The sequence below is a fragment of the Campylobacter showae genome, from assembly GCF_900573985.1.
In the GTDB taxonomy this organism is placed as follows: domain Bacteria; phylum Campylobacterota; class Campylobacteria; order Campylobacterales; family Campylobacteraceae; genus Campylobacter_A; species Campylobacter_A showae_E.
On the sequence record NZ_UWOK01000002.1, the window covers coordinates 1 to 115,343 of the forward strand.

Genomic DNA, 115,343 nt, shown 5'->3' on the forward strand with positions numbered 1-115,343 from the left:
TTTTATAAATTTATAAAAGAGCGGTTTAATGCCGGTTTGCAGTACAAAGAATACGATATAAAAAATAGCGAGAAAATATTTTACGGCCACTCCTTTGGCGGACTATTTTTTTAGTTTATTCGCTTCTACAAAACGACGGTATATTTGAATGAGTTTTTTATAGCCTCTCCGTCTCTTTGGTGGGGAGATTCTAAAATTCTAAAAGACGGCCTTAGATGGCGACGGCAAACTAAAACTTAAATTAAAGGCGAGTTTTATAAGACTTAGCGTAGGAGAATTAGAAAAAGAGCGGGCAAAACGGACAAAGAAATAATAGACTAAAGGCGGCCGATTTAGCTGAAACTTCTAAAAAAGTCGGGCGTCAAATACGAATTTTAAAATCTACCGAAGGGCAAGGACACGGCGACGTAATACCGCTAGTGCTAAAAGATATCGTAAATCATGTTAAGCGAATAATTTAAACCCACAGATAGATATTGGTTAAAAGATTTTAGAGGTAATTCTTTTTTTATATCTAAATTTATGCCAAATACCGAACAAAAGATAAAAGTAAATTTTTCTACAAACTCTAATTTGCTTTAATCTAATAAAAAATAACCTCTACATAGGACGATATGTTAATATTTATTTAGTAAACTCAAACGAGTTTGCCCGTAAGGTCTTATCTGGCGGCCTATATTTTTCTTTGACCGAGCAAAAAGAAAAATATAAAAACTTAGACGAAGCCTTATCAATCAAAATGGTAAAACGTCTAAGTTTTTTTAAAAAGCTTATCATACGTTATAGATAAAATGGCGGTAAAGTACCGCTTCGCAAATGCTTCTATTTCATTCGACAATTATTATTAAATCTTTTCTTTAATAATCTCCAAAAACCCCAAAATCGCCTTTTGCCCGCCGCACGTATCGTCAGAGCCGATTAGCTCACAGCGCGGTAGCATTTTTGAAATTTGCAAGGCCGCTTCAAACGACGCTTCTTTGTCTTCCTTTGACTGCCAAACGATAGTATTTTGCTCGATTTTATCGATCTCAAATCCCAGCGGACGCGCCTGCATCCACGAGTCAAACCCGATGCCCTCCATCTGCGGCTCCACAAGGCGTAGCATCGTAGGACTCGCGTTTGCATACATATTTTTAGTAGCCATCACGGCTTCGTCGATACTAGCGTTTCGTAAAAATCCGTAAATTTGCTCCAACTGAGCACCATTAGCAAAAAGCGGCAAAAAGCTCTTTTAAAGCGATAAAAGGGCTTAATAAAAACAAATTTTTTGCCGCCCTTTCGCAAGCAGCTGCCGTAGCAAGCGCATAAATAGCGCCCGTAGATTCGCCAAGAACGCTAAATTTAGCTACTCCTATGCCGCTTAAAAATTCCTTCATTCTAAGCCCGAATTTTAATAACGTATCGTCGTTTTTAAAAAGCGAACTTTTAAAATGTCCGCCGCGATATACTAAAATGAGCCTTATTTGATTTTCCTCGCAAAATTTAGCTACGGCCTTTGGCATCTGCGCGAGCATACCGTGGTGATAAACCAAAACCTGGCTAAAATTTTTGCCCGAGTCCTCATAGCTTAAAATTTCGCCGTTTGCGAATTTGTATTCTTTCATCGTTTCTCCTAAATTTATGGATTTATACGCCAAGATTTGACGTTTTGGCTAGCTTGCCACATTTGACGGTATTTTCCGTCTGCGGCGATCAGCTGCTCGTGGGTTCCGCGCTGGATTATTTCCGCGCCGTCAAAAACTAAAATTTGATCCGCGCTAGCGATAGTAGAGAGTCTATGTGCCGCGACTATAACGGTTTTATTTTTTACGAGCTTAGAGATAGCTTTTTGCACCGCAGCCCTCGCTGGACGTATCCAGAGCCGCCGTAGGCTCGTCTAGGATTATGATCGGCGCGTCTTTTAGTATCGCTCTAGCGATCGATATACGCTGAGCTTCGCCCGCCGCTAAGCCGTCCGCTTTTTAAGACAGTATCGTAGCCGTGCGGTAAACGCTCTATGAACTCCTCGCAGTTAGCCGCTTTTGCCGCCGCGCGCACCTCATCGAGGCTCGCGTTTGCGCTCATTTTATATTGTTTATCACGCTATCTTCAAAGATATAAACGTCTTGAAATACGACGCTTATGAGTTTTAATAGCTCTTTTTGACTCATATTTTTATATTTACGTCGCCTATTTTTATATCGCCCGCATTTGCATCGGCGTAGCGCATGATGAGCCTAGTTATAGTCGTCTTGCCGCTACCGCTAGCTCCGACTAAAGCCGTAAGACTGCCGGAGGGCAAATGAAAATTTATATTTTTTAGCGCGGGTTTGTCTGTATTCTCGTAAGCAAAATTTACGTTTTCAAATTTTACGTCAAAGGCGCCAGGTTTACTCAAAGGCTCGTCAAATTTAAGCTCCTCTAACCGCAAAATTTCTTTTACTTTCGCAAAGCTGTTATCTATCAGGTCAAAACCCACGCAGCCGAAAGAAAAAACGCTAAAAGGCTCGGCTAGGCGCGAGAGGATAACTAACGAAGCGGCAAGAACGGCGAGCGAAATTTCTTCTAGCAAATACAAATAAACGCCTAAAAACAGACTCAAACAAATCAAAATCGCCGTAAGCGAGCCTAGAACAAGCCCGGGAATATCGGCAGAGCATTTGAGCTGTAAATTTCTAACTTCGTCGGTAGCGTTTTTTTAAATTTAACGCGTTATCTCCAGTTTGATTAATAGCGCGCAAAACTCCTAAGCCTTGGGCGTATTCTAGTATTTGGGACTCTAAGCGAGCGTTAGCCGCGGCTAGCTCTTTGCTCTGTATGGCCGAGATTTTTCTTTTTAGTTTGTAAAGAAACGCCGCGCAAATAGCGCCCAAAAACATAAGCAAAGCAAGCTGCGGAGAAAAAAACAAGCTCGCGCAAAGTGCAATCGCTCCGATGATAATAGGCTCTAAAAATATAAGCGGCAAGACGTTTATGAGCTTTACCGCATCGTCCACTCCGCTTGAAAATACGGCATTTAGCTCGCCGGTTTTATACCTGTATACGCTTTGAAGCGGTACCGCCGTGAGCTTGCGGGCTAAATTTGAGCGCAAATCGTAAAGCGCGTCGATAAAAGGCTCGCTCCTATCGTAATGCGTGCTCATAAATTTTAATACGCAAAAAACTACGCCAAACGCACCCAAAACCGCCAAGCAAACGAGCGAATTTTCGGCGTCGTCTTCAAGCAAATTTAAAAATAAAAAATAAAACCAGACGTAGAAAAATCCCTGTAAAAATAGCGCCATAGCGCCGCTAATAAAGCTTTTTAGATACTCTTTTTTGCTATTTGCGGCGATTTGCAAAAACGTTTTAAAAAGCTCAAAGATACTTTTAGGCTTCATTATTTCCTCCGTATCGCCAAATTTGCGCGCTTTCGTCGTCGTCCCATAACTTTTTATACGCTCCGCCTTTTATAAGTTCGTCGTGCGTACCGCTTTGGACTATTTCGCCGCCGTCAAAAACTAAAATTTGATCGGCATTTTTTATGGTAGACAAGCGGTGGGCGACGACTATGAGGGTTTTGTTTTTTATCAAATTCGAAACGGCTTTTATGATCTGCTCCTCGCTCTGAGGATCGATAAACGCCGTCGCTTCGTCGAGGATTATTATGGGCGCGTCTTTTAAAATAGCTCGCGCTATCGTGATGCGCTGTTTTTGCCCACCGCTTAATTTCGCTCCTTTTTCGCCGGCCGGCGTATCGTATCCTTGCGGCAAACTTTGTATAAATTCGTGAATATTAGCCGCTTTTGCCGCTGCGATAACTTCGTCTTTGAGCGCGCCGGGCTTTGCTTTTGCGATATTTTCGTAGATGCTTTCGTTAAACAAAAACGTATCTTGAAAAACGAAAGATACCAAATTTGCCAAATTTGACGGCGCGATCTCTTTTATATTTACCCCACCGATCAAAATTTCCCCCTCGCTAACGTCGTAAAAACGAGCCGACAGCATAGCGACCGTGCTTTTGCCCGCTCCGCTTGCGCCTACTAATGCCGTCACGCTGCCTGCATTTGCTTTAAAATTTACATTTTTTAGAGTAAATTCATCTTTACCTTTATACTTAAAATTTACGTTTCTAAACTCGATATCGTTTGAAACGGGAACTCCGGGCGAAGCGCAAACCGGAAGTGCGGCAATACTCATGATCTCTAAAATTTCGCTTGCAGCGAGCTTGGAAATCTGAGCGAATTTACTAACCAGCATCAAAGGCAGTAAAGAATCTACTACGGCGCAACCAAGCATCAGCACGCCCGCTAAACGGCCGATATCAAGCGAGCCGTCTAAAACCAAATACGACCCTACGGCGCTTAAAGCAAATAGCGTAGGTACGGGCGATAAAAGCGTAATTCCTATACGCGTCGGCGCCGAAGAGTCCCTTATCCACGAGCGTAAATTTGCGTCAAATTCTTTTAGCGCGTTATCAAATCTGCCAAAACTCCCGCTACCTCCGTCAAAAGTACGTAGTATCGGCATCGCTTGGATAAATTCTATAATGCTTGAACTCACAGCGCTTTGGGCGTTTTCGTATTTTTTTAAATTTTCTGCTCCGCCTCTTAAAGCTAGCCTCATCGCGGCGATACCTAAAATCGGCATAATCAAAACTACGGGCAAAAGTCTGGGCTCAAGGATCAAAACGCAAACCGTGCAAGCAAGCGCAGAAGCGGCGCTCCTGCCGATCATCGGCGTCATATCGGCCGTAAAAGCGTGCAAATTTTTTACGTCGTCAAACATTATCTTTTTTATCTTGCCCGCACCCAAATTTAGCGCTTCACCGTAAGGCACGGCGGCTAAATGGCGAGACAAATTTAGGTGTAAGATTCGCTCCAAATCAAACGCGGCTTTATGCGAGATACCAAAAGCGGCCTTGCGCGCGAAAAATTCGCACAAAATAAGCGCGAGCGCCGCGCCTAAAAGCGTAAAATTTATCTTGCTATTTTGTAAATTTGAAAGCGAAAAAGCAAATGCCGTCAAAGCCGAAGCGTAAAACAAAGCCGAAGCCGCTCCCAAAAAAGTCGCAGCCTTGACGCTTTTTGCTACGGGAGCGATAACTTCTTTAAGCAGATTGGGTTTATCGTTTCTCATTAGATTTTCTTTAAATTTATCTCAAATTCGGTTAAAAACTATACCTTACGCCAAGCCCGAATCTCCTCGGATCGTTTAGCTGCACCAGCCCGTAACCGTTGCCGCCCATATACGCCGTCACGTAGGTTTTATCCGTGACGTTGGTAGCAAAGGCATAAATATCGAAGTCTTTAAAACGATACCCGAGCCTAAGATCAAGCGTGACCCACGAGCCTTGTTTTAGTAAATTTTGCGCGTCAAAATACGTAGCGCCGGCAGCTAACAGATCCGCGCGGGCGTAAACTCCGCTGGGATGAACGTATGAAACGCCCAAATTTGCGTTAAACGCTGGGGTATTTTCTATCTTTTTGCCTACGGCGTTAGGATACTGCGAATTTTGCTTGTATTTGGTTTTATTTATGCCAAGAGCGCCGCTTATCTCAAGCTCGCTACTAGCCTGATAGGTCGCTTCAAGCTCGATGCCGTCAGATTTTGCCTTACCGCCGTTTGCCGTGACGTATTGCGTGGAGTTTATTATCTTATACATATGGATGTCTTTTATGTCCATATGAAAAAGCGTAGCGGCAAATTTTAGCCTATCCTCAAATGCGTTTCCGCGAAGTCCAAGCTCATAGTTATCGCTCGTTTGAGGGCCGAATTTGTTTTCGTCTCTCCCTCCAAAGCCGGCGAAGTAGTTATATCCGCCCGCCAAATATCCTTGCGAGTAGTTTGCAAAAACGCTCAAATCGTCGTTTAAGCGGTAAATAAGCCCTATTTTAGGTAAAAATTTAGTCCAGCTCGCGCTATCTCTAAACTCGTAATCAACCAGCCCAAACATCGGTAGCTGATGCGAATAAGTAGTCTTTTCGTCGATTTTTTTATCGATTTTTTGATATCTACCGCCAAGGCTAAGCGTAAGGTCTTGAATAAATTCGTAATTAACCTGCCCAAACGCCGCTGCCGTAGTGGCTTTCATGTTTGAGGGCGTATCTTTTTTTAGCTTTATCATCGGCGTTAAATACTGCTCCCCGCCAAGGTGCGAGTATCTGGTCTTTTCGCGTTCGAAATATACTCCGCCGATCCATTTAAATTTGCCCGCGTCCGAGTTTGAAATTTTAAATTCCTGAGTTAGCGTGTCTATTTTTAGATTTTGAAACTGCACGGCCTCGATATATTGGGATAAATTTGCAAAATCAGAGTCCCAAAGGCTATCGCTGGTTGATTTTTTATGCGTAGTAATAGAGCTAAATTTCGCCGCGTTAAATTCGTAGTCAAACGCTAAAGCCTGCGAAAAGGACTTTTGTTTATTCGTCGTCGGTAGGTCGGAGTTTGCGTGTTTTGCTTTTTGTCTGCTCATACCGTAAAATATTTCCGAATCGCTAGCTCCGGCGCCCGAGCCTCCCCTAAAAAAGTCGCTACCATCTTTATCGTGCGCTAGCGTTAGCCTTGCCGTTAGCCTATCGGTAGGCTTTGCGGTTAGAGCTGCGCTAAATCTATGCCCTACGCTTTTAGAGGCCTTATCGTCGCCGTTAAATTCGTTTTTGATCCAGCCGTCGTCGCTTTTTGCCGCACCGCTCAGGCTTAAAAATAGCTTATCGTCTATGAGCGCGCCGTTTGCGTCGAAATTTGACGAGATGTAGTTATAGCTGCCGTATTCTGCGCCTATACCGCCGCTCCATTTATTTTGCGGCTGCTTTGAGATCACGTTTATGACGCCGCCGATGCTATCTTTGCCGTATAGCGCCGCCTGTGGTCCGCGCAAAATTTCTATCCGCTCGACGTTGGTTAAAAACGCGTCGTATCTGCCGTAGGTGCTACTAGTCGGTATCCCGTCGATATAGACGGTAACGGGGTTTGAGTTGGTAAATTCCGACTGATTTACGCCGCGAAAATTTACGCGAGTTTTATTTACGTAAAGCGATTCGTGCATATTAGGGATCTGCCTGATGGCGTCTTTTACGGACTTGATATGTTTTTGTTCGATCTCGTTTTCATCCATGACGCTGATGCTTTGAGCCACGTCTTTGATGTTTTCTTCCATTTTATTTGCCGAAACCGTTACTTCTTTTAAGCTAACGTTAGAAGCCGCATTTAGCGCGCAAGCTGCCGTAACCGACAACAATACCGTAAATCTAGGGATACTTTTCATTTTTATTCCTCTTTGTAAAAAGTTTATTTTAAAGAGCCATTTTATATAATTCGATAATAATTATCAAGCATTTTTTATCCCAATCGGGATTATTTTTTGCGGCAGAGGAATTTTATGTCAAAGATCGTCGAGATGAACAAATTTATCGCCAAATGGCAAGAGGAGCTAAATCTAAAAAGCTACAAATTTGCGGGCGAATTCGACTTTGAGTGTAGCGATTTTAGGGCTAACGTCGAGCAGTTTAATTTACCATCCGGATTTAGCTATTGCGGTTCAGGTATCGAATTTAGAGACGATACGGCGATGCATACCTTTCACGAGGAGGATTATTGTTTTTTGTGGTTTAATACGGGAGATAACCTAATCGAGCTAAAAGACCTGCGAACGGGCAAATGCGTAAATTTTGCTCCAAACACCGTCCTAATCGGTAAAACTATTAAAAATTTCGAAGGCGCTTTAAAATATCAAGGCGGTAAAAAATACTCAAACCAGTGCATCCCCGTAAGCAAAACGGCCGCCTTGGGACTGGATATATTTAGCGGACTTGAGGATGATAAATTTAGCTCCAGAAGCGTAACAATAAATTTGCGCCAAAGGCTTGTGCTGCGCGAACTGGCTGCTTCGCGCTTGTATTGCGGGCGATTAAGGGAGATATTCGTAGAATCTAAAATTTTGGATTTAGTTTGCAAAAGCTCGCCGTCCAAGCCAGATAAAAGCGAATTTGACGAGGCAAATTTGTGCGAACACGACATAAAATCCATATATAAGGCAAGAGAGCGGCTGCTTTGCGATCTGCGAAATCCACCCACCATCAAAGAGCTCTCCCGCGCTTGCGCTATAAATGAATTTAAGCTCAAAAAAGGGTTTAAAGAAATTTTCGGCACTACTATCTACGCAGCGCTGCAAAACGAAAGGCTTAAAATCGCCAAAGAACTACTTTTAAGCGGAGATATCAACGTGTCCGAAGCGGCAAATATCGTCGGATATAAAAGCCTCGGGCACTTCGGACAGGCTTTTAAGAGCTATTACGGGGCGTTACCTACGCAGATCAAAAAGCGATAATTTATGCGGTTTTTAAGTCACCAAGCTCGCATATTTTATTTTTACCTTGCTTAAGGCTTTTTATTTTAATCTGGATGATTAACGCTATGGACAATAATCCATAGTATGACAGCACTATTTATCTACTCTTATGAAGGCCCAGTTCATATGTTCTTGTTTTTGCTCAAAACGGTTGCCATTAAAGTACTTATTGAGATTATAAACTTCTGGCTCAGTAAGCCGGGGGTCGGGAGTTCAAGTCTCCCCCGTGACACCAAAACACCCTATTTTAGGCATCGGAAAAGTTTCTTCCGATCTTTCCCTTTCTTTAATAGAGTGGAACACTTTGATAAAAAAGTGGAACACTATCTCAAAAAAGTTTAAAATCATATCATGCCTTTGCTTCATAAACAATGAAAAACGGTAAAAAATAAAAATATTTTGCCACAGCCAAGCAATCTAATAGTTTTATTTGGTACCGACAAATTATGTGGCTATTTTTAAATATAATGATACTTTTACAATGGATGCAAGGGCTTGCAGTTTATATTTTGTAGGTTTAGATTAACTTTTTTAGAAGTTCGTAGGATAAAAGCTTTAGGGTAGTTTTAGCCTGAACTATCGTCAGAACCCCCTAAGCTACTGCGGATTATAATACAATCAATATAAAAAAGCACTTAGGAAGTAGATGTTTAACATAGTCCAAAGCCAGTATGAAAAAATATGCGATATATTTAAACAAGGCTACGATGGCTTTATGGATCACGAATTTGAGGCCAGAATAAAAAGAGCGATATCGGTATTGCATTTTAAATATTTACTTGGAGCCTGCAAAGAAGCTAACGCCGTATTGCCAAAAACAGACCTAAACAACCTCAATCTATTTGATTTAATAATTTCAATCTACAATAAAAGACGTAGAACCCATCAGGCCAAGTTTTTCTTACTGCACTGTTTTGAGAGCGGACTTCGTAGCACTCTAGCCATCAACTTTTCAAATTTATACAACCAAGACGCCGATGATTGGTTCTTTAAAACAGATAAGCCTGAGCTTGGAAGGATATTAAATATAGTAAAAAGGCGTTGCAAAAATGAAGACCTACAAAATCTAGGAACATTTGGCATATTCGATAAATTTTATATGATAGACCTAGAAGAGCTAAGCGATGAATATTGGCACACAATAGAGCACATCTTTGCAAGCACGAGAGAATACAAGTCCCAAATACTTCCGGCTTACGGACGCCAACACCTAATAACCAAAATAGGGCAAATAAGAAAAGCTAGAAATGAAATATACCACAATAATCCTACAAAGATAAAATTCGCAAAAGATTTGGAAATATTGCTTTTACGAATGGGTTACAATTTACAAGATGCTATCGGCGGCTGCGATTTTAGAGGCGATATCAAGCTACAATACAAATATGATTAGAATTATACAGCCCATAAAGACCATAATAATCATGCAAGCCTACAAAAAAGCTAAATTTGCCATTTTCGCAGATCTGCAGAACCTACTATACCAGCTTGCGTAACTTCATCCAAGTTGTCCGCTTTTTGTTCGTATAGGTACTTGCCCCGTAAGCACTCGATCCGCCAAGCTCGGCGAAATATTTATTTAAAATGCTTTTTAAACCCTTACTCGCGCATGGATTTTGGGCATTATGCGATAATATCCGTCTTGCCAATCTTGCCCACTTTGCGCAGTATTTCCATTATATCCGTCCCTTTTTCGTGTTCGGCTTTCAGGAAATTTTCAAAGAATTCACGCTTTATATCCTTATAAACATAGGTTTTGCTTTTGCTAGTAGCCTGGATAGGTTTAAATTTATTCTCTTCGGGCGTTTCTTTAGGAGCTTGATCGCTTACTGCACTTTCTTTTAGGGCTATATTTTGCAGTATGTCTGCGATATTCTCGCCTTTGTTAAATGCATCTTTTAAGAAATTTAAAAACTCTTTTTTAGTTGCTTCATCTGCGTAGCTCACCTGTTTTACCATCTCTTGTCCCCAAAAGACCGCAGGCCGTTTCCCTGATATCTGGTCAAAATTTAACTTACCGTCTTTGAGCGAGATTTTGACCTTTGCATTCTCTCCTAGTATCTTTTCGGCGGCAAATTCGAGCCATTTATCTTTAAATTTATCTATGTCCATATCGGAGTCGAGCAAGTCGGTGATCTCTCTCAGCATAACAAATCCCGGCATAAATCCAGTTCCTACGCCGCCTAAATCCGTGCGAACATCGTCAACGTTTAAGTTTTTATATCCGGCTAGTCCTTCGTTCGCCGCTAAAGCTTTAGTACTGTCTATAAATTTTTTTAGCTCGGTAGCTTTTTCTTTGTCGATACTCGGATCAAGTCCGTTTATTTTACCCCAGACGCTGATTTTATCGTCCTTGGTGTAGCCGCTTAGCGAAAATATCCTCCTTATAGCTACTGGCTCGTTCGGATTTAGACCAAGCTCTTTACGCCAGCTATCTTCAAACTTTTCAAACCCCATTTTTATTCCCAGCCATTTGCTTAAGTTTTTACCCGTTAGCTTCCCTGGATCGACATTTTCCGCCCAAATTTTGAGCTGATCTCGGTCTAGTTTTTCTGGATCAAGAGCGTCATAATCAATATGTCCTGTTAAATTCGGCTGTGCAATCGCCAAATTAGAAGCTTGATTTGCCGCCTCTTTTTCCTCATGCGTCTTTAAATTTTGCCCATGAGAGCTACTAAAATCATAATTTACGTTTGCGCCAAATCCGTTTACACCGCTTATCATATTAATCCTTTTAAGCCTTTATATCCACACCCTTAGCGTTAAATTTCATCATCGCCTCAAGTTCTTCTAAATTTTTTCTAGCATTTTGCTCTAGCTCTTTGTCGTATTTTCTATTTTTACCCAGCATCTTTTGCGTTCGCTTTTCTTGCTCGATTAGCTTTTCTAGGCGTTTTTGAGCCTCTTTCATATCCTCTTGCATTATTTCAAAGAGGCTTTTTGATTCTTTGCCGTCGGAAGTTATGTTAGAGTTGCCGCTCAAGGCAGTGCTACCGGGTAAAAGCGACTCTTGCATTTTTTGAAACGTTAGTACATATTCTCGGTAATCCTTGCTAAGCCCGTCAAGCTCGCTTCCTTTGATGCCGTAGATGTTGCGCGAATCAATAAAGGCGTCCAGCTTTTGTCTGTATTCTTTGCCGCTTATGCTTTTGTCATAACCTTGCATTTTGCCCCAAACCGTAGTTTCGCCCTCTCGTACGTCTAAATTTGAGTTTATTACGGCTGCTATCAAGCCTCCTTTGGTTATACTACCGTCAGGGTTGGTGTATCTTTCGCCGTGAGGATTTACAAACACGCTCACGTTTTCGCTCTCTTTGCCGCCGTTATTATTATCAAAGATATTGGTTGACGGCTTATATTGCGGCGTTGTTGTTAACGCATGATATGAGCTATTAAAAAATAGCGTTTCCATATTGGTTTTTCCAGACTTATCGTTAAAGGCGCTACGTGCCGACGCATAGTCGTAGATGTTTTTATTTACTTTAGTTACTTTTAGACTTGATTTCTCGTACTCGTATCCTTGAGGAAATTTAGCGAGGTCTTCTTTAGTAAAGCTCTCTTTTGAGTTTAGTAGCTCGTCGCCCGCTACTTGGGAGAGAATTTTATATGCATTACCAACGGTTTTTGCTATGTCGATTTTTGAAAACATTTTATTAAATACAATAGCCTTATCATTTACGTTCACAAGCGATTTTAAGGTATCTGAGTGGATTTTGTAGTACTTTGGGATACCTGCGGCTTCGTTAAATTCGGACGTAAAATATCCGTCCTCATCGACTTTATAGCCTAAAACTTCGTTAAATTTGTGCTCGACCGTATCCGGCTGCGAGATTTCATTTTGTTTCAAAATCTCAGTTTTTGAGCCATGCTTAACATTTACGTTTAGGGAAAAACTTTGTCTAGAAAAAGCGGAATAGTTGTTAAGAGCGTTTATCATATTAATCCTTTATGCTTTTACGTCAAATTTGCCTAGTTTTGCTAGTTGATTTAAAATCTCCGTTATATCCGTCCCCTTTTCTCGCTCGGCTTTTAGGAAATTTTCAAAGAATTCTCGCCTGATATCCTTATTCTCGTAGGTTTTGCTTTTACTAGTGGCTTGGATGGGTTTAAATTTGGCTTCTCTATTTTGCTTGGCTAAATTTGCGTTATATTCTTCGAGTTCTTTGCGCATTTGCTCGTTCATCTCTTTGCGAGCTTTCATAGTCTTTTCGACATCTTCCGCATAGAGTTTTTTAAAATCTTCTATACTAATGTCGGCTCTATGCATTAAACTATCTCCAAAGTCGCTCATGGCGGCTCCTTCTGGCAAAGAGTCTCTAAATGCGTTTAGTTCCTCTTGCTCCTGCTTGGTTCCAAATCCTAAAATTTTACCCCAAATCGTCGGTTTGCTGTCTCTGGAGTTACTCATCAGCATCCACATATAGGTTTGCAGATTGGCGTCGATGATGTCTTCTTTGCTCTCAGGCTCTTTTTGTCCTATACCGCGCAGCTCTTCGGCCGTATATTTTTTGGATAATATGCCGTCTATCTTATCAATCGTCTTTGTTATCCAGTTTTCGTCGCTTTTGTCTATCTCGATAGCATCTTTTACGATTTCTATGATAGTTTTACTTCTGTATTCTTGCAGTTCTTTTTGGATTTCTTCTTTGCTTTTTGAAGCTTGCATTTGCTCGTTCGCCAAATTCGTTTTAGCGGTTTTATCTGCAGGAGTTAAATTTGACTTGAAATTTGCCGTAGAAATATTTAAATTTGAGCCGCTTATCATTTTCAATCCTTTAAGACTATATCGGATAAAAAGGACTTTTCTTTAGCATAAACCAAGAAGCCAATTGTACTAATAAAATATCAGGCTAGATATTCGTTTTTCCTTTAGGGCGGACGGTTTCTTTTTGAAACGCCTCCAGCCTTAGTGCCAGTTTATCCACTATGCTATCGGGCGTTTCGTTCTTATGTAGACTCACAAGCCCGTCCCCTAGAACTTTCTTTAAAAATTCCTTTATGATTTTGGTATTTTTTAGAAAATCGGATATGGTTATGGGCATATCGTCAAAGCTTTGGCTTCTCATATCTTGCGCATATGTTTGGACTTGATCCGTCAGCCTAGTTTCCCCGCTATCGCTCGCTATGGGCGGGAAGCCTTTTAGAAACTGCATAAATACGCCCTCTCTGGCGTATCCGCCCTCTTTTTCGTAGACCGACGTATCGGGGTTAAAGCTAAAGCCGTCTTTTTCCTGCAAATTTGACGAGCCTAGAGTAGAAAAATTTAAAAGATATACGCTAAGGCTAACTCCGTATTTTTTAATATCGCTTGAGAGTTCGCCGGCGTTTTGTAGCTGAGTTTGAGTACTATAGACGTTTGATACGGCAAATAGGCTAACGTCTTTTAAAAAATTACTCTTGCCAAACGGTTTTTGATTGATATTTACGCTAAAGCCCTTGGGTAGCTCTTCTAAGTCGCTTTGGCTATACGTTTCTTTGCCTTCAGGGGCGACTGTGTTAAACAGCTTGTAGTATTGTTTCACCGTGTCGGCTACGTCGATATTTTCAAAGGGCTTTTGATCCGGCGAGGGCGTAAACAAATAAGCCTTATTGTTAAACCTGACTATCTCGTCGATAGAGCTTTTATGGATTTTGAAATTTTCGGGAAGCCCGGCTGCTTTGTTGAAGTCGCTACCCATATAGCCAGAATTATCCACCGAGTATCCGTAAGCCAAATTTGAGCCGAATTTTAACGAGTTTAAATTATGATCTTGCGTGGCGCTTGACGTCAGATCGTATGTTTTAAATGCGGCGGTCTCAGTTGTGCCGCTGCTCTGAATAAGATTTGCGAAGCTAACGTCCTGCATTTTGGCTTGCTTCTTTTCTTGAGCTTTGGATAGTATCGACGAATAATTTATCTTAGCGGCGGAGACGTTCACGACTTATCCTTATTAAAAATAAATTTAAAGAAGGATAAGCAAAATTTATTCCTTTATAATCCGTAGTTTTCTCTCAAATGCCCCTATTATATCAAGGCTTGATGCTAGAGAGTACATTATTATGTTTGATTTAGCACAAATTATTTTGCCTCATTCCAAATAACAAGATTGTCGTTTATGCTGAGACTTGGACAAGTATTATATATTTGCGCCACAAGGACCCAAAAGAGACAAAATTATAATACTTCTAGGCTCTATCTGCTTTAATTTATAAATATTGGATCTGAGGCAAAGTATAACTTCTAACAACACAGAAGCTATTATCATTTGAAGCGTTTCTTATATTATAGCGTATTTTTAATTTTAGTTTCCCTATAAATTTGAGTAAATCTATTAAATAAATCACTTGAAGTTTTTGATATTTTTTTATCATCTAGTTCCATGACTTTATATTTTAAATGTTCTTTTATTGTTCTTTTTAGTGCCTCTTCGCTTTGCATAATTTTTTCTACTTTTTCTAGTTCTTCTCTAAAATTCCTAAATTCGGCCGTTTGCGCCGCTATAGATATATTATTTGCTAATACACTATCTTTTATTTTTGTTGTTCCTCCTTCAAGTATCATGGGGTTTTCGCTCTTTAAGAAACTCATAAATAAGGCTTCTTTAGTATACCCGTTACTATTTTGATATACTGACATATCGGGATTAAAACCCCAAGCATTACGTGAGTAATTTGTTCTTAGACTATTTGGACTAAAATCTAGCTGGTGCAAATTAAAATCTACGCCAACTTCTTTAAGATCATTTTTGAGTTTACTCGCTTCCTCGAAGTTGTTTCTATAAATATTTGTTACTTTTTCTTCACTTCTATCATTTAAAAAATTTATGTTTCTTTTTTCTGTTAGATCGCCTCTTATATTAAATGTTTCCATACCTTTTGAGCTATAGCCTCTTGGTAGGTTTAGCAAATCGCTATCTGTAAAATAGTCTTTGTTGAGATTATCCCCCATAACTTGAGAAAATATATTATAATATTGACCTATAGTATTTGCTATATCTATGTCGTCAAATACATTGTTGCCAAATAGTTTACCTGTTACATTGGCAAATAAAAAACCGTTTAAATTATTGTCTTTTGTGGCATGTCTAATAAATTCATCTAAACTTTTTTTATGAATCTTAAAATTTGAAGGAAGGCCGGCTGCCTTATTAAAGTCTGCCCCCATAAAACCCTCGCTATCCATGCTATAACCATAAACATTGGATTGAAATTTAACCTTTGTTATTGAATCTGCTAGACTATTTCTCGGAGCTACCGCGGATTCTGAAGATATACGAGTGTTTGCTTGTAGGCTCTTTTCTGCCTGTGTCGCCAATCCTAAGCTTGCTACGGACTGAGCCAAAATTTGAGCCCCAAAGCTCGTCCCGCCAGCTTCTTTTTTTGCTCGCTGCTCTTTTGCTTGAGAAACTATAGAGCCGTATTGTTGAAAGGATTTTTGAATAGAAGAATTCATTGCTTGCTCCTTGAGCATAGTTTATGTCTTAAGAAGTAAGCAATTTTTATTCCATATATTAATATACTTTTGACTTAAAGTCAGACATTATTCTATTGTATTCTGGGCCCATATATGCTATGTACGACCTATCAGGAAAATAAATTTGTAAATAATGTTGCCTTTGTCCATTCCCAATTCTGAAATGACCAACCAACAAAGTATTTGGATCTAATGTTCCCCCATAAGATTTATATAGATTTTTAGGAATAGCGTCTGCACTATCATTATAATATTTAATTATTAAAATACTATATTGTTACCAACTGCCTTGAATGCGCCAACAAGTTAAGAATATACGTTTTTAAAATTAGCATCAAGGCAATTTATTAATGTGGTAATGATTTTTTGATCTTGGCAAGAAATAGTAATCAAAACGCATTTAAGCGTTTGTCTATCTATATATACTTTACTTCAATACATAAATAAGCGGATAAATCAAACGATTTATCCGCAAAAAGTATCCATAATATTAAATCGTATCATATGCTTCAAGCTCCAATGAACTAGATAAAACAAAATGAGTAATTCCTCATCATTATATAAAATAACTTTTATTAATAATTCTACTTTTTTTCAAGCAGCACAATCTTTATTATTTTTAGCAACTTTAAAATGTGCGCTATACGTTAATTTTTTTAAAAAGCTCACTTTCTAAACTATTTTAGGAGAACAGCGTCAAATAAAGATTATACTATGCAAGCCAGGTCTAAATTGTAGACCTTAAAATTTTGGTAGATTATGCTTGTAGATTGATAGGATCTTTATGGTGTCGTCTTCGATTATAAAAGGAATAACGTATCCTTTGAAAATTAGATCCCTTATATTGTCTTTGTGAAAATATTGTTTTTTTCTAAATCGGTAAGCAAAAGTAGATAAGCTTTCGATTTTTTCAAATAAGCCATCAAGAAAATCATTTGCTACTTTATTGCTCTTGCTTCTATCTGTATAAAAATCTAAAATACTTTTAATTTCTTCCTTAAATTGTTCGCTTAAGATAATTTCCACTCTAAGCGCCTTTGTTGTTTAGGTAAGATCTCATCTCGGTTTTAAATTCGTCAAAGGCTTGGTATTTTAGCTCGCCGCGTTTGTCGGCCTCTACTAGTTTCTTTAAATCCTGCTGATCGGCTTGGCTTAGATAATCTTCATTGTCGTAAGTAATGGTTGTTTCAGGATCTAGCGCAATAATAGCCCTAATAGCTTCTACAATGCTATGGTTTGCGGTTTGGATATTTATTGAAGTTATCATTTCTTGCTCCTTGTGTTTATCGTTAGTATATCGCACCCTTTTTAACGGCTGACGTTTTCTCTCCAATGGTCGATCTCTAAATTTATACTTATACCTTTTGTGTGTTTAGACTCAGCTTAATGTCCTTTATATGTTTTTTCAGAAAATCCGCCTACTCGTCGGGTGGCGGCGTATCTACCGGGTAATGAGATGGAGCTTTTAACCAAAGAGGGCAAAGAAAAAGGCGTCAGCAAAAATCAAGTGCTTATAAATTTGGTAGCCAAACGTATAAACAAATAGGCTGGCTATCTGGCCCTATTCCTAAACCCTTACATCTATCTTCTTGTAGAATCTATCCTTCTCGCCGACGTTAGCGCCCTTGCCAAGCTCGTTATTTAAAAACGAAATATTGTATAGATCCTTCGCCGTTAAGGTTTTATTATCCCCCAGGTATATCAAAAACTGTTTTCCATGCTTAGTGGAAAAGGATTTTATAGCGCTAGCTCCTATTTCCTGGAGCGTCTTATATTTGCCGTCGGTATCTAGTATGCCTATATTATTAAAGCTTATAGAGCCAAGCTCGATGTCGCTCATGGCTTTAGTTTCTAAATTTAGGCTTGCCCTTCTGGTTTTATCTCCTAAAAGCTTACCCGTATCAGAATACAGCTGCGTTACTTCTATTTCTCTACCGCTATCAAATTTTAAGGTTATAGATCCGTTATCGTTTAGCTTCATGGCTATTACGCTATCGCTGTCGCGTAATGATGACGCCGCCCTGTCAATATCGGTTTCAAAAGCGCGCCTAACTTTTTCTAAATTCGCCTCGCTAAATTTTAATCCAGTAGCAGCCTCAAATTCATTTTCCATAGCTACCATATAGGCGGACTTACTGTCCTTTAGCTTGTTTATGTATTCGTCTGCATTTTCTACGTTATACTCTTTTAGATTTTTTGATAGCCACTCTACGTCTTTTGCATGGGCGGTGGATTCTTTTTCATAATCTCTATAAAATTTCATAAAACTATCTCTTTGATATCCGTTATAGGTGAAATTTTTGTCTCTCGGGGAGTCTGGATTTATTATAGGATTAAATTCATTAAGCTTTAGCTTTCCGTCAAATCCAGCCTTAGCGTAAGCAAAATTGTTAAATAGGCTATTTTTATTAAATACGTTATTGTTTCTTAGGTCTACCCAGCCGTCTTTATCCGCGTATGCATCAAAGAAGCTCTTAATACTATCGGCTTCCGCCTTTTTGTATCTACTCTCCGGTGCAAATACGGTGTAGGGGTTTGAAGAGTAGTAAGATATCCTATGATCTATGTTTGTAGTATCTACGAAATTTCTCATATCGTTATTGGCAAGAGATTCGGAGTTGATGATATCTCTTCTTTTTTGATTCCAGTTAACGACATCCGAATTTATAAATTTAGTCAAATCGATATCCGATACTACGTCGCTTAAATTTGCTATCTTTTCGTTGCCGTCCTTATCGTGTCCTCTGACCTTGAGCTTTGAGAATAGCTTATCGGAGCTATTTAAAATTCCGTCGCCGTTACTGTCGAAGTTAAAAAGCAAAGCATTGCTAGTGAGTTTTCCAATACCCAACTTATCGTTATCACCGTATAGATCCAAAAATACCTCTACGTCGCCGTATTTAGTATGCAGGGTACTTGAAGATGCGTAAGAGTTTAAATTTGATGATTTGGTATTCTCAAGATATCCGCTTTGATCTATGAAAGACATATTGATCGAGTGAGGATCCGCATTTATACCTTGAAAGTATCTCTCGCCCCTAAGGGAGCCGTTAAGATAGGCATTTGAGGTATCAACACCGTATTTTTGCTTTATCTCTTTTAACGCATTATGATCGTTTACTACGCTATCTATTCCTTGTTCTTGATTGACCGAGTGCCTTGAGCCAAGATACGTAAAATCGTATCTGGCAAAGTCTCCCGTCAAGGTAGGAGACGAGCTGTAATGATAATCTAAGCCGCTGTTTCTACCAAGCAGATTGTTAATATTAAATTCGCCCTTGTTTAAAGAGTTGCTATCGCTAATATCCATAACGTTATTTACGCGTAGCTTTGAGATGATGCCGCTTGACTGAGCCCTTAAAAAGTCTTTTGCTCTATACTCGATTTGCGCTTGCCTATTGAGGTATTCCGCCGAAGTCATACTTTCGTCGCCAACCTTGACTAGCTCTTGTCCAGCGAGTCTAGATGCGGAAGCTTGCATTTGGCCTTGTCTCAATAATGATAAATTTACGTCATAGCCGTTTCTTAGCAGAACATCCATTTAAAATCCTTTTAAAAGCCTTGCTTGTATATCGGATAAAATTTAAAAATATTTAGGATTAATAACAAGTTTACTATATGGCTATTAAGCATCCTATAAAAAATAGTATGTATAATAGTAAGTATAAAATATAAAAAGGGGCGGCGTGTCCAGTCTTGATAAATTAATCAAAAAACTTGAAAATAATCCGAAAAATGCAAGCTTTGATGATGTTAAGCGCCTGCTACTAAATCACGGATATGAATTAGATCACGTTAGAGGCTCGCACTATAAATTTAAAAAAGGCGGCGACACGGTAGTCATACCGTACCATAAGCCGATTAAAGAGATCTATGTTTTACAAATCTTAGCAAAGATAAGGGAGTCATGATGAAAAAAGACTTGAACTATTATTTAAACTTACCGTATACAATCACGATCAAAAGACTAGACGACGGAGATTATTTTGCTCAGTATGCAGATATAGGACTAACTAAAAATAATCTAATGGCCGGCTGGGGAGCTACTGAAGCTGAAGCAATAGCAGATCTAAAAGAAGCATTTGCTTGCTATGTCGAAGGGGCTCTTGAAAACGGCGAAAGTATCTATGAGCCTATCGACGAAAACGTCAAAGTCCGCATAAATTTAACTATACCCAAAGGTGTTTTAAATGCAATCGATGCAGTTACGAATAACCGCTCGGCATGGCTTAGCGAGCTAGCTAAAAAAGCGCTAGCAGTGCAATAAAGAGTACGGAGCAGGCCGCCGTATAGACGACCTTTGTAGTTATCTTAAAGGGAGGTCATAGATGTTAGAGCGTTTACTCTCTCTTTTATGGTCTTAATATATTCCTCTCTGTCTTTATCGTTTAAAATTTGGTTTGTCTTGCCCGGTCTGTATCTCAAGAGTTCGGCTATTGTCATTTCTTCTTGCATAATTTTGTCCCTGGCCATATCGTTTCCGCTATTTACTCTTTTTATGAAGTCTATATCCTTTTTCCCTTGTTCTATATTGAGTATTGAGTAGGTTTTTATCTGATCGGTAAGCTCAGTTTCCCCGCTATCGCTAGCTTTTGGTTTAAAATTCTTTAAAAATCCTACAAATACGCCTTCTTTGCTGTAGCCGCCATCTGTTTTATACATAGACATATCGGGGTTAAATTTAAGTCCGCCTCCGTTATCGCGTCCGATTTCGCTAGAGCTAAGATTTAGCCTATAAGTGTAGCGAGGCGGAGTGAGCATGCTTAGTTCGCGCTCCAAAGCTTTTGCTTCGTCAAATTGGTCGCCCGTTTTGTAGACGTTCGTAACTTTGTAGCTGCTTACATCAGGCAAATAGTTTCCATTTTCAGCGGCGTCGTTACCGCTGATACTAAAGCCTTTAGGCAGTCTATTTAGATCTTCGCTCGTATATGTTTGCTTGTCGTTTGAACCCACTACGCTTTGAAATACCTTGTAGTATTGTTTTATGGTATCGGCCATATCGATATTTTCAAAGGTTTTAGCGGTATATGTCGGCTTGTGAATATAGCTTCTTTCGTTAAAATCGTAAATTTCATCAAGAGTGCTTTTATGCATTTTAAAATCCTCCGGAAGCCCGGCGGCTTTGTTAAAGTCCGCGCCCATAAAACCTTGGCTATCAATGCTATATCCGTATGTATTGGGCGAATACTTAACTTGATTTATATTTGATTGCAGATTAGAATTTAATATATTGCTGTCGTTAAACCCGCTTGTTCCGGCACTCGTTACTCTAGCGGTAGCTTGCGATACCATGCTGGCTTGCGCCATTAGCTCTAAATCATAGCTTTGGGCTAAAATTTGAGCTCCAAAGGCTGTCCCTCCAGCCTCTTTTTTGGCCTTTAACTCTTTTGAGGTTGATATTACGGAATCATATTGTTTTTGTAAAGAGATTTCGTTCATCGCTTGCTCCTTATTGAATTATGATAAGGAGCAAGCAATATTTATTCCAATAAAGTCGAAGATGACGATAAAGCCGACTACAAGATAAAAGCGAAGCAGTTTGTAAAAATTTACGCGCAAATGGCGTCAATCATGCCTTACGAGATAGTAGAGTGTGAGAAGCTGTTTTGGTTTTTGAAATTTCTAATACCTAAAATGGTCGTAAAAGATAAGGATAAAGATAGGCTAGACGAGCTTTTAAATGCAGTCGATCTATCTACTTATGGACTAGAAAGAGTAAAGCTTGGCGCAAAAATAGAGCTAGATCCAAGCGAGGCGGAGCTAGAACCGCAAAATCCAAATTTAAGGGGCGCTCACGCAGATGAGGAGACAAAAGATCCCTTAGATGAGATAATAAGAAATTTTAACGAGAAGTGGTTTAAGGGCTGGGACGCTACGCCTGATGAGCAAAGGGCTAAATTTATACACATTATGAGCAAAGCAAAAGCACATAAAGATTTTGAGGAGAATTACGAGAAAAATACAGATGAAATCAACAGAAGACTCGCCATTACAAAGATAATAGACGAAGTGATAAATAAAGAGAGAAAAAAGGAGCTTGAGCTTTATAAGCTTTTTGCGACAAATGATGAATTTAAATTAGGGCTAATGGAAAACATTGAAAGGGCTTTGAACGCTAGAGTTTAAAATATAACGTATTTGTATTATATTTAGAAAATATTTACTATAATATTTAACTTTATATTGCGACTGTTGAACCACTGAGGTAATTTATCAATTATTATTTATGATAAACCATATCAAATATACCATATTTAAATGGTTAGTTTGTATCTATGTTTTGCTAAAATTTCTCTTAACTCTCGCATTTGCTCTTTTTTGTTTTTACTAATAGGGCAAGCATACTCTACGTGGCCACGCAACGTTACCGTTTTGGCCCCGCGAGAGGCTCGCAAGGAGAGCTTGCTGCTCCCTTGACCCACGCTTTAGTCCAGACCATATTTATTAAAGTAGCCGAGTTAAGTAGGCTATTTTAATAAATATTTAAGCTTACCGGCGCATCTCCGCAAGAACTCGGGATGGGCAGTCGATTAATTTTTTATTTATAAGTGCGCATGACAAGATAATAAAATTAGTTTGGCGGATCGTATTTAATTAAGCATAAAAAAAACCCCCCCCAAGAGCCTAGAAACCAAAAAGTATATTTATGCGGCGGCCAGTTTGGCGGGATACGCCTAGACTAATCCAGGCGTATCTGATTTTATAGTATTTTCTTTATCGGCATTTTTGACGGTACGGCGTACGCCAGTCATTTTTGCATGCTCGCACTCTTTTATAAATTTTCTACATCTTTTTTCAACTTCTCGTAGTCCATCTACAAAGAATCATATTTTACCCTCAAATTTTGCAATTCTTCTTCCGACCGTCTTAATCTTTCTTCTAAACGTGTCATTAAGTTGTCGTACATATCTTTTTGTTTTTGCAAAGCATTCGATAAGGCATCGTTGCAATCGTCGCTCAAATTCTTGACATACTGCGCTAACTCGGTTGCTTGTTGCCGCAAATTCGATAACTCCTTCTCGTATTTTTCTATCAAGGCCTTCTTCTGCGATTCGTGTTCGCTCCTTTCGCTCTTGATCATCTGCGTCAAATTCTCGTTTTCTCTGAACAATGCTTCTTCTAATGTCGTCATCTTCTACTCCGTTCTCATAGGTATGTAGTATTTGTCGTTTTGCTCGAAGATCTCCTTGCTCTGAGGGACCGATATATAGTACCGCATCCTTCCATCCGCTTCTGGCTCGGAATGTCTCCATGCTTGCGGTATCGTCCATACCTCCATTGTCTCCATCTTTTTCGTTTGCTCGTCTAAAATAACCTGCAGCTCCTTGATTGTATCCGATCTCGCTTTCTTGATTTGCGGCTCCAGTGCATAAGAGCGCATCTGATATCCCGCCGCTATTCCTATTATCAGTGCCGTCGTAGCTATGAGTGCTAATATCCATCTTTTGTTCTTGTTCTGGTTCGATATTATCTCTTGAAGGCGGGATTCCAAATTTTTGCCTATTGAATTTCTTTCGCTTTCTAATGAGCTCTTCAAGTTTTTGCCTATTCCCTTTAAGCTCCTCTTGTGGATTCCTATTATGGAACTCTCGAATTCTTCTGCTTGAGCTTTTGCTGAGCTCTCCAAGTCCTTGAGCGTCTGTGAAATTTGCATCGTATATTCCTCCTTTGAGACGATTTTTTGTTTTTTGATTAGGTAACATTACGGTTATGCTTTTCTTTGTCGATCTAGTTACTTCAATGCCGCTTTGGTTAAGAAGCTCTATCATGTGGTCTCTATTTTTGATGTAGCCCTCTCTTACTAGTTCGTGTAGCTTTTTATCAAGTTCTTCTAAATTTTGATAGTGCACGATGTTTTTCTTGTTACCCGATATAGTTTGCTCTCTTGCGGGATCATCAGGGCTAGAAAGGTTATACTCATCGTTAATTATTCTTTTGATCAGATCAATCCTATGCTGGTCGAATTTTGCCAAGTATGGATTAAATGATTTGCCTGTCGGCATGTCAATCTTTGGGATCAAGAAATTTAACTCAAGCCGACCGTTCTTGTCCGAATGTTCGACCCATAATCTGTTCGTTCTCTCTAGCATATAATCCTCAAGCAGTGCGTGCTCAAAATCTTTTATTATTTTTAGCTTTTGCTCCTCGGTTAAAAAATCGTGTTTCTCTTCAAATGATAGAACACCGAAACACGTTTTTTGACTAAAGCTAATTCCTTTTATTATAGCTCTGGTTAAATTTTCATCTCCCTTTATGACCCTAGCCGTTCCGGCCGCTTTTCTTCTTTCGTTTAAAAGGTAGTTTATGCTCCCAAGACCGCCGCCCGTATATGTAGGAAGAAATTTAACTAGCATCGTTACCTGCGTCTCTCTTTGCATAGCAAAAGTATAAAACCGAAAAACGATAAAATTTGCCGATAGGTTTCATTACTTGCCCAACATTTCGTAAATTTGACACAAGATAGCATTGGTGTCAGCGAGAACTCTAAGAGCGACTCGATCCAAACTTTTGCCGCTATTTAGCCTGGCGGCTATCTGGTTTAGGTTGTTTCCTTGTTTGGATAGCTCGGTCAAAAGCTCCCTTTCGATAGGAAGTCTAATTCGCCTGGACAGCATTGAACTTAGGGCAAATTTTGAAAAGGTCATCCCTGTTTCTTTTAGCTTCTTTTCGATAGCCGACCATTCGGCATCGGTTAGTCTTAGTTTTTTGATTATGTTTTTAGTAATTTCGCGTTTTTTGTTTTTCATATCTACTTTACATCTCATATAAAACTTTACTTTTGCGATCAAAACGCGCATACTTTTTTCTTTATTGATAATTTTATAAAATTCAAAAACGTAAAACAAGGGTTTTAGTAAGTTAGGAAACGGGTCGGGTAAAATTAACCTAGTTTTTAGGTTTTAAGAATGGGGTGTAGATAGCTGAATTTGAGAAGCTTGAGAGCAATCAAAGAGAGGAGCTAGCCTCGCATACAGTCTCTTAAAAATTTTTCGGCTTTAAGCCTTTGTATATCTTATTTTTACACTCGCTAGTCCTTGTCATACTCAACCATTTCAATCTTAGCTTTTAATATATCTGGGTTGATCGGCTTAGCGTAAGTGTTAAGTAAAATTTTGTACTGCTTTTCATGGCCTACTATCTGGGCTATAACGTTTGTCTCAACCTCTCGCTGCACTAAGTAATCTATAAAATAGTGCCTAAACGAATAAAAAGTTTTTTCTTTATCCTTACAAATACGTTTGCGCTGAATTTGGTTTCTAAAAATTTCAGAAAAGATTTTATTATTTACGCCAAATATCGTCTTGCCGTTTTTTCTAGTATCAATAAATTCTATTAAGCCAAGCTCAAGCAGCTTGGAATGAATAGGCACCACCCTTATAGAATTAGTATTTTTAGTGGTTTTACCCTCTTCTCTGTTTATATTAAAGCAAAGTATTCCGTTACGCTTTACTATATCTTTGTATCTTAGCTGAGTTATTTCGTTTATCCTCATCCCGCTATATGCTGCTATCATCGTAATATAATAAAGATCGTTAGCGTTTATTCGCTTGCTTGGAGATCTATTGGTATTTTTAAAATCTTGAACTATCTTAAAGATAGTTTGCGCTTCTTCTTTACTGTAAGGCAATACCTTACGATCCGTAGGGTCTATTTCTATTTTTACGTTAATATTATTCGTAATGCTTTTACCTATATAGCCGCTATCGTAACTGTAATTAAAAAATTGAGCCACCCTTATCATATATTTTTGTACGGTTACTTCCGATAGCTTGCTATCGTTTTTACCCAGATGCAGTATCTGCTCTAAATTTTTACCCTTATACTTGTTTTTTTGATTTAGCTTAGTTGGCACTTTAAATAAAATATCGCGAAATTTTAATAAATCATCTCTTGATATAAGAGACACGCTCCTTTCCTCGCCGAAGAATTTAAAGAGCAAATTTTTAACGCTATTTACTAGCTCTAACGTGCTTTTAGACCATTTTTCGTTTTTACTCGTGTTTTGTATGAAGGTATCGAATGCAACGCGCAATATTATATTGTTTTGCGACCAGGTTGGTATTTGGCTAGCAAGCGGGACTATCTTATATTGTTCTACTATATTATTACCTAGAGTTCCCGCGCCGAAAGTTTCTTTGCCTGCGCGTATAGATTGCACGATATTTTGCTTTTTACCAAGCATAATATCTTTTGTCTCTCTTTCATCGGCTTTAGTTTTTACTAGCCCTAGCTGCGTATTTAGTCCGTGTTCTTTTTGGGCAGCTACGACCATAGCGTGAGTAAAAGTATCTATAAGCTCTTTAACCCCTTGCCTATTAAGCGGCAATCCGCCGATTTCGTCAAGAACGCCGATATCGCCTTGAAAGCTTCGTATTTCTTTACTTTCAAATTTACGGCTACTATCTTGCTCGCTTAAAAATTTTAATCTTTTGGCCGTAAGGTTTGCGTTTTTCTCAAGTTTTGCGATTAGATAATTAAGAGAAAGGATATTTTTTTCAAGCAAAGCGTGAGTTGCCGTAGCCCTATCCTCATCATCGATCGGGCCGATATCTTTTTCTAAAATTTCCACGCTAGGCTCTAGAAGTTTGGGTATTTGATTATCTTGCAAGGCTTCTTTAAAATGCCTATTTAGAGCATCGGCAAAGTCGACGTCTATCTTTTTATCGTATAAAGAGTGCTCTTTTATACTTTTATCGACCTTTGCCTGCATGAAGCTATCCACGAGAGAGTCGATTATCTTGCCGTCCAACTTCATGTCCACCGCCTTGGTTATTAGATAAATGTATCTATCATAAATTCTAGCAGATTTTTTAGCTTTTAGTATGGAGTTTGTACTTAGCGTAAAGCAAATTTCTCTTTGAACTCCGAAGATTTTCCTCGTGCTAAGAGGCAGAACGCTTCTATAGTAGTATGTTCCGTTGCGATTTTTAATATGCGTCATAAGGCGGTGTAACGAAAGTGGAACACCTTGCCAATGCCTTAAAGTCAAAAAGACTTAAAATAGCGTAGTATCAGTGCTTTGCAAGGATTTGAAATAACTCCTCATAAGCCGGACACCCCTAGTTCAAGTCTCCCCTGCGACACCAAAAATACCCTATTTATCGGTATTTCAACCGCCTCTTTTGCAGCTTCCCTTTTCTTTGATTTTTTTCTTAAACTATGGAACACTTTTGGCAAAAAGTGGTACAATGCAAGCACTTTACAAAAATAATCCTATAAAATGACTTTAGCCGTAGCATATTTTAATCCTCGTCCCCGCCATTGCCGCCTGACGATAGCCGTTGGCACTAGCGGCCTTCTACTCTCATCCGAGCTCTAACTTCTTGATTTTTATTACTCCCACTATTTTATAGGCTTATCTAGAATATTTAACGAAAACAAGAAAATGTTTTTACTAAACCCTCCACCTAACCAGCAATCTCCTTTTATCTTCGACGTTTAAATTTATAAAATCGATACCAAAAAGTTTTGTTAAATTTTCGCCCTTTAAAATTTGATCGGTTGCGCCGAATTCATATCCCAAGGGACCGTTTAATAGCAAGGTTTTATCCGCCGCCGCAAGCGCATGATCGGGATGATGCGAGGTAAAAATCACGCATGTTTTTTGCTCACTATTTAGCCTTTTGATTAGGCTTAAAACCGCGTTTTGATGAAAAACATCGAGGTACGACGTAGGCTCGTCCATGACGAGAATTTTGGGCCGCAGTACTAGCGAACGAGCTATAAGCACCAGCTGCACCATGCCGCCGCTTAGCTCGTCTACGTTTAAATTTAAATACTCGCTAACACCTGCTATGCTTGCGGCTTCCTCAGCCATCGCCCTATCCTCCGCGCTCGGCCTTGAAAACATACCGACGTTTGCGTTTACGCCCATTAAAATCAGATCTTTTACTTTAAAGCTAAAAGCGATATTTTCGCTTTGAGGCACGTATCCTACGAGCTTGGCGCGCTCTTTACCGCCAAGAGAGGCATGATCGCGCCCGTCAATCAAAATTTGACCGCTTTTTGCCTTTAAGAGTCCTAAAATAATCTTTAAAAACGTAGATTTGCCTATGCCGTTTGGGCCCAAAATCGCAAGCGTTTCGCCGCTTTTTAGGCTAAGGTTCAAATTTTGCAAAATTTGCTTACGCTCGTATGAAAAGCTTAAATTTTCTACACTTAAGACCATCTTTTGCCTTTTTTAACAATGATGACGCCGATCATCGGAGCGCCTATAAGCGCGGTTAGGATACTTAGCGGGATTTCAGCCGAGCTCACGCTTCTAGCCGCGACGTCAGTTAGCATCAAAAATATCCCGCCTAATATCGCAGAAATCGGAACTAGCTGCGAGTTATCGGAGCCGTAAATCAGCCTCGTAACATGCGGCATCAAAAGCCCGACCCAGCCGATGATACCGGCGATGGCTACGCTTGCGGCCGTTATCAGCGTAGCAAGCACGATAAAGATAAAGCCTAAAAATTTACTCTCGCCCAAAATGCTTGCATGTTCGCTGCCTAAGGATAAAATGTTTAGCTTCCAGCCCATTAGGCTCAAAAGCACAAGCCCGCTAACGCAAACGGGAGCAAGCGCTGCTACGTCGCTCCAAGATATGGCGCTTAGGCTTCCCATCAGCCAATATACGATACTAGGTAGCTTTTCTTGCGTATCGGCGACGTATTTGACGACGGAGATCAGCGCCTCAAAGATAGCGCCCGTGATGATGCCCGCAAGCACCAGCATAAGCTTTGAGTTTTTGTTTGCCAAAACGCCCAGGGCGTAAGCTATCATGACGGCTAAAAAGCCGAAAATAAAAGCGCCTATTTGCGTGGCTACGGGATTACCGAAAGCTAAAATGCAAACTACCGCGCCAAATCCCGCTCCGCTACCAACGCCCAGGATATTTGGGCTTACCAAAGGATTTGCAAACATCGCCTGAAATATCACGCCCGCCGCGCTAAGGCTAGCGCCTATCAAAAACGCCGCTATCAGCCTAGGCAAGCGTAGGTCAAATATCAAAGCGTAAAGCGTCTCTTTGTCGTTTTGATAATAATCAATTAGCCCCTCAAGCGAAATCCTACCCGCAAGCAGCGAAAAAACGACCGCAAAGGCTAGAAAAAGCGATAAAAACAGATACTTTTTCATTATCTAAAAAGCTCGTAAAATTTACTCTCTCCGTTTAGGTCGAAGCGTAAAATTTGAGCCATCTCATCGCCGTTTAGATCGTAGCCATAGAGCAACTTGTAGCTCTTTTTCATCTCGTCTTTTAAATTTATATGCGCCTGCCCCGAAAACAGCACGCTAAACCACGCCCAGCCCAAGTGCGATTCGCCCGTAGGCGGCTCCCACATATCGCCTCCCAGAGGCATTTTATAGACGGCTTTTTGTTTGACGGCTTTTACGTTTTTTAAAATTTTGTCGTTAAAAAAGTCCCGCGGAGTTAGCTCGTCGAAGTTGCTAAGCAAGATAACGTCCGGATTTTGAGCGAGAATTTCTTCTTTATTTAAAATTCTAAATCCCCCGAAATTCGCCGCATTTACTCCGCCGCTTAGCTTTATCTCGTAGTCGAAATACGTCCCACCTCCTGCGGCCTCGTAGCTTTTATCTCGGCCGAATATAAAAAGAACCTTCGGTTTTTTGCTAAGCACTTTTACGAAATTTTCTATCTTAGCTCTTACCTCGGCTCTATTTTGTAAAATTTGCTCCGCTCTTTGCTCTTTTTCGTAAATTTTACCCAGCATCCCAAACCAAAAAAGCGGATCCTCCTCTGTGCCGCTTAAATTTACCAAAGCTACGTTTAGGCCTACTTTTCGCAGCGGCTCGATGATCTTTTCGCCTCTCATGCCCCACTGCACCACTAGATCCGGAGATAGTTTTAGTAGCTCCTCGATATTTGGGGTAAAGTCCTCTCCGATACCGCCTGCTGGGATACTAGCTGCGCCTTTTATCATTTTTCCGAGCATTCCGCGCTCGATGTTTTTTTTAGCTATCGGATGGACGGAGGCTAGACGAGATACGTTGTTTTCGACGCTAAGAGAAAACGAAGCCAGCGGCACCGGAAACAGAGCTACGCTTTTAACGGAGCGGTCGAAGCGAAGCTTATTGCCGTTTTGATCGGTAAATTCAAGCGCACCCAGCGTCGCGGCTAGTAGTAATAAAGCAGATATGATTTTTTTCAAATTCGATCCTTAAATTCGTAAATTTTAGGGCTTTTGAGCGGGTAGGTTTAAAACCCGCTCGGCAAATTTAAATTTTAAAAGCTAGCCTTAAAGCCTAGTTTGAAATTTCTACCCGGATTTATTAGCGGGTTGCTAGCGCTTCTAGGCTGGCTGATTAGCTCGTAGCTTAGGCTTGGGGCGTATTCTTTGTCAAAGATATTTTCGACGCCGAAATTTAGGCTAAAATCTTTTAAGAAGCCTAGTTTGCCAAGGCTCTTGCCAAAGTATAGGTTATGTACGAAATATCCCGCTCGCTCGCGCTCTACGCTGTCGTCTATACGCGTCTTTCTCGCCGCCCAGTCGCCGCTATACTCTAAGTATGAGTTTGCCAAAAACTCCGGCGAATAAGAAACGGCCACGTGTCCGCTAAGCGGAGCGATCTCTGGAAGCGGTTTGCCAGTTTGCTTGTTTTTGCCGCGCGTGTAGGCGAGATTTGTTTTAAACTCTAAATTTGACAAAATTTTATAAGCTAGGTCAAATTCCGCTCCGCTTATCTTGGCTCTATTTACGTTTTGCGACTGATAGTAGGTCACGCCGCCGCTTTGCCAGTTTCGCTCGACGATCAGGTCTTTATAATCTCCCGTGTAAAATATCAAATTTGATCTAAGCGCCTTATCCGTATAGCGAAGTCCAGCCTCGTAGGTAACGCCTTTTTCGATATTTAGATCAGGGTTTGGCAGATACGCCTCGCTGCCTGAAAACGTAAGTATCGGAGCAACCTCGCCGCTCATAGGAGCTCTAAACGAAGTAGAGAAATTTCCTACAAACTCAAACCCCTGGGCGATAGGGTAAATAAGTCCCAGACCGTAGCTGGCTCTGCCGTCTTTTCTATCGTTGGCGTTTTCATATAGAGCTTTTACGGCGGGGCTCATCGAGCTATCCATATCAAAGGACGTTTTTATGCGGTCGTAGCGTAAATTTGCGCTCAAAATCGCATCGTTGCTAAATGCGTATTCAAGCAATCCAAACCCAGCGACGTCAAGCTGTTTGGTTCTTAGCCTGTTGCGTACGCTAGGGCCGTTATTTACGCTTTGATACACGCTATCCCAGTCCTCGTAATAAAAATCTACGCCGTAAGTTTGGGTTAGGTTGTCGCCTATAAATTTACCGATAAATTTGCCGCCGTAGACCTTCGGACCGTTTACGTAGTTATCGACTTGTCTAGGCGAAAACGAACCGATGTAGGGCCTTATATTTAGGTGCGTATAAAGCTCTCTGTAATACAAGCTAGAATCTAATATAAATTTGTCGTTTATGTTGCCTTCGTAGTTTAGCGCTACGTATTTTTCTCTAAGAGGCGCTTCTTTTATGTATTTTTGAAAGCCTTTTTTGTTCGCCGTTCCGGGAGCACCGACAGAGGTACCGACTACGCCGCGCTCGGACTCGGTGTATCTAGTTACAAGTTCAAGCCTATGAAAATCGGCAAAGCTATATCCGCCTTTAAAATCAAGGCTTCGGTAGTTATACCTTGTATTTGGGATTTTGCCTGCCGGAGTGTCGTAGTCCTTGCCGTGTTTGTAGTTTAAGCCGAGCAACGCGTCAAACCCGTGTCCGACTACGCCGAGTTGTAAGCGGTTTTGTACGCCTTTGTTCGCGCTTTGATACTGTGTGCTTAGATACGTATCCGATAACGCCCAGTCGCCGTGCACGTCTCCGCTAGCTCTTTTGGTGACTAAATTTACTATGCCGCCAAAGGCATCCGTGCCGTAAAGCGTGCTAGCGGGACCTCTTATTATCTCTATCCTTTCGATTTGATCGGGCGTAAATATCGAATACTCAAACGCCGGCCTACCTCTAAATCTAAGCCCGTCTACAAACATCGGCACGCGGTAATCAGACGAGCTAAAGCCTCGCACGTTTACGGTGCCCGAGTCCATGCCTTCGTTTACGATTGAAACTCCCGGCGCCTCGCTGATTAGCTCGGGTACGCTTTTGCCAAGTTTTCTTTCTATTGTCTCTTTATCTACTACCGAGACGCTTTTGCTTATCTCGTCTACGCTTTGAGACGATCTTTGCGCCGTGACGGTTACGCCTTCTAACGATTTTAGCTCTACTTCGTTTTGCGCGGCGGCCAAAACGCCCGCAAGCGCTAAACTAAGCGCGATTTGCTTTTGCATTTAAACTCCTTTAAAAATTATTAACGGGCAATTATACAGAAATATATAATGATTTTCAATGATTAAAAATAAGGTTTTTAGTAAAGAATTTATTTTTAAATTTTAGCGATATCAGGGGGGGTGTAGTCCTTCATAAAAATGTTCTAACAAAAATAGAAATAATTTTTGTTTAATTTATCAAAGTTTAAAAAGTAATTTTAAAATGTAATTTTACTTTAATAAAAAACAAAACAGTTTTTACTTTTACTTCATTAAATGGTTATACATCTCTTATGTAAGAATTCCAAAAACAAAGTTTTAGCACTATCTTAAGCGATAGTGCAGTAAGGTCTTAGCCAGACAGGCAAATAGCCTGGCAGGTATTATAAAAATCAGCATAATTTTTATAAAATTAAACAACTGATTTTTATACAATCTGCATACCAATATCTCAAACAAAAAATCGTTCGGTAGCTTTTTAGGTATTGAACTGATTTGTAGATACTGTTTTTTAGTATATCATTTACGGGTTTTACTTATCTAACCGATCTTGTAATTATCTATATATTGATGCTTTTAAGGTGTTTTACCGTAGTATAAAAATACACAAGGCCAAACAGTGGAAATATGCTATAATTATTAAAAGTCTAAAAGGATTAATATGCTAGCCAAACTGGAACTATCCATAGAAAAACCTGATGTGCTCGCCAAGGTTAAGGAGTTTTTAAAAAGCCTAGGCAATGATATCAAGGTAAAAGAAGAAAATATAACCAATAAAAAGCTAGAAGCGTTTAATAGCGTATGCGGCAGCGTTAAAATAAACATTCCCGTCGAACCCGAAGAACTAGAAGAAGCAAGAGCTAAAAAATATGTCTTATAACGTATTCTTGGACACCAATGCTTTAATAGACATCTTGGTCGATTATGAAACGCCGACTACATATGATAAAATAAGAAGCGACGCGAAGCTGGCATTAAAAACTAAAATATACATAGCCGAGCTTATAAAAAACAATCCCGACATAAAGCTATTTATAAACACGACTACCGTAACTAATGTATTTTTTATATTAACGAATAGGCAAAAAATAAGTAAAAGCCTAGTTGCTAGCCAAATTTTAAATTTACATAAACAAAAAGAGCTTTTTACGGTTGTTTGCGAAGGTGACACCATAAGAGAAGCCGCGTTAAATTATTGCATTCAAAACGATGCGGATTACGAAGATGCGCTCCAATACTTCTGCGCCTTAAAACATAATTGCAAAGCTATAATAACTAACGATAAAAATTTTCCCGATATTGATATTAAGCTTATTAGAACTTATCAAGAGGCATAAGTTATGGGTTATAATTATTTAGAATTCGAAGATAGGTTTCAAAGCATCGTAGAAAATTTAAACGAGAGTAATTTTATATACGAGTTTTTATCTCTTTATGGACTGCCTAAAGCCACGATTTCAAAACTAAAGCAAGGCACGAACAATCTTTCAAACCTAGAAAATGTAAAGCACCTTAAAAATAAAATTTAGGCTCAAGATAAGTTAAGCGGATTTTCTCTTATCAGTTTCAACAGTTTCTGATAAGAGAAAATCCGCTTAAGTTTAATTGAGCCTTAATTAATAACATATCTTAATAAGGAGCTAGTTATGGAAATTTACACAGCTAATGATCAGTATGAGTTCTTAGAGTCACTATCTGAGCTAGAAGTAACATTTGAAGATGATCTTATGGTAGTTATCAAATCTACCTTTGGTTTTAAAGGCGGAGTAGTTCTTGACGATAAATACATTATAGCAACTGAATGTATACCTAGGGTAAAAGATGAATATCAATATCTATATGACCCTCTATATGAGACACCGTATATTCCTAAAAATCAACAGACTACTACTGCTGTAGTTCTAAATATGAAAGAGTCTGCTTATTTTAACCTAGGTAAACATGATCTATTATTTATACTACCAGAAAGAGATATAGTAATCGTTATTGGTGGTATGGATAAAAGGTTTACTAAATGGTTACTAAAACAGGATGTATTCATTATGGATCCTAAGAATGACTTTACTAAAATTGATACTATAATGTATCCAGATACAGAACCACGGTTAGAAGGATATGAACGATTATGCAAAGAGTTCGAAGATGAGCTTGGTATAAATATCCAAAAACTTGGTTATTCATCATTTTAATAAAAACACTTTATGAGGAGAGTAAATATGTTAGCAAGAATTTTAACATTTGATGGTATGGCAATCGATCTAGGATTTGATTCAAATTTTCCCGATTTAGGGGATTGCAATTTACCTTTATATGTAAATTAAAAACTACCTTACCTACAACAAAAAAATACCACCATCAACTTTTTCTACTTTTATATTTTACGGTCTCATCTTGTCTATATCTTGCTTTATAATTACTCCATATTTACAAAAAAGGAGAAACAATGAATACGAAAGAAATCATCGAAATAGTTATAGGGGTCCTAGGAGTCATAGTAAAACACATAGGCAACAATGGAGATGGGAAATAACCTCACAGTAAGCAAAAAACACAAAAGGACAATAATGAAAGTAAAATCAAGGGATGTAATAATAGTGGCATCTATAAAAAGAGAGATTAGTCTACGATCGAGAATCGTAAAATCCAAAAAGATATATACTAGAAAACAAAAACATCAAAAGGGTATTAAATGGGAGTTATAGTAAACAAGCTAAAGTCAAAAGAATTTTTGCTTATAGCCATAAAAGTGATAAAAATTGTCGTAAAATGTAAAAAATACTGACCCTATCATAAAAGTATGCAAATGGATATTCTCATATTAGTAGATTGGAGCCAGTTTGTCAAATAATATGGCAAATTGATTCAATTTCTGACCGAGATAGTCCAATATTTACTCGCATTTCGCATCTCCAAATACATCATTTTATAAATCGAATCATCATATGGAAAAACTTGATTTATTCCAAGTTTTCGTAAGCTTAAGTGCAAGCTTTTAATAGTATTCGTTGTGTAAATTTCTTTGCGAATATCCATCGGATAATAAAATAGACTCAATGGAATTTAAACGCGTTTTTACCCACTACCTCATATGGTTATTTATAAGACTTCTTATGAATTTCAATAGTTTCTGATTTAAGTTTTCCTGTGTAGTTTTTAGTATTATATCTAAACTCTATTCACTACGCTCGTTACTTTTTAAGGACATAGCTCCTACTACCCATTTGCGTGAGCTTAAGTTAAAGAGAGCCGACTTCTTTTCCATAGGACAACTACTTCTAGAAAAATCCATGATTTTATTAAGGGCAAATTTTAATCTTTGAAATAGTATTTTTTTATACAAATAATATTATAATTTCGTAATCTTATTTGTATAAAAAGGATACACCGTGAGCAGTTGCGAAAAATTAAATCTAAGGGTGGCGCCTGAATACTACAGTAGCGGCATATGGATTATAAAGAAGCCGTTTCAATCCAGTTACGGCGTAAATACCAATTATGAATATTTAAATTTGCCGCAAGATTTAAAAGACGATTTTGAATCATGGCAGGATAGCTTTGATAGAAACAATCCTCATCGGCAAGACGAATATTGGGATGAGGGAAAATTTAATCAAGAAGGATTGAGTCTTGCAAGGAGATTAAAATCCTTTCTAAAAAATAGCGCCAGGGTTGAGTACTCAGGAGATATTTTTGCAGAAATAAGACTATTTTATGTAGACTATAATGCCGATGAATACAAAACGAGCCCTATATCGTGCGAAGATGGCATTAGGGTAAATTTTGACGACCTTTTTAGGCTATTCAACATTAAATACGACAGTAGTTTAGATAGAAAATTTCAAGAGTGGTTAAAAACAGACATATCAAATTTTACGCAATATGAGTTGATGGAATTTGATAGAACGGGTAAAGAACTAACCGATGATCTAATAACTATTTTACCCAAAGAGTGCGTGGTTGAGTATAAAAATTTATCTAAATTTAACGAAAATACCGAGCTATTAATAAGCGATATTTTAAACGGGAAAACGCCGATAGTGCAGTGGATAAAAGAAAATATTCAAGACGGCAGATTAAGTATAGATAAACAATACGATATACCTGATAAAAAGGATTATTATTTGTCTAAGCCTGAATTGCGGGATATAAATTTTATTCCAGGCGCGCTAGAGGCCATATATGGTGGCTGGAATAGCGAGGAAGGCAAGGCAGTAGCCGATAAAATAATTGATATGATTAGTGATATACATGAGGTATATAAAAAAGAGGATTTGTGCGATAACGATACTTTAGAGATCAAGTTGGCAAATTTATATACGTTTCTTTTAACACAAAGCGCTTGCGTATATGGCTATGATTTTGTGGAGATGATTTCTCGAGACGATGAGCTGTATTCAACTGCACTAAGAGTCGGTGTGTTTTTTATGAAAAGAGCTGTGCATAAAGAACCGATCAAATTTGGTATATGTGCCACATGGTATTGTGGGTCTGAAGAAATAGACGACTTGCTATTTACTCTTGGATTGGCGGATGATTTTTCTATATATACTACATGTTCATTTGAAATGAAACAAAAAAACGATAGTGTATTTAAAATGGCAAAACTAACCGGCGGACATGGTAGATTGAATTACTTAAAGGGTCTTGATGCTACCAATGACGAGATAAAAACTTGGATGATCTATCATGGCTATAAATGTAGTTTGGGTTGTGAATTTACTGCTTATATTTGTGCAAGTAGAGGAGATTTGTTATCTCACATAAAAAAAGGGTGGAATGATGATCTATATGATTGCGCAGGCGATATTATATGCGGGTTGATAGACGATCATGAGGATAGGATCTTTGAGTATACGGATGCAAAGGAAGTAGTGGAGCTTTTTCTCAAAGAGTCTTTGAGGCAAAATATGAATATAGACAGATTTAATAAGCTCTGTGACATATTTTATTTTATAAGAGACAATTGGGAGCAAATCGGATGGGGCGAAGAAGAAAAAGACAAGTTGGTTGATCAAATTTCAGATATTGCATATAATAAAAATTATAACTGGGAAGAACAGGTAAGGAAAAACGTATTTGACCATAAAGCAAGAAACATCGCAAAAGCTTTAAATATAAATATTTGGAACGATTTATTTAACTACGCAATACAAAATGATAATTTCTCGGATTGGTATTCGTTGGCTCAAACGGATAATATTGCTGAGTTTAGAATGGTTTGTATGCTTGCCGAGAAGCTGCTAGATCTTAAAAACATATCCGCCGGTATTGGTGACGAGCTAGGCTTTAACGGAAATTTCGGAAAACACAGCGATTTGTCTATTATTTTGCAAAAAATGAGAGAATTTAATCAAATTGTCAGTATTGATTTGGTTCAAGCCGGTTTAAATTGTCCCGTAACTAACACTAGAAACGCTGCCCTACGCGTAGTTGCGTCGTGCTATGATGTTCCAAAGAAAATCATTCAAACAATCACTCGCAATAGAGATATGGAGCCAAATAAGGGTTCTATGGAGTATTATAATTCTATCTTAAACATTTCAAAATGCAAATGTTGCGATAATTATATTAAGATCAATACCGTATACGATATGCTAAAAAGAGTAAAAGATTATGTGGAGTCGGATAAAAAGATCGCTAAACTTTTAGGAGATCTGATGCTTGACGCCGATGAAGTTGGAATAATGCAAGAGTGTTCAAGGCTCCAAAATCTAGTAAAAAATTCTAACAATGAATGTTATGAAAAAAAATATAGATGCATACGTTTTAGCGATTCAGGCATATATCTCAAATTTAATGAAAATTTTACATCCTTGCTGTCTATCGAATTAAGCATAAAAGAGCTATTTGAAAAAGATATGTTTTTAAATTTTAAATCAAATGATGTCAAAAGGGGTTACTATACAAAATTTAAAAATATGACATACGATAGCAGGGTAGAATTTGTACAAAATGCATTAGGAAATTATGACGAAAACCTAAGAAATGCTTATTTTGAAGTTATTCAACTAGGAAAACAGGACAAAAATGGATATGCAGAGTATCCAAAAAATAATCATGATGGATGCCCGTATTTTATATACAATACTCTAAATAGTACGAATAAAGCAAATATAGAGCTGGTCGTTAATGAAGAATGGGGCTATATAGACGAGCCGATATCAGGCTGGCTACATCAATTTATCGTAAATATGTATCCTGATTACAGCGATACTTATTTGTGGAATGAAGGTTCTGCTAGCGGCATATACTGTTTTAAAAAGTATGATTTAGAAGGTACGTTGCTTGATAAAGAACTTAATGATTGGGAGCATGATTTTATGTTAAATTCTGAAAATTTTAATGACTTAGACTGGGATCGATTTAACAGCCGGGGTAAGGTACTACATAAAAATCTGCAAGCTATCGTAAAAAATGACTACATAGTAGTATATGCAATGAGCTTTGAGGAGCAATATGGCTCGTTTGACGGTTAGATGCGGCGCTATAAATTTAACCTTGTAATCTTTTTAATTGCAATTTTCAATGAGATAAAATAACCGGAAAGGATTTTGTTATATTACTATTCGATGAATAATAATTAGCTAAGAGTTTAACTGGCGGTAAAAAGTTTTTTGCAAATAGGTTCGATTTCTGAACTAATGTTTTCATCAAAAAACAGAGATATTTTTTATTTTTACGTCCTCTCGGCCGCCCTTAGGTTGTGCGTATCGCCGTTTATGCTTATGGTGATATTTACGTCGTTATTTCTAGACATAGTTGGCTACGTTGTGGTAAAATATATATAGAAAAACGAAAGGAGCTAAAATGCTAGGTTTAGTAAAATACGCTTTGTTAGGTTGCTTACTTTTTTCGATAACGGTAGCGGTAGCATATGCGCTCACGGACGTTTTAAGCTCGGGTAACGCTTTTATAGCAGGCTTGGCTACGCTAATAGTCGCGGCGGCAAAAATGATGGACGACGCAAAAAAAGCTAAAAATTTATCTTTATAGTTCATGTTTTGCCCCCTAACCCTTTTTGTTTAAAATCCTATTAAACGCCTTTGAAATTTCAAACATCCATAAAAAATCTATTTTAAAAAGCTTACAAAAACTTTTTAAAACGACCACCTCGCATTCAAAATATCCGCCGTTAAAGTCTCGCTTTACCACGCTTGCCACCTGAAGTCCATGAAGCATAAGAGCCTCGTAATAATCAAGCCCGGACGAGTTCGGGCTCATTTTTGCTTCAACGCAGGCAAGCAGCCTCTCTACTTTTTTGAGCGCTCAGCCTCGATAGCGGCGTCAATGGCGCCCATAACCGATAGATAGCTTAGGCCTTTATCCTCGATTTCGGCCTTAAATTTTTCTATATTGTCGCCGCCCGCACGCCCGAGCTTCACTTTGATTATGACGAGATCATGCACGAGGCTCATAGTAGAGCCTTTACGGTAGCAAAGATCGCGCGGATAGATCTGCTTTCAGATATCCAGGCTAGCCTTAGCGAGGCCTATAAAAAGGGGCAGGGCTTTGGGGAGTGGCGAGATAACATAAAACCTGTTTTAGCAAAGAAAGGCTGGCTAGGAGACGTAAGCGTAACAAATACAAAAACCGGAGAAACGAAACAAATCTACGTGGGTTCCAGGCGACTAAAACGGATTTTTGAGGCCAACATGCGAGTAAGCGTAGCAAAGGCAAGGTATGAAAGCCAGATGAGTAGTGCGGGCGAATACTTCCGTTATAAGGCCGTACTAGACCGCCGCACGCGACCCTCTCACGCCAAGCTGCACGGTATGATCCTACCAAAAACGCATAAATTTTGGGAGAAAAACTACCCGCCAAACGACTGGGGATGTAGATGTCAGGTGCAAGTACTCACGCAAAGCGAGATGCAAAACTACGGATTTAAGCCCTACGCCGGCACGCCTTTAAACGTAGCGAGCGAGGACTGGGCATATAATCCGGGTAAAAGCGCCCAGAGCCTAGATAGCGTGCTAGCAAAAAGGCTGCAAATTTAAGCGGCGAACTAAAAAATATAGTAAAAAACGATCTTAAAAACTACGAGCGGGATAAGAATTTATACGTTTGGCAAAAGGGGTTAGATGAAGCCGTGGATGAGCTTTTAGTAAAGCAAGATAAGACAAGCCCTATAAAAGCGTTTCAGCTCGGAAAGATAGATGCTTATGTTTCAAAAAGGATCTTTGAGATTGCGGGCATAGAGTTAGCCGATAGTTTTATAGCCGCAGATAAAAAATCTATACTACATATTCGTCCATCGCGAAAAAAAGCTTATAATCAAGCCCTAAGTATTGATGAAATCAGGCAAATCCCAAATGTGCTTTATGAGGCAAAAAATGTTAGCTTTGATGCCAATGAGAGAAATCTAGTATATTGGTTTGACGATAAAGAAAATGCCGAGAAAATCAACAAAATAATAGTAAATTTAAACTACGCTTTAAAGAAATTTAAAGTAACGAACTATATGGTAACGATAGGTAAAGTAGACAAGGTCGAAAGCCTTAAAGACAATTATACGTAGATAAAGACAAAGTTCAAGATATACCGGGTAGAGGAGTAGGTTATAACGCTGATATAGGGCATTATAGAGGAATAAAGAAGGCTTTAAATACACCTATATACAAAGATAAAGAAGTCGTTGCAGGTAAGTTAGGTAGATTTATAAACGGAGTAACTTCTGCCATGTCCGATAAAGAAAAACAAGAGTTTAAAGAAGCTCTATACGATCCTAAAAACGGTAGATATACTCAAGATATGTTAGGTATTATGACGTATCTTATAAATACTCGTGGAGATCAGGGGTTAAATGTAAAAGGTAGTCCTACATTTGCTAAAGCAATGCTTTCGTTTACGCAAAGTGTAGATAGTAAAAAATATCAAAATATTTTAGAATCTGGAGATTTAACGGCTTTTGGTAATAATGCTAAAGAAGTTGCTTATATTTTTGACGATTTACGAGGAGCTTATGAAGAAATTTCTAGAAGTAAAACTTCAGATGGTTCTTTGTCCGCTTATAATATTCTTACAACAAATAGAGATAGTATAAGACCTACAGTAAATAACGAAAAGAATAACAAAGAAGAAAAATTAGATCTATCTATTAGATATATTGATCAAATATGGCTAAAGATGTTTTTAAAATAATGGAAAGAAAAGCTAGAGAAAGAACTGGAAAAACAAATTTTTATGGATACAATCCTAATGAACTACCAAGAAGTAATGGTTTACTGTGGTAATATATGAAAATTGGATACTTTTCCTAAAACATAAAATAAAAGGTAAAAAAGAAAAATTCCATAAATATATGGTATTCTCTTTTTTACTTTATCTACTATATTTTTGTTTTCTTGTATACTTAAATAAGCAATACACCAAATTATAAAAAATAATGGAGATAAAAGTATAAGCTCTCATTTAAATAAAGGCTCAATTAAACTTAAGCGGATTTTCTCTTATCAATTTCAACAGTTTCTGATATAGGTTTTTCTGTATAGTTTTAGTATTATATCTAAATCAACACTCTTTAAGATGAAGTAAGCAATTCTCTTTCTTTATCCCTTTAAATTTAGATAATCTGTGTTTTAGCATATCCCCAGAAATTCTCAATGCCGTTTATGTGGTTTTTAACGTTTGCGTCTTGCAAAGTAGCAAGCGTAGCGTAGCTAAAACTCATTCTTTGAATGCTTACTCTATAGTGAGCTTTAGCTCCGTAATCTACCAAACCGTCATAGGTCTTCCAACAATCAGAGTAAATAACGCTCTCGTCTAATTCACTCTTGTGCTTGCACTCTCTTTGAGAAACTCCGATAGTATGGGTATTAGTTCATTTGCAGAGCAATTTTTAACTATTTGAGTATAAACCCTACCGTCTCTTTTAAGCATTCCGTCTGTTTACAGCTATGAGCGTAGCGAAATAGAAATACCGGTGTTTTGTTTGCTGCACCTCTACCTCTTTTGCCTCTTACTCGTTTGGCTCCGTTCTGCTCTACTTCACTACGCTCGTAGCTTTTCAAGACGCAGTTATGAGCGAAGCGAAGTAAAAGTAACTTTCGTCTATTTCAAAGCGAAGCTTCTAGGCGAGCTTGCGAGCTGGAAATCTTACCGCTAAATTTACTTATTTTTTCACACTCTTTGGAGATTAGAATTCTTATTTCCCTAAAGATTTTACATAGGGTTACTTCAGAAATTTTAGTTAAATTTGATATCTTTGATGCTTCTATATCTTCTGTGAAGTACTTGAGAATTTCTCTAAATTTCTTCTCTGAAATTCTGGAACGAATTATATACTTATTTTTTAACTTCGCTACGCTTGTTACTTTTTAAGAACATAGTTCTCATCGTAACTTACTGCTCCTTTGTGTGAGCTTAAGTTAAAGAGAGTATTTTTATTTATAAAAGTTGCTTTTTGCTAATCCTTTTTTTGTCTATTCCCTTTATATCTCGATTAGTTTATGGTTTTGTTTTTTGCATAGACTAATACAATGAGTTGTGCCACCACTATCGTATCTCTTGTATGAGAACATTATATCCGTATTATCTAGCAGGGCTTGATTTCTAGCAAAATTACCACACCAGAAGCTTGCGCCGTTATAATTTTTCTTTATTTCAAGAATATCTTTTAGATTTTTATATTCTAAAATGTAGTCATATTGAACGGCTTGAGCTCTCATATTGCCATCTGCAGCTTTTAAATTTTTATGCCATTTTAATGAATTTGGCAAAACAAGCACTATCGGGGCATTATGTTTAATTGCTATTAACGCGAATATTTCATCAACACCTCTTGCCATACCAGAATAAAATGTGTGAGATGCTAAGTCATTGTTAAAATACTCTAGTAAGAAATTTTCTATCTCAGAAAAAACTTTATTAAAACATTCGGCATCATATTCAGAACCGTCGCCTGAGTATTTTTTCTTGCAAGCTTTTTCAATCTTTATGTGTCCCGTGATGCCAATATGCATTTTAGATCCTTTTTTGTTGAATTTTACTACAAAAAGAATAGAAAGAAAGGTGCACAATAAAAATAAAAATTTTTATTGGAATAGAATCAGGCTTTTGGGATACAATAAGCGTGATGATTTGTCTAAGCCGCCTTTTTTATCATATGCGTTTACACATAAAATATAAAAATTAGCTTAAGCTAACTCATAATAAAGCTAGGCAAGTAAAGTTTCCAAATCAAACAGGATGGATCAGCACTATCATAAGCCCTTATAATATCCATTAATTTAAATTAATATAAATATAATTTTATACTATAATCAGTGAATAAGAGATCCAAACCGGAACTGGTTATGAGCTTGAAAAAGAATATGTAAGCTCTGATGAAGACACAGAAGATGATGGTTTTTCTGTATTATAAAATAATAACCTTTTTTTGTAATTCTTTTTTTTAGGTTACACGACCTAATTTGCGAGTCCAATGGACTCGCAAAATAATAACCTTTTTTTGCGATTCTTTCAAAATTCCACGACCTAAAATGAAAAAATGCAAAAAAAGATTTTTAATAGAGATGTTTTTTATTTTTGGAGACCTGGCGGATCTCCAAAATCTTTTACGCATGAGTAAGAGTTTTGTTTTTCTGAACGAAAAAACTTAAAGAAGTGATATTAGAGTAAGCTGCTTTTAATTTTGGCAACGCGTAAGTTCTAAAAATCAGGTCAAAATATAAGCTAATTTCAGCCTCATTGCCTAAATTATTAAACGACTGGTATTTATTCTTTTCTAGCATCAGAGCCAAAAGCCGCTCGTGATTTTTGAAATTATTTTTATTTATTATAAAATCATATTGCATATCTATCTAGCCTACGAACGGTTGTTTGATATATAAAAATTAACTTAAAAATAAAAAAATATTCGCCTAAAAAACGCTATACAAAGATAGTTCTAATAAAATATTAAGTTTAGAATTGAAATCGTTTTTTTTAAGGTTTATTTAATATTTGACTAATTGATATGTTCTAACTAAACATAATTTTATGTTTAGTTATGTAGAATGGGTACGTTACAATCACAAGAAGCGTATGCAAACAGGCTTTATGTAGTAATGCGGCAGGTATAAAAAATTTTAGACTACAAAAAGTTAAGGAAAATTATTAAGAATACACAATATAAAGTATTTCTATAAACAAATTTTTGAAAAAAGAACGACTTAATTTGCACACAAAATAAAATTATAGGCTTGAATTCGGATATTTTTGAGACATTTCGTTAAAAAAAGAAGATATCAAATAGTAAAAATTTAATATTAAAATCATATCTTAACAATAAACACGAAACAGAAAAGGAATAAATAATGGCTTACCCGTTACTAGGTACGAAAATAGTAATAGACGAAGAGAAGGTTTTGCGAGAGAAAAAGTATAAGCTAGACGTAATATACGAATATTTAGACAAGCTTGCCGAGCAATGCAATTTGATTAGGATTGATAAAAACACTTTTCACGCGAAAGGCAATGAAAAAGATTTGGAGAGTCTAGGAATATTTATGTGTATATATGCAGTAGAAAATGAATGGCTAACTAAAAATATAAAAGAATGGATTTGGATAGACGAGGCTGAGGGCAACGAAGATATGATGGTGAAATTTAAGAAAGAAAATATAGGAGTTTGGGAATGAGCGAGGAGAATTACGATAATGTGCGTAGAGCTATTAACTTTGATTTATCTACAAATGCCCTAGAGGAAATATTTGGCAAAGGAAATACCAAGAAACCATATTCTGACATAAAACACTTTATGGAAAAAAATGGTTTTGAACACAGCCAATATTCTGGCTATGTGTCAGTAGAGCCAAAGACCAAAGCCAATATTATAGGCAGCAAAGAGAACTAAAAAACATCAAGAGCGCGTATGACTTTTAAGGGTATATATTACGCGATTTTAATATCTTGCCTTCAAATCTTCTGATTTTTGACATCTGAGCTTTTAAAAATTTTAACCACAAATCAATCAAGAAATCAAATACTCTTTGGTTGCTGTATGATTTACAGAGAGATTGCACAATAAAAACTTATAGTTGCGTAACTATCGTACGAAAATCAGCAATAATATCACTGATATCGTAGTCGCTATTTGGTAGACAATGCATAGCCACCGAAGTAGTAACAGCTTAGACACATATCTAAATATATTTTTAAGTACTTTGTAGTTATTTCTTGGCTGTGTTTCAGTTGTGTTAAAAATTATGTTCCAGCTAATTTGCAGCTGCATATAGCTCTATTCTTTGATATTTTTGCTCTACACACGAATAGCACCAAAAAGTTTAGTAGGCTTTTTGTATAAAATGATTTTGCACTTTTTTTGTGCTTTTTTTGAAATTTTATCACATTTACCAAATATACCCATTAAGTTGCGATAATGGTTCTAAAAATAAACGAATTTAAAATTTATATCCACACTACCGCATAAGGCGAATTTATCATGATATAAAAAATATAAATTTAAATGCTGCCGATGAACAGGGGGCAATACTGAGATTTAACCCAGATACCGAAAGTAAAAATAACGATATTGTGGGTATTACTAACCATAACTAGACTGCTGCTATTTATATTACGTTTTGATTTTTTACATTTTTAGACACTAAACTAACCATCGAAAGCGCTATTTAATTAAAAATAACGCTCCTTCGTCTCTATACGAGATTCTTATAATATTATAAAGGATCGCTAGTAGGAGGTAATTGTTTTATATATAAATTGAAACTTAAAAATAAAATATTAATAGCCTAAAATCGGTTTTTGAGTGTATTATTTAAGCAAAACAGGCAGTTAAAGTGGAAGTTCGCTTTTTTTAAGGTTTGTTTTATTTTTCGACTAATGAATACATTCTAACTAAACATAGTTTTATATTCAGTTAAGTAGAATAGTCATATGAAAACCATAAAAGCCATACCTAAACATACTTTTTATGAGAAGCTTGCAGTCCGAAGAAAAAAAGAAAATTTAGATTACGACAAGTTAAAAGAAATTATCAAAAACACAAAACACATTTACCAAGATATTTCTGTGAGCGAGTTTTTAAAAGAGAATGACCTTGTTTGCATAGAAAAGAAAATCATAGATTTAAATTCGGATACTTTTTTAAGACGCCTATACCGATTAGCTTTTGAACACAATAGAAAAGGTCGTTTAAAGAATTGCGAAATTAGGCAAATGGCAGAGAACTTCTTTGGAGTAAAAATTGACACAAGGATAAATGAAAGATTGCTAAAAATCTTAAGATTTAAACATAGCACTATATATTGCCCTATGGTCAAAAGCGATTTTAAATACTATGGTTTTTTGGAAAAGGACGACATAGAACTTTCGTTTTTACTTGGCGAGATAGATAAAAAGACTTTTAATTACTACAAAAAATAATAAGGAGCTGAAAATAATATTGCAATATGGCGATAAAAAGTATAAAATAAAATCATGAAAGGAAAAACTATGGCTTACCCGTTACTAGGCACGAAAATAGTGATAGACGAAGAGAAGGTTTTGCGAGAGAAAAAGTATAAGCTAGACGTAATATACGAATATTTAGACAAGCTTGCCGAGCAGTGCAATTTGATTAGGATTGATAAAAACACTTTTCACGCGAAAGGGGATGAAAACGATTTATCAAATTTGGGTCTATTTATGTGTAGATACGCAGTAGAAAACGAGTGGCTAACCAAGAATATCAAAGAGTGGGTTTGCATTAGCGAACGATGTGGAAATGAGGATATGGTAGCAAGATTTAAAAAAGAGAAAATGGGAATTTGGGAGTGAATAGCAAAAATAGAGCTGTTCGTATGCCGACAAAAAATATCTACGCATCAGAAAAACTAACAGAATTTGACATTTAAAAAGTAGAAAATTTATGTCCAATTTTTATTCTATAATTTTATTAAATTTTTTAAGGAGTAAATATGGCATTGGCACTACCTACGATAGAGGAATATATAATACAAAGAGATAAGGAGTTTGGTTTTTGGTTAGTCTTTCATACTAGATACAATGATATATGTGCATTTGGAAAGCAATTAGAAAATGATCAATTTGATAATTTTGATAAAAAATACATAGATAATGAATCAAGAAACTATTTTTTAAATTTTATGAAAGAAAATTTTCCAAATATAAAATTAACCAATGTTTTTGATCTGGTTGATCCTGGCGTGTTGACCTATCCATATTTAGGTAGCATTGCAGTAGATTGTGTTCAAGGAGATGAGGCGTTTAATGCAATTAGCGCAATGTATGGCAATCCATTTGAAGCCCCTATTTCCAACAAGGCTGTTTTTTGGGTTATGAAATTAGAAGATGCCATTAAGTCGCATACAAAAAGGCAAGAAGCAATAGACGCCGCATTTGGAGATTTTTAAAAATATCTCAAATGCTTTTAATACACAAAAATATGTTAACGGCTAATATACATTTTATAAAAAACAAGGCATCTAAAAAGCATAAAGCCGTGCTAGATGCCCCTACCCTACTACTTTTATTCGCTTCATTCGCTTAGTTTTTTAGCTTGCTTTTGGACGCTTTTTTTAAATGCTCGTTCTACGCCCTTTTCTATCCACATTCTTACTAGTAAAGTTTTGCTATTTCCAATGATAATTGATTTATCTTGTAGCCTTAATATAATCTTATACATATGCACGAGTTGCGTGATACAATAAAGAAAAAACCGTCCCATGAGCCATTTTTCTGCCGCCAAGCAAAAATGTGCTCAGTAAAATTTTTTAGCTATGGATAGTCTCAATAAAGTAGTTTTAACTACTAACGAGCCACATAATATTTATTCCATCATAAGCAATAATCCATAAGCAAAATGGTAGAATAGCAAATAAACTATAAATATTAATCAATCATGCATGTGCAAGCAACTAAAAGGGATTGGAATATTTGCCGTTTTTTAATGAATTTATAGTATTTCATATAATTAATCAAATTTAACCACGCTTTAATTGAGCGATATGATTTAACTACATAACGGAGAAAAAGATGATAAACATTCGAAAACTAGAAAACGACCTCTGGGAGTCGGCGGACCTTTTACGCTCAGGCTCAAACCTCACATCATATCAATACTGTATGCCGGTACTTGGTCTTATCTTTTTGCGCTACGCGTATAGTAGATTTAAAATGGTAGAGGCTGAAATTTTAAAAGATCGCCCGTCTCGCGGCGGCAGAGTTATGCCTGTTGAGGCGAGCGACTTTGCGGCAAAGAGCGCACTCTATCTTCCAAAAGAAGCTCAGTATGACTATCTACTAAATTTACCTCAAGATATCTCATCGGCAAATCTTGTCAATAAAGACAACCACATCATGACTAGTCTAGGCGAAGTCGTAAACAACGCCATGTCCTTGATCGAAGATCAGAGCGAACAGCTCATCGGCGTACTACCAAAAAGCTATGCTGATTTTTCAGACGAAATTTTATCCGAGCTTTTGCGCATATTTAACAACTCAGCCCTTGATGAGATCGGCGGAGATATCATCGGTAGAATTTACGAGTACTTTTTAAATAAATTTGCCAAAAGCATAGCCTCTGATGATGGCGTTTTCTTTACTCCAAAGTCGCTTGTAAAGATGATCGTAAATATCATGGAACCAAAAAACGGCATACTCTTTGACCCAGCGTGCGGCTCTGGCGGTATGTTTATCCAGTCTGGGGATTTTGTAAATGCAGCAGGCATGAACGCAAATAGCATGATGACCTTTTACGGCCAAGAAAAGGTCGAGTACAACGCACAGCTTTGCTTGATGAACATGGCGGTGCACGGACTTACCGGCGTTATCAAGTCCGGAGATGAGGCAAACAGCTTTTATAGCGACGCTCACAACCTTGACGGCCGCTGCGACTACGTCATGGCAAACCCCCCCCCTTTTAACGTCGATAAAGTAAAGGCCGAGTCTTGCGAAAGCTCAAAACGCCTGCCTTTTGGCATGCCAAGCGTAAATAAAAACAAAGAGGTCGGAAACGCAAATTACCTTTGGATATCTTACTTTTATAGCTACCTAAACGAAAAAGGTCGTGCAGGCTTTGTTATGGCGTCTTCAGCCACGGATAGCGGCGGCAAAGATAAAGATATAAGAGAAAGTCTTGTAAAAACAGGCGATGTTGATGTGATGATCAGCGTAGGAAATAACTTCTTTTACACGCTCTCTCTGCCTTGCTCTCTTTGGTTTTTTGATAAAAACAAGTCAAATGAGACTAAAAACAAGGTGCTTTTTATCGACGCTAGAAACTACTACACCGCAGTTGATCGCACGCTAAACGAATGGTCTTACTGGCAGCTAAAAAACATCAATGCTATCGTATGGCTATACCGCGGCGAGATAGATAAGTATAGAGCCTTGCTTGATGAGTATAAAGTTGCTCTTGCAAGCACCAAGCCTTTTAGCGAACAAATTCATGAAATTTCACAAGAGATAAATTCTCTTAGAGCAAAAGCAAAAGAGGCGGTAGAGGCAGCCCCAAAACGAGAAAAGAAGAGAGTGCAAGAAGAGTATGACGCACAGCTTGCCAAATTTAGCGAAAAGCTCACGACAGCCAGAGAGGCAAACTGGCTCTATGAGAAATTTAAAGATGGCGTTTATCAAGATGTGCTTGGCCTTTGCAAGGTTGCCTATACTACCAAAGCAGCGCAAGGAGAAAATGAGGGCGTCAGCATAGAAGAAAAGGGCTGGTCGCTCACTCCTGGAGCCTATGTGGGCGTTGCGCCGATAGAAGATGACGGGGTAGATTTTGAGGAGCGTATGATAGAGATCCACCGTGAGCTTTTATCTTTACAGGCCGAGTCAAATTTACTCATGGATACCATCTCTCAAAATTTAAAGGAGATGGGGTTGTGAAGTGGGAAAAAGTAAGACTTGGAGATGTTGCAAAAGTATCATCAAGTAAAAGAATATTTGCAAGTCAGTATACAAAGTCAGGTGTTCCGTTTTATAGGCAAAAAGAAATAATAGATAAGAAAAATAAAAATGAAATAATTAACCCATTGTTTATCAGCTGGGAAACTTTTGATGACATTAAGAAAAAATTTGGAGCTCCCAATAAAAATGACTTATTAATTACGGCTGTAGGAGCAACCTTGGGTATTCCATATGTTGTTATTGATGAAATTTTCTACTTTAAAGATGGGAATTTAATATGGCTTAGTAACTTTGATGAGAGCATTAATTCTAAATATTTATACTATTGGATAAATTCTGATATTGGGCAAAAAACAATCTGGTCGCGAACAATAGGCTCAGCACAGCCAGCATTAACTATTGATATTTTAAAGCAACTTGAGATTCCAGTGCCTATATTTAATACACAATGCAAAATCGTTAAAATTTTATCTGCATATGACGATCTGATTGAAAGTAATCAAAAGCAGATTAATCTTCTTGAAGAGGCGGCGCAGCGTCTGTATAAAGAGTGGTTTGTTGATTTTCGCTTTCCAGGATATGAGAATGCCAAATTTATCGACGGCATCCCTGAGGGGTGGAGGAAGGAGCCTATTTGCAATATAGTCTCTTACGAAATAGGTGGAGGATGGGGCGAAGACTATTTAAAAGAACAAAACGATAAGCCAGCTTTTGTAATACGTGGAACTGATTTGCACGGAATAACACATGGAGACATATTGTCCATACCATATAGATACCATACACAAAGTAATTTAGCTTCCAGAATTTTACAAGATGGAGATATTGTATTTGAGGTATCTGGAGGCAGTAAAACAGAAGGTGTTGCAAGAACACTACTAATAAGAAAAGAATTGCTTGAAATATATGGTAGCCCAGTAATGTGTGCTAGTTTTTGTAAGCTAATAAGGCTTGTTGATAATTCGCTTTCTCAGTATATGTACAATACATTGCAATATTTACGTTTAAGTGGAAAAACAAGTGAATTTGATAAAAAAAGTGCCAGCAGTATTGTTAATTATCGTTGGAAAGACTTTTTGTCGCAGCAAGATGTATTAATCCCTACATTAACGATAATCGAAGCTTATAATAGATTGGCAGAATGCTATTACTACAAAATAATAAATCAATCAAAAATGATTGAGTGTTTAAAAAATGCTCGTGATCGCTTGTTACCAAAGCTTATGAGTGGTGAGATAGAAGTATAAGGAGATATCTATGAGTTATGATTATTCCGAAAATATTTTAGTGCAAGAGAGTGCTGGAAATTTACTCCATGACAAGCTAGGCTGGGATGTTAAATTTGCATATAACAGTGAAATTTTGGGCGAAAACGGCACATTTGGCAGAAAGAGCTATAAAGAAATTCTCCTAACTTGCTATCTCAAAGAGGCGCTTAAGAAATTTAACCCTTGGATAAATGAGGCTCAGATCATCGAGGCTCTTAGAAATTTAGAGAGCAGACTATCTACGGCTTCGCTTTTACAAGTAAATGAAGAGAAATACTACCTTATACGAGACGGAATCCCTGTAACCATAAAAAAGCCAAACGGCGAAACGCAGATAAAAAAGGCTATGGTTATAGACTTTTTAAACCCTGAAAATAACTACTTTTTAGCCATAAAAGAGCTAAAAATCCACGGAGAGCTACATAGAAGAAGAACGGATATCGTAGGCTTTGTAAATGGCATACCGCTACTTTTTGTAGAGCTCAAAAACAGCTCGGTTGATGTTCGCAACGCATATGAGGATAACTACACAGACTACCAAGATACGGTACCAAATTTGTTTTACTACAACGCCTTTCTCATGCTATCAAACGGCATGGAGGCAAAGGTCGGCACGCTTGGGAGTAAATTTGAGTTTTTCCATGAGTGGAAAAGGCTTGATGAAAACGATCAAGGAAGTGTGGCTCTTGAGACTATGCTCTTAGGAATTTGCAAGAAAGAAAATTTCCTAGATCTTTTTGAAAATTTTATCCTCTATGACCACTCAAACGGCCATACGGCGAAAATTCTCGCTAGAAATCACCAATATCTAGGCGTAAACGAAGCGATGAAAGCATACGCCGCAAGAAAGCTAAACGACGGTAAACTGGGCGTGTTTTGGCATACGCAAGGATCAGGCAAGAGCTACTCTATGCTATTTTTTGCTAAAAAGGTTCGCCGAAAGATGCCAGGAACGCCGACGTTTGTTATCCTAACCGATAGAGACGAGCTAAATACTCAAATAAGCGATACCTTTGAAAACTGCGGACTGCTTGGCAAAGATATAAAAGCCTCTCAGTATATCGCTACAAGCGGCAGTGATCTCGTGCAAAAACTAAAAGGCAATCCAAGCTTTATTTTCACGCTTATTCAAAAATTTAATAAACCAAATGAAGCGCCTATCTATCCAGACCACGATATCATCATCATCTCAGATGAGGCGCACCGCAGCCAGTATGGGATATTTGCCGATAATATGATGAAACTACTACCCACAGCTGCTCGTATAGGATTTACCGGTACGCCTTTGCTCTCTAGCGACAATATCACGGCCAGGACTTTTGGCGGTTATGTCTCGGTTTATGACTTTAAAAGAGCGGTTGAGGATGGCGCGACGGTGCCGCTTTATTATGAAAATCGCGGCGAAAAGATCGTGGATCTACAAAATCCGGAAATAACGGATCAAATTTTAGACGCCATAGAAAACGCCGATCTTGATGTTAATGAGCAAGATAAGCTAGAGGCTGAATTTGCAAAAGAGATACACTTGCTAACGGCGGAGCCTAGGCTAAAATCTATCGCGCGTGATTTTGTTAGGCATTATTGCGATCTGTGGACGAGCGGAAAGGCGATGTTTGTTTGTCTAAACAAGGTAACGTGCGTTAGGATGTATAACTTCGTGCAAGAGTACTGGCAAGAAGAGATAAAAGCCCTAAAGGAAAATATCAAAAAAGTCTCCCAACAAGAGGCGCAGGAGCTAGAACGCAAGCTAAAATGGATGCAAGAGTGCGAAATGGCGGTGGTAATAAGCCAAGAACAAAATGAAATTCAGACTTTTAGAAAATGGGATCTAGATATCGAGTACCATAGAGAAAAGATGGAGAAGCGAGAGCTTGATAAAGAATTTAAAGATAGCAAAAATCCTTTGAGAGTAGTCTTTGTCTGCGCTATGTGGCTAACTGGCTTTGATGTGAAGTGCCTATCTTGCCTCTATCTTGATAAACCGCTAAAAGCGCATACGCTAATGCAAACCATCGCTAGAGCAAACCGCGTAAGCGAAGGCAAAAGCAATGGGTTGATAGTTGACTATATAGGTATCGTAAAGGCACTCAGAAAAGCACTTGCAGACTACACCGCAAATTTAGGTGCTAATAACGGCGCAGATCCTACAATAGATAAAGAGGAGCTCGTCGCGCGTATCATAGAAGTGGTAGAAAAGACGAGGGAGTTTTTAGAGCAAAAAGAATTTGAGCTAGAAAAACTTATCGGTGCGGTTGATTTTGCAAAGCTTGCATATTTGCAAGAGGCGGCTAATGCTGTTTGTGGAAGTATCGGGGATAAGAAAATCTTTACAACTTATGCTTCGGAGCTTAACCGACTCATAAAATATACAGACCGAAACGACATAACCGCTCAAATGCGAAAACAATATGAAGCTATCGCAGCTATCTACACTGAGCTTCAAAAAAAGCGAAAGCATACAAATACAACTGACCTAATGATCGAGATACATAAAATCATCAACGAACATATAAAAATAGCCGATGAGCCTACTTTAGATAGCGAAGCCGCACGTAGGTTTGATATAAGCGCTATAGACTTTGATCTGCTGCGTAGTGAATTTGCGAAGGTTAAAACCAAAAATTTAACCATAAAAGACCTAGAGGAGATCATCAAACAAAAGCTAGATAGTATGCTTTTTAACAATCCTAACCGCATAGACTACTATGAACGCTATCAACAAATCATCGCAGAGTATAATACGGAGCAAGACAGGGCGACGATAGAAAAGACATTTATGGATCTTATGGATCTGGCAAGTCAGATGAGCAATGAAGAGCGACGCTACGCAAAAGAGGGATTTGCGAGTGATGAGGAGTTGTCGTTTTACGATATGCTCTTTAGAGATGATCTTAGCAAAAATGAAATAAAAAAGATCAAAGAAGTAGCCGCGGCTCTACTTGATAAGATCAAATCAAAAATCGCTGAACTAGATCACTGGAGCGACAAACAAGAGACAAAAGCCGAGGTGGATAATCTCATCCGTGATACTCTCTGGGGAGAGCTGCCTGAGTGCTACGATGACGTTAGTATTGCGATATGTAGAGAGAAAATTTACGAGTATGTCTATATGAGATATAGGAGTGCGGCGTAGAATACTTAATAGATAAAATTGAAAAATATCGTGGAATAAACGGCTTAGAAGGCGTTACTCTTTTAGGCGGCGAGCCGATCTTGCAATCAATTGGATTGGCTAAAATCGCCAAATGGTGCAGACAAAACAATCTTAGCGTACTCCTTTTTAGCGGCTATACATTACAAGAAATGCAATCAATGAGCCTGGAAGGCTTAGCAGAGCTGCTAGAATATACGGACGTGCTTATAGATGGTGAATATATTGATGAACTATACGATGAGAGTCGCGGTATAGTTGGTTCTAGCAATCAAAAAATTCACTTTTTGACAAATTTTTATAATTTAAACGATTTTAAAAATGAAGTTAGGGTAGAAATTATGCTTAAAAAAGACAGCCTTCGCATGAATGGCTGGGTTATAAATTTGTAAAGTGGAGTGTATATAACTATACAAAAAAAGCAAAGATATATTTGAATCCAAAGTCACCAGGAACTGCAATAGGTTATATGATTAAGTAAATAACCAAAACACCTTATGATATCTTTGCCGAACAAACAATAGGAAACCCAACCGTGCCCTACACTATTCTTCGCACAAAGGATACCTTACGCTAAATTAAATCCAAATTTTAATTCATTTTAGATAGACTACTACAAAAAGTATGAGTAAGAACATGACCCAAAAAAGAGAATTTATACCCCAAGAGCTTCCGCTGAATTTTAAGCCTACCGAGCAAATTTATAAAGCACTAAATAGAGCCTCAAGAAAACTAGGCGAACTAAACGGCTTTATAAAAACCATACCAAACCATGATATTTTGATAAATTCTCTAGTACTCCAAGAGGCAAAAGATTCAAGCGCGATCGAAAACATTATCACTACGCACGATGAGCTATTTTTAGCGCAAATAGACGAAACCAAAATCGCACAAAGCGTAAAAGAGGTTATGAACTACGAAATCGCCTTAAAAAAGGCTACTTGCTTATAAAAAAAGATAATCTATTCTTAACTCGTCATATACTAGAGATTCAAAAACGATTGCAGCGCAATAATGCAGGCTTTCGCACCCAAAGCGGAACTATGCTTAAAAATCCCGCCACAGGCGAGATAAAGCATATACCGCCGCAACACATAGATGACATAAATAGATTGATGACAAATTTAGAAAAGTACATGAACGATGACTTGGACGAACTTGATCCACTAATTAGACTAGCCGTTATCCACTATCAGTTTGAAACCATACATCCGTTTTATGACGGAAACGGTAGAACTGGGCGCATCATAAACGTCTTATATCTAACGCACAAAAAGCTGCTTGATTTGCCGATTTTATATCTGAGTGCCTATATCATAAAAAACAAATCCAGATACTACGAGCTTTTGGAAAATGTAAGCAAAAACGGCGAGTGGAGTGCTTGGATAGAGTATATGCTAAACGGCATAGAGCACACCGCAGAGGCATCCGTCACGCTCATAAAAGAGATAGACGATGCCATAAGAGAATTTAGCGAGCTCTTGCAGGAAAAAGAGCGAGGTGTATATAGTAAAGACTTTGTGGAGTTACTTTTTTCATACCCGTATACAAAAATAGAATCGGTGGAGAAAAAACTAAATATCTCTAGACAAACAGCTTCTAAATATCTTAAAATTTGCGAAAAACTAGGAGCATTTAAATGCGTAAAGCTCGGTCGTATAAATTACTTTGTAAATTTAAAGTTGTTTGAAATATTACAACGCGGACTAGTACTATAGCACACAAGTCTTCCATAATATGTTAAGAAAATACTAAATTTTTAACATATCGGCGGCAATGCGTTAAAAATTTGAGAAGTTTTTAATGCATCCAAACAAACCATAATTTACATGGCCGCCAATCAGACTATATCTGAATTTTATATCTCACCCATAAAAATCATCTTGTTTATTTAAGGCATTAATACTCGACTACCGCCAAAGTTCTAATGCTTCATGTAGTAATGCTAAATATTATATTAGTATCCTTATGATATCAATATCATATTTATGTAAAGACTTTAAAATACTCATCAAACTTCTAATCTTTTAAATTTGATTAACTAAAATAAATCTAAACCATATTTTCAATCCCCTAGATCGGGGAAAATTGAATCAAATTTAGATACTGGAGAGTATTAGGAGATTTTGTAGATTTCTAGTTTCAATCCCCTAGATCGGGGAAATTTGAATCAAATATCATTGTTCCAGAGATAGGTCCAAATAAGAACAAACATAGGTTTCAATCCCCTAGATCGGGGAGATTTGAATCAAATACTTCTTAGAAACAGCAATTTTACCTAAGATGGATTTAGTGTTTCAATCCCCTAGATCGGGGAGATTTGAATCAAATAGCCTAAAAAACGCATTAAGATTAACAATGAGTTTTTAAAGAACTATTGAGAAACGCCATTATATCATATATAGCTAAAAAGTCCGAGAATCTATTTTCAAAAATGAAATTTTAGTAGATTTTCGAACTTTTGCTAAATTCGTTAAATTTAAATACCCTATAATAGGCACTTTCAAACAGACTAAATTTTAAAAGTCCGAGAATCTATTTTTTAGGAGTATTAAATTTGAGGTTTTCGGACTTTTTGAAACTTAGTAAAATATAAAAGTCCCTAAAATAGGGCTTTTTGAATTTTATAAAAGTTCGAGAATCAAATCCCTAAAAAGGGAGTTTTAGATATATGTATCTGAGATATGAAATATCTTGGCTTCTCCTAAGATTTCGCTTTTAGCCAGGCAGGTTTTGCAGAGGCGGTAGAAAAGGACTTTGTCGGTTTTGGGGTCGATGATGCGGGCAATGCGGTCTTTTATACAGATGTACTCGTTATCGCGAATGTCAAGCTCAAAAACCGAGTAGTTGGCGCGCCGTCCGTAGCTCTCTAGCAAGGCGGCTAGTTTGTTTCGGCGTTTGGTTGCGCGGACGTCGTAGCAGATGATTAGATTCACTGAAATCTCCCGATAAATGGCTTGTATTTTTCATTTTGCGTTACGGCTCGCTTTAGCGCGTAGGCTTGCTTATCTATGATATCCTGCGCTTTTAGCTCCTCGCCTCTATACTCGGTATGGGTAAAGAGCTTTTCGTTTACGTTTTTGGCGATATTTTGCCTAGTCGCAGCGGATAAAAGCCCGCCCTTTATCTCAAAAGGCTCGTTTTTGTTTATCATCGAGATAATGGCGCGATCGACGATAAAGGCGCGAAACTCCTCGATGAGATCGAAGGCTAGAGTGGGCTTTTGCTCATCTAGAGCGTGCAGATACGAAACGTGGGGCGATAGGCCTGCTGCGGCGATGGATTTTAAAATCTTTGAGTAAAGGATCGCATAGCCGTAGTTTAGAGCGGAATTTACGACATCGGTAGCGCCCTGCGTCACCCTGCCGCTAAAGCCGAATTTATAGTCGATAGCTTTTGCAACCGCTTGCCAATAGGCATTTGCGCTGCTCCCCCTCAAATCCCAAAAGCTCGTTTACGCTAGCGGCATTTGGCACGCGAGATTTTAAAATATCTTGTATCGTTTTAATTTCGCAGGATAAGTTTTTGTGGTATTTGTCGAGGTACTTTAGATAGTTTATCTGGTTTTTGAGCTTGCCGATGATGAACTGCTGGGCGATACGAAGCGGCCTTTTGGTCTTTAGTAGCGAAATTTGCGAGGCGGCGGTTTTAGAGATGGCGGAATTTGCGGTAAAGAGAGTAGCGTAGCTGAGATTTGTCTTTTCGTTGATGAAATTTATGGAGATTTTGCGTTTGGCGCACTCTTTGATGACGGCTGAGCTTAGCGAAATTTGGGCGTTTATGATGATTTGGGTTATTTGGCTTATAGGAAATTTATGCTTTATGACGCCTTTGTCTTTTAGGACGAATTTGCCTTGAGATAGAGCCAGAAAATAAAACGGCGTAGTGATGTGGATAATGGAGCTTTGCGAGAAGGTTTTTAGATACTCTCTTTTCTTTGCTTCAAGCGCATTTTGGACGGATTTCACGGCGGGGCGTTTAGCGTTTTTATAGTAGCTTATGATTTTGGTTTTTTTGGCGGTTTTGCCTAGATTGTACGGGAAATTTACCGCCGAGAGCGCATCAGCTATGGTTTGTTTGTCCGTAGTTTTTAAAAATCTGCGCGTCAAATTTGTCAAAACTTCGTCAAAACGCATGCCAAATATCTCGTTTTGCGGCGGCGATAAAAGCTTAAGCGAGATGGTTTTTAGATGATAAACATAGGCGTTTAAATTTTCTACGCTTTGGCTTATCGTCGGCCTTTTGGCAGAGCTTGCGAGTTTGTCTAGGATCCGCTCAAATTTTTCCTCGCCTATGCTTAAATTTGCGCCTTTAAAATTTACCCCGAGAAATGTAAATGCGCTATCTTTGCCGTGGATAGATGTTTTGGTTTCATTTAGGGATAAATTTATGGTTTTTAGGAAATCTTTTAAGTGCGCGAGTCCTTGTTCGGAGGCTTCGTATGAAGTAAAAAATACAACGAAATCATCGGCGTATCTGACGAATTCGGCGCCGCTTTGCTCTAAAAATTTATCCATCTGATTTAGATAAATGTTTGAAAGGAGCGGGCTTAGGACGTCGCCTTGGTGAACGCCTTTTGCGTGAGCGCTATAATCAAAATGCTCGAAAATTCCGTTATTTATCCAAAGCTCAATAAGCCTAATGATACGCACGTCTCGGATGTTTGCGCGCAAAATTTCAAGCAATTTTTCGTGATCGATATTTTCAAAAAAATCTTTGATGTCGGTTTTTAAGGCAAAATCGTAATTTTTGAAAAAATCCCTAGCTCGGTATACGGCGTTAGCGTAAGATTTGCCGGTGCGGTAAGCATAAGAGCGGTTTGAAAAACCTTTGTCAAAATAGCTTGAAAGCTCTCCTATAAGGATATTTTGCGCAAATTTGTCTTTTAACGACGGGATGGCGAGTTTACGGAGCTCGTCTTTGTTCTCTTTTGGGATAAAAGCTCGTTTTAGCGGCTCGGGCGAATAAGAAAGATTAAAAATTTCATCTTTTAACTCGTCGTAAAAAGAATCAGTGCAAATATCATCTATGCTAAGTCCGTCAAGCCCTAAAGCCGTATGCTTAAGCCTTTTTATGGCATATTCAAAGGCATTGCTAGCAAAAACATCCTCTAAGCTTAAATCAAACACAAAACTCCTTTTTGATGATTTTGCAATTTTGCGGTGCGAAATTAGATTCGATCTACCTTTATCTTGCCTAGTCCAAAAACGGTGCTTTTGCCAACGCCCGTGATACAGGCTAGCTGCAAAAGCTTTGCCGAGCGTTCGTCAAGTCCAAAAACCCGCATTTTGCCGATCATGCCGCCAAATTGCATTTTAGCATACTGGCGGTTTGAGTATCGGTTAATATCGTAAAATCTCAAATCCTGCTCGAAGCAGTCAAATTTAACCTCAAATTTATCCATGCTTTCGCCCGTTATGCTCTCAAATCTCATAGCGATTTGACGGATGAAGGATTTAAAATCTATATCTCGGCGGACAAGAACGTTTTTTTGTTTTATACGAAGCGGTGTTTGAAGCGAAATTTCATAATCGCCTGCGGTGAAATCGGGCGTGAAATTTAACGTTTCGTGAGTCTTTGAATATAAAAATTTAGGATCAAAGATTTTACCGTTTAAGCTCAGATTCGTAAATTTAAATTTGTCCCTATTGACGCCAAGACCGATTTCTTGCATATTTTGGATAGCTATAACAATATGATGTAGGCAATTTGTAGCATAATCGAAAAGTATAATTTTAAAATCGAAACTTCTTTGATTAAGGTTAATATTTAGTCTAAAATTCGGAGTATCGGATACGTTTTCAAAAAAATCGTTATACACGCATCGCTCGCTAATGCCGCATTCCTCGCAGTTTACGCCTATATATGGGCAACAAGCTCGCCTAAGAGCGTATCCTAAAGCGCCTCTAATCGTCGAGCCGATAAAAGGATAGGAGGGCTTAAATCTATGCCGTGGACACCTACTTCTAAGTATTTAAGCATGGATAACCTTTGCGATATTTTTGTGAAAATTATACTATAAAATAAGTTTTTATGCTCTAGGCTATGCAAAAAGTGCTTCTGATTGTCGGTAATTGACAATTTTATGTTGTAGGATTTTGTCCACTGGTTGCGCGGCACCTTAAAAGCAAACATGGATAAAAAGGCGAGTTTGATGAAAAATAAGGCTATTTGAAACATTTTAGTTTTTGGCGACAATAATGCCAAATTTTATATATTTTAAAAGGGTAAAATGTGCAAAAACGAGATCATAATATATTATCACACATAAAGCGAGAGATGTCTCTTTCGACTAGGATTAAAAAAGATAAAAGCAAATACAGCAGAAAAGCAAAACACAAAAATGCGACAATAGACTGACGAGACAAAATACCTTACTATAATAAGCCTATTAGTGGTGTGAAATATTTAATATTAGTTAAACATTTTTTATAATATAATTATACAAATTAAGAATAAAAGTTGGTAGTATGGAAACTTTATATATCAAAATAGAAAATGATTTAAACAGTAGGGGTAATGATTTAGAACACGATATAAAAAATATATCGAGAATGCTATCAAACAACAATATAGATTTAGAAAGTGTAGGCGTTGAAGAGTATGCTAAAAATTTATTAGACAAATGTTTTTATGACGGCTTTAATAATACGTTGTATTTTGCTAATGCCACTAGGGTTGTTTTAAACAAAGACAATCAGCCCAAAGAATTGCGTCAGGCTTGGATTAGGCCAGCATATGATAATTTATTTATAGAGGAATTAAACGGGAAATCCCTTTCTTTTAGAGGTTACGTAAAAAATGGCTTTTTTGTTGTAAATAAGATAAAAATAGTGCCAAACTATGAAGGCCCAAAAAACGAAATAGAAAGAGAGATAAACGGTGTTATCGTGTATATTAAAAATTTAGGAAATTTTGGCAGTCGTGATTTAAATAACAAAATAGATGAAACGGAGTCTATAGTTAAAATTTCTCAAGAAAATTTTCAAGAGTGGCAAAACTATCTTGGATGGAGAAAAAAAATAGTAGAGCAAAAACTAGTAGGCATCAAGTATGAATACATGGGTTTTAATGAAAAAAATCAAACTATTTTGTTAAAACTTATGGCAACAGATACAAAAGACTTTGACAAAATAAAAAAGTATCTAAAACGAGGCAATTTGGATATATTTGAAAACTCATATTCGAAAGACGAAATGAAATTCGTATACAATCCAACATATAAGGTTAATAGAGATTTTAATAGCACTAAAATTTTAGGGGATTTGGCAACTAAGATAGATAACATAGCCCCTACATTTGAAAATAAGCTTTATATATATAACATTGATTTTAAAATAGATAAGGATTATATTGAAGAATATAACGCTAGCGTAAGTAGCGAAGAAGTTGATAATTTTTTTAAAAAGAAAGAAACAGGTTTTTTGGCCACAAAAGAAGTTGGTGATTTTGCGCTTATATCTCGTCTAAATAGAGGTATAAACAAAGCCTTACAAGATGAAAGCATGGCACCAAATTTACTCTTATGGTTATTTGATATAACAAAAGCGGAAATCCCGGCAAACGAAGAGATAAATAAAGAGTATGTTTGGAAAAATACAAATCTCAATGAAGAACAAAAAGTAGCTGTTAAAAAAATGCTAGCTACTAAAGATGTATGCTTGATACAAGGACCTCCAGGAACTGGTAAAACTACCGTAATAGCCGAAGCTATATATCACTTCACCAAAAATGGACAGCGTGTATTACTCGCATCTCAAACAAATCTAGCGGTCGACAACGTACTTGAGAGACTAGCCAAAGATCCTTCCATAAGAGCAGTACGCCTAAATGATAGCAAAACTAGCGACGATATAGAACACCTAAAAGAGAGTAAGGCACTTGGCTATTATCTAGGTACGATACAAAACAAAATTCAAGAAAACTATATAGACAAGTGGGATAACGACGAAAAAATTAAAAATGACATAGATAAAGATGCGAGAGATATATTAAATTACTATAAGCGACTAGAAAATTTATTAAAAAGTATAGAGGATATTAAAAGAGATCTTTTGATAGATAGACAAAAAGTTGATGATATAAATCTGCAAATAAAACAAAATGAAGATAAAAATAATACTACTATACACTTCAGAAACGAGATTAATAAATTTTTAGAGTTTTTGCAAGATAAAGATGCAAATTTTATATTACCAAATGATCTAATAAAGGAAATAGCAGCGATCATTACACCATTATTAAATATAATGAATAATAGTATAAAATTAGACACTCTAAGAATAGCTACACAAAGAGATGAAAATGATGCAAGTAAAGCAATAAAAGAGATTTATAATAATCTTAGAAAAATAAAAGCACTAAAAAGCAAGCTAGATTTAGCTGATACCAGTCAGCCAAATGTTCAAAATATAGATATTATAAATAGACTAAACGAGATTAAAGACGAATTACACGAAATAGAAGACGAAGAGGATTTTCATAGACTAAAAAAAGAACAAAAAGAATTGGAAAAGAAAATTAACAATAACACATTTACACTAAAAGAGACAGAAAAAGGATTTTTTTATACCAGTGATTTGCAAGAGATAAAAAATATAGTAACAAAATATTGGTCACAAATACTTGAACTAGATGATAAATTTAATACCAAAATTTGTAGTATTTCATCAAGTTTTTTAACAAATTTGTACATTATAGACACTAAAAATTTAAAAGAGGAGATGGAAATTATAAATGGCAAAATTTCCGTCAATAAGGAAAATTACTCGCGTAATTTAGATATTGCGAAACAAACAAAGCAAAATATAGCTGATATAAAAAAGAAGTATAATATCTGCGACGAACTCTCGCAAGAAGAGTCAATAGAGAAAATAGAACAATTGCGCAATGAACTAGTTACTACTATCAACGACTACGCTCTTATAAGAGAAAATTATGAAAATATATTAAAAAATTTCAACTACAAGCTAAAAAATATAGATTTAAACAACGAAAATGAATACTACAAAGATACATATGTAAATTCATGCAATGTCGTTGGTATGTCATGTACAGATAATCCTAAAATTTTAGAAGATAGAGGGCTTGACACATTTGATGTAGTAATTATAGATGAAGTCAGCAAAGCAACGCCCCCTGAACTACTTTTGCCGATATTAAAATCTAGCAAAGTTATCCTAGTTGGCGACCACAGGCAGTTGCCGCCATTGTTTGGAGAAAATGAAAAAACATATAGTGAAATGGTAGATAACATAGAAGATGGAGAAGATGATGAATTAAAAAATATTATCACAGAGGAAAATTTTAATGAATACAAAAACATGGTCACATCCTCAATATTTAAAAAATATTTTGAGACAGCTCATCCAAACATTAAGCATTCATTGCTAGAACAATTTAGAATGCACAGGCAAATTATGGGCGTAATCAATAGATTTTACGAAAATAGACTTAAAGCTGGGCTACCAGTAGATATAGAAAATATTAGCAAGGCTCACGATATAACAATCAAAGGCGAAAACGGCTTTAGATTTATAGAACCACAAAAGCATGTATACTGGATAAATTCCGGCGAGATAGTAGTTGATAACAAAAAAGAAAAAATATCCGAACTGCATGAAGCCAGAAGCACCTCCACCTATAATCTCGTAGAACTATATATGACTATTGAGCTTTTAAATAAGCTAGAAAAATTTTATGCCGATAAAAAGCTTGATCACAAGGTGAGCGTCGGTGTCGTGTGCCTTTACCAGTTACAAGTAAATAAGATAAGGTTATTTTTAAAAAAGAAGGGTATATCATTTAAATATGTTGGTGTTGATATAAACACAGTAGATAGGTTTCAAGGCAAAGAAAAGGAGATAATAATATCAAATTTAATTAGAACGCGTTCATATTCAAGTCACATAAAGAGCTTTGAGAGAATCAATGTAATGTTTTCACGCGCACAAAAGGCACTATTTATTATGGGTGATATGAACTGCTTTAAAAAACTAAATGTGGAAATTCCAAAAATGGATCAAATAGGAAGCTTAAATAGAAGGGTTTATGAGGATATTATTAATACTCTAATTGATGCCAATATGTGCTTTGATAGTAATATTTTGCTAGGAAATGAACTAGCAAAAGAGATATATCTAGAATACAAAAAGCTTGACACAAAAGGCAAAGACAATGAAAAAAGAAATAGCTAAAGTAACGGTATCTGAACCATATCAAAAATATCAAACGATAGTTTCCTATTCTAGTATGCGCAAAATTACAGCTTTTGAATGGCTAATATTAGAGCTACTTGCCAGCTATGAAAAAACAAATTTTTCAATTTTAAATCTAGCAGCTTTATTTAATGATATATTTTTTATAGGAGATTTCGAAAAAACTATTTTACCAATACTAAAAAGCCTAAAGAGCAAAGGAATGTTAAGCTATGATGATTCGGATGATTACGAAAATTTAACTTTACAAGATATTGAACTTAGCGATGACGGTAAAGCTTTTCTTTATAAAGGCGAAATGCCAAATGATCCCAAACAAGAAGAAGTTGCATTTTCATACGATTTTTTTAATAAAAAATTAGAATTGCACTATAAAAATAGAAAAACTCAACCTGCAGGCATCGAACTTTGTATCGATGAAGAGTCCACTATGGATGAGTTAGAAGCAATCAAAATTTTAGAAAGTCAAAAAAATCAATTTAACTGGTTTGATGATAGCACGCAAATAAACAAAATTGAGCTACATAGCAGCACAAAAGAGTGGGAACATATCAAAAACGGAGTGCTTTTGGATGAGAGTGGAGAAATTACCCTTACGGAAAATAACAAAGAGTATTTAGAAGAAATTTTTAAATATATAAAAAATGAGTGGGAAGAGAAGCAAAATTTAAATGACTTTGACTATTCAAATTTTGAACAAATAGAAAAATTTCACAACGACTTGTCTTTTTTTGGCAATGAAGATATCTTATTACTTAATGGAAAAGCATATGGTGTTGAACGATATATTAAAATGGTAAAAGAGTATCTCAATAAGAATAGTAATAAAATAAAAGTTGCTATAATATGTGAAAGCAATGATTTTAATATAAAATTTGATAGCAAAAACATAATAATACAACTATCTGATAAAATACCTTTGGAAAATTGCGTGCTTTATAATTGCAGGCAAAACCTTTGCTTCGCAAATTTTTTAGTTAAAAGAGATAATAAAAATAGTAAAATATCTCTTTTTTATAGCATTAAGACGCAAAATTTCATAGATAACTTTTTGCCCAAAATTATAAGTAAATACATATATGAAAACAGCGATATAATTTACTTAGCTCTATTTTTAAAAGCAGAGAGTAGAAATAAATATATATTAGCATGGTTTAATAGCTTTAAATTTGATGATGGGATAAAAAAGTTAGATGAATTTATTGAAAAAGCAGCTCAGCTAAAAGATGATAAAACATTAAATGAGATAAAAGAGTATGTTTTACTAAATAATGAAAAAATCAATAGTTTAAATAAAAACGAAGAAATATTTGACTATGTAAAAACAACTAAAATGAAAAACAATGAAAAAATTTATGATAAATTGCAGATAAATAGTTATGATGATTTGATGCAACTTATAATATATTTAAAATCAAACGGATTAAAACAGAACAAATTTATAAAAAAATATTATCCAAAGTTTTTTACGCAAATCTCACAAATACAAAATCTACAAGAGATAAGCGATGTGGAAATAACTATTAATAAACTAAGATTGTTGTGCAAAGATATTCTAACCCAAGAAAAACAAAAAGAAAAACTAGATCAAATTAAAAGTATGGTTAATACAATTTACAATCTGACAGAGATACCCATAAATGATATTAAAAATATCCTATTTGATAGTTCTATAAAAGACTTAATAAATAAACAAAACAGTAATAAGAAAAAAGGAAAGAATAAAAAATGAGTAGAGAATTTGAAGCCAGAATAAGATGGCAAGAAGAGCAAGAAAAAGCTAGACGGCAAAGAGAAGAGTTAAATAAAGAAAGGGTACGAAAACAAACTGCTGAGTTTTTAGTCAGATATAAAGAAAGGCTAAACTCTATGAAATCGGCGGGATTAGATGAATTTATCTCGTTAGATGCACTTGCAAGAGACATTGCAAGTGCTGAAGCGCAATTGCAAGAAGATCCGTATAATGCAAGAGATATAAGCTTTGAAATAGAAACTTATATAAATCAGCTAGAATCAAATGCAAGGGTGATCAAAAAAGAGCAGGCAAATTTAAATAAGAGTGATATTGCGGATTTTTACTATTCTGAAATTCGTAAAATTTCAGATGTTTTAGTTATAGAATTTGCAAAAGATGAGCTTAATAAAATAAAAGATAGTTTGTCTAGCTATGATGGAACAAATTTAAGCACTTTTAAAAACAGCTTACGCGATAGAATCTTATCGGTAGTAAAAAACGCAAAGATTAAAGCAGAAGAACACAGAGAAAAAGAGAAGCAAGAAAGCATAAAAGTTCAGACCAAGAATGACTTGGAAACCATAGAAGCAGAAATAAAAAATCAAAAAATCTCAGAAGAATTTAAAAAAGAACAAGAAAAAATTTTAGCTCAAATAGCCAAAGCGAAAGATGCGATAAATAGCAAGAGCGATATATTAAGCATAAAAGATGATATCGAGGAAGTCCAAAACAAAACAAATGATTTTTTGATAGATGAAGCTACCAGAAAAGAAGTTGTAAGAAATATAAAAGCAAGCCTAGAAAAACAAGAATTTAATATAACAAAAATAGCCCTCAAGGATGGCAACGTAATAATACAAGCAAGCCGCCCATCTGGGAAAACCGCTAGCTGTAAAGTCTCTTTGGACGGAAAGCTAAACTATAAATTTGACAATTATGAAGGAATGACATGCATAGAGGATATCGAAAAATTTGAAAAAGAGTTGAATGATATTTACTCTATAAAATTTGAAACCAAAAAAACAATTTGGGAAAATCCAGACAGGATATCAAAAGGCGCAATTGATATTAACAAAAATGACGAATTACCACTAAGAAGAGAATAATATGAGCGAATGGATAAAAAAATTTGAACGTGACAGTAAGCTCAAAAGTGCCATCGTACTTAGCGGAAATACTGCTGATATAATAAAAGGCAAAAATGGTAAGTATGTAAATACTACCGATTTTATAATTGATATGCTTAATAATAATTTTAGCAATGTCATTCTTTGGGATAGGATTAGCGGCATAAATAAGCTATCCAAAAGCAGTGGCGGGTTTTATGATATCATTCAAGATGACCTAGGCGATGATGAGGAAAGTTACGATATAGGAGAAGACGACAAAAGCAATAATAATGATACTGGTAAATATAAAGATATAAATGATTTTTTTGGATTTATGTTGCAAAAAATCAATTCAAGAACTTGCTTTATCTTAGACTATTCAGATTATATTTTTAGCTCAAATTCTAGTATGAGCGATCAAGAAAAACAGTGGCTTACTATTCTAAAAAAGAGCATAAACGAAAACGCAAACTACGATCTTTTAAATACGGATATGATAAAACAAGGTTGTCTGGTAGTTATTTTAACTCAAAAGTTGGCGACGGTGCCATCGTCTTTTTATGTAGGTGACGCAAACGTCAGCACCGTTACCATACCTATTCCGTCTCGCACTAGCCGCAGCGAATTTGTTGAATATACTGAATCCATGATAGAATTTGAACCAGCGCTAGATAGATTAAGACTAAATGACTTTATTGATGCATTGGATGGCTTTACATTAAAGGATATAGCTCAAATCATAAAACTGTCTAGAATTTCAGAACCTAAACTAAGTTATGAAAAAACGATAAATTTATATAAATACGGCGAGAGCAAAAGCCCATGGGAAGATCTAAGCAGAGACAAAATAGCAAATATACAAAATATTTTAAAAGAGCGAGTAAAAGGGCAAGATGAAGCGATTGAAAAAGTAGAAAACGTCATTATTAGAGCCTTTACCGGCTTTTCCGGCTTGCAACACTCAACAAAAGTTAAAAAGCCAAAAGGTGTCCTGTTTTTTGTAGGCCCAACCGGCGTCGGCAAGACCGAACTAGCAAAGTCTCTAGCTAATTTTTTATTTGGCGACGAGACTGCTTGTATACGTTTTGATATGTCGGAATTTAACCACGAACATAGCGATCAAAGGTTAGTGGGGGCACCTCCTGGATATGTAGGCTATGAAGAGGGAGGGCAACTAACAAATGCCATCAAAGCAAAACCTTTTAGCGTATTACTTTTTGATGAGATTGAAAAAGCTCATGGAAAAATTTTAGATAAATTTTTACAAATTTTAGAAGACGGCAGACTAACAGATGGCAAAGGCGAAACAGTATCATTTGCCGAGTCTGTTATTATTTTTACATCTAATATTGGTGCTTCAGACACCGCAAATTCAGATAATGTAAAAGAGGTCAAAAGACAATTTCTAGAAAAGGTAAAAGATCATTTTATAGTAACACTAAAACGTCCAGAACTACTAAACAGAATAGGTAGTGATAATATTGTGCCATTTAATTTTATTAATAGCGATGATTTTTTGGTAGAAATAGCTAAATCTAAATTTGAAAAGATAAAGCAATTTGTAAAAGAAAAATACAAAATTAGCACAATTAAATTTGATGATGAAGAAAAATCATATAAAATTTTAGCTTCAAGAGTTGATAAAAATAATGGTGGACGAGGTGTACTAAATATGCTGGAAAGTAGCATAATAAATCCGTTATCGGCTTTTGTGTTTGAAAATTTTGATAGGCTTATCGGACGCACACTAACCATCAAGATAGAAAACGAAAAGTTTGGCACATTTGAATTTGAGCTTAAGTAATGTTAAATATAGCTAGTATCCGCGAGTGCACAATTGCTGAAGGACCTGGAAAACGTATGGCAATATGGACTCAAGGGTGTTTAAAAAGATGTAAAAATTGTTGTAACCCGCACATGCAGACGCTAGTAAAACGTGAAGTTATAAAAACACATAGTTTAATAGAAAAAATTGAAAAATCTCGTGGAATGAACGGCATAGAAGGCATTACTCTTTTAGGCGGCGAGCCGATCTTGCAATCAATTGGATTGGCTAAAATCGCCAAATGGTGCAGACAAAACAATCTTAGCGTACTCCTTTTTAGCGGCTATACATTACAAGAAATGCAATCAATGAGCCTGGAAGGCTTAGCAGAGCTGCTAGAATATACGGACGTGCTTATAGATGGTGAATATATTGATGAACTATACGATGAGAGTCGCGGTATAGTTGGTTCTAGCAATCAAAAAATTCACTTTTTGACAAATTTTTATAATTTAAACGATTTTAAAAATGAAGTTAGGGTAGAAATTATGCTTAAAAAAGACAGCCTTCGCATGAATGGCTGGGCGATAAATTTGTAAAATGGAGTGTATATAGCTGTACAAGAAAAGTAAAGATATTTTTGAAGTCAAAGCCGCCAAGATCCATATGCAGCTTTATATAATACTTAATCCCAGTCATACAATTAAGCAAATAACCAAAGCACCATATGAGGTCTTTGCTGGACAAGCAATAGGAAACCAATCACCCTACACTATTCTTCGCACAAAGAATACCTTACGTTAAATTAAATACAAATTTTAGCTCGTTTTTTGATAGACTAACATAATTAACATGTTAAGAAAATACGAAAATTTTAACATATCAATGGTATTACATTAAAATTTTAGGAGCTTTTTAACATATCCGAGTAAATTAGAGTTTATGGAATCATCAATCAAGCAGTATCTGGAATATTTAAATCTCATACGTAAAGCTATCTTGTCTACCTGAGGCCACTAAACAACATTTTTGACAACAATAGATGCCGCGACTTTACTTTTTAAATTGAGCATATAACCTAAGCAAGTATATTAATTTAGCCCTTAAACGTCTTTTTAAATATCTCTGTTATAGCATCACCAAGACTAGCGGATGCGGTTTCGTGCTGTAGATCTTCGTTGCCGCATTTTGGACAAATTTGCGGTATTTGCTTAAAATCGCCAGCACCCAAGCAGTCGCTTTTAAACTGAACCGTCTTTTCAAAGCCGCACTTTGGGCAGTAGATTTTAAATGGCTTTGGTTGTATCATCTTATATCCTTTTGAGAGTTGCCTAATACTTTTTGAGATGGCGTAAAATTATCGAGCTCTCTGCGTCAAATTTATAAAAATAAATAAATCCATCTTTAGCTACATTTTACCTTCTTTAGTGTTACTGGTGAATTAATTTCGTGAATTATAATATTTTTATATTGTTTAAAATTACAAACTGCATTTTATGATTGTTTTATGCTATACCTTTCGGCGTTTTTCTCGGTATTTTCTAACTTCTTTGCTGTTTTTATTTGATATTATATTGAATTCAAAGCAAGCTTGGCCCAAATGTTGCCCTTGCCCGCTTTAAACGGCTTAGATACCGGCGGCGTACCCAGATGGATACTCCTCTTGCTCATCGCTTTCATCTTCATCGGCTGAAACAAGATCCGCTTCCTTATTTTTTTCGTCACTAGTTTCATCAAATATCCCGTATTCGTCAGCATAAGTCTTTAATCCGTATCCAATAGCCAATAGCGCTACTCCTCCTATGATATACTTTAGCATCTTTTCTCCTTTGATTTAAATTATGATGGAAATTTAACACAAGGGCACGACAGGTTGTGTCATAACCAAAATAACCCCATAAGAATCTTTTAAATTTATATCAATCTTTTGCCAGATAAAAAACATCTTTACATTATATATACCTTTAAAACTAGACAACTATAAGTCTTATATCGCTATAATACCTCCAAAGGAGTTTCCGTGCAAAAACCTAAAAAAATCATCCCAGAAACTAGCACAAGTAAATACGAGCGTATAAACGATATAGCCGTTCTGATAAGCAACAGGCCGCACTCTATATCCGAGCTTTCAGAGAAACTGGGCGTTTGTACTAAAACTATACAAAGAGATCTTTATGACGTACTAGCCAAAAACGGAGCCGTAAAAAAGGGAAGGATGTGGAGCATGGATAAAACCGAAGCCAAAGACAACCTAGATCAAGAAGAGCGAACCATCATAAATATCCTAGATAATATCTCAAAAACCATGGGGACAAATTTTTATTCAAAGGCTCACGTCTTACTAGAGCAGATCACTAGCAGGCTAAACCATCCTATACTAACTAATATAAACAACGAGAAACTAGACGAAAAAGACTTTGCAAATTTCGAACTACTTGAAAACGCCATCAAAGAAAAAAGACTGGTAGAGTGTGAGTATAATAACTTTAAATTTAAGATAAAACCGCTAAAACTAGCGATGTTTGACGGGTTTTGGTATTTGCTTTTTCTTGATACGGGCAAAAACGATACCTTTAAAAAATTTCATCTAAAAAGCATTGCGAACATTAAAATACTTGAAGATAAATTTGAGATAGAGGCAAAAATAGAAGATAGGTTAAAAAATATAAACTCAGCGTGGGCGACGCTAGATGAGCCAAAGGTAGCTAAGCTGCTTTTGGCTCCGCAAATAAAGAAGTATTTTGAGAGAAAACCATATGCCAAGCAAAGCATATATGGCCAGGACTCCGATGGCTCCGTCATTATCGATATAGAGTACACCAACATAATGGAGATCAAGCCACTCATATACTACTACATCCCATTTATCAAGGTGCTTGAACCAAAAGAGCTAGCCGATGAGCTAAGAGATGAGATAGGGGAGTATTTTGAGGAGTTAAACCAAGGAAGTATATAAAATATATCAAATTTAACTTGCCAAAAATAGGCAAGTTAAAAATAGTTTTTTACTTTACGTCAATCCCCATTGTATCGAGCAATAAAATGCCTAGCATCTGTTCACCGTGTTGTTTAATCGCTTTTTCATACCCATCAATATCTTTCCCTTTTATGCACTCCGACATCAATATCAATTTTAGGCTTTGCGTTATTATGTTTGGATATGTGGTTTGCTTTGCAGATGGGGCGAGATTGGAAAATTTAGAGTTACCGGAAGTTGTAACAAGCGCTAAGTTGCCAAATGAGTTCAAAATTGTGTCATCCATGCGCTCTATACTATCACTAGAAGGATTTTGTGGGTAAAAATGCTCGATAGAGTCTCTAAATTTAAATTCCCACTCTTTTAAATTTTTTAAATTTACATCGCCAACCGCTTCAAAAGCATTTTGTAGTTTTTGTTTTGGTTCGCTATTTCGAGTGCTAACTATACACTCTCTATATAAAATATAATCAAGATAAGCAAGGACTATTCTCTCACACATAGGATAAGAGGTGCTTTTTTCTAGCGCATTTTTTACCTTCTCTCTTGCATACGTTTCTAAAATTTCTTGCATATTGGCTGTTGTATTTTCGTTAAGTCTCTTAAGAAGTGTAAAAATCCACTCCATAGCGCGTGGCGAAGTATATGTGATACGCAAGCAAGACTGCAAGGTGACAACTAATTTATTGTTATCAAACGTATCCACGTAGCCGAATGTATCTTTGTTGTTATTGCGATATTTTTTGAGCATTTTTAGCGACCATTTTTCTCCGTCATTTTTATCATTTTCATCAGTTTTTATAATAAATTTATCAAACAAAAATCTAAATTTTAAAAGGTTGTAGATAAAATTTTTGGCATTTTCACTATTATCGAAGTATTTTTTTAAATTATCAATCAATTTTTTATCATAAAGCAGTTCATTTGTACTGCTTGTATTATTGCTCATAACGGCATTTACTTGTAAAAGAAAATTTGGGAAATTTATAATAGATGAAAATCTTTCGTTTTCGCCTTCATCTTGCGTTGTTTTTTCGGAAGTTAAATTTTTGTTGTCTAAAATTTCGCTTAGTAGCCTCCCTTCAACATCGCTGTCATCTTCTATAGAAATTTCAAAAAGTTTATTTTCATCACAAATTTTATCCCATTCATTGCCAAAAATTTGTTCTCTTAATTTCTTTTTAAAACTCATCTGCACGTATCTATCCATATCCGCACATGCATCCCAAACTAACGCAGCTATTTTTCTCTCTTTTTCTTCTAAGATTTTTAAAATTTTTGCTTTTACGACTTGGTGAAATTCTAGTTGCTCGCCTCTTGTGTTCATTATCTCAAAAAAATGATTTAGATCGGCATCATTTGGAACTGGCACGCGTAGAAGTTTGGCATTTAAAATTTTACTTTTAAAACTCTCATCGTTTTCATTTTTTTTAAAATAATTTTCTATAATTTTAAACCCATTTACAATTTCATTAGATGGCAAATTAGCCAACTTATCATCATCGCAAATTTTTTCTAGCGTTTCGTTTGACTTTTGCCTAGCTTCAAATTTTAGTTTATCTTTTATGTCGTGCTTAAGATATCTTAGTGTCAAATATAGAGTTGTGAGTCTTTGCTGTCCATCTATAACTTCAAAAACACCATCTTTTTCTCTTACGACTAAGCTTCCTATAAAATACTCATTATCATTACTGCTTATATCATCCAAAAGTGCCACTATCTCTTTTTCGCCCCAAGCGTAGTTGCGCTGATATATGGGTATGAGATATTTGCTTTCAAAAATTTTTTCTACACTAAATTTTAGATCATCTGTTTTACTCATTTTTTAATCTCTAGTCTATTTTTTATATCATCGTATCCATTAACGATTGTTTCAATATCACATAGCTCAACGCTGTAAATTTCATCTGGCGACCTCATATGAGATATTTTTTCAAATAAATTTAATCCGCTATTTTCATCTTGATATCCAAGTGCATATTTGTTTATGCTCTCTAGATATACGGCCTGTTTCGCTAAGCGCAAAGTATAAACGTATCTATAAAAAAATGCGCAAATATTTTCGCTAAGCTCATCAAAACCAAATCTATCAACAAATGCCATTATAAGGCATTCAAAAAGTCTTACTATATATTTATCGCCTCTCTTTTTTCTAGGCATAGTGTTGTCGTCATATTTTGCTTCTACAAATTTCTTTATTTTATGGTAAAGGTCTAGGTAGTGAGCTGTGAAATCAAAAAAGTGTTTTCCACTTAACAAATCTTGAGTGAGTAAAAATTTACCGCTATTTTGCGCGCCGAATTCGATCGCTGCTTTATTAAATTTAGTCACATTGTATAGCGAAGTATGGTCTATACCTTTAAAAATATCTATGTGGTCTTTGGAATAATATAATCCGCTCTCTCTACGTTGCCATCTAATAATAGGAAACAAAAAATCGCTAAAAATTTCTTTTATTTCATCGCTATTTTTATCCTCCCAATTTGATATTACCTGCACTTTTTTGGCTTCGTCATCATCTGCCATATGCCTTAGATGGTATGCTTTTAGCAGATCGTGCACTTCTAGTGCTTTACCTCTGGTATTTTGTGAGTCAAAGTAGTTAAATGCTTCTTGTTGGTCAGTCACAACTATTTCAACCATGGTGCAATTATTTAAGATAAATTGTTTAAATTTTTCTTTTTCATCACCAGTTAGTAACTCTGTTTTTTGTTTTAAAATTTTATTATTGTTTGTAATGCTATTAAAAGAGAGAGGATTGAAAATTTGCTCTAGTAACGGCAATTTTTCTTTTTGTCCTAGTAAATTTAGTAGTATTGTAAGCGTAGTGAGACGTTGTTGTCCATCGACAATATTATAATTTTTGAGCCCACTATTGCACTCAAAGTGTAGTATGGTAGAGCCTATGCGGTAATCGTTTTTGTTGTTTTTGTATTCTCTAAAAATATCATTAAAAAGCGCAATAGCCGATTTGGTACTCCAGGTATACGGACGTTGATAGTCCGGGATTTTGAGTTTTTTATTATAGATTTTAGATATTTTTACAATATTTGCCTTCATGCTCATCCTTTCAAATTTTTGCATTATAGTGCAGTGCTTATCAAAGTTTAGTTAAAAAAGGCTCTCTTTAACTTAAGCTCACACAAAGGAGCATTAAGTTACGATGAGAACCATGTTCTTGAAAAGTAACAAGCGTAGCGAAGTAGAGTTTATATAATACTCAAACTACACAGGAAAACTTATATCAGAAACTATTAAAATTGATAAGAAAAAATCCGCTTAAGTTTAATTGAGCCTAATTTTTTTCTAGCAAGCTTTTTATCGTTTAAATTGTCGTATACGCCTTTAGAGATATGAAAAGTTTTCCGAAGCCTAAATTTTATCTTGCAAGCTCAAATTCCGCCCAAAATTCGCTGCCTGCACCCGCCTCGCTTTTTACGCCGAGCTTCAAGCCGTGGATTTTGGCGATATTTGCCGCGATGGCTAGCCCAAGGCCGCTGCCTGCGTTTAAGCTTTTATTTCTTGAGCCCTCGGCTTGGTAAAATTTATTCCAGATTAGCTCAATATCTTTTTGAGAAATTCCGTTACCATCATCTTTTACGGATAGTAGCGCGTGCGTTTTGGTTGCGCTTAAGCCTAGCTCGATCTTGTTTGCAGTAAATTTTAAAGCGTTGCTTAAAAAGTTATCAGCCAGCCTTGATATCATCAGCCCATCGCCTAAGATTTCAACATCTGTGGCGATCTCACAGATAAATTTAACTCCTTTGGCGCTTGCTAGTTTTTCATAGTCGGTGGCTAAATTTTGCAGTATATCGCTTAAATTTATGCGCTTTAAGGTTAAATTTCTACCTGATTCTAGCCTTGAGAGCTCTAAAATTTGATCTATCAGTAAGGTAATCTTTCTTGACTGCCTTGAGATGACCTCAAGCGACTCTTTGGCCTCGTCTAAATTTTGCGCGTAGCTTGCGGCGTAGTCGCTCTCCGCAATGATGATTGATAGCGGCGTTCTAAGCTCATGTGAGACATCTGAAGTGAGCTGTTTTTCACTTTGATAGACCTTTTCGAGAGAATCCAGCATCTTGTTAAAAACGCTCGCAAGTGCGTGCAGCTCGTCCTTGCCAGCGGGTAGCTCGATACGCTTTGAAAAGTCCCGGCTTTTGCCTATATCAAGGGCTGTTTCAGATATCGTGGCGACTGGTTTTAGGGCATTTTTTATCGTTTTGTAGCCACCATAAAGCACAAAGGCAAATAAAACCGGTACAAAGACGCCAAGGGCCAGCAAAAATAGCCCCTCTTTTTTGAAAAATCTCTCCGCATTTATGACGCCTCTGATCCAGACTTTCTTGCCTTTAGCTGCGATGTCGTAGTAGTAAAAGCGGTTTTCTCCGTTTTCATAATATCTCACCTCGCCGCTATCCATCTCAAGCGTGCCATCAAAATTTTTAGGCACTAAACCACCCAGCAATTCGCCGTTGTCGCTATATTTTATAAAAAATATCCCATCATCATAGGGTTCAAATTCTTCCGTATTATTGGCGATTTTGGTGACTGATTTGGCTAGCTTTTTTTGGCTCACGTCCTCAAAAATTTCATCCGCCACAACCGCTGAGATAGCTATGAGTGCTGCCACGATAGCCATGATAAAAAATGAGTACCAAAGCGTCACGCGCGCTGTGATGGGGATATTTGCAGCTGTGATGGAGATATTTGCAAGAGTGCGCTTAATCCTTAATAACATAGCCAAGTCCTCTTTTAGTCTGGATCACTTCGCACTCACCAAATTTTTTTCTTATATTTTTTACTAGTACGTCGATGATGTTTGAGCTGCCCATATAGTCGAAGTCCCAGACGTGTTCTTTGATCTGGTCGCGGGTCAAAATTCTACCCTTATTGAGCATCAAAAACTCTAAAATTTCATACTCTTTGCCTGTTAGCTCGATATTTTGCCCGCCAAATTCGACTGACTTTTTAGAAAGGTCGATCTTTAGCTCGCCTGCGCAAATTTCACTACTTGCGCTGCCGCTGTTTCGGCGGATTAGCGTGCGCACTCTAGCTAGCAGCTCTTTAAAATCAAACGGTTTTACTAAATAATCATCAGCGCCCACGTCAAGCCCCTTTACGATGTCGTCTATCTCGTCCTTTGCGGTTAGCATGAGCACGGGCGTGGCTAGCTTTTTGGTGCGTGACTTTTGCAAAAATGCAAGGCCGTCCATCACCGGCATCATGATATCAAGCACTATGAGGTCGTAGTGCGCCACAGCGGTAAAGTCCATCGCCTCCTCGCCGTTAAACGCGCTATCGACGCTATATCCATTTTTCTTAAGGTGCTTTGTGATGACGTTGTTTAGGTCTATCTCGTCTTCAACGACTAAAATTTTCATCTTTGCCTCTTTTTGGTTTTGCTCGCTATTTTATCAAATTTAGCTCTTTATTTTTAGGCTAAGTATCTCTCCGCTGCCGGCTGCTATCTTGAAGCAATATAAAAAGTCGTTAAATTTAGCCTTCGCCTCGTAAAAATACTCCCTACTAGCTTTGTTAAACGTCTCCATCTTGCCTAGATAAATTTGACCGAATTCGACATTGCCAGCCTCTGTTTTTAGCCGTTTAGCGACAATGTTTTTGACTAGATCACTTGAGATGATCTGCGCGCCGTCAAATTTAGCCTGCTCCTCATTTATCCTTGAAAGCTCCGCCTTTTGCACTTCGTCTTTTAGCTCATTTGCTAAATTTCCTAGCCGCTCTCCGGCCTTACCAGCACAAGCTAGCACGCCACCAGCGCTTTGGAGTGAAATTTCTAATGTCTTTTTGGCTAAATTAAGAGCCCAGTTAGCACTGCAGCTTGTTTTTTTAATATTTTCTTCTAATTTTTCTCTACTTTGCTCTGTTTCACCTAAAGTTTGGCTAGCGTTTTCATCTAAAATTTGGTTTTCGTTTTTACTTGTAGCAGCTATCTCAATATCTAAATTTTTATTTACATTCTCATTCATCTTTTTTCCTTGGTTAAATTTAGCACCCAAATTTCTCTGGGCGCACAAGATCACTTCGTGTAGTTGCCGATGATCTCACCTGTTTGAGCGTTTATTATCACTTTTTTCTCGCTCATGCCTTTTTTAAGCTCGACCTCGTAGATCCAAGTGCCGTTTTTATTATCAAGGTCCGCCTCGTCAAGGCTCCAACCAGCTTCAAGGGCGAGCGCTTTATTTACGGCCTCGTCGATATTTAGGGTGAGCTTTGAAAAGTCTATCGCCTCATTTGGCAATATAAATTTTTTGTTTTTAACCTCGTGTTTTACGATCTGACCGTTTGCGGCGTCTATTTTGATCTCTTTTTTTACATTATCTTTGAAAGACTCTATCTCATAAAATGTCGTTCCTTTTTTAACGTCTACTGAGATATCATTGACGCTTGAGTCTGGGAAGTTTTTCTCCGCTATGTTTAAAGCCTCTTTTGATGTGATAGCCGCTTGTAAGCCTGTGGCACCTAAAATCGCTGCTAAAACAGCCATACTTAATACTTTGTTCATTGTTTGTCCTTTGATTTTTTATTTCCAACTCTTTGTTTGGATGAGCGCATTATAAAAGACTTAAATGAAGCTAGGATGAATGGAATGAATTTATTTTAAAAAGCGTAGCACACTTGATGTGATTGCCTAAAATTAGGCCTAATAGCGAGTTTACATCTTAAATTTACTATTTAGTTTTAGTGTTTTTATTGCGTATTTGCTCCAGTCTTTGCTGCGCCCTTTCTTCTACTTTCAAGTACTCTTCGTCGTATGCGTCGTTGCCGTCGGTTAAATTTTTGGCCTTTTTATAAAATTTTTTGCATACGGATTTATACTTTTTTATCCTACTTAAGATATCTAAGAAATTTAAAAATCTTTGCCTTTTCATGCCTGAGCTTAAAGCACTTTTTATAACCGTCCTCATATGCTTTCTAGGTAACACATTTTGCTTGCAAAGCAGGACATTTATCTTAAATCTTTTTATCTGTTTTACGATGATCTTTTTGGCAAGCTTTTTATCGTTTAAATTTTCATAGACGCTTCTGGCTACATAAAAATACTCCATAGGATATTTACATACTTGCAACGCCCTTTTTAGGATAGTTTTTATTATCTTTTGCCTATTTTCGTCATTTTCAAGCTCACCAAAAGCTAGCCTTGCCAAATACAAATACTCTCTAAAATCCTCACATTTTGACAGGATATCGTTAAATTCGCTAGAAAGCAGTTGTTTTGGCTCTACAGACGATATAAAATCGCTAATCTCCATATACGGCCTAAGACCCCAGAATTTTTTCATATTTGCTCCATTTTGCATTTTTGTGGTTTTAGTAATTTGACCTTTCAAGTCACTCCCCTATCATTTTCCAAAATTTATCTTTTTTATTATTGTTTATCTTAATTATGGTATCTTTATGTTTATCGACAAACCTCTTTATACTCTTAGATAACTCGCTAGCTGATATTTCTTTTTTTAATATGGCCTTTGCAAAATCTTCTTTGACATCCAAAATCACATTTTCATTAATTTTTAGCTTTTCATATAATAAGAAATTCTTTTTGCCATAAGACACATCTTTCGGATTAATCATTGACCAAATTTCTTGCCATTTAAGCCCTTTTCTATACATATTTTTATGTGTATCTATTCCAACAAAGAGTTGATTATCTATGTTAAAAACTACAAACAGTATAAATTTCTCATCCTGTGGATTCTTGTCGTCACACCAAGCCTCGTCATATATTTCAAGCCAAGTATTGTTTTTGCGATATTTTCTATTTATATTACTAATAGCAACCAAATCATCTCTTCTAAACTTTTTAAATTCGCTTGATAGATAATTCATAAAGCCATCTATAATCCTATTTGTAGTAGCTTCTATCGTACTTATAAGTTCTTTTATTACAGAATCATCCAAGTTGTTATGGTTTTTGTAAATTTCTACGGCTTTATTATAGTGTTTTTCTATATATCTGTAACTTGCTTCATCTTTTACGTATGTATGCTTGCCATAAATCGAATTTATAACATCGATATACCTCTCTATAGAAAACTTAAGGCTAGCTGTGATTTTTGATTTAAGACAATTTCTAAGCCAATTTATTATCTCTTTTGAATAATAAATATATTTTATAGCATTATTTTTATAATCACCCTTGCTATTATCTGATACGCTCTCTCTATCTAAAGAAAGATACACAAAAATGATATCTTTAAGTTCATATTTACATTCATTACAAACATAACCTATGTACCCTTCCATTTGCTTATTTTGATCTCTTGCATAAATTTTATTTTCAACAATTATGCATTTTTTACCATTTTTTATACAAAGGTCCATATACCCATATTCTTGATTCCCTTCCTCTTTATTCACTTCAACACTGCTAATATCAAAATCATCAATGTTGCAAGCTTCTAAAAATTTACGTAAAAACTCATTGCCCAAATAGTGGTAACCGTTCGGATCCAATAATGAATGAATAAACCTTGTATGTTTAACTTCATCACTATTTTTATGAAGCGCCAAAAAGATATTGTAGTCTGATCTATCAGATTCATTTCTACGGCTATTTTCTATCTCTTTTTGTACATACTTATCCATGCCATTAAAAAAATTATTCACTTTATCTCTATCACAAAAATCATTCATCATATCTCCCTAAATTTAATTTACAGCACGTCAATTATACCCTTTTTGACTATCTCGATCGCCCATCCTTTATCTTTAAAAATCTCCAAAACGTCGGTAGCTGCGTGTAAAATTTCCGTTCTGGTTTTGGCTATTTCTACGGCTTTTACGGCGCACTCTTTTGCTAAATTTGGATCGACGTCTTTTAAGTAGCCGGCAACCTCCATATGTATAGAATCAGACAAGTTAAGTAGCTTTTTGCAAGCCGCGGCTAAAAGCGCCTTATCGCCAAGCTTTTTTATAATATCAAGCACGAAAAACGTTTCATCTGGATCAGGCAAGAGTTCTACGGCTTTAGCCAAAAGCTCTCTTGCGTAAATCTTATCTTTAAAATCATCCATAACATCGCATGCTATATAAGCATAATCGGCAGCGGTTTTGGCGTAAATTTCGCCATCTTTGAAAAGCTCTAAAATCCATCTTTTCTTGCCGAATTCTTCCGCCATATCATCTAAAACATCGTAGAATTTATAAAAGTCGCTCGTATTTCTTAACTCGCTTAGATATTCGTTTTTGCTTTTATGAGCTTTTGAAGCTACAACCTCTTTTTGCTCTTTTTGTTTTGGTTTTATTCCAAGTGCTTTTAGCTCGCTTTTGTCTTTTATGAAGGCGTGGGCATAACTTAGATGATAGTCGCATTTGTCCTTCTCTATACACTTTTTATAAAATTTATACGCAAACTCGTCATGGCCGCCTATTTGCTTTAACTCCAGCGCCATAGTGAGATAAAAATTCGCATTAAAATCGGTCGTATCTAGGGCGGTTTGCAAGAAATTTTCAGCCTTACGTCCGTTTAGAGCTTTTATCTCTATAAAATTTAGCATATTTACGTAGCAAAGACCGTCTTTTATGCTATTTTCTGCCATGGCTAAAAGCTCCTCACACCACTTTTTGACCCTTAGGGTTTTATGTATAGCTATCGCCAAAAACGAGTAGTCCATGCTGCTTTTGCAAAGGCTTTGCGCGATTTTATAAATTTTTATCGCCAGCCCCCTATTTTTGCTTTTAAAAAATACTGCGCGAGCTAAATCATCGTACTCGAAAAGATGATGATTTACTCTCAAGCAAAGCTTTGTGTGGTTTTGTAAAAGGTGGTCAAGTTCGTCCTGGCTTAAGTTTTTAGCCAAATTTACCAACAACGCACTGTCATCTATAATATAATCCGCATAATAAATCCTGCAATATCTGCAACACTTGTGAATCCGCTCGTAGTATCCTGATAAATTCATACTATATCCTTAAATTTTTGTGAAAAACCAAATTTGCTTTTAAAAAAACGTATATAATGCTCCTGCCTCAAATCACAATCCGTTTCGCCGTTTAAACCGTCGGCATGAGCCTTGGCTTTTAAGTAAAGCCGTGAGAAATCATAGCCCATAATCTTTTTTACAAGATTTAAATGACGCAGTATCCTTGCACAGTCGCTTGCAGCAGTAGCCCGGGACAAGGCATGAGAAAATAGCGTTTCATATAAAAGCCTTGAGCCTTTGCCGCCCCTATCTCTAAACTCGATAATCGCCGATATACACCACGAAAGGCTTTTATCAAAAAGCGCTACGTCAAAGAGCGTTTGCGCTAAATTTCTATCGCCACAAGCATCTATGTAAGCTAAATTTATCTCATCGCTGGAGTATAAAGTAAAAACCTGATCTACGTATTTTAGATAAAGATTTAAAATTTCATCGCTTACGCCTACTAGCCTAGCCGTATATAAACAAATTTTACGCCTATTTGCATAAACCCCGTAGTTTAAGATAGCTCTTTGACTTTGCGAGATAGCCGCCCAATTCTTTAGCCTTTCTTTATTTTGCTTTATCTCCGCTTCATTTAACTCGCTGGCTTTTTTAATCACTTGACAAACAAAATCCGTATCGTTAAAATCTGCGCTAAATTCATCATAAATAACTAAGCATTCACTACTGCTTTGCGCATACTCAAGCCAAATTTTATATAAATTTAACGTATCTGATAAGCCAAAAAACTTCCTAGCTCGTTTTAAGACCTTATGTTTATTTTTCACAGTTTTTATCGTATTTTCATAATCTTGTATGTTTTTCATAAATTTATCCACACTGATGTTTCAAAAATCTCTTTTTGTATAAAATTTCCATTAGTATCAAGAGTATAGGTTTTGTCTAGAAGACATAGTTTAAAGCCAGTTATCTCGCCAAAAACAGGTAGCGATTTCGTCTTTTGGTAATAGTCTTTAACGATTTTAGAGATTATATTTAGCTGCTCGTCTAATGTTTTAAAACATAGCTCATCTAAAAACGGCATTAGGCTAATATACCTTAGGTGCTGCGCCATAGCAAGGGCAAATATAGGCTCGCCTCTACGCTTAAAATTTGTATCTATGTAGATATATGAGCCTCTAAATTTCGCTCGCTCGTCGTAACGGATTTTTGCAGCATTAAGCTCATCTTCGATATTAAGCCCAAAGTACTCGCTAAGAGCCAAAATAAGCGTTTTTGAGCTATGCGACCAGTCAAAATGCCCCTTTGATATGAACTCATCTAAGCTATTTGCTCTTTGCAAATTCGCAAGAGCACTACTGAAGTTTTTCTCTCTTGCGTAGCCTAGTGTCTTTGAAAGCGCTTTTTTATCGCTATTTAGCGTTAGTTCTTTTATTTGTTCGTAGATCATTGATTATCCTTTTTTGATTTTCGCGCCGATACATTTTTTGCACGTTTTTAAATGCCTGTAGCCAAAAGCCACGCCTTGATTTTTTCGCTTAAAAGCTTATGCGTCTTTACGTCAAAAACTATTTTTGATTTTTTACTACAAATTTGTTCCACCTCCTTTACTATTTTTAATACTACTTCTAGCGGCATTTCGGGATTTGCCGTAAAATTTAAAGCTACGAATTTCGCTCTTTTTATCGGTAACTCCGCAATCTTTTGTAAAATTTCCTCTTTCGTAAAAGTACCGCTAAAGCCGATTAGCTCGCCTTTTGCATTTAAAACATTTTTTAAGTCTTTTAGGTCCATAACCGCCTTTCTTGATACCCTATACAAACAAGCTTCAAAAAATTTTAGGAAAAATGGCAAAAACCATCAAATTTCTTAAAATAGTGTTACGATTTTACTCATTTAGTATTAATTTGCCGGGTAGTTCCGGCAAAAACTCATTCAAAATTATCCTTTAAACCCCGCTATGCGGCCGTTATTTTCGATATTCTTATGTTTTATTTCCTCGTTTAGCCTATCTATAAATTCTCCTGCGCTTAAAATAGGACTAAATTTAGCCGATCTTGCTACCGTGGCGAAGTCCCCTGGCGTTAGAAATTTGATTTTTGCTACGCTATTTTTTGCCGTTTTATCTACGATTATACCTAGCGACTCGCACTCTTTTTGTAGTAGTTTGGCTGCCTGAGCACCGTCCATATAGCCAAACTCTACCTTCATATCAAAGCGCCTAATGCTAGCACTATCCAAACCTTCCATCAAATTCGTCGTGGCGATAAACACCCCATCAAAGCCCTCCATCTGCACTAGCATTTCATTTACCTGCGTTATCTCCCAGCTCCTTATAGCCTCATTCCTATCTTGCAAAAAGCTATCTATCTCGTCAAATACCAGCACGGCGTTTTGATCTTTGGCTTCTTTAAAAGCGTTTGCGATATTTTTCTCCGTGTTGCCCACGTAGCAGTCGATGAGATCGCTTGCTTTTTTGATGATTAGCTCGCTTTTTAGGCTTTTGGCGATAAATTTGGCATACGCGCTCTTGCCCGTGCCGGCCGGACCATAGAGGCAAAGCCTAGCATTTTTGCTCTCTTTTATGCCTTTTGCCAGTTCTTTTAAATTTGCGCTTGCGTTTATCAAACTCACGTCGTAGTTTTGCGGCAAATTTATCTCCTTGTTTTTATCTTTCTTGCCTTTCTTTTTAGCGGTAACGAAACCTTGCGCTTTTAGGCTACTTTTTATCAAATTTCTAAACGTTTTGTCTTTATTTTCACAGCTTAAATTTGAAATGACTTTTGTCGCGCCAGATATTAGCGCGGGCGTGATAGCTCTGTTTTTAGCTAACTTTTTGAGCAATTCCTCGCTTAATTGGCCGTTTGTGTAGCGTTTTAGTATTTCTAGTCGTTTAAATTTGGGCGGGATTTTAAACTCTATAACCATGTCAAAACGCCTGATATAGGCGTTATCTATCTCGTCTATATCGTTGGTTATCCAAAACGTCGGCACGCTGTTGCTCTCTAAAGTCGAGTTAAATAACGCCTTGGACATCCTTTCTGTACTTTTAAAAACATCCTCTATCTCGTCAAACATTATGATGTCGCACTCTTTATTTAAAACCTTGTCCGCAGTTTTTAGCGATAAAAATCGCTTTTCACCGCTATAGTTATCGTCTGTATATCGGCTTTTTGAGGCTATTTCGTAAAGATTTCTATTTAGCTCGGCGGCTATCATTTTGACAAACTCGGTTTTACCGGTGCCAGGAATTCCGTAAAGCAAAATATTTACGCCCTTATCCGCCTTTAAAATATGACTTTTTATAGCGGCTTCGTCTACTTTTATATGCCTAAAATCATCAAATTTGAGCGAAGATCTGCCGGCTTTAAAAAACGTCGATCTAAAAACCTCTAAAATGTCGCCCTGCCTGTTTAACATATCTGTGCTAAAGTAGATGTAAAAAAACTTAAATACGCAATCAAGCCTGATATCTTGCCTCTCGTTCATTTCTAGAATATTGCTTTGTCTTAGCTTTGATTCCGGGCGTAACTTTTCTTTTACGTCAGTAGCAGGTACGCCTATGATATAGCCCAAAACCTCGTAAAAAGCGATAATGTGCATATCTCCCAGATACCTACAAATGTCTTGGAGAGCTGCAAATTCATTTACGATTACGGCAAATTCTATGATTTTTCTGTCTACTTCATCTAAATTTAGCACCGCACACAAAGCATCCAAATTTCTATCTAAAGTCTCAATGCTGGTTATTTTTGATTTTTCAAGTTCGGCATGGAGATTTTTGAACCTGATTTTTGCTTCTGCCACAGATTCACCCTCTTGCAAGATGCCGTCGAACTTTTGAAAAAAACTATCTGGCATGCCGAATTTTTCGATCGCTCTTAGCGCCCAAAGTTTGATTTTATTTTCGATCTGGGGCGGTAGTAAAATATCATCCATAGCGACTCCTTTTTTTGGATGATTTTACTTGCATTTTAGGACATTTTGCGGTCCAAATTTGATAAATTTGGTTGCCGCTCTGTGGTTAAATTTCTATAATATTAAGCCCTAGGCTTGAGTTATATATCTTGCAGTTGCCGATTTTATCGACTCTTGATAGCGGATCATGCACGTGCCCGCAAAGGATGATTTTTGCTTTTAGCAGTCCGTGCTTTAGCGCCCTATAAAGCTCTTTATCGCCAAAATCCCTACCGCGCTCTATAGCCGTTTGCGTCCGAGTTGGCGGCATGTGCGTAAGCAGAATGTCGCACTCCGCAAAGTCCAAAATATCACTACAAAAATAAGGAACGCAACCAAATTTTATCCCTTCAATCGTCTTTATATCGCCGTCTGCGTAAATATTTGGCATCCTCATCCATGCGGCATCGCTAGAGCTGTCTACGTCGTGGTTGCCGCTACATACAAAGATCCGTCCTTTAAAATTTTCAAGCCACCGCCTAACCCACGCCTTTTGTCCTGCGACGTCTTTTTGGTTTTCATCTATCAGATCGCCGCTTATGCAGCAAACGTCAAATTCTAAATCTAAAATTTGATCAAATTTGGCCTTATCAAAGTGCAAATCACTTGCGTGCAAAATTTTCATCTCGTTTCCTTTTTTAGCGCATATCTGGACACGGTTTTGTCCGTTTTAAAATATATAATTTTATCAAATTTAACCAAAGGAGAAAGGACGATCAAATTTGACGTTCATTGCAGACTAAGCGAACTCCACGCTAAATTTAAAAGCGGCCTTGAAGTACCGACGGCATCCGTAAAGTCGCTAAAACTAGAGTTAAGCTCGGGCGACGAGATCTCGCTTTTAGCTATCGTCAAAGCGGTAAATTTGATAAAAGGCGAGCTAAAAACGGACGCCAAATTTAACTTCGTAAATCAGATTTCGCCGCTAGAAAACGGCAAAATATCGGCAAATTTTGCGCTCCTGGTTTAACCCAGGAGCATCCTTAATCCCTCAAGTCCTCCAGCCTTTATCGCCATGCCTCGATATGCGCTCACGTGAGTATCTACCGGATTTATGCGGATTAGATGAGCCATTTTAAATCTTTTGGCCATCCTTTCTCCAAAAATTCTGATCGTTGGTACAGCAAGCCCAGCTCCGATCTCGATTATGACTATGCGCGAGTTCATATTATGGCTAAGCCACGCATCGTACTTTTTGCGCTGCGCCCAAGCCCTTTTGTGGTTAAATTCGTGATCGTAAAACATAAGGATATTTGGGCGACTCACGCATCCGCACTCAGGGCAAACGGGCATCTTTGTAGCGACAAATTTTTCCTCGTCCACTTCGACGCTATTTTCGTCCATATTCCAGATATTTCCGTCATCGTTGTGTATACACTGGGCGTGATGTATGGAGCCGTGGATCTCGTAGATTTTATCTTTGTCAAACCCAGCCTTTTCAAAGTGCCCGTCGACGTTTGAAGTGTAGATAAAATAATTCCCATTTTTGGCTTCGCAAAGATTTTTTAGTAACGTAAAGCCCTCGTGAGGCTGGGTTTTGTTATAAAGCTTTAGCCTGTGTCCGTAAAACGCCCAGGCTAGCTCAGGGCTGCTAAAAAACCACTGCGGATTTGCCATTTCCGTAAAGCTTAAATTTTTATCCTTTAAAGGCGAATAGGCTTTCCAAAAGCCAAGATCGCCTCTAAAATCAGGCAGTCCGCTATCTACGCCCATGCCTGCTCCTGCCGTTATTATGACCGCCTGTGCGTTTGCGATGATCTCTTTTGCGCGGAGTGTTGTATCGTGTGCTAGCTCAAATTTGTCACTATCCATGTTGCCTCCTATGGTTTTAAATACCTAATAGGCATTATAGCCTGCAAAACGGACACTTTTTTGTCTATTTTGTTACTTTACGCAGTTTTTCCAAAACCTTAACCATAGCTAGAGTATCTAGCTTGCAGTATGCTAAAAGTGCCTTTTTAATCATGTCTTGCTCGTCTTTAGTTTTATGTTTTAGTTTTTGCGTATTCACTCATAGCCTCTCCGCCGTTATGTATAAGATCAAGACTAGAATATGCGCTCTCGAAACTAGGAACTATGGCTGGCAACACCTTCTTGATGGATGAACTTCCGCACATTTTTGGGTGATAATAAAATTTCTTTGCAAACGGGATTTCAAGGTCTTTGATGTTGCTATGTATATTCATAAGATGAGATGATAATTGCGGAAACAGTGTGGCCAAATTCTGTATCACTCCCTTTTCAAAACTAGCATGATAGGCTAGCACGCAGGCATCTTGTGGAATAAATTTGATCAAATTTAGCGCCAGCTCATATCTAGGATCGGCTCTGACCTCGGCTAAAAACTCAAAATGCTCTAAATTTCCTTTGCCATAATCTTTGTGAATAGAAAACTGAAAAGGTATCTGCTCATACGGACTAAGGCCTATAAACTCGGGCACAGCCTGCTGAAAGGTCTCAAAGTCAAGATGATAGAGCGGATAGCTAAGCGTGTCCAAAAACTCCTTAATCGCTACTTTATCAATAAATTCCTTCCCATTAATTTGGGCTTTTATTTGTACTTGCTGATTTGTGTTAAAGGCGTATATATCTTTGATGTCCGCAATATTCACTATCCCATCTTGATAAAGCTTGGTCGCTTTTTGCTTACTGATCTTTGCGATATTAAAAACAGAAGTCCCATCAGGTATATTTCTTTGTTCATGCCAGCAGTAATTCATTCTGTCACACTCATAAGGCTTAAAACAATGTACCCCTATATCTAAATTTGGCTCAACGTCATCGCCTATAGTCCTTTTTAGCTTTTTGATGTTTTCAGCTACTTTGCTTTGCATAGATACAATTCGATCCGTTACATCATTTATAACAAATAGCTTATCAAGCTCTAGTTTCTCGCCGCGAATGTATTGATTATTTAGATGTATCACATTAACGCGCTCCACCTCATACCCCAGTGAGCTAATGACATAGTACTGGATGCTCACGTCATCTATATAGACATCGGACAAGCTCGTGCTGCTTTTTACTTCATTTATAATGAGCTTTCCATCAACGACCTGCAAGATATCTACCATAACCAAAATTTCATCAAAACAAAATGTCGCCTCAAATATTGCTTTTTCGCCGTTTTTGATAAAATTCTCAGTTTGGGCTATCTTTTCATCAAAGCTGCTACCATCAAATTTTATCCTTTTGCCACCGCCAAATAGCTCACAGGCAAGCTCTCCGACTATGTTTCCGGTCTCAAATACGGCAGGATCCGTATTTTGTTCCAAAACATCAGGCTTATACTTTTTAAGCCAAAGCGACTTTGGACACTGAAGGCCTCGTACGTAGAGGGATTTTGATAAAAATTTATTGCTCATTTTTCTGCCTTTATCAAGGATTTATTATGCTTTTTTTAAACTCTATTTAAATAAAATAGCTTTGGTTTATAATTTTAGCATAAAAAATGGACATTAAATGTCTATAAAAAGGTGTATAATTTCAAATAATTAAAAACCGGACGCAGTCATACGTTCGAAAATAAATTTTAAAAGGAAATAAAAATGGCTTTACGGTTAGAGATTTCAGGCGTGGCACATGAAGTGCAGTTAACTGGATTTAACAGAGATGAATTTGATAATGCCATCAGGAAGCTATCATCCCAAGAAGGCTCTTTCTCCGAACTTTTTGTAAACGAGCAAGAATGGGGTGGAGAAGAAATAAATCATGATTATTGCATAGACAATATTAATAAAGATGTAACAATCACATTAATAGATGAGGACGATGAAAGTGATGAGCTAGAATGCTCTACTGGAGTTCTACGCAAAATAGAATGTCTTGAAAACTATGATAATAGTATCTTTGATAACCATTCACACTTTATATTTCTGTATTCTACTGAAGAAGGCTTTAGGGAATCCTATACTTTACCAGAGTGCATAACAAAGGATAGCTTTGATATAAGTAATATTTTTTATCTAGTACCGAAAATTAATCTCAAAGCAGACGAAGACTGTGTTACAGAGGATGCAATAAAATCAGGAGCATTGTTTTATATCGATGCCAATCAGAGGTATGAATTTATAAAGAAAAATATCAAAAAAGTCAAACAACTAGACGATAGAAGCGATTTTAGCCTAGATGACGATTATGACGACGACACTTGGGAAGAGATCATTGCAGATCTAATGGTGGAATACGATGACTGCTTAGATGAATACAGGCTTGAATACAATGAAGATCAGCAGTCTGACAATATGAGCATAACTGCAATCTCCATTGACAATAATGGCGATGTTGTTGATAAATACTCACTTTAAACCAAAAGCATATCTTTCTTTTTTGTGAAGGTATGCATAATATTTTTTACTTTAACTAAGGGAATTTTTATGGAGTTTAATGATTATAAAGAGGCATATTTGAAATACAAGGAAAAGTTTTTCGAAGATAAGATGTCAATTTTTTACTGACAATGTGAAATTCTTGGTAGATAATTTCATAGAAAGAGAGATACTAGCGATAAAGATTTTGATGAAAAGATAAAAGAACAGCTAAAAGATGCTAGCGATGATGTGATAGACCTTATGGCAAATATTATTTGGCTTTGGAAATTACCACCCATAAAAGCAGATAGAGAGGGTAGCGTTGAGACTTTTTTCAAAAATTTCAATAAAGAAGTATTAATAAACGGCAGTTCTAATTCATTTCTAGAAAATTTTGACGGATTTGCTAAAAGCAGGCAAAATACTACGACCAACAAGCTAAACTCATCGCTTTTTACTCCACTAAACCTGTTGATTCTATCTCAAGTTAAAAGTATAAAACCTTGATTGATCATAGCATCTAATTGTTTTGGGTTTTACTGGCGCAAAGAGAAGTAAAATCGCTAAATTACTCATGCAGGGATTTTTCATCCCTGCTATATTAGTACGATAAAAATTTTACCTATCTTGAAGACTTTTTATACTGGACCAATGTGATCTGGCACCACGCGTTTTATCTTGCGAAACAGCGTTATTTATTTAAGAACTTAACTAATTCATCTTTAAAATGATCATCATCATACTCTTCGCCTAGCGCATCATATGTTAGCTCGAAAGACACATTGCCAACATACGCATTTACTCTTGATGTATAAGAAGTCGGTTTTTTGGTAGAAACTTCAATATTTAGATATACCGGCAAAAAAGAGCCTTGCTGATCAAAATTATTTCTAGTAATAACACATTTTTCGTTTAAATATGCATTGCAAAATTCTAAAAACTTAGATCCCAATTCGTCTGCTAGCTCCCTTTGTGTGTTAGCTAAATCTATAAACTGCTCAATTATTGGAGCTGTTTTAACAACTTTTTTCTTTGCCATTTTTTCTCCTTTGTTTTAAAATGTTTAAACTTTTTTATTTCTTTGTCTAAATAACTTTTTGTAAAAATATACGTGTTTTTTGGCTAGATAAAAATGTCCATTTTTTAGATTTTTAAATTTAAGCCACAAAGCAACCCTACTTTGTTTTTAATTTGGTTATGCTCCTCTGAAGCCTTGCCCATTCTGCTTTTAGCTGCCACTCTTTTGCTATCACGCTCTAAAAATAAGCCCCCCTGCTCCTTTGTAATAAACTCGTCTAGGCTATTCCAAATTTGCAAGTGCTCTTGTTAAACATGGCCAAGTGCCTTTTTATAGCTGTTTTGTGTTAATTTTTGAGCTGCTTGCAAAATCACTAATTATCCTTTTTTTATTTTTATCGCCGATACATTTTTTGCAATATGTGAAATTATAATGAATAAATCGGACAAAAAATAGTCCTTATGTGCTAGTAGAATTTGTCAAAATCACAATAAATTCTTAAAATTTAGGAAAAACAGTGAAGCCGACTATTCTTATTTCCAATCTTTTAATCAAAAACTACGTCAAAATCACCGATGCTTTGTGCTCTATCCTTGATAAATACGATATAAAATGCGAAATTTTAGAAACTAAAGACATTTGGATGAGGGACTTTATGCCGTTTTTGCTTGATGATGGGCGCATTGCATCTTACGTTTACGATCCGGACTATCTAAAAAGCGATAAGTATAACCACCTAAGAACCAAAATCCGATATACAAGCAACCATATAGACTTAGTTATAGACGGCGGAAATTTCGTAAGGCATAAAAATAAAGCCATAATGACCGATAAAATTTTTAGAGAAAATCCATCAAAAACAAAAGCCGAGATCATGGAGACTATAAAGCAAAAATGCGCGCTAAATGAGCTCATCATCATACCAAGGCAGCCATACGATATGCTAGGGCACGGCGACGGCATGGTGAGATGGATAGATGAAAACAGCGTGCTTGTCAATGATTTTTCAAACGAGAGCAAGAGTTTTAATGATAGGCTCGTAAGGGTCCTTAAAAAACATGGCTTAAAGATCAAACTTATGAAGTATGGCGAGGGCTTTTTTAGTAAAAAGAGAGATTGGGGCGCTTACCTAAATTTTATTAAAATAAACGGTCTTTTGATAGTGCCAGTATATGGGACAGATGACGACTATGTCGCGATAGAGCAGATCAAGAAAATTTATGGCGGTTACAAAGTAGAGACGATAAATTTAAGCGAGATCATAGAGCTTGGCGGAGCGCTACACTGCATAACGGCGGAGAAATTTGGGCGGTAGAGTTACCGCCTTAATTACTTCTCTATATCTGGCTCCATGTTTTTATCAAAGCCAGTTTTCCAAATTTCAGAGTCACTGTCGAATTTGACTTCCTTTTTTGGGTCCAGTTTTTTTAAGTAATCATTCCAAAATTTATTTATACCTTCAGCGATAGGCTTAAAATCGCGTGCTGACAAAAAATCACTTTTTGCATTATTGCAAATGTAGCAAGCTAGGGCGCAATTTTCTTTTGTATACTCATTTTCGCCATCCGTCGTTTTTATACGCTCTACTTCCAAAAATTTTCCTCTTGGTCTGGCTTTTTTATATTGGGTATTTTCTTTTTTAAAATATTCTTTTAAATCAACTTCTTCAACTCCGCAATAACAGCATTTTTTCTCTTGATTACTATACCAATTAAAAAAATTTGCCATTCCTTTAAATCCATCCAGTCTTGTATTCTTAGTACTTTTTGCAGCTTTTTCGGATTTTGATAGAGCTTTCCAGCTATTAAAAAACCCTTCTTTTATCTTTAGTGCCTTTTCGGATTTTAAATCATCTACTGTCAATGTATATCTGCTATTTTTTATATTTTTACGTATATCATAAAAAGTTTTTTCTAATCTATAAATTTTTGAATTTTCTATATCAAAACATCCAAAGATGATCTTATTCATTTTCTCTACTCCGCCAAAAACACTTTTCACATCTATGTTTGCCATATCCTGTTCCTTTTCAATAGGAAAAGAAAAATTATACTTTCCGTCTTTAGTTTTTTCAGCGCTTTTTACGAATAAATGCTCGCTTTCGACATAGAACCAATCTAAATTCTTTTTGTTATTTTTTTGATAAATATCGACAAGTTTAAAATCATCTTTAGAAAAATCCAAATTATTGTAGTTAAGTAAAATTTGGGCTCTCGTTGCAAGAGAAATTTCTTTCCAATCCTCTTTTTGTATATCATTTTGCGCCATCTTCTCTCCTTCATAGATTTTTGCCATTATACCAAAAAACGCAGACACAAAATGTCCAATCTAATCGGCTACAATATACCATAAATTCACACAAGGATACGACATGAAAAAATACGCGAAAATACACATAAAAACTGCAAAAACATATGCAATGGCGATAAAGGAAGCTGGACCACAAGAGATAGATTATAAAGCGTTGGAATCAAGTAGCGATCCGCTAGAAAAGTTAAATTTTACTCAGGAAAATACGCTACTATTACCAATCCTAGATAACATCTATATCGGCAAAACTCAGCATTCAAATACGAGGGGTCTGTATACTTATGATATTTTTGTGGAGATTTACGAAAATGGCATACAAAAAGACGCTAAGCATTTTTACGGTCACGAGGCAAATAATTTTTGTTATGATACGTTTTTTCCAAATGAATTTTTAAAATCTAAAAACAACGATCAATCTTCCATAGTCAAACTCGATGAGATAGGCGCTAGCGAAACATTTTATGAATTTGAACTTGAGCCAAAAGAAAAATTTGATATAAAAAATTTGTTTATTTCAAACATGCCTTTGAGCGTTTTAGAGCTTGATGGCGAATGCGCTTTAAAAGGAGTGTACTACGTAAAAAACCTAGCCGACTACATACAAAAGCTACATTTAAACGAAATACTCGTAGATACCGTAAATTTTGAGGATAGATTATTTTGCGAAATTAGTGAACATGATTTATTTCAAAGAGCCGCCAAAAGAAATAATTTCATAAAAGAGCTAGAAAAAATCGAACTAAAGCAGATAAATATAAAAACAAAAACGAGCATTAACCAAAGGTATATTATTTTTATGACTAACGGCTTTTTAGTGGAAAAATACATCAAAAAGGACTATAACAATGGCGTAGATATCTGTATAGAAGGCTTTGGAGCGCGGTATTTTGAGTTTGGAAGTATCAAAAAAGACAATATCGATATGATAGGCAATATATCTAAAGGCAAGTATTATAATATTTTTGGGTGTTACGAAGACAAGATGTTGTGCGTTTATCCGAGTAATGCAAAATTTTTAATAGAAGATAAGCAGATAAAAGATTGGGAGAGGCTGATTTTTAGGATCCCGATTAATGACTTACCAGATAACGATCACATGCTATACACAAGGAGATCGAAAGAAGAAATAGTAAAGATAGCCTTTAATATCCCACTAGACCGAGATAATTTTGCATTAGATGATTTATATATAATTGTTTATAGTTTGCCCATAAAAGATGACTTTAATATAATCGGAGGTTTTTACCATATACCTAAAGCCATAGCAAAACACATAATGGACGTATGTGGTAAGCAAGGAGAGCTAAGGGATCATATAGAGGAAATTTTTAAAGAGATTGAGAAAAATTGGAGCAAGAAGCATTACTTTGGGGTTGGTCAACATACCACTATTGAATATTTAGATAATCTTTTTAATGCCCTTAAAATAAATACCATATGCGACAAAATAGAACCAGATGAGTATGATGTAAAAATATATGACGGCGATATGAATGTTGCAAAAAAAATAAAACTTTAGTTTTTGTTAAAAACCCATAAAGTGACCTCATATGCCTAATTGTATAAATTCTCTTGTCACTTTAATCAAATCACCATTTCTACTCTTAGAGTTTTAAATATACGGTAAGCTTGTTGGTACGTTGATTTGTTTGCTTATATGATTTACGGTTTTATATATTTTGTACACAAATAAATATACCAAAATATGCTTACCTCCCCTACATTAACTATTTAATTATCTTCTAAAATTTCGCAAAGTAGCCATCCAAACGGCTGTTTATTTATAAGCCATATAGTAGTTTCCTCGCCTCCAAAAGATGGTTTTTGCCCTTTACCCTTCATTATTTTTATCTTTCTCACGCCATCTACCGTAACAGCCCTTGCGCCACTATGTTTACCAACTCTCAATAAAAATTGATTGTCTGAGAGTTTTAAATTTTCATATTTTTCAATAAACTTTTCAGATAGTGCTTCCCGCGTAAATTCATCTGTTTTATAGCTAAATTGAGAGGTAAATATCGGCATATAGTGAGAGTTGCAAGCTGCTATTAGCTCTTTTATATTAAATTTACCATTTTCTATCGTAAATACCGTCTCAAATTCACTTTTTGAATTTATTGCCTCATATCGCACTTTCACACCTTTACCACCATCGTCATCCTTGGAGGCCCTATTTCTTCTTATATTTACCGCATCGGCGACAAATGTGTGCGACTGTATAACATTACTATCAGCAACCGAGAAATTACTAAAATATTCTTTTGTGTCATAATTTCTTGCTTTTTTATAAAGCATTTCGCCGAAGGCTGTCGTTATTGCACCTTTTAAAGAGCTACCAGGGATTATAGCTTTTTTAAGATTTGGAGATATAAATGTTTTTTCGATGATAAGATGATTTATAACTTTTTTACCACCACCTTCTTTTTGTACTGCCCTGCCTATTTTTTCCCTATATTCCTTTGCTACTTTTGGGGATACTAAAATCTTTTGAAAAGATTTTTTCTTAGCCAAGGCACTTTTGTCTTTTATAAATTTCTGCAATGCAAACAATGCTTCTCCAGACAAATTTGAAACTATTTTTCCGAATTCCTCTTTAGACTTATCATCAAGTCCTTTAACAAATTCAAATTCATCAAAAACATACATATAATCCTTGCCGTCTTTTGGATCCACATCTATGACATAATTCATAGGTTCATAGGCCTCGCCGGTGCCTATATGTATCGGGCTTATAGGTTTTAGTTTTATCTTATAGTTTTTAGTTTCATTGCGCATTTTTTATCTCCGTGGCTATTAGTATGCTATATCCTTGGTGTACCGTGTTTGCATTTACAGAGTGCCCGCTTATAGCTTTTCCTAGATACTCTTTTTCACAAATTTCATCATATACTACCACGCTACTGCTATCAGCCATTAGAATAGGACTTTTAAAAGGATTCGTGTTTGCAAGCCCTCCGCCATGTTTGCCAAATCTCGTAAACGGCTCATAGAAAAACTCTTTTAAATTTTCATCATCTATTACAACAGGGCTAAGCGTCATAAAAGCATTTGAGCTCTTTTTGATAGCTACTTTTTCAAAAGTACTATACTCAAACGCTCCTTTGCCTATGCTAGCTCTCTTGCCGTAGCCGCTCTTAGATACAACATCAAGCGCTTTTTCTAGCTCATCAAGCTTAAATCTATCATCTAGCAAAAAGTAGATATCTTGCTTGCTAAATTTCATCTCCACCAAAGCATATGGCGCAAATTTACCGCTGTCATCGGTTGTAAACGTGAGATAGTTTATGGAGTTTTTGATCGTTGCATTCTTTGTTAGCTCATAGCCGATCTCACCACTTGTCTTAGCGTTTTTGAAATTTCCGCTTTGCAGATCCTCTATGCTAAGCCAAATTTTCTTTCTATTTTCTTTTTTTAGATCCAAATTTTCGCCCAAAAGGTGACTTGGCATGCTAGGCTTTGGCAGATATCCGCTAGCAAAACCATCAGAGACTATCAAAAACGGCTCTTTGTCGTAGATGTTTAGTAGCTCGTTTAGTCTATCTTCTCCGAGTACATATCTGATCGCCCAGCAAATTTGCCCAAACAAGGTATCGCCTTTTAACGGCGTAGTAAAATTTGACTTAGGCGTTATGGCAGTTTTATAAAGCGTCATTATTCCCACTCCCACTCGAATTTAACCCTTCCGTAACCTCTTGAGCCGCTACCGCCTAGATAATCGTTTTCTATTAGCTTAAGTCCGCTCTCAACCATCTGTTTTAGCTCGTTTTCGTTGTCGTTATAAGGCTCTTTTTCATCAAAAACTTTTAGTCTGATAACTAGATCAAATTTTACTCCAGCCGGCACGCGCTCGATCTGGCGCGGGTGCTCAGCAGTTCCGCTTTCTCTGTTGATCACATTTTCATATTTTGCTTCGCTTAGTTTTAGACCTTCGCTCTCTTTAGATAACACGCAATCACCCACGCTTATTCTAGTAATGCCAAATTTATTCTCTTTATCGCCAAAAATTTTTAGTAAATTTTGTGCCGATTTTTTATCTGGATCTGGGACTTTTTCTAAAATTTTAGAGTTAAAAACCTCTCCTTCGCCATAACTAACTAGCCTATTATTCCATTCTAGCAAGCTTCTCATTTTGCCTTTTAGCGAGCTTCCAGGGATGTAGGGCTTATTTGTGTTTATATCTTTTATCACTTGCGAGTCTATACCACCTATCTTCATAGTATCATCGCCGCCACCTATATGAAGTCCGCTTAAAAGCTCTATTTGTCCCTTTAAAGTTAAAATTTTCATATTCTCTCCTTATTTTTTAGAAAAGCCGATAACGGCCTCAAAAAAGAGTTTAAATACCCTTAGATCATCTTTTGTTGCCACCTGAGCCACACATTTGTTTATCATCTCAACGAATTCATTACTAGAATGTTTTCTGGCGTTTGAATAAGCCGCCTTTGAATTTAGCATCTTTACAAACGGCAAAATTTCGCTAAAGTCTTCGGTGTTTGATTTTTGCTCTAACTCTATGACATAGTCATAAAATGCTCTCATTTGCGTAGCTTTTGTTCCCGATATTTTTTCAGCAACCGTTTTTGCCGTTACATCAAACAAATTTGGATCTTTTTTGTAGTCTAAAACGATTAGCGGCAAAGAGTTTGCTTGCTGTTTATTGCCGGCATTATAGTTACCACCGCCATTTCTGTATCCATTCATCGCTCTCTCCTTTTATATATGTATTCACAAATAGCCATTTTGCTCTCCTTGGGATTATTTTCTATCACATTATTTAGCATAAGAAGTAGCTCATTCATATCGCCACCCCCTTGTTTGCCCTGCATATTTCTAGTAAAGCTATAACTTAGCTTTGACTTCCATATTGTATTTCTTACGTCCTCGCATACATTTTTGCTCATCTCGCAAAGCTCAAGCAGCCTATACAAAAACGCTGTGTTGTCTATATTAAATTTCACAAACTCATCTAAAATTTTACTTCTGACGCTTAAATAGCTATCCCATTTAGCGGTTTCGCCAAAGATACTGATCGCGTCTTTATCCTTCATCTCTTTTGAGCTCTCTAGCCACTTTTCGCTAGTTTGTGCCAGAAAGCTTATCGGCGTAGATGGTTTTGCCAAAATGATGCCAAAAGATATGCTTAAGCCTTTTGTCTTTACAAATTTCATAAACTCTTGCCTTACAAAAAGAGCAAGTTCTATCATCTGATCGTAGCTTCCAACTATCAGCAGATCATCTCCGCCGGCAAAGACCGTATAGCTATTTTCAAATTTTTCTTTCATCTTTCGTGGCACGTATAGAGAGAAAAAGTTATTTATCCCCTTTGAAAATGTGTCAAAATTTGCAAAACTTTGCGTAACGTCGCTATGTTTTATGAAATTTCCCATATTATCCACGTCGGCTTTTATCACAGCGATCGCGTTATCTCCGCGCGATTTTTTAGCCAGATCTTCAAAATCCACTATCTCGCCCGCCTCTTTTGCGACGTATGATCTTATATTTTCCATTATCTCAAGATCAACGTCCATAAAGTCTATGCCTATAGCTTTACTATTTATCTTTTTGCTATCGCTAGCTAGCCTCTCGCCAAGACGCACAAAGGCACTGCAAATTTCGCATTTATCGTTATCATGTGCTATTTTTCTTATGTTGCAAATTCTGCAAAGAGTTTGATTTGTTATGCCCTTATCATATGAAAGCACCGGCTCTTGCTCTTTTAAATTTAGCTTTTTAAATTTCTCTAGCTCAACAGCCTTGCTGATCTTATCTCTTAGCTCTTTGTATCGCCCAGGCTCTGCAAAGTCTGCTCTCCCACACTCCACGCAAGATAGACCAACGCCGCTAACGCCAAAGAATTTTTTTATAAAGTAAGTATTTACGACGCCTTTTATCTCGTTAAAAACCGCTTGGTCAAATTTAGGCGATAATATCTCAAATTTACCGGCTGTGCATGATAAAATGCATTTTTCATCTATGCCAAATTTTTGGCATATAAATTTAGCCAAGACCGCCATAAAAAGCTCGCAAAATGCGGATTTCGCCCTTAGCACTTTAGCCGCGTTTTTTGAGCCGAGATTATCAAATATAAATTTTTGTATCCCGTAAAAGTCCCCGCCGATCAAAAACATCCTATCTTGTAATATCTCATCTATACTCTTAGAGTCTTGCTCCAAATTCGCGAAATCATCGTTAAAATAACTGCTAAATTTACTCATTCATATCCTCCGTTTCTATTTTTCCTAGTCCAAAAACAGTTTGCTTCCCTGCGCCTATTATCTCGCCTAGCTTTAGTAGCTCCATGCACTCTTTGCTAACGCCTTTTATCTCCAAAGAGCCTACTAGTCCGCCAAAATTCATAGTAGTATTTTGCCTATTACTACGCCTAGTTAGCTCCACGTATCTTAGATCCTTTTTGGTTATTTCGCCTTTTACTTCAAATGGCAACGCCTCATGATCTTGTCCAAAGAGGCTTAGCCTTCTTTGGTAGATGGAGTTTAATATCTCTTTTAGACTTATATTGTCATTTTTTAAAAAAACATTCTCTTTTTTTATCCTTAGCGGTGTTACAAATTTGACCTTAACGTCGCCACTACAGCCATCAAAGCTAAATTCTTTCACATAATCTCTAGGCAAGCTTATCTTATCGTCCTTTAGGCATGCGCTACCATTTACATACATATCAAATTTCTCGTATTTGACCCTATCTTTGCCAAGACCATATCTTTTTAGCATCATATATGCCGCAGAGGCTATATACGGCAGTTTTTCGCACGCATTTCCTAGCAGAACTATACCAAAATCGTAAATTTCAGCGCCTAGCTCAAAATCGAGTCTATATCTATGGTAGCTATTTTTCTTTTCATAAAAGTCGTAGTATAAGCAGCTCTCATTTGCAAAGCACTCGCCACACTTGTATGACGGGTTTATACAGCTCACGCTTTTTAGCGCATAACCAAAAGCTCCTCTCACCTGTGAACCGATAAAAAACGGCGGATTTTGCGGCGATCTAAACAGCACTCTAAGCTCGGTATATCTCATCTGCGCCACCTATTTTCACATACTCAAAAAGCTTGCACTTCACGCTCTCTTTTGCGCCATTTTTCGTATTTGTTTTTATGAAATTTTTAAGATTGGATATAAATTTATTGAGATCTGGTAGTTCTAACGGCATGTCAAAACCATTCCTTGCAGCCCTTAGCTCGCGAGAAAATATCAAAATCATACTAGTTTCGTTATTCACTTTACCGCTCAATTTTTAATTTCTGTTATTATACATAAATTAAAAATAAATGTTTATTATTTTTAAGCTTTTTGCTTAAAAATTATTATTTTTTACATTTTTACGCACGCCCATATCTGTTTTATTTAAATTTTTAATTTGCAAACTTATTTAAGATGATAAATGCCTATTTTAGAGGTTCCTTTACTTGTTATTATTAATTTTATGAAGTTGGTATTTTTTAAATACCGCAATTTAAACAAATTTGACCAATCTAAGGGACGAAAATGCTATAATGGCAGCAAAAGGTGTAAACAGCGGAAATACCGATCAGCTCGATAAGCATTGAAGGCAAAATGGCAGGCATGATATGACATAGCCAAACATAAAGTCGCCGCCAAACTAAAAATTTATCGCCAGATATCTATACGAGCATTTAGAAATCGGCAGACTATTCTTAACAGCGATGTAAAATCTATTCAAAAGGTCACACATGAGACTTTTTAACGGAAATAAACAGATTTCTTTAAGCATATATGAACTAAAAGAAAATAGCAATTTAGCAAAATTTACCACACATATAGATAATAGAAAAACTCTACCTATTTAAAGGCGGGCATCAATATGTTTACCAAAACCTTAGAACAGATATTTACCAAAAACGCTTTAAGCTCCGCCTTTGACGAAATTTCTGCAAATTCTCTGGGCTTAGACGAGATCTCATATGCAGACTTTAAGAAAAATTTTGGCCAAAACGCAATCTATCTCATGCGTTCATTAATAAACGGCACCTACACGCCAGAGCCGCTAAGAAAGATAAACATCCCCAAAGAAAATCGTAGCGGAGTAAGACCCATAGGCATATCCTCCATAAAAGATAAGTTGATTCAAAGAGTTTTATACTCGGAGTTAAATCCATATTTTGACGAAACGTTTTTATCAAATTCCTATGCCTATCGTCCAAATAAATCGACTTACAAAGCCATAAATAGAGCTAGTAATTTCATAAACGAGGGCTACTGCTGGATACTAAAAGCCGACGTAAAAGACTTTTTCGAGTCGATAGACCACTCAAAGCTACTACAAATTTTACAAAAACATATAAAAGACGCAAAGATCACAAACCTTATCTCGCTCTTTTTAAAAACCGGCGGATTTTTAAAGCGCGATTTTAAAGAGCATAAAATCGGCGTGAACCAAGGCGATATCCTATCTCCTATGCTATCAAACATCTATCTTGATTTGATGGATAGATTTATAAACAAGACCACGGATAAATTTGTCAGATATGCGGACGATTTTATCGTGTGCTTTGCAGAAAAAGACGAAGCGACCGAATTTGAGCAAAAACTAGATGACTTTTTAAAACTACTAAATCTATCTCTCAACAAAGAAAAAACAAAAGTCGTAAACATAAACGACGGTTTTGTCTTCCTAGGCGTTCGTTTCTTTGGTAAAAACCGCTGTGTAGATAACGACAAAATTCAAAAGATCATCTCAAATTTACACTCCGCAAGCAAAGAAAAATCAAATTTTATCGACTATATCGATGAGATAAACGCCATCTTGCTTACGCTTAAAAACTACTATCTAAAGATCATACCGCCAAACTCGCCGCAGATAACGCAGATAAAAGAGCATCTCATAGACTCTTTAGCCCAAAAGATCGCCCTATACAAACAAAACAAAAGCATAAATTCAAAAAAAGAGTTCACCCTCTATCTTGAAAAGATCGACTTTGGAGTATTATTTGGTCAAAACGAGATAAAAGACAAGATAACCCTAGCCATAACAAAAGGCTATGACAAATATCTATCTCAAAAAAGCTACAACAACGACTCCCGCAAGATAAACCAAAAGCGAAATTTCTACGCAACCAAGATCGCTTCGGATTCTACGCTTCATATCAATCAGATCGGAGTCCATCTAGGTCTTAGCAAAAACAAATTTGTCATAAAACAATACGGCAAAATTTACAAAGAATTTCCCATCTCTAAAATTTCACGCATCATCGTTGATAGCGAACACATCTCGTTATCTTCTGCGGCGATCTGGCGCTGCGCAAGAGAAAAAATCCATATCGACTTTATAGACAAACACTACGTCCCATACGCCACTTTGCTAGCTTACAACAGCGTCTCTACTCAGACTACGCACAAGCAAGCCATGCTCCTAAACACGCCGGCCCAGCTATATCTCGCCACCTCTTTTGTCGAGGCAAAGATAAAAAACCAAACCAACTACCTAAAGTACCTAAACAAATACCACAAATCCCTAATCCAAAACATCCAAAAACTAGAAAATATCCTAGTAAGAAAGCTAAAATACGCCAAAAACGCAAACGAGCTCATGGGGTTTGAGGGCTCGGCTGCGGCCATTTACTGGGACGGCATAAAGAGCATATTACCGCTAGAATTTGAAAAGCGCATAACATTTGGCGCCAAAGATATCGTAAATTCATCGCTAAACTACGCCTACGCCATACTCTACTCCAAAGTCCAAGAGTGCCTATATCTAGCAGGGCTTAGCCTACATATCTCATTTTTGCATGCGCTTGACAGCACAAAGCCGACCCTAGTTTTTGATATGATAGAGCAGTTTAGGACTTTTATGGTAGATAGAGTCATAGTCTCGATGCTAAACAAAGACGAACCAATCGCACTAAACAAAGAAGGGCTTCTCACCGACGCTTCTAAAAAGCTCATAGCCCAAAACATGAAAGAAAAACTCGGAAGCTACACCATGTGGAAAAAAGAGTCTTGCAAATGCGAAAACATAATCATGCAAGAGTGCTACGACCTAGCTCGCTTCATAAACGGCGATAGCAAAAGCTATAAGCCTTTTGTAGGAAAATTCTAATGAAATTCGTCATCGCCTACGACATACAAAACGACAAAAACCGCAAAAAGCTCTCCGATATCCTAGAAGGTATCGGATATCGCGTAAATTTTAGCGTCTTTGAGTGTGAGATAAATGAAACCAAGCTTAAAAAGCTGATCAAAGACGCCAAGCCTTTGCTAGATGTCAAAACCGATAGCCTAAGATTTTACAGACTATGCGAAAACTGTGTCGGCAAAAGTTTTGAGCTTTGCAACAAACCAGCCATCTTTGAGATGCAAGAACTCTTTGTCTAGCTTATACCATTCTTATGTTTTCTCTCCAAATTTAGATTTGCGAACTTTTTTAGCTTAAATTTGCCACTTTTTGGTTAGAATCTCGCCAAATAAGTTCGCAAATGTCTATATTTTAAAATATACTCTTCTACATTTGCGAACTTTTAGTTGTGCTTAAGTTTAGGATAACGTATTTTAGGCTATTGCGAAACTTATATATCGCTTAGAGTTCGCAAACCTATAAAATTTGAAAATTTTAAAAGAGATTTGCGAACTTTTTTAAGATGACAAATGCCTAAATTTGGGGGTTCTTTAACTTATCATTGTTAAATTTGCCAAGTTAGTATTTTTTAATACCTATACATTTGCGAACTTTTTTGAGATTTTTGCGAATTTTAGGTGTTTTAAAAGATGTTTTCTTAAATAAATTTGTTAGTTTTTATTTTGCGAGAATAGTCTTTTAGGCTATTTGAACAAATTTGACCCGATCTAGGGGATTGAAACGGGACAAAGCCTCATAATAGCACGGCGCAAAGCACCATTTGAACAAATTTGACCCGATCTAGGGGATTGAAACGTTGTAACCCTGCGTTGCAAGCTTTTCAGCTTGTTCGTATTTGAACAAATTTGACCCGATCTAGGGGATTGAAACGGTGTTAAGGAAATTTTCCCTAGCACCCTCAAGTAAGTCGCATTTGAACAAATTTGACCCGATCTAGGGGATTGAAACTTTCTTTCCTCGGGAAGAGAGTCAACGATCTCTTCCAATTTGAACAAATTTGACCCGATCTAGGGGATTGAAACCTTACTCTCTTTCTCTTCTGGAAGAGACTTTACTACCTATTTGAACAAATTTGACCCGATCTAGGGGATTGAAACAGTATGACTTGCACTCGCATGAACGACGTTCATGGTAGCAAGCAAAATTTGAACAAATTTGACCCGATCTAGGGGATTGAAACTGGTCCTGTTACCAACCAAAGTATGGTTGGAAGAAATATAATTTGAACAAATTTGACCCGATCTAGGGGATTGAAACTTCTTTCGAAAGGACCTTCCTTCCTTTCGGAGGGAAGCATTTGAACAAATTTGACCCGATCTAGGGGATTGAAACGACTTCATCGTCATCAGCTCCTTCTGGAGCAACATAATCATTTGAACAAATTTGACCCGATCTAGGGGATTGAAACAAGAAATGCCTTACCATATTTGCCATTCCATGGCACAATTTGAACAAATTTGACCCGATCTAGGGGATTGAAACTTTGCTCTTTCCCTCACCTGTGGCAAGCCACAGTAGAGTTATTTGAACAAATTTGACCCGATCTAGGGGATTGAAACTCTGTATTTGTTTCTTTGGTAACATAGTTCTCAAGCAATTTGAACAAATTTGACCCGATCTAGGGGATTGAAACTCTTTCCTGGACCAGTAATAGCCCATAAGATTGTATTTGAACAAATTTGACCCGATCTAGGGGATTGAAACGGTAAAAACATAAAGCATAAAATTACTTCTAGCATTATTTATTTGAACAAATTTGACCCGATCTAGGGGATTGAAACTTATTTAACTTTGCCTTACCTTCACCAGTCATAACCCATAAATTTGAACAAATTTGACCCGATCTAGGGGATTGAAACTCAAAGAACGCTTTTCCGAAGCGTCCATTCCAAGGTTGGTAATTTGAACAAATTTGACCCGATCTAGGGGATTGAAACCTACTATCTCTTCTAATGTCGAGATAGTAAAGTCATTTAATTTGAACAAATTTGACCCGATCTAGGGGATTGAAACCTCCTCAAGGGTGTTGAGAAAGTTCTCTCTGGCACCTTCATTTGAACAAATTTGACCCGATCTAGGGGATTGAAACAAACTAGCAAGTTGCGTATCTAACGCTTTAACCGCCTCAAAATTTGAACAAATTTGACCCGATCTAGGGGATTGAAACACACGTTTCCATACGTGCCTTTACAGCCTCCTCTACCAGCATTATTTGAACAAATTTGACCCGATCTAGGGGATTGAAACTCTGTATTTGTTTCTTTGGTAACATAGTTCTCAAGCAATTTGAACAAATTTGACCCGATCTAGGGGATTGAAACTCAAACTCAACTTCGTCGAGATTTGTCTCTTCTGGAATATAGATTTGAACAAATTTGACCCGATCTAGGGGATTGAAACGCTGTACCAGTTTCCCGGATGTCTTCAGCTTTCTTAACAATTTGAACAAATTTGACCCGATCTAGGGGATTGAAACGACATATGTACCATTATTTACTCCTTAGTAATTCGATGTATATTTGAACAAATTTGACCCGATCTAGGGGATTGAAACGTTATCCTTCCAATCGAGCTCTGCATCAATGCAAGTCTCATTTGAACAAATTTGACCCGATCTAGGGGATTGAAACATTTTGAGAATCTGTCTTTCAAACTACACCTCGAAGGCTATTTGAACAAATTTGACCCGATCTAGGGGATTGAAACACGAAACAATAACATCTTCACCATTCATCTTACGTGTATTTGAACAAATTTGACCCGATCTAGGGGATTGAAACGAGATTTGTTTCGTTGGGAACATAGTTCTCCAACAATTCATTTGAACAAATTTGACCCGATCTAGGGGATTTATTTATAGTTTGTGACGCAATTGAACGGCAATGCTTTTGATATGTTTTGTTGGTCTATGAGGGAGGTATAAAATTTGGCAAGAAGAGATCAAAGATCCCAAAAAAGATTATGGCAAAAATCCTTTTTTAACGGTTTCTAGTCCTTTTAATGGGTTTTTGCTAAGGCCAGCCCGCATCCAGTTGAATACTCGGCAAAGATAAAGAGTTAGAGAATGAAAATAGAAAGAGAATTTTGGCTTTCTTACGAAGATTTTGTAAATTATTAAATTTACAAAACGAGGGTCGCCTATGTCGTGAATAAATTTTAAAAAGATTTGAAATTTACAAAGTAAAATAACCACAAGCTACGTCTATTGAGCTGCAGATATTTCATGTAGTAAACTTGATTTCATATTTCCTAGAATGTCCATATTTTACTAAACAAAGCAGTCATAAAGAAGCCATGAACCCAGTCCACGGCTTGCATAAGCCAACTATTTGGAAGTTGGCTTCATGCGGAACGTGCCCTTAGTCGTTTGGACTTTGGTATAGCCGCCAAAGCTTTGACCGACTTTTTGGTGAGCACGGGCAGATGAGTAAGATCTGCTTGAGCATGATTTTGAAGAAGATGAACGTGAATAGCATTTTGCCATTTTGGACCCCTTTGTGTTGAATTATTTTGTTTCGTTGAGTGAATTATAAGACAACATGTGGACATATTGTGTATAATCTATAAAAAACTTTAAAACATAAAGGATAGAGCAATGGATGCCCAAACCAGGATACTATGGCTACTTAAAAAACTAAACCGCGGCGAGATAATCGACACTGCGCAAGACGAGCTGTGGGTAAACGAAAAAGATGACACTCCGAGGCTAAACTATAAAACAATAAGACGAGACTTTGATGCTATAAAAAGTGTGTTTGACGAAATAGAGATAAGGCGAACAGAGCCTGGCTGCTACCAGGCCGTCAATACAAATTTGCTCGACGACCTACTTGATGAGAGAAAGAGGAATGTCCTAAAGATAATCTACACGATGCTTGCCAAAAACTCTCAAAAATTTAACGAAACCAGCAAAAAAACGGCCATATCTCAAACCATAAATGAATCATTGAGTGTTTATGGCTTTATCACGAGTCCGATCGAGACAGAGCTAGATAAAAGCGTCATCAAAACGCTAGAAGATGCGATACGCTACCGCAAAAAACTTGCGATAGAATATACCCCGACAAATAGGTCTGATAGCAAGAAATTTAAAGAGGTGAAACCATATAAAATTTTACTGATCAATGAAAATTTATATCTGGCAAATAGCAACAATGAGTATGATTTTTCACTTTTTAGGATAGCTGGGATAGTAAATTTAGAGGTAATTAAGGGCGAAACGTTTAATCACGACTATAACATTGTTGATTTTATAAAAAACATCCAGACGCCGTTTGCTGTTTTTTCGCATGAGTGGAGAAGCTCGCTCATAGAAGTGCGGCTCGAGATCAGCCCGCAAAAGGCCTTTTTGTTTGAGAGAAAAAACTTCTTTAAGTCGCAAAAGATCATAGAGCGCAAACCAGATGGAGCGATAGTAGTTAGCTACCACTTTAGCGATCTTAAGGAGATAGAGTTTTTTATCATGGAGTTTTTGGGATACGTTAAAATTTTAGCCCCAGTGGAGCTAAAACAAAAAATCATAAAAAAGATAGAAGAAGGTAAAAATTTACTCTAACTAAAATAGTCTTTTTGGTATGCTTTTAACTATCCTAAAACATGCCTCGAGCGACTTATCGCCTATGCCAGGAGCTCTTAGTAAAGAGCTTAGAGAGTGATATAGTCCGCTATCTATCGCATCTTTGATAGCTTGAAATCTTATATTTTTTACGCCTAGGACCTTGGTTTGCTTTTTTAGCTCGTTGATATCAAAATTTAGTGCAAACTCATCATATAAATCATCACTTGCGCTCTCATCAAATTCCCAAATTTCACACTCTATATTTAAAGGCTCGAGAAATTCCATCATCAAATTTATAACTTCGTCTTTATCAAGTCCGCCATTTGCGGCACCAAGAAGCGGAAATGCAATGTGGCTGATCTTTTTACTCGCATAAGTATTTACAAATTTTTCTAGACCGACTTTTATGTAGCTCATTTTTGACGGATCTTTCCAGTGCTTTTTGGTAGGGAAATTTAGCACCTGTCGTCCGTCATCAGCCTTGTATAACCATAGTTTACCTATCTCTATTTTATTTGGGTTGCCTTCACTGCAAAGCTCGACATATCGCGAGAACATTTCAGGATAGCGCAATCTAAACTCATATGCTATACCAGCGCCCATAACGCCCACGCAGTTAATGGTATTTACGATAGTATCCGCTTTGGTGTTAAATATATTTCCACTTTTTAGTGTTACCATTTTTATCCTTAGAAAAATTTAGCTGGATCAACTATGACGTTGATATTATACATCTTAAGATCGCCAGCCAGCTGATCTTCGATGGTTTTTTTGCACACCTGATTTTTAACATATATAGAGCGTATATAACGACTATAGACGACATCATTGATCAAAATTTCTGCCATCATTTTTTGTTTTATATCATCATATCTAACGCCGTTATTGCACCATCTTTGAGAAAAAACCTCATTGAAATTTATGAAATTTTGATTTTGCAAGTCAGGCAAATATTTACTAAATCTAGCGTTATTTACAGCTGCATTGCGATCTGAGATCAAAACACCCGTGCGATGATCTTTGATGACTTTTACGTCTATACCCAAAATGACGACATGAATATTGTCTCTACTTGGATATAGCATGGCATTGCGAGGGTTAAAATAAAAAGGGACATAGTCGTGGATTTTACGTCCATATATATGTTCAACTTTTTCGCGCCTATCATTTACTTCCCGGTTGCTAATATCTACCTTTTTGTAAGCATTATAATGATTTTGCAAGCCATATAGTAAAATATTTTTTAAATTGCTAGAATGTGTCATATGAAAAATTTCGCTCATTTTATCTAAAAAGAATTGGTTTGTCATTATGGCCCCCATTATTTTTATGGGAATTATAATGACCGAAATAGACACATAGTGTCTAAAAATATTAAATTATAGGCTTTGTTGTATATTTATAAAATTATGATATCTATCAAACAGCTTTTTTATCTCTTGCTTAATATGACTAAATTCTTCTTCGCTTATATTGCCGTGTGCGAAGTCATTACGTAGGTTATCTAATTGCCAGCGATATTTATCTAATTCATGGCTAGAACCAAATTTGGTCGCAACAACTAACCTTATACTATCTATATCAGAATTTGTAAGATCAAGATACTTTAAATTATTCTTCGTCTTATTAAGAAACTCCTCATTGGTCGTATTGCTACCAAATTTTAATGCCTGAACAAAAAAATTGCTAATTTTGTAATTCTTGCGCTCTTTATTTTTGGAGCTTTCTTCTGAAATTTTCTGAAAAACATCAGGTATATTTTTTTCAAATACGCTAACTATATAACTATTTACACTCTCAAACAAAAGCACCAACGATTGTAACAAATAGCCCTTTTCAAACATATCTTTAGCTAATTTATATCTAAAAACATATGCGCTATCGTTCCAGTCGCATATTTTATTTAGCCTATCTTTTAGATCCTTAGCTCTTGATATCAGCGCGATATCATCTATCATATCAAGCTCCTTGATCAACTCACCATGCGAGCTTTTCAGTTTTGCTATATTTAAGCTTAGTATATTATTTGAAAAATCATTTAAAACATTTACCAGCGACTCAAATTTCTTTGTCTTTATGTGCTGAGCCAGGGTGTAGTTTTGCGAAAAAGCCGCGATCACAAAGGCGATATTAGCGATATCTAGGTATTGTCTCAGGTCTATTATCTCATATAGCTTAAATTTTTCTATCTCTTTAGCAAACAAAATTTGATCTATTTGGGAGACATTTGAGAAGTTTTGTATGAGTAGATCGACTAGCGCTAGCAAAGGCAGATGACGGAAGCCATGCGTCACGTCAAAAATAATTTTACCGACTCCGCTTTTTACTAGATCATCTATCGCTCTTTCAAATATCTCAAACAAAGCCTCAAAATTTTTCTCATCTACTATCTTATAATCATCGTTAAAATTTATCTGAAAATTCGCATAGTGCGCCATTACAGCTTCGTTAAATTCTCTAGCTTCGGCAGTATATATAGGCACTATATTTTCTGCACCAAATTTATCCGCCAGCAAAGGCAGGGTATTAAAAAACTCTTGCGAATTATCGGCACTTTCACTAGTAAAATAATACCTAGCGCAACCTTTGGTTTTTATGTCCTCTTTTTTGCCTTGTATGCCAAGGATCGTGATGACGGCAGTTTTGTCATTATTTTCTTTGGTTTGAGGCGAATTTGCTTTCTTTACTATATTAAGCGGCATTGGATTCCTTTAAATTTAACAACTTTACGGTATTTGCAGTGATGTAAATTATCACTTTTTACAACTTGCGTTTTGCTTAATGAATTAACAATGGGCCTGTTTTTATAAGTACTCCCTGAATTTCTCGTGTTTAAATTCGCGCTTCGTCACCGATTTTCCATCCATTATAAGCTCTTGAACTACGCGCTTAGTGGTAGCATAGATAGTCTTTAGCCCGATATTTTTAGCAAAATTTATCATATTATAAGTAGCGCCAAAATCCCCTTGCACCAACAAAACATCACCAGCCTTAGCCTCCAGCATCAACTCCTTTTTATATGCGCTTAAGACACCTAGTATATTTTCGTCCGACGGATTAATACTAGACCACGCATCATCTGTTATATTTACTATATCTTCTATACCAAACGTTTTTAAAGCCTGATCTTTTTGCTCTTCGGTTAAATTATGATTTATGAGTACAAACATTTTTTTCATTTTTATTTCTCCCTTTAAAATTCTATTTTATAAAATCAGTACAGGATACTATCCAATCCTTTGGACACAATATGACAAAAATAAAAGCAAAGTGGTTTTAGAGTTTTTAAATTATGTCCCAAATATGCTTTTAAAGCAAAAGAACTTATTTGTTTAGATTGTGATATATTCAAACTTCCAAATAGTAGAATACTTGTTTAAAAAACCATATAATTTACATTTTTATGACAAATAATGTCCATTTTATTGCATATAATTTTATATATTGACTAAAAGGATAAAAATGAAGACAAAACCAAGAGATATGATCATATTAGCATCGATTAAAAGGAATATTAATTTACAAGCAAGGGTCGTAAAATCTAAAAAAATCTATACCAGAAAACAAAAACACCAAAAGGAGTATAATGTTGCTTGGTATCTCTAATATTGATTTACCGACCCATATAGATCCACTTGTCAAAAATGCCGGAAAGTTTTTTGTATCTTTTTCTAAAGATAAGTTAAACAAAGTTTTTAGTCGCGACTTCATCTTACTGCTTGTTAGACATAGGCTTAAGATAAGTTAAAAACTTTCAAAGGAGTTTTTCTAAGAGAGAGTGCAAGCACAAGAACTATGTTTTTGTCGTTAAAACACAAGTATATCTATTGCTCCAGAATTTCAGAGAAGAAATTTAGAGAAATTCTGAAGTGCTTCGCAGAAGATATAAAAGCATCGGAGATATCAAATTTAACTAAAATTTCAGAAGCAACCCCATGTAAAATCTTTAGAGAAACAAAAATTCTTATGTCTAAAGAGTGTGAGATCTTGAAAGTAACGAGCATAGCGAAGTTAAAAATATCTAAATTTTCAGGCGAGATTTCCAAGCCCGCCTAGAAGCTTCGCTTTGAAATAGACGAAATATACTTTGGATCTAAACAAGTAAGAGGTAAAAGAGGTAGAGATGCAGCAAATAAAACCCCAGTGCTTAACTTCGCTACGCTCGTTACTGCGAGCAGAACGGCATACTAAAGCGTGACGGCAAAGTTTATACCCAGATAGTTAAAAACTGCTCTGCAAATGAACTAATACCGATATTATCGCAATATAGCGAGCTTGGTAGCTCTACTATTTATTTTGATTGCGGGAAAGCCTATGATGGATTAGTGGATTATGGAGCCAAAGCTCATTATAGAGTAAAACATTCAAAGAATGAATTTTAGCTGCGCTACGCTTGCTACTTTACAAGAAGCTAACAGTAAAAACCATATCAATGGCATTGAGAATTTTTTAACTACGACTTGCGTTGCTACTGTAAACAGACGGGGATATGCTAAACATAGATTATCGAAATTTAAAGGTATCTTTTCAAGCGTATCGACGGTAGCGACCGAAGGGAAGCTAAAAGAAAAGAGAATTTCTTGCTTCATCTTAAAGAGCGTATTCTGCTCTACTTCACTGCGTTTGTAGCTTTTTAAGACGTAGTTACGAGCGTAGCGAAGTAGAGTTTAGATATAATACTAAAACTACACAGGAAAACTTATGTCAGAAACTATTAAAATTAATAAGAGATCTTATGAGTAGCAAGACGAAGTCGCAGATAAAAAACAGCTTAAGTTATTTTGAGCCAAAAACAAATATCTTTAAGAATATACACATATAAATATCGCTATAATTCTTTCATATATACAAATTTTAAAAGGGAGCAAAAATGGTTCATTTTGACGAAGCTGTAATTTTTGATTCTGCTAGTTTTAACAATGACTCTAGTAATATCAATGTCGAGTATTCAGACAAAGAGTTGACTGCTTTAAAAGAGATGATTGATGTTATCAAGAATGATGAAGATAGGGCTACATTAGCTTGCTGGGGGGACCACTCTGAATATGCTAAGGGCTATTAGTTGAAAAAAACTATAGTAATAAAGCCTACGTTGGAATGTAATCTAAGATGTAAGTATTGTTACGAGTTTAGAAGAGATAATATAGCTGAGATAGTAGAACAAAAAGTAGATATTGGCGAAGTAAAGAAAGTTATTTTAAAATTTGCTGGTATTTTTCCAAAATCTAAAATTTTATGGATGCTCCATGGGGGTGAGCCTTTACTCTGTGGTGCCAAGTCACTATCTGAACTTCTTGATTTTATTCGTGACATGAATTTGAATTATGATGTTAATTTTAAATTTGCATTACAAACAAACGGTACTCTTCTTAGTGATAAAATTTTGGAAATTTTAGAGAAAAATTCTGATATTTTAAGCGAAAGAGTAGTAAGTATAAGTATTGACGGCCCAAAAGATATACACGACAAAATAAGACTTACAAAATCATATCAAGCTTCTTTTGATAGAGTTTTATCTAGCATAAATAGGATAAAAAATTCAACACTCTCTTTTACCACGATTAGTGTTATAGGAAAACATAATGTTGATAAACCAAAGCAAATGTATGAATTCTTTAGAGAGCTAAATCCAAATTATGTAAAATTTATCCCTTGTTACAATTTAGATAAATTTGGCGAAGCTGAAGATGTAGGAATAACCCCTATACAATATGCTAAATTTATGGCAATAATATTTAACCTATATTCCAAAGATATAGAAAATTTTAAAAACAACAAACTAGCAATCGATCCACTAATAACCATTATTTCAAATTTAGTTGGCAAAAAGGCAAGATGGTGTGAATACTCTATATCAAAATGTGATAATTTTACTACTATTTTTCCAAATGGAGATTTGTGGCTTTGCGACACCTTTAAACAAGATAGCATGAAAAACGAAGCCTATTTAGGCAATATTTTTAAACTCTCCAATCACGAAATCAAAGACTTATTTGAGAAACCATTAAATCACTGCTCTTATTCAAATCTTGAAGTAGAAATTTTAAGTAAGTGCAAACAATGTAATATTTTTGAGTATTGCTGCGGTGGTTGCATAGCAATAAGGCAAGAATTTAAGTTAAAATCAAAAGCTATTTTTAATGAACATTGTGAAGCTAAAAGGTTTTTAATAAATCACATTAAAAAGCCGATATTCGATGCATTGTCTTAACCTAAAAATAACATATGATTGTAATAATAATTGCAGTTACTGTTTTTCATCAAAACTAAAAAATGAAAATATTGAATTAGATAATATTCTTAAAGCCTTGGAAAATGGATATTTGAGAGGCTGTCGTATGCTTGTTATATCTGGTGGCGAGCCTACTTTATATCCGAAAAAAATAATTAAAATCATAAATCGTGCTTTATCCATAGGATATACTAATTTTATTATTCAAACGAATGGAAGTGGAATAAATGGGGATTTGGCTGAATTTTTAAATCAAACGCAAGGAGTAAGCATATCTTTTAGTATATTAGGATCAAACGAAAAGACTCATGATAAAATAACTGGTACAGTAGGTTCTTTTAAAAAACTAATAAGAGGATTAATAGATATCCACAATAACTGCAATGTAATAACCAATACGGTAATTTCAAAATTAAATATTAAAGAATTAAGTGATATAGTGGATTTGATTTTGCCTTTCTCTCCAACTGTCATGCAGTTTTCAATTATGCATACACATTATGATAAAAATTATATCGGGCTAATCGAATCGGTAAAAGCAATCAAAGAGCTATCATTTAGTGGAAAAATTAGCAGTGAGGTATTGCGGACAGAGGGAATAACTCCTTGCCTACTAAAAGGTTTTGAAAAGTGTATAGGTGAAAATTACTGGCCAAAAAAATTAGACGTATATAATTATAACAATTCAAATATCATTAGACTAAATCAACTAGAATCAAAGATGCGATTTAAAGCCCAATTTTGTAAAAAATGTCTACTTGATGAAATTTGTCATGGCGTTTGGATTGAGACAAAAGATGAATTTCTGCAATGTATAGAAAAAGGGATTTATT

104 protein-coding genes, 5 pseudogenes and 1 CRISPR repeat array (2 of these 110 only partly in view) are annotated in these 115,343 nt (G+C 36.5%); of the genes and pseudogenes, 43 read left to right on the forward strand and 66 right to left on the reverse strand.

All coding sequences use genetic code 11. The features are described 5' to 3' along the window. Positions 1 to 844: 844 nt before the first annotated feature. The 9 genes from EE116_RS10820 to EE116_RS10860 all read right to left on the reverse strand — a co-directional run bounded on the left by EE116_RS10820 (position 845) and on the right by EE116_RS10860 (position 7,225). Positions 845 to 1,222 carry a hypothetical protein gene (locus EE116_RS10820; protein WP_122874487.1) on the reverse strand — a complete coding sequence of 126 codons (378 nt, stop codon included), beginning with the start codon at positions 1,220 to 1,222 and terminating at the stop codon, positions 845 to 847. Continuing rightward, on the reverse strand, positions 1,206 to 1,604 hold the full coding sequence (locus EE116_RS10825; RefSeq protein WP_122874488.1) for a hypothetical protein: 399 nt from the start codon (positions 1,602 to 1,604) through the stop codon (positions 1,206 to 1,208). The genes EE116_RS10820 and EE116_RS10825 overlap by 17 nt, the downstream gene beginning before the upstream one ends. Positions 1,605 to 1,618: 14 nt before the next feature. Beyond that, the gene (locus tag EE116_RS10830) at positions 1,619 to 1,834 is read right to left on the reverse strand and encodes a hypothetical protein (RefSeq protein WP_122874489.1); all 216 of its coding nucleotides are present in this window, start codon (positions 1,832 to 1,834) and stop codon (positions 1,619 to 1,621) included. Next, positions 1,815 to 1,925: a hypothetical protein gene (locus EE116_RS13275; protein ID WP_122874705.1), complete on the reverse strand. Its 111-nt coding sequence runs from the start codon at positions 1,923 to 1,925 to the stop codon at positions 1,815 to 1,817. Before EE116_RS13275 ends, EE116_RS10830 begins: the two co-directional genes overlap by 20 nt. Continuing rightward, positions 1,912 to 2,064, reverse strand: a complete 153-nt coding sequence (locus EE116_RS10840) for an ABC transporter ATP-binding protein/permease (RefSeq protein ID WP_122874490.1) — start codon at positions 2,062 to 2,064, stop codon at positions 1,912 to 1,914. Before EE116_RS10840 ends, EE116_RS13275 begins: the two co-directional genes overlap by 14 nt. Positions 2,065 to 2,146: 82 nt before the next feature. Continuing rightward, the gene (locus EE116_RS10845; RefSeq protein WP_163028064.1) at positions 2,147 to 2,557 is read right to left on the reverse strand and encodes an ATP-binding cassette domain-containing protein; all 411 of its coding nucleotides are present in this window, start codon (positions 2,555 to 2,557) and stop codon (positions 2,147 to 2,149) included. Positions 2,558 to 2,654: 97 nt separating this feature from the next. After that, positions 2,655 to 3,359 (reverse strand): ABC transporter transmembrane domain-containing protein, encoded by a 705-nt coding sequence (locus EE116_RS10850; RefSeq protein WP_122874492.1) that lies wholly within the window; start codon positions 3,357 to 3,359, stop codon positions 2,655 to 2,657. After that, the gene (locus EE116_RS10855; protein ID WP_122874493.1) at positions 3,349 to 5,097 is read right to left on the reverse strand and encodes an ABC transporter ATP-binding protein; all 1,749 of its coding nucleotides are present in this window, start codon (positions 5,095 to 5,097) and stop codon (positions 3,349 to 3,351) included. The genes EE116_RS10850 and EE116_RS10855 overlap by 11 nt, the downstream gene beginning before the upstream one ends. Before the next feature lie 31 nt (positions 5,098 to 5,128). Then, a complete protein-coding gene (locus EE116_RS10860; protein ID WP_122874494.1) occupies positions 5,129 to 7,225 on the reverse strand; it encodes a TonB-dependent receptor in 2,097 nt (698 codons plus the stop codon). 114 nt (positions 7,226 to 7,339) lie between these two features. On the opposite strand from EE116_RS10860, the gene EE116_RS10865 reads away from it, so the two are divergent. Both EE116_RS10865 and EE116_RS10870 read left to right on the forward strand, forming a co-directional pair. Next, a complete protein-coding gene (locus EE116_RS10865) occupies positions 7,340 to 8,287 on the forward strand; it encodes an AraC family transcriptional regulator (RefSeq protein WP_122874495.1) in 948 nt (315 codons plus the stop codon). 667 nt (positions 8,288 to 8,954) lie between these two features. Next, positions 8,955 to 9,701, forward strand: a complete 747-nt coding sequence (locus tag EE116_RS10870; RefSeq protein ID WP_122874496.1) for a hypothetical protein — start codon at positions 8,955 to 8,957, stop codon at positions 9,699 to 9,701. A gap of 230 nt (positions 9,702 to 9,931) precedes the next feature. Here the strand turns inward: EE116_RS10870 and EE116_RS10875 are convergent, their stop codons facing one another. The 8 genes from EE116_RS10875 to EE116_RS10910 form a co-directional block, all read right to left on the reverse strand. Next, complete coding sequence (locus EE116_RS10875; protein ID WP_122874497.1) at positions 9,932 to 11,032, reverse strand: hypothetical protein; 1,101 nt, start codon at positions 11,030 to 11,032, stop codon at positions 9,932 to 9,934. A gap of 10 nt (positions 11,033 to 11,042) precedes the next feature. Next, complete coding sequence (locus tag EE116_RS10880) at positions 11,043 to 12,245, reverse strand: Cj0814 family flagellar-dependent secreted protein (protein ID WP_122874498.1); 1,203 nt, start codon at positions 12,243 to 12,245, stop codon at positions 11,043 to 11,045. Between the two features lie 9 nt (positions 12,246 to 12,254). Continuing rightward, positions 12,255 to 13,073, reverse strand: coding sequence for a cell surface protein (locus EE116_RS10885; protein ID WP_122874499.1), 819 nt, complete (start codon positions 13,071 to 13,073; stop codon positions 12,255 to 12,257). A gap of 85 nt (positions 13,074 to 13,158) precedes the next feature. Then, entirely contained in the window at positions 13,159 to 14,226 is a 1,068-nt protein-coding gene (locus tag EE116_RS10890; protein WP_122874500.1) for a Cj0814 family flagellar-dependent secreted protein, read from the reverse strand. Between the two features lie 344 nt (positions 14,227 to 14,570). Further along, positions 14,571 to 15,740: a Cj0814 family flagellar-dependent secreted protein gene (locus EE116_RS10895; protein ID WP_122874501.1), complete on the reverse strand. Its 1,170-nt coding sequence runs from the start codon at positions 15,738 to 15,740 to the stop codon at positions 14,571 to 14,573. A gap of 762 nt (positions 15,741 to 16,502) precedes the next feature. Continuing rightward, positions 16,503 to 16,787, reverse strand: coding sequence for a type II toxin-antitoxin system RelE/ParE family toxin (locus EE116_RS10900; RefSeq protein ID WP_122874502.1), 285 nt, complete (start codon positions 16,785 to 16,787; stop codon positions 16,503 to 16,505). Position 16,788: 1 nt separating this feature from the next. Continuing rightward, complete coding sequence (locus EE116_RS10905; protein ID WP_122874503.1) at positions 16,789 to 17,028, reverse strand: hypothetical protein; 240 nt, start codon at positions 17,026 to 17,028, stop codon at positions 16,789 to 16,791. A gap of 300 nt (positions 17,029 to 17,328) precedes the next feature. Next, the gene (locus tag EE116_RS10910; protein WP_206159271.1) at positions 17,329 to 19,302 is read right to left on the reverse strand and encodes a response regulator; all 1,974 of its coding nucleotides are present in this window, start codon (positions 19,300 to 19,302) and stop codon (positions 17,329 to 17,331) included. Positions 19,303 to 19,447: 145 nt separating this feature from the next. On the opposite strand from EE116_RS10910, the gene EE116_RS10915 reads away from it, so the two are divergent. Both EE116_RS10915 and EE116_RS10920 read left to right on the forward strand, forming a co-directional pair. After that, positions 19,448 to 19,672 carry a type II toxin-antitoxin system HicA family toxin gene (locus EE116_RS10915; protein WP_122874504.1) on the forward strand — a complete coding sequence of 75 codons (225 nt, stop codon included), beginning with the start codon at positions 19,448 to 19,450 and terminating at the stop codon, positions 19,670 to 19,672. Next, complete coding sequence (locus EE116_RS10920; protein WP_034956865.1) at positions 19,672 to 20,028, forward strand: type II toxin-antitoxin system HicB family antitoxin; 357 nt, start codon at positions 19,672 to 19,674, stop codon at positions 20,026 to 20,028. Before EE116_RS10915 ends, EE116_RS10920 begins: the two co-directional genes overlap by 1 nt. Positions 20,029 to 20,072: 44 nt before the next feature. Here EE116_RS10920 and EE116_RS10925 read toward each other — a convergent pair whose 3' ends face one another. Further along, positions 20,073 to 21,200: a Cj0814 family flagellar-dependent secreted protein gene (locus EE116_RS10925; protein WP_122874505.1), complete on the reverse strand. Its 1,128-nt coding sequence runs from the start codon at positions 21,198 to 21,200 to the stop codon at positions 20,073 to 20,075. Positions 21,201 to 21,332: 132 nt separating this feature from the next. Between EE116_RS10925 and EE116_RS10930 the strand changes: the two genes are divergently transcribed. After that, a complete protein-coding gene (locus EE116_RS10930; protein ID WP_122874506.1) occupies positions 21,333 to 21,887 on the forward strand; it encodes a hypothetical protein in 555 nt (184 codons plus the stop codon). 698 nt (positions 21,888 to 22,585) lie between these two features. Here the strand turns inward: EE116_RS10930 and EE116_RS10935 are convergent. The 7 genes from EE116_RS10935 to EE116_RS10965 all read right to left on the reverse strand — a co-directional run bounded on the left by EE116_RS10935 (position 22,586) and on the right by EE116_RS10965 (position 32,073). Beyond that, positions 22,586 to 24,115, reverse strand: a complete 1,530-nt coding sequence (locus tag EE116_RS10935) for a relaxase family protein (protein WP_206159272.1) — start codon at positions 24,113 to 24,115, stop codon at positions 22,586 to 22,588. A gap of 72 nt (positions 24,116 to 24,187) precedes the next feature. Further along, a complete protein-coding gene (locus EE116_RS10940) occupies positions 24,188 to 24,559 on the reverse strand; it encodes a plasmid mobilization protein (RefSeq protein ID WP_241091700.1) in 372 nt (123 codons plus the stop codon). Between the two features lie 230 nt (positions 24,560 to 24,789). Then, positions 24,790 to 26,703 (reverse strand): site-specific integrase, encoded by a 1,914-nt coding sequence (locus EE116_RS10945; RefSeq protein WP_241091701.1) that lies wholly within the window; start codon positions 26,701 to 26,703, stop codon positions 24,790 to 24,792. A gap of 453 nt (positions 26,704 to 27,156) precedes the next feature. Beyond that, on the reverse strand, positions 27,157 to 27,930 hold the full coding sequence (locus EE116_RS10950) for an ABC transporter ATP-binding protein (RefSeq protein ID WP_122874508.1): 774 nt from the start codon (positions 27,928 to 27,930) through the stop codon (positions 27,157 to 27,159). Next, positions 27,921 to 28,883: a FecCD family ABC transporter permease gene (locus EE116_RS10955; protein WP_122874509.1), complete on the reverse strand. Its 963-nt coding sequence runs from the start codon at positions 28,881 to 28,883 to the stop codon at positions 27,921 to 27,923. Before EE116_RS10955 ends, EE116_RS10950 begins: the two co-directional genes overlap by 10 nt. Then, the gene (locus tag EE116_RS10960) at positions 28,883 to 29,917 is read right to left on the reverse strand and encodes an ABC transporter substrate-binding protein (protein ID WP_122874510.1); all 1,035 of its coding nucleotides are present in this window, start codon (positions 29,915 to 29,917) and stop codon (positions 28,883 to 28,885) included. The genes EE116_RS10955 and EE116_RS10960 overlap by 1 nt, the downstream gene beginning before the upstream one ends. Positions 29,918 to 29,991: 74 nt before the next feature. Continuing rightward, complete coding sequence (locus EE116_RS10965) at positions 29,992 to 32,073, reverse strand: TonB-dependent receptor (RefSeq protein WP_122874511.1); 2,082 nt, start codon at positions 32,071 to 32,073, stop codon at positions 29,992 to 29,994. Between the two features lie 640 nt (positions 32,074 to 32,713). Here EE116_RS10965 and EE116_RS10970 point away from each other — a divergent pair. From EE116_RS10970 to EE116_RS10985, 4 genes are all read left to right on the forward strand, one after another. Next, positions 32,714 to 32,932 (forward strand): hypothetical protein, encoded by a 219-nt coding sequence (locus tag EE116_RS10970; RefSeq protein ID WP_122874512.1) that lies wholly within the window; start codon positions 32,714 to 32,716, stop codon positions 32,930 to 32,932. Continuing rightward, entirely contained in the window at positions 32,922 to 33,389 is a 468-nt protein-coding gene (locus EE116_RS10975) for a type II toxin-antitoxin system VapC family toxin (protein WP_103629078.1), read from the forward strand. The genes EE116_RS10970 and EE116_RS10975 overlap by 11 nt, the downstream gene beginning before the upstream one ends. Positions 33,390 to 33,392: 3 nt before the next feature. Further along, positions 33,393 to 33,581, forward strand: a complete 189-nt coding sequence (locus tag EE116_RS10980; RefSeq protein ID WP_122874513.1) for a hypothetical protein — start codon at positions 33,393 to 33,395, stop codon at positions 33,579 to 33,581. 117 nt (positions 33,582 to 33,698) lie between these two features. Further along, positions 33,699 to 34,241, forward strand: coding sequence for a hypothetical protein (locus EE116_RS10985; protein ID WP_122874514.1), 543 nt, complete (start codon positions 33,699 to 33,701; stop codon positions 34,239 to 34,241). A 673-nt stretch (positions 34,242 to 34,914) separates the two neighbouring features. On the opposite strand, the gene EE116_RS10990 is transcribed toward EE116_RS10985, so the two are convergent. Next, positions 34,915 to 35,106: a transposase gene (locus EE116_RS10990; protein ID WP_163028065.1), complete on the reverse strand. Its 192-nt coding sequence runs from the start codon at positions 35,104 to 35,106 to the stop codon at positions 34,915 to 34,917. A gap of 332 nt (positions 35,107 to 35,438) precedes the next feature. Between EE116_RS10990 and EE116_RS10995 the strand changes: the two genes are divergently transcribed. Together EE116_RS10995 and EE116_RS11000 are read left to right on the forward strand one after the other, a co-directional pair. Then, positions 35,439 to 38,528 (forward strand): hypothetical protein, encoded by a 3,090-nt coding sequence (locus EE116_RS10995; RefSeq protein ID WP_122874516.1) that lies wholly within the window; start codon positions 35,439 to 35,441, stop codon positions 38,526 to 38,528. Between the two features lie 331 nt (positions 38,529 to 38,859). Further along, positions 38,860 to 39,045 carry a hypothetical protein gene (locus tag EE116_RS11000; RefSeq protein WP_122874517.1) on the forward strand — a complete coding sequence of 62 codons (186 nt, stop codon included), beginning with the start codon at positions 38,860 to 38,862 and terminating at the stop codon, positions 39,043 to 39,045. A 15-nt stretch (positions 39,046 to 39,060) separates the two neighbouring features. Here the strand turns inward: EE116_RS11000 and EE116_RS11005 are convergent, their stop codons facing one another. Beyond that, a complete protein-coding gene (locus tag EE116_RS11005) occupies positions 39,061 to 39,273 on the reverse strand; it encodes a hypothetical protein (RefSeq protein WP_122874518.1) in 213 nt (70 codons plus the stop codon). 29 nt (positions 39,274 to 39,302) lie between these two features. Continuing rightward, positions 39,303 to 39,467 carry a hypothetical protein gene (locus tag EE116_RS12500; RefSeq protein ID WP_163028066.1) on the reverse strand — a complete coding sequence of 55 codons (165 nt, stop codon included), beginning with the start codon at positions 39,465 to 39,467 and terminating at the stop codon, positions 39,303 to 39,305. Here EE116_RS12500 and EE116_RS11010 point away from each other — a divergent pair. The 3 genes from EE116_RS11010 (at position 39,453) to EE116_RS11020 (ending at position 41,193) form a co-directional block, all read left to right on the forward strand. Then, complete coding sequence (locus EE116_RS11010; protein ID WP_122874519.1) at positions 39,453 to 40,049, forward strand: phage head morphogenesis protein; 597 nt, start codon at positions 39,453 to 39,455, stop codon at positions 40,047 to 40,049. The genes EE116_RS12500 and EE116_RS11010 overlap by 15 nt on opposite strands. A 92-nt stretch (positions 40,050 to 40,141) precedes the next feature. Beyond that, positions 40,142 to 40,570 carry a hypothetical protein gene (locus tag EE116_RS11015; RefSeq protein ID WP_122874520.1) on the forward strand — a complete coding sequence of 143 codons (429 nt, stop codon included), beginning with the start codon at positions 40,142 to 40,144 and terminating at the stop codon, positions 40,568 to 40,570. A gap of 161 nt (positions 40,571 to 40,731) precedes the next feature. Next, on the forward strand, positions 40,732 to 41,193 hold the full coding sequence (locus EE116_RS11020) for a hypothetical protein (RefSeq protein ID WP_122874521.1): 462 nt from the start codon (positions 40,732 to 40,734) through the stop codon (positions 41,191 to 41,193). Positions 41,194 to 41,475: 282 nt separating this feature from the next. On the opposite strand, the pseudogene EE116_RS11025 reads toward EE116_RS11020, so the two are convergent. Beyond that, positions 41,476 to 42,332 (reverse strand): annotated as a pseudogene (locus EE116_RS11025) (IS1595 family transposase). Positions 42,333 to 42,482: 150 nt separating this feature from the next. Beyond that, entirely contained in the window at positions 42,483 to 43,013 is a 531-nt protein-coding gene (locus EE116_RS11030) for a hypothetical protein (RefSeq protein ID WP_122874522.1), read from the reverse strand. A gap of 1,335 nt (positions 43,014 to 44,348) precedes the next feature. Between EE116_RS11030 and EE116_RS11040 the strand changes: the two genes are divergently transcribed. The 10 genes and pseudogenes from EE116_RS11040 (at position 44,349) to EE116_RS11085 (ending at position 56,039) form a co-directional block, all read left to right on the forward strand. After that, positions 44,349 to 44,672: a hypothetical protein gene (locus EE116_RS11040; RefSeq protein WP_122874524.1), complete on the forward strand. Its 324-nt coding sequence runs from the start codon at positions 44,349 to 44,351 to the stop codon at positions 44,670 to 44,672. Continuing rightward, a pseudogene (locus EE116_RS11045) lies at positions 44,669 to 44,848 on the forward strand (hypothetical protein); the annotation flags it as partial. The gene EE116_RS11040 and the pseudogene EE116_RS11045, both read left to right, overlap by 4 nt. A 1,079-nt stretch (positions 44,849 to 45,927) precedes the next feature. Next, positions 45,928 to 46,416, forward strand: a complete 489-nt coding sequence (locus EE116_RS11050; RefSeq protein WP_122874526.1) for a hypothetical protein — start codon at positions 45,928 to 45,930, stop codon at positions 46,414 to 46,416. A gap of 69 nt (positions 46,417 to 46,485) precedes the next feature. Further along, positions 46,486 to 46,809: a hypothetical protein gene (locus tag EE116_RS11055; RefSeq protein WP_122874527.1), complete on the forward strand. Its 324-nt coding sequence runs from the start codon at positions 46,486 to 46,488 to the stop codon at positions 46,807 to 46,809. Between the two features lie 140 nt (positions 46,810 to 46,949). Then, on the forward strand, positions 46,950 to 47,405 hold the full coding sequence (locus EE116_RS11060) for a hypothetical protein (RefSeq protein WP_122874528.1): 456 nt from the start codon (positions 46,950 to 46,952) through the stop codon (positions 47,403 to 47,405). 622 nt (positions 47,406 to 48,027) lie between these two features. Continuing rightward, a complete protein-coding gene (locus tag EE116_RS11065) occupies positions 48,028 to 49,881 on the forward strand; it encodes a class I SAM-dependent DNA methyltransferase (RefSeq protein WP_122874529.1) in 1,854 nt (617 codons plus the stop codon). Then, on the forward strand, positions 49,878 to 51,149 hold the full coding sequence (locus EE116_RS11070; protein ID WP_206159273.1) for a restriction endonuclease subunit S: 1,272 nt from the start codon (positions 49,878 to 49,880) through the stop codon (positions 51,147 to 51,149). The genes EE116_RS11065 and EE116_RS11070 overlap by 4 nt, the downstream gene beginning before the upstream one ends. Positions 51,150 to 51,159: 10 nt before the next feature. After that, complete coding sequence (locus tag EE116_RS11075) at positions 51,160 to 54,303, forward strand: type I restriction endonuclease subunit R (protein WP_122874531.1); 3,144 nt, start codon at positions 51,160 to 51,162, stop codon at positions 54,301 to 54,303. Positions 54,304 to 54,320: 17 nt separating this feature from the next. After that, positions 54,321 to 54,713 (forward strand): 4Fe-4S single cluster domain-containing protein, encoded by a 393-nt coding sequence (locus EE116_RS11080; protein ID WP_277418969.1) that lies wholly within the window; start codon positions 54,321 to 54,323, stop codon positions 54,711 to 54,713. A gap of 244 nt (positions 54,714 to 54,957) precedes the next feature. Further along, positions 54,958 to 56,039: pseudogene (locus EE116_RS11085) on the forward strand (Fic family protein). A gap of 945 nt (positions 56,040 to 56,984) precedes the next feature. On the opposite strand, the gene cas2 (EE116_RS11090) reads toward EE116_RS11085, so the two are convergent. From cas2 (EE116_RS11090) to cas6 (EE116_RS11105), 4 genes are read right to left on the reverse strand one after another with little or no spacing between them, the layout of a single operon-like run. After that, positions 56,985 to 57,257: a CRISPR-associated endonuclease Cas2 gene (gene cas2 / locus EE116_RS11090; RefSeq protein ID WP_163028067.1), complete on the reverse strand. Its 273-nt coding sequence runs from the start codon at positions 57,255 to 57,257 to the stop codon at positions 56,985 to 56,987. Continuing rightward, positions 57,254 to 57,760: a CRISPR-associated endonuclease Cas1 gene (gene cas1, locus EE116_RS11095; protein ID WP_122874534.1), complete on the reverse strand. Its 507-nt coding sequence runs from the start codon at positions 57,758 to 57,760 to the stop codon at positions 57,254 to 57,256. The genes cas2 (EE116_RS11090) and cas1 (EE116_RS11095) overlap by 4 nt, the downstream gene beginning before the upstream one ends. After that, positions 57,702 to 59,450 carry a CRISPR-associated endonuclease Cas1 gene (gene cas1 / locus EE116_RS11100; RefSeq protein ID WP_122874535.1) on the reverse strand — a complete coding sequence of 583 codons (1,749 nt, stop codon included), beginning with the start codon at positions 59,448 to 59,450 and terminating at the stop codon, positions 57,702 to 57,704. Before cas1 (EE116_RS11100) ends, cas1 (EE116_RS11095) begins: the two co-directional genes overlap by 59 nt. A 41-nt stretch (positions 59,451 to 59,491) precedes the next feature. After that, positions 59,492 to 59,995 carry a CRISPR system precrRNA processing endoribonuclease RAMP protein Cas6 gene (gene cas6 / locus EE116_RS11105; RefSeq protein WP_163028068.1) on the reverse strand — a complete coding sequence of 168 codons (504 nt, stop codon included), beginning with the start codon at positions 59,993 to 59,995 and terminating at the stop codon, positions 59,492 to 59,494. 796 nt (positions 59,996 to 60,791) lie between these two features. Between cas6 (EE116_RS11105) and EE116_RS11110 the strand changes: the two genes are divergently transcribed. Genes EE116_RS11110 through EE116_RS11130 form a run of 5 tightly spaced genes read left to right on the forward strand, consistent with a single transcriptional unit; the run spans position 60,792 to position 69,746 of the window. After that, positions 60,792 to 64,517: a DEAD/DEAH box helicase gene (locus EE116_RS11110; RefSeq protein ID WP_122874537.1), complete on the forward strand. Its 3,726-nt coding sequence runs from the start codon at positions 60,792 to 60,794 to the stop codon at positions 64,515 to 64,517. Further along, the gene (locus tag EE116_RS11115; RefSeq protein WP_122874538.1) at positions 64,498 to 66,270 is read left to right on the forward strand and encodes a hypothetical protein; all 1,773 of its coding nucleotides are present in this window, start codon (positions 64,498 to 64,500) and stop codon (positions 66,268 to 66,270) included. Before EE116_RS11110 ends, EE116_RS11115 begins: the two co-directional genes overlap by 20 nt. Next, positions 66,267 to 67,379 (forward strand): hypothetical protein, encoded by a 1,113-nt coding sequence (locus EE116_RS11120; RefSeq protein WP_122874539.1) that lies wholly within the window; start codon positions 66,267 to 66,269, stop codon positions 67,377 to 67,379. Before EE116_RS11115 ends, EE116_RS11120 begins: the two co-directional genes overlap by 4 nt. A gap of 1 nt (position 67,380) precedes the next feature. Then, a complete protein-coding gene (locus tag EE116_RS11125; protein WP_122874540.1) occupies positions 67,381 to 69,186 on the forward strand; it encodes an AAA family ATPase in 1,806 nt (601 codons plus the stop codon). Next, the gene (locus EE116_RS11130) at positions 69,186 to 69,746 is read left to right on the forward strand and encodes a 4Fe-4S single cluster domain-containing protein (protein ID WP_122874541.1); all 561 of its coding nucleotides are present in this window, start codon (positions 69,186 to 69,188) and stop codon (positions 69,744 to 69,746) included. The genes EE116_RS11125 and EE116_RS11130 overlap by 1 nt, the downstream gene beginning before the upstream one ends. Positions 69,747 to 70,243: 497 nt before the next feature. Here the strand turns inward: EE116_RS11130 and EE116_RS11135 are convergent, their stop codons facing one another. Together EE116_RS11135 and EE116_RS11140 are read right to left on the reverse strand one after the other, a co-directional pair. Continuing rightward, positions 70,244 to 70,456, reverse strand: a complete 213-nt coding sequence (locus tag EE116_RS11135) for a hypothetical protein (RefSeq protein ID WP_122874542.1) — start codon at positions 70,454 to 70,456, stop codon at positions 70,244 to 70,246. Between the two features lie 318 nt (positions 70,457 to 70,774). Beyond that, positions 70,775 to 70,966, reverse strand: coding sequence for a hypothetical protein (locus EE116_RS11140; protein WP_122874543.1), 192 nt, complete (start codon positions 70,964 to 70,966; stop codon positions 70,775 to 70,777). A gap of 201 nt (positions 70,967 to 71,167) precedes the next feature. Between EE116_RS11140 and EE116_RS11145 the strand changes: the two genes are divergently transcribed. Continuing rightward, positions 71,168 to 72,103 (forward strand): helix-turn-helix transcriptional regulator, encoded by a 936-nt coding sequence (locus EE116_RS11145; RefSeq protein WP_206159274.1) that lies wholly within the window; start codon positions 71,168 to 71,170, stop codon positions 72,101 to 72,103. A gap of 49 nt (positions 72,104 to 72,152) precedes the next feature. Here EE116_RS11145 and EE116_RS11150 read toward each other — a convergent pair whose 3' ends face one another. Both EE116_RS11150 and EE116_RS11155 read right to left on the reverse strand, forming a co-directional pair. Then, complete coding sequence (locus EE116_RS11150) at positions 72,153 to 73,946, reverse strand: GmrSD restriction endonuclease domain-containing protein (protein WP_122874544.1); 1,794 nt, start codon at positions 73,944 to 73,946, stop codon at positions 72,153 to 72,155. Then, positions 73,943 to 75,184 carry a DUF262 domain-containing protein gene (locus tag EE116_RS11155; protein ID WP_163028069.1) on the reverse strand — a complete coding sequence of 414 codons (1,242 nt, stop codon included), beginning with the start codon at positions 75,182 to 75,184 and terminating at the stop codon, positions 73,943 to 73,945. The genes EE116_RS11150 and EE116_RS11155 overlap by 4 nt, the downstream gene beginning before the upstream one ends. Before the next feature lie 152 nt (positions 75,185 to 75,336). Between EE116_RS11155 and EE116_RS11160 the strand changes: the two are divergent. Beyond that, positions 75,337 to 75,417: pseudogene (locus EE116_RS11160) on the forward strand (IS1595 family transposase); the annotation flags it as partial. Between the two features lie 86 nt (positions 75,418 to 75,503). Here the strand turns inward: EE116_RS11160 and EE116_RS11165 are convergent. The 12 genes from EE116_RS11165 to EE116_RS11220 form a co-directional block, all read right to left on the reverse strand. Beyond that, on the reverse strand, positions 75,504 to 76,862 hold the full coding sequence (locus EE116_RS11165; RefSeq protein ID WP_122874546.1) for a HAMP domain-containing sensor histidine kinase: 1,359 nt from the start codon (positions 76,860 to 76,862) through the stop codon (positions 75,504 to 75,506). Beyond that, positions 76,846 to 77,505, reverse strand: coding sequence for a response regulator transcription factor (locus EE116_RS11170; RefSeq protein WP_122874547.1), 660 nt, complete (start codon positions 77,503 to 77,505; stop codon positions 76,846 to 76,848). The genes EE116_RS11165 and EE116_RS11170 overlap by 17 nt, the downstream gene beginning before the upstream one ends. Positions 77,506 to 77,544: 39 nt before the next feature. Beyond that, a complete protein-coding gene (locus EE116_RS11175; protein WP_122874548.1) occupies positions 77,545 to 78,111 on the reverse strand; it encodes a hypothetical protein in 567 nt (188 codons plus the stop codon). A 50-nt stretch (positions 78,112 to 78,161) separates the two neighbouring features. Then, positions 78,162 to 78,647, reverse strand: a complete 486-nt coding sequence (locus EE116_RS11180; protein ID WP_122874549.1) for a PepSY domain-containing protein — start codon at positions 78,645 to 78,647, stop codon at positions 78,162 to 78,164. 166 nt (positions 78,648 to 78,813) lie between these two features. After that, a complete protein-coding gene (locus tag EE116_RS11185; protein ID WP_122874708.1) occupies positions 78,814 to 79,425 on the reverse strand; it encodes a hypothetical protein in 612 nt (203 codons plus the stop codon). 49 nt (positions 79,426 to 79,474) lie between these two features. After that, on the reverse strand, positions 79,475 to 80,779 hold the full coding sequence (locus EE116_RS11190; protein ID WP_163028070.1) for a PDDEXK-like family protein: 1,305 nt from the start codon (positions 80,777 to 80,779) through the stop codon (positions 79,475 to 79,477). A 20-nt stretch (positions 80,780 to 80,799) separates the two neighbouring features. Then, positions 80,800 to 82,047 carry a hypothetical protein gene (locus EE116_RS11195; RefSeq protein ID WP_122874551.1) on the reverse strand — a complete coding sequence of 416 codons (1,248 nt, stop codon included), beginning with the start codon at positions 82,045 to 82,047 and terminating at the stop codon, positions 80,800 to 80,802. Further along, on the reverse strand, positions 82,044 to 82,877 hold the full coding sequence (locus EE116_RS11200; protein ID WP_122874552.1) for a hypothetical protein: 834 nt from the start codon (positions 82,875 to 82,877) through the stop codon (positions 82,044 to 82,046). Before EE116_RS11200 ends, EE116_RS11195 begins: the two co-directional genes overlap by 4 nt. Further along, on the reverse strand, positions 82,874 to 83,461 hold the full coding sequence (locus EE116_RS11205; protein WP_122874553.1) for a hypothetical protein: 588 nt from the start codon (positions 83,459 to 83,461) through the stop codon (positions 82,874 to 82,876). The genes EE116_RS11200 and EE116_RS11205 overlap by 4 nt, the downstream gene beginning before the upstream one ends. Before the next feature lie 47 nt (positions 83,462 to 83,508). Then, positions 83,509 to 83,805 carry an FtsZ/tubulin family protein gene (locus tag EE116_RS11210; RefSeq protein ID WP_122874554.1) on the reverse strand — a complete coding sequence of 99 codons (297 nt, stop codon included), beginning with the start codon at positions 83,803 to 83,805 and terminating at the stop codon, positions 83,509 to 83,511. Between the two features lie 147 nt (positions 83,806 to 83,952). Next, positions 83,953 to 85,950 (reverse strand): AAA family ATPase, encoded by a 1,998-nt coding sequence (locus tag EE116_RS11215; protein WP_122874555.1) that lies wholly within the window; start codon positions 85,948 to 85,950, stop codon positions 83,953 to 83,955. Between the two features lie 85 nt (positions 85,951 to 86,035). Continuing rightward, positions 86,036 to 86,593, reverse strand: coding sequence for a metallophosphoesterase family protein (locus EE116_RS11220; RefSeq protein ID WP_122874556.1), 558 nt, complete (start codon positions 86,591 to 86,593; stop codon positions 86,036 to 86,038). On the opposite strand from EE116_RS11220, the gene EE116_RS11225 reads away from it, so the two are divergent. Further along, entirely contained in the window at positions 86,579 to 86,938 is a 360-nt protein-coding gene (locus tag EE116_RS11225; RefSeq protein WP_163028071.1) for a hypothetical protein, read from the forward strand. The genes EE116_RS11220 and EE116_RS11225 overlap by 15 nt on opposite strands. Here EE116_RS11225 and EE116_RS11230 read toward each other — a convergent pair. The 3 genes from EE116_RS11230 to EE116_RS11235 form a co-directional block, all read right to left on the reverse strand. Then, positions 86,935 to 87,780, reverse strand: coding sequence for an SIR2 family NAD-dependent protein deacylase (locus EE116_RS11230; protein ID WP_122874558.1), 846 nt, complete (start codon positions 87,778 to 87,780; stop codon positions 86,935 to 86,937). The two genes, EE116_RS11225 and EE116_RS11230, sit on opposite strands and share 4 nt — an antisense overlap. 64 nt (positions 87,781 to 87,844) lie before the next feature. Beyond that, positions 87,845 to 87,979 carry a hypothetical protein gene (locus EE116_RS13150; protein ID WP_338120544.1) on the reverse strand — a complete coding sequence of 45 codons (135 nt, stop codon included), beginning with the start codon at positions 87,977 to 87,979 and terminating at the stop codon, positions 87,845 to 87,847. Further along, a complete protein-coding gene (locus EE116_RS11235; protein ID WP_338120545.1) occupies positions 87,954 to 89,333 on the reverse strand; it encodes a DUF2779 domain-containing protein in 1,380 nt (459 codons plus the stop codon). The genes EE116_RS13150 and EE116_RS11235 overlap by 26 nt, the downstream gene beginning before the upstream one ends. Positions 89,334 to 89,516: 183 nt before the next feature. Between EE116_RS11235 and EE116_RS11240 the strand changes: the two genes are divergently transcribed. Next, positions 89,517 to 90,275, forward strand: coding sequence for a hypothetical protein (locus EE116_RS11240; RefSeq protein ID WP_122874559.1), 759 nt, complete (start codon positions 89,517 to 89,519; stop codon positions 90,273 to 90,275). Positions 90,276 to 90,969: 694 nt separating this feature from the next. Here EE116_RS11240 and EE116_RS11250 read toward each other — a convergent pair. Next, complete coding sequence (locus EE116_RS11250; RefSeq protein ID WP_122874561.1) at positions 90,970 to 91,317, reverse strand: hypothetical protein; 348 nt, start codon at positions 91,315 to 91,317, stop codon at positions 90,970 to 90,972. Between the two features lie 496 nt (positions 91,318 to 91,813). Between EE116_RS11250 and EE116_RS11255 the strand changes: the two genes are divergently transcribed. Continuing rightward, the gene (locus EE116_RS11255; RefSeq protein WP_122874562.1) at positions 91,814 to 92,611 is read left to right on the forward strand and encodes an agmatine deiminase family protein; all 798 of its coding nucleotides are present in this window, start codon (positions 91,814 to 91,816) and stop codon (positions 92,609 to 92,611) included. A gap of 14 nt (positions 92,612 to 92,625) precedes the next feature. Here EE116_RS11255 and EE116_RS11260 read toward each other — a convergent pair whose 3' ends face one another. Continuing rightward, complete coding sequence (locus tag EE116_RS11260; RefSeq protein ID WP_122874563.1) at positions 92,626 to 93,564, reverse strand: hypothetical protein; 939 nt, start codon at positions 93,562 to 93,564, stop codon at positions 92,626 to 92,628. 103 nt (positions 93,565 to 93,667) lie between these two features. Between EE116_RS11260 and EE116_RS11265 the strand changes: the two genes are divergently transcribed. Then, positions 93,668 to 95,125, forward strand: coding sequence for a hypothetical protein (locus EE116_RS11265; RefSeq protein ID WP_122874564.1), 1,458 nt, complete (start codon positions 93,668 to 93,670; stop codon positions 95,123 to 95,125). 212 nt (positions 95,126 to 95,337) lie between these two features. On the opposite strand, the gene csm5 is transcribed toward EE116_RS11265, so the two are convergent. The 7 genes from csm5 to EE116_RS11300 are packed head-to-tail and all read right to left on the reverse strand — an operon-like array spanning position 95,338 to position 100,846. Beyond that, on the reverse strand, positions 95,338 to 96,381 hold the full coding sequence (gene csm5 / locus EE116_RS11270) for a type III-A CRISPR-associated RAMP protein Csm5 (RefSeq protein ID WP_122874565.1): 1,044 nt from the start codon (positions 96,379 to 96,381) through the stop codon (positions 95,338 to 95,340). Next, on the reverse strand, positions 96,371 to 97,273 hold the full coding sequence (gene csm4 / locus EE116_RS11275) for a type III-A CRISPR-associated RAMP protein Csm4 (protein WP_163028072.1): 903 nt from the start codon (positions 97,271 to 97,273) through the stop codon (positions 96,371 to 96,373). Before csm4 ends, csm5 begins: the two co-directional genes overlap by 11 nt. Further along, the gene (gene csm3, locus EE116_RS11280; RefSeq protein WP_122874567.1) at positions 97,258 to 97,893 is read right to left on the reverse strand and encodes a type III-A CRISPR-associated RAMP protein Csm3; all 636 of its coding nucleotides are present in this window, start codon (positions 97,891 to 97,893) and stop codon (positions 97,258 to 97,260) included. Before csm3 ends, csm4 begins: the two co-directional genes overlap by 16 nt. A 9-nt stretch (positions 97,894 to 97,902) precedes the next feature. After that, the gene (gene csm2 / locus EE116_RS11285) at positions 97,903 to 98,307 is read right to left on the reverse strand and encodes a type III-A CRISPR-associated protein Csm2 (RefSeq protein WP_122874568.1); all 405 of its coding nucleotides are present in this window, start codon (positions 98,305 to 98,307) and stop codon (positions 97,903 to 97,905) included. After that, entirely contained in the window at positions 98,304 to 99,821 is a 1,518-nt protein-coding gene (gene cas10 / locus EE116_RS11290; protein ID WP_122874569.1) for a type III-A CRISPR-associated protein Cas10/Csm1, read from the reverse strand. Before cas10 ends, csm2 begins: the two co-directional genes overlap by 4 nt. After that, positions 99,814 to 100,644, reverse strand: coding sequence for a CRISPR system precrRNA processing endoribonuclease RAMP protein Cas6 (gene cas6, locus EE116_RS11295; RefSeq protein ID WP_122874570.1), 831 nt, complete (start codon positions 100,642 to 100,644; stop codon positions 99,814 to 99,816). The genes cas10 and cas6 (EE116_RS11295) overlap by 8 nt, the downstream gene beginning before the upstream one ends. After that, on the reverse strand, positions 100,625 to 100,846 hold the full coding sequence (locus EE116_RS11300) for a hypothetical protein (protein WP_163028073.1): 222 nt from the start codon (positions 100,844 to 100,846) through the stop codon (positions 100,625 to 100,627). The genes cas6 (EE116_RS11295) and EE116_RS11300 overlap by 20 nt, the downstream gene beginning before the upstream one ends. A gap of 603 nt (positions 100,847 to 101,449) precedes the next feature. On the opposite strand from EE116_RS11300, the gene cas1 (EE116_RS11305) reads away from it, so the two are divergent. The 3 genes from cas1 (EE116_RS11305) (at position 101,450) to EE116_RS11315 (ending at position 108,275) form a co-directional block, all read left to right on the forward strand. Beyond that, entirely contained in the window at positions 101,450 to 103,684 is a 2,235-nt protein-coding gene (cas1, locus tag EE116_RS11305; protein WP_122874572.1) for a CRISPR-associated endonuclease Cas1, read from the forward strand. Then, positions 103,684 to 103,959, forward strand: coding sequence for a CRISPR-associated endonuclease Cas2 (gene cas2 / locus EE116_RS11310; protein WP_122874573.1), 276 nt, complete (start codon positions 103,684 to 103,686; stop codon positions 103,957 to 103,959). The genes cas1 (EE116_RS11305) and cas2 (EE116_RS11310) overlap by 1 nt, the downstream gene beginning before the upstream one ends. Before the next feature lie 446 nt (positions 103,960 to 104,405). Further along, positions 104,406 to 106,576: direct repeats of the CRISPR family, unit length 37 nt; unit sequence ATTTGAACAAATTTGACCCGATCTAGGGGATTGAAAC. A gap of 739 nt (positions 106,577 to 107,315) precedes the next feature. Continuing rightward, positions 107,316 to 108,275, forward strand: coding sequence for a helix-turn-helix transcriptional regulator (locus EE116_RS11315; RefSeq protein ID WP_122874574.1), 960 nt, complete (start codon positions 107,316 to 107,318; stop codon positions 108,273 to 108,275). Here the strand turns inward: EE116_RS11315 and EE116_RS11320 are convergent, their stop codons facing one another. From EE116_RS11320 to csx20, 4 genes are all read right to left on the reverse strand, one after another. Further along, complete coding sequence (locus tag EE116_RS11320; RefSeq protein ID WP_122874575.1) at positions 108,276 to 108,959, reverse strand: macro domain-containing protein; 684 nt, start codon at positions 108,957 to 108,959, stop codon at positions 108,276 to 108,278. An 8-nt stretch (positions 108,960 to 108,967) separates the two neighbouring features. Continuing rightward, complete coding sequence (locus EE116_RS11325) at positions 108,968 to 109,588, reverse strand: DUF4433 domain-containing protein (RefSeq protein WP_163028074.1); 621 nt, start codon at positions 109,586 to 109,588, stop codon at positions 108,968 to 108,970. A gap of 69 nt (positions 109,589 to 109,657) precedes the next feature. Continuing rightward, entirely contained in the window at positions 109,658 to 110,980 is a 1,323-nt protein-coding gene (locus tag EE116_RS11330; RefSeq protein ID WP_122874577.1) for a CRISPR-associated DxTHG motif protein, read from the reverse strand. A 102-nt stretch (positions 110,981 to 111,082) separates the two neighbouring features. Beyond that, complete coding sequence (gene csx20, locus EE116_RS11335) at positions 111,083 to 111,457, reverse strand: CRISPR-associated protein Csx20 (protein ID WP_122874578.1); 375 nt, start codon at positions 111,455 to 111,457, stop codon at positions 111,083 to 111,085. Positions 111,458 to 112,073: 616 nt separating this feature from the next. Here csx20 and EE116_RS11340 point away from each other — a divergent pair. Continuing rightward, positions 112,074 to 113,010, forward strand: a pseudogene (locus EE116_RS11340) (transposase); the annotation flags it as partial. 138 nt (positions 113,011 to 113,148) lie between these two features. Beyond that, positions 113,149 to 113,340 carry a hypothetical protein gene (locus EE116_RS11345; RefSeq protein WP_122874579.1) on the forward strand — a complete coding sequence of 64 codons (192 nt, stop codon included), beginning with the start codon at positions 113,149 to 113,151 and terminating at the stop codon, positions 113,338 to 113,340. Next, complete coding sequence (locus EE116_RS11350) at positions 113,341 to 114,489, forward strand: radical SAM/SPASM domain-containing protein (RefSeq protein WP_122874580.1); 1,149 nt, start codon at positions 113,341 to 113,343, stop codon at positions 114,487 to 114,489. Continuing rightward, on the forward strand, positions 114,476 to 115,343 hold the 5' portion of the coding sequence (locus EE116_RS11355; protein WP_122874581.1) for a radical SAM protein. 2 nt of this gene lie beyond the right edge of the window; 868 of the gene's 870 nt are visible here — the first part of the coding sequence; its start codon is at positions 114,476 to 114,478; the stop codon is cut by the window's right edge — 1 of its three bases falls inside, at position 115,343. Before EE116_RS11350 ends, EE116_RS11355 begins: the two co-directional genes overlap by 14 nt. Further along, a protein-coding gene (locus tag EE116_RS11360) for a methyltransferase (protein ID WP_163028075.1) crosses the window boundary here: on the forward strand, positions 115,342 to 115,343 show a 2-nt sliver of it. The gene runs 619 nt beyond the window's last position; just 2 of its 621 coding nucleotides fall inside the window; the start codon is cut by the window's right edge — 2 of its three bases fall inside, at positions 115,342 to 115,343; the stop codon falls past the right edge of the window. The genes EE116_RS11355 and EE116_RS11360 overlap by 4 nt, the downstream gene beginning before the upstream one ends.

Coding starts and splice junctions, on each gene's coding strand:
- EE116_RS10825 (WP_122874488.1), bottom strand. CDS start 1,604: ATGAAAGAATACAAATTCGCAAACGGCGAAATTTTAAGCTATGAGGAC.
- EE116_RS10840 (WP_122874490.1), bottom strand. CDS start 2,064: ATGAGCGCAAACGCGAGCCTCGATGAGGTGCGCGCGGCGGCAAAAGCG.
- EE116_RS10850 (WP_122874492.1), bottom strand. CDS start 3,359: ATGAAGCCTAAAAGTATCTTTGAGCTTTTTAAAACGTTTTTGCAAATC.
- EE116_RS10855 (WP_122874493.1), bottom strand. CDS start 5,097: ATGAGAAACGATAAACCCAATCTGCTTAAAGAAGTTATCGCTCCCGTA.
- EE116_RS10860 (WP_122874494.1), bottom strand. CDS start 7,225: ATGAAAAGTATCCCTAGATTTACGGTATTGTTGTCGGTTACGGCAGCT.
- EE116_RS10865 (WP_122874495.1), top strand. CDS start 7,340: ATGTCAAAGATCGTCGAGATGAACAAATTTATCGCCAAATGGCAAGAG.
- EE116_RS10870 (WP_122874496.1), top strand. CDS start 8,955: ATGTTTAACATAGTCCAAAGCCAGTATGAAAAAATATGCGATATATTT.
- EE116_RS10875 (WP_122874497.1), bottom strand. CDS start 11,032: ATGATAAGCGGTGTAAACGGATTTGGCGCAAACGTAAATTATGATTTT.
- EE116_RS10880 (WP_122874498.1), bottom strand. CDS start 12,245: ATGATAAACGCTCTTAACAACTATTCCGCTTTTTCTAGACAAAGTTTT.
- EE116_RS10885 (WP_122874499.1), bottom strand. CDS start 13,073: ATGATAAGCGGCTCAAATTTAAATATTTCTACGGCAAATTTCAAGTCA.
- EE116_RS10895 (WP_122874501.1), bottom strand. CDS start 15,740: ATGAATTCTTCTATTCAAAAATCCTTTCAACAATACGGCTCTATAGTT.
- EE116_RS10905 (WP_122874503.1), bottom strand. CDS start 17,028: ATGATAACTTCAATAAATATCCAAACCGCAAACCATAGCATTGTAGAA.
- EE116_RS10910 (WP_206159271.1), bottom strand. CDS start 19,302: ATGGATGTTCTGCTAAGAAACGGCTATGACGTAAATTTATCATTATTG.
- EE116_RS10920 (WP_034956865.1), top strand. CDS start 19,672: ATGAAAAAAGACTTGAACTATTATTTAAACTTACCGTATACAATCACG.
- EE116_RS10925 (WP_122874505.1), bottom strand. CDS start 21,200: ATGAACGAAATCTCTTTACAAAAACAATATGATTCCGTAATATCAACC.
- EE116_RS10930 (WP_122874506.1), top strand. CDS start 21,333: ATGCCTTACGAGATAGTAGAGTGTGAGAAGCTGTTTTGGTTTTTGAAA.
- EE116_RS10935 (WP_206159272.1), bottom strand. CDS start 24,115: ATGCTAGTTAAATTTCTTCCTACATATACGGGCGGCGGTCTTGGGAGC.
- EE116_RS10940 (WP_241091700.1), bottom strand. CDS start 24,559: ATGCGCGTTTTGATCGCAAAAGTAAAGTTTTATATGAGATGTAAAGTA.
- EE116_RS10945 (WP_241091701.1), bottom strand. CDS start 26,703: ATGACGCATATTAAAAATCGCAACGGAACATACTACTATAGAAGCGTT.
- EE116_RS10950 (WP_122874508.1), bottom strand. CDS start 27,930: ATGGTCTTAAGTGTAGAAAATTTAAGCTTTTCATACGAGCGTAAGCAA.
- EE116_RS10955 (WP_122874509.1), bottom strand. CDS start 28,883: ATGAAAAAGTATCTGTTTTTATCGCTTTTTCTAGCCTTTGCGGTCGTT.
- EE116_RS10965 (WP_122874511.1), bottom strand. CDS start 32,073: ATGCAAAAGCAAATCGCGCTTAGTTTAGCGCTTGCGGGCGTTTTGGCC.
- EE116_RS10970 (WP_122874512.1), top strand. CDS start 32,714: ATGCTAGCCAAACTGGAACTATCCATAGAAAAACCTGATGTGCTCGCC.
- EE116_RS10975 (WP_103629078.1), top strand. CDS start 32,922: ATGTCTTATAACGTATTCTTGGACACCAATGCTTTAATAGACATCTTG.
- EE116_RS10980 (WP_122874513.1), top strand. CDS start 33,393: ATGGGTTATAATTATTTAGAATTCGAAGATAGGTTTCAAAGCATCGTA.
- EE116_RS10985 (WP_122874514.1), top strand. CDS start 33,699: ATGGAAATTTACACAGCTAATGATCAGTATGAGTTCTTAGAGTCACTA.
- EE116_RS11000 (WP_122874517.1), top strand. CDS start 38,860: ATGCTAGGTTTAGTAAAATACGCTTTGTTAGGTTGCTTACTTTTTTCG.
- EE116_RS11005 (WP_122874518.1), bottom strand. CDS start 39,273: ATGAGCCCGAACTCGTCCGGGCTTGATTATTACGAGGCTCTTATGCTT.
- EE116_RS11010 (WP_122874519.1), top strand. CDS start 39,453: ATGCACGAGGCTCATAGTAGAGCCTTTACGGTAGCAAAGATCGCGCGG.
- EE116_RS12500 (WP_163028066.1), bottom strand. CDS start 39,467: ATGAGCCTCGTGCATGATCTCGTCATAATCAAAGTGAAGCTCGGGCGT.
- EE116_RS11020 (WP_122874521.1), top strand. CDS start 40,732: ATGTCCGATAAAGAAAAACAAGAGTTTAAAGAAGCTCTATACGATCCT.
- EE116_RS11030 (WP_122874522.1), bottom strand. CDS start 43,013: ATGCATATTGGCATCACGGGACACATAAAGATTGAAAAAGCTTGCAAG.
- EE116_RS11040 (WP_122874524.1), top strand. CDS start 44,349: ATGGCTTACCCGTTACTAGGTACGAAAATAGTAATAGACGAAGAGAAG.
- EE116_RS11050 (WP_122874526.1), top strand. CDS start 45,928: ATGAAAACCATAAAAGCCATACCTAAACATACTTTTTATGAGAAGCTT.
- EE116_RS11055 (WP_122874527.1), top strand. CDS start 46,486: ATGGCTTACCCGTTACTAGGCACGAAAATAGTGATAGACGAAGAGAAG.
- EE116_RS11060 (WP_122874528.1), top strand. CDS start 46,950: ATGGCATTGGCACTACCTACGATAGAGGAATATATAATACAAAGAGAT.
- EE116_RS11065 (WP_122874529.1), top strand. CDS start 48,028: ATGATAAACATTCGAAAACTAGAAAACGACCTCTGGGAGTCGGCGGAC.
- EE116_RS11075 (WP_122874531.1), top strand. CDS start 51,160: ATGAGTTATGATTATTCCGAAAATATTTTAGTGCAAGAGAGTGCTGGA.
- cas6 (WP_163028068.1), bottom strand. CDS start 59,995: ATGCAAGAAATCGGTCTTGGCGTCAATAGGGACAAATTTAAATTTACG.
- EE116_RS11110 (WP_122874537.1), top strand. CDS start 60,792: ATGGAAACTTTATATATCAAAATAGAAAATGATTTAAACAGTAGGGGT.
- EE116_RS11115 (WP_122874538.1), top strand. CDS start 64,498: ATGAAAAAAGAAATAGCTAAAGTAACGGTATCTGAACCATATCAAAAA.
- EE116_RS11120 (WP_122874539.1), top strand. CDS start 66,267: ATGAGTAGAGAATTTGAAGCCAGAATAAGATGGCAAGAAGAGCAAGAA.
- EE116_RS11125 (WP_122874540.1), top strand. CDS start 67,381: ATGAGCGAATGGATAAAAAAATTTGAACGTGACAGTAAGCTCAAAAGT.
- EE116_RS11130 (WP_122874541.1), top strand. CDS start 69,186: ATGTTAAATATAGCTAGTATCCGCGAGTGCACAATTGCTGAAGGACCT.
- EE116_RS11135 (WP_122874542.1), bottom strand. CDS start 70,456: ATGATACAACCAAAGCCATTTAAAATCTACTGCCCAAAGTGCGGCTTT.
- EE116_RS11140 (WP_122874543.1), bottom strand. CDS start 70,966: ATGCTAAAGTATATCATAGGAGGAGTAGCGCTATTGGCTATTGGATAC.
- EE116_RS11150 (WP_122874544.1), bottom strand. CDS start 73,946: ATGAGTAAAACAGATGATCTAAAATTTAGTGTAGAAAAAATTTTTGAA.
- EE116_RS11155 (WP_163028069.1), bottom strand. CDS start 75,184: ATGAAGGCAAATATTGTAAAAATATCTAAAATCTATAATAAAAAACTC.
- EE116_RS11165 (WP_122874546.1), bottom strand. CDS start 76,862: ATGTTATTAAGGATTAAGCGCACTCTTGCAAATATCTCCATCACAGCT.
- EE116_RS11170 (WP_122874547.1), bottom strand. CDS start 77,505: ATGAAAATTTTAGTCGTTGAAGACGAGATAGACCTAAACAACGTCATC.
- EE116_RS11175 (WP_122874548.1), bottom strand. CDS start 78,111: ATGAATGAGAATGTAAATAAAAATTTAGATATTGAGATAGCTGCTACA.
- EE116_RS11180 (WP_122874549.1), bottom strand. CDS start 78,647: ATGAACAAAGTATTAAGTATGGCTGTTTTAGCAGCGATTTTAGGTGCC.
- EE116_RS11185 (WP_122874708.1), bottom strand. CDS start 79,425: ATGAAAAAATTCTGGGGTCTTAGGCCGTATATGGAGATTAGCGATTTT.
- EE116_RS11190 (WP_163028070.1), bottom strand. CDS start 80,779: ATGAATGATTTTTGTGATAGAGATAAAGTGAATAATTTTTTTAATGGC.
- EE116_RS11195 (WP_122874551.1), bottom strand. CDS start 82,047: ATGAATTTATCAGGATACTACGAGCGGATTCACAAGTGTTGCAGATAT.
- EE116_RS11200 (WP_122874552.1), bottom strand. CDS start 82,877: ATGAAAAACATACAAGATTATGAAAATACGATAAAAACTGTGAAAAAT.
- EE116_RS11205 (WP_122874553.1), bottom strand. CDS start 83,461: ATGATCTACGAACAAATAAAAGAACTAACGCTAAATAGCGATAAAAAA.
- EE116_RS11210 (WP_122874554.1), bottom strand. CDS start 83,805: ATGGACCTAAAAGACTTAAAAAATGTTTTAAATGCAAAAGGCGAGCTA.
- EE116_RS11215 (WP_122874555.1), bottom strand. CDS start 85,950: ATGGATGATATTTTACTACCGCCCCAGATCGAAAATAAAATCAAACTT.
- EE116_RS11220 (WP_122874556.1), bottom strand. CDS start 86,593: ATGAAAATTTTGCACGCAAGTGATTTGCACTTTGATAAGGCCAAATTT.
- EE116_RS11230 (WP_122874558.1), bottom strand. CDS start 87,780: ATGGATAGTGACAAATTTGAGCTAGCACACGATACAACACTCCGCGCA.
- EE116_RS11235 (WP_338120545.1), bottom strand. CDS start 89,333: ATGAGCAATAAATTTTTATCAAAATCCCTCTACGTACGAGGCCTTCAG.
- EE116_RS11240 (WP_122874559.1), top strand. CDS start 89,517: ATGGCTTTACGGTTAGAGATTTCAGGCGTGGCACATGAAGTGCAGTTA.
- EE116_RS11250 (WP_122874561.1), bottom strand. CDS start 91,317: ATGGCAAAGAAAAAAGTTGTTAAAACAGCTCCAATAATTGAGCAGTTT.
- EE116_RS11260 (WP_122874563.1), bottom strand. CDS start 93,564: ATGGCGCAAAATGATATACAAAAAGAGGATTGGAAAGAAATTTCTCTT.
- EE116_RS11265 (WP_122874564.1), top strand. CDS start 93,668: ATGAAAAAATACGCGAAAATACACATAAAAACTGCAAAAACATATGCA.
- csm5 (WP_122874565.1), bottom strand. CDS start 96,381: ATGCGCAATGAAACTAAAAACTATAAGATAAAACTAAAACCTATAAGC.
- csm3 (WP_122874567.1), bottom strand. CDS start 97,893: ATGAAAATTTTAACTTTAAAGGGACAAATAGAGCTTTTAAGCGGACTT.
- csm2 (WP_122874568.1), bottom strand. CDS start 98,307: ATGAATGGATACAGAAATGGCGGTGGTAACTATAATGCCGGCAATAAA.
- cas10 (WP_122874569.1), bottom strand. CDS start 99,821: ATGAGTAAATTTAGCAGTTATTTTAACGATGATTTCGCGAATTTGGAG.
- cas6 (WP_122874570.1), bottom strand. CDS start 100,644: ATGAGATATACCGAGCTTAGAGTGCTGTTTAGATCGCCGCAAAATCCG.
- cas1 (WP_122874572.1), top strand. CDS start 101,450: ATGTTTACCAAAACCTTAGAACAGATATTTACCAAAAACGCTTTAAGC.
- cas2 (WP_122874573.1), top strand. CDS start 103,684: ATGAAATTCGTCATCGCCTACGACATACAAAACGACAAAAACCGCAAA.
- EE116_RS11315 (WP_122874574.1), top strand. CDS start 107,316: ATGGATGCCCAAACCAGGATACTATGGCTACTTAAAAAACTAAACCGC.
- EE116_RS11320 (WP_122874575.1), bottom strand. CDS start 108,959: ATGGTAACACTAAAAAGTGGAAATATATTTAACACCAAAGCGGATACT.
- EE116_RS11325 (WP_163028074.1), bottom strand. CDS start 109,588: ATGACAAACCAATTCTTTTTAGATAAAATGAGCGAAATTTTTCATATG.
- EE116_RS11330 (WP_122874577.1), bottom strand. CDS start 110,980: ATGCCGCTTAATATAGTAAAGAAAGCAAATTCGCCTCAAACCAAAGAA.
- csx20 (WP_122874578.1), bottom strand. CDS start 111,457: ATGAAAAAAATGTTTGTACTCATAAATCATAATTTAACCGAAGAGCAA.
- EE116_RS11345 (WP_122874579.1), top strand. CDS start 113,149: ATGGTTCATTTTGACGAAGCTGTAATTTTTGATTCTGCTAGTTTTAAC.